Source organism: Sediminicoccus sp. KRV36 (genome assembly GCF_023243115.1).
Lineage (GTDB): Bacteria > Pseudomonadota > Alphaproteobacteria > Acetobacterales > Acetobacteraceae > Roseococcus.
The window spans coordinates 451,505-562,335 of record NZ_CP085081.1 but is presented as its reverse complement, the minus strand read 5'-3'; the positions used below and the strand labels follow the sequence as shown (position 1 = coordinate 562,335).

Genomic DNA, 110,831 nt, shown 5'->3' with positions numbered 1-110,831 from the left:
CATGAGTGCGGCGAGGATGGTCGGGAAGGAGAGCTGCAGATCCACCACGCGCATGATCAGGCTGTCGGTCTTGCCGCCGGCATAGGCCGCCAGCAGCCCCAGCGAGGCGCCCACCAGGCAGGCGATCAGGGCTGAGCCGACGCCCACCGTCAGCGAAATGCGCAGCCCGTAGATGATGCCGGACAGCATGTCCCGCCCCTGGTCATCCGTGCCGAGCCAATGGACCATGCCACCACCACCCACCGCGCCCGGTTCCAGCCGGCCATCCATGATGTCGAGTTGCGCCAGGTCATAGGGGTTTTGCGGCGTGATCCAGGGCGCGAAAATCGCCAGCAGGGCGATGATGGTGAAGACCAGCAGCCCGCCTACCGCGATCTTGCTGGCGAAGAATTCCGAGACGAAGCGGCGGAAGGGGGTTTCCTCCCGCACCGCCACGGGAGGCAAAGCCAGGTCGCTCATGCCTTGCCCTCCAGCCGCACGCGCGGATCGAGTGCCGAATAGAGCAGGTCCACGATCAGGTTGATGGTGATGAACATCACCACGATGATCAGTAGATAAGCGACGATTACCGGCCGATCGAGAACGTTGATGCTGTCAATGATGAGCTTGCCCATGCCCGGCCAGGCAAAGACGCTCTCGGTCACCACGCTGAACGCGATGGTGGAGCCCAGCTCCAGCCCGACCACGGTGACCACCGGGATCAGGATATTCTTGAACACATGCACGAAGGTGACGCGCGCCGGGGACAGCCCCTTGGCGCGGGCGAATTTCACATAATCCATCAGCATGGTCTCGCGCACGCCCGAACGCGTGAGGCGGATCACCAGGCTGATCTTGAACAACGCCAGATTCACCGCCGGCATGACGAGGTGCGAAAGCCCGTTCGCCGTGAGGAAGGACCATTGCAGCCCGAGCAGGCTGGCTGTGTCCCCGCGGCCGGTCGAAGGCAGCCAGCCGAGCTGGACCGCGAAGACCATGATCAGCATCAACCCCACCCAGAAGGTGGGCAGCGAGAAGCCGAGGATGCTGCCCGCCATGATCACCTTGGAGCCGGCGCTGTCGGGCTTGAGCCCCGCATACATCCCCAGCGGCAGGCCGATCAGGATGGAGATGAACATGGAGCCGAAGGCGAGTTCCAGCGTCGCTGGCATCTTCTGCAGGATCAGCTGCAGCGCCGGCTCGTTATAGACGAAGCTGCGGCCCAGATCGCCGTGCAGCGCGCGCCAGACAAAGACCGCATATTGCTCCCACAGCGGCAGGTCGAGGCCCAGAGCCTGGATGGCGCGCTCGCGCTCCATCTGGTCGGCATCGGGGGAGATCAGGATTTCCACCGGATCACCCACCGCATAGACGCCGACAAAGACGATGATGCTCATCGCGATCAGCACGAGGACGGATTGGGAAATGCGCCGCAGCAGATAGGCGGTCATGGCCCTAACGTGCCGTGGCGGGGCGGATATCCTGGGCCCGCGTCAGCTCATCCGTCCGGGACGCGTGCTGGAGGGTGCGGCGCATCGCCCAGATATTGGTCTGGATGTAGAGCGGCACGATGGCCGCATCCTCAAAGGCGGCGCGCTGGGCCGCGATCAGCAATTGCTCGCGCCGCGTGTCATCAATTTCGCGCAGCGCCACGTCCAGCTGGCCGTCAATCTCGCGATTGCTGTAGCGGCCGCGATTGCTCGCCCCCCAGCCGCGCTCGCGATCCGGTGTCGCGATCAGGTTGCGCAGCGGGTGGGAGCCTTCGGGGTTGGAGCCCCAGCCGATCAGGAAGGCGGAGAATTCGCCCCGGCCGGCGCGGGCCACGAAGGTGGTCCAGGGCTGCGCCTCAACCGCCGTGCGCACGCCAAGCCGCGTCCACATCTGGCCGATCGCCTGGATCACGCGGCCGTCATTCGGGTAGCGGTCATTGGGGCCATGCAGGGTGATGCGGAAGCCCTGCGGGAAACCGGCCTCGGCCAGCAGGCGGCGCGCGGCTTCGGGATCTGGGCGCTGCGCGGGGAAATCCGGGATGTAGGAAAACACGCCCGGCGGGAAGAATTGCGCCGATGGCGTGCCGGCCCCCTCCATCACCCGCTCCACGATCGCGGGGCGGTCAATCGCCATGGAGAGGGCGCGCCGCACCCGCACATCCCGCAAGGGGTTGCGCGGCAGGGGGCGGCCTTCCTGGTCGGTCACGAAGGGCGAAGCCTCGTCGCGGTGGTGGTCGAAGCTGAGATAGATCAGCCGCAGGCCCGTCACCTCGCTCATGGCCATCCGCTGGTCGCCGCGCAGACGCGTGAGGTCAGCCGTGGGGACCTGGTCAATGAACTCGACATCGCCGGCCAGCAGAGCGGCCGTGCGGGCGCTGTCATTGGTGATCATGCGGTAATTCACGCGGGCAAAGGCCGGGCGCTCGCCGAAATACTGGTCATTGCGCTCGAACTCGATGCGATCGCCCATGCGATGGCTGACCATGCGGTAGGGCCCGGTGCCGATGGCGGCGCGGCCGGCATTGAAATCCTCGGTCGTGACGCCCTGATGCGTCTCGCGGTCGAGGATGTAGAGGTTGGTCATGTCCTGCGGCAGCAGCGGATAGGGGCCATGGGTGGTGACGCGCAGCGTGTGGCTGTCCACCACCTCGACGCTGCGCATCGGGCGCACGAAGGCCGCGAAGCTCGATGGGCTGTTGGGCACATTGGGCACACGCTGAAAGGTGAAGGCCACATCCTCGGCGGTGAATTCGCTGCCATTGTGGAAGCGCACGCCACGGCGAAGCTTGAATTCCCAGACATCGGGGGCGATCGCGGTCCAGCTCTCGGCCAGGCCCGGCGTCATGCGCGACTGGCCATCCGTGTTGATCAGCCGGTCAAAGATCATGCCTGCCACGGCATTGTTCGGCGAGAGTTGATGGAAATGCGGATCAATCGACGTGACCGGCGCCCCCACGGCCATGTTGAGGTTCTGCGCGGAGGCGGGCGCCACAAGCGCGAGCGCACCCAGCAGGGCAAAGGCGCGAGACATCCAGGCCATTCAGTTCTCTCCGATGGAGCCGCAACGGGAAGCGACCTGTGTAGCAGCAAGATTACGCGGCGAGCTAGGTGGGCTTCATCTTTCTTGCGCGGCTCCGGCGGCACACGCCCAAAGCCGCCGCAGAAGCCCGGATTCCTGCCGCATTGCCCCGCATTTTCGAGCCTGTGCAGAAGGGGCGGGATTGTTGCGCATTCTGTGCTAAACGCCCCGCATGAACGCGCCTTCGCCCGCCATTGAAGCCCCGATCGTCCCGCCCCGGCCGGACAAGGTCGCCCCCCCCAAGCCGCCCAAGCGCCCGCCCTTCCGGCTGTTTGGCGGCTTCATCCGCTCGCTCTTTATCCTGGCCGCCGTCGTGCTGCTGGGGGGCGCCGTCGCCGCCTATGGGTTGTATCGCAGCCTGGAGGCCGGCCTGCCCGATTACCGCTGGCTGGCCGATTACTCACCCCCGCAGATGAGCCGCATCTACGCCGGCGATAGCCGCCTGATGGCCGAACTCGCCGCCGAGCGGCGCGTCTTCGTGCCCATCGAGGCGATCCCGCGCCGCCTCCAGCAGGCCTTCATTTCCGCCGAGGACCAGAATTTCGAGAGCCATCGCGGCGTGGACCCCATCGCCGTGCTCCGCGCCGTCATCACCAATCTGGAGCAATATGGCACTGGCCGGCGGATGGTCGGCGCTTCGACCATCACGCAGCAGGTCGCGAAGAACATGCTGGTCGGCAGTGACCGCACCGTGCTGCGCAAGGCGCGGGAGGCGCTGCTGGCGATCCGGCTGGAGAACGCCCTGCCGAAATCCCGCATCCTGGAAATCTACCTGAACGAGATTTTCCTCGGCGCTCAGGCCTATGGCGTGGCCGCAGCCGCCCAGGCCTATTTCAACAAGGCGCTGGAGGAGCTCACCATCTCGGAGATGGCCTTCCTGGCCGCCCTGCCCAAGGCGCCGAACAACTACAATCCGCTGCGCTTCCCCGACCAGGCCCGCATTCGCCGCGACTGGGTGCTGGACCGCATGCTGGAAGACCGCGTGATCACCCCGCAGGAAGCCGCGGCCGCCCATGCCGAGACCATCCTCGCCCGCCCTCTGCGCCGCCCCGAAGTGGTGCCGGTGGGTGGCCATTTCACCGAGGATGTGCGCCGCGAGCTGATTTCGCGCTTCGGGCAGGAGCAGACCCAGGGGGGCGGCCTCGTCGTCCGCACCAGCCTCGATCCGGCGCTCCAGGCGGCGACCGAGGTGGCCCTGCGCAACGGCCTGCTGGCCTTTGACCGCCGCCGCGGCGGCTGGCGCGGGCCGCTGGCCAAAAGCGCGCATGCCCCGGCCGAATGGCTGCCCGCGCTGGAGGCTTTCGGCCGGCCGCCGGGCATCCTCCCGGAATGGCGCCATGGCGTCATCCTGGAAATCCGCGACCGCGAGGCGCGCGTCGGCTGGTTCGAGCGCGCCCATCTGCGCGCCCCGGCCGAGCCGCGCACGGGCACCATCCTGCTGGAGGATCTCGCCTGGGCGCGCCCCGTGATCCCGAGCCAGGGCACGCAGCCGGTCCGGCTGGGCAACCCGCCCCGCCGCATCGGCGATGTGCTGGCGCTCGGCGATGTCGTCATGCTGGAGCCGGCGCCGGCCGCCGCCGCCCCCGCCACGCCGCCCCGCGCCGGCGCTGCCGCGCCGCGGGCCGATCGGGTGCTGCTGCGCCAGATCCCGGATGTGGAGGGGGCCGTCGTCGCACTCGACCCCAATACGGGCCGTGTCCTCGCCATGTCCGGCGGCTGGAGCTATGAGCGCAGCCAGTTCAACCGCGCGAGCCAGGCGATGCGCCAGCCTGGCTCCTCCTTCAAGCCTTACGTCTATATCTCGGCGCTGGAGCAGGGCATTCCGCCCAACCAGCGCTTCCTCGACGGCGGGGTGGAAATCGCCACGCCGCAGGGCGTCTGGCGGCCGGGCAATTACGGCGGCGGCTCCAGCGGCGGCTATGTGACCATGCGTTCTGCGCTCGAACGCAGCCTCAACCTCGTCACGGTGCGGATCGCGCAGGAGGTCGGCATGGAGCGCGTCAGCGAGACCGCCGGCCGCTTCGGCGTCATCGAGAACATGCCGCGTTTCCTCTCCATGAGCCTCGGCGCGGGCGAGACGACGGTGCTGCGCCAGGCGGCCGGCTATGCCAGCTTCGTCAATGGCGGGCGGCGCGTGGAACCCACGCTGATCGACTCCGTGCAGGACCAGCGCGGCCGCGTCATCTGGCGCAGCTCCAACCGCGATTGCGGCGCCTGTGCCGCCGGCCCGGAGGGCGGCCCGCCGCGCTTCACCGATAATCGCCGGCAGATCGCCGATCCCATCGCCGCCTTCCAGATCACCAGCATCCTGCAAGGGGCCGTGCAGCGCGGCACCGGCGGGCGGGCCGGCGCGGGGCTGAACCGCCCGATCGCCGGCAAGACCGGCACCACGGATGACTACAAGGATAACTGGTTCGTCGGCTTCACGCCCGATATCGTGGTGGCCGTCTGGATCGGCTATGATGATCCGCGCAGCCTCGGCCAGGGTGAGACGGGCGGCACCAATGCCGCGCCGATCTTCCGCGAGGTGATCGCCGCCGCGCTGGCCGGCAGCCCCGCCGTGCCCTTCCGCGCGCCGCCCGGCGTGGCCCTGGTGCGCATCCAGACGGATCGCGGCGAGACCATTCTCGAGGCCTTCCGCCCGGGCACCGAGAATGCCGCCACCGTGCCGACCGAAATGGGCTCCGGTGCCGCCGCCCGGGTGGACAGCGGACTCGGGGGGCTTTACTGAGCCCCCATGCGCGCAGACGCCCTCCAGCTTCAAGAGCAGATCACCGCCTCGGTGACCCTGCTGAGGAGGCATCTTTGACTGGGATGCTTCCCTCATTCGCCTCGCTGAACTGAACGCGAAGGCCGAAGACCCCGCCCTGTGGAATGACGCCACCGAGGCCACCAAGCTGATGCGCGAACGCGGCCGGCTGGTGGAACAGGTGGAAGGCGTGCAGCGCCTCGAACAATCCGTGGCCGATGCCCTCGAACTCATCGAGATGGCCGAGGCCGAAAGCGACGCCGCGACCGCCGATGCCGCCGTGGCGGATCTGGTCAGCTTCGCCGCCGAAGCCAAGCGCCGCGAGATCGAAAGCCTGCTCTCGGGCGAGGCCGACCCGAATGACGCCTACCTCGAAGTGAATGCCGGCGCCGGCGGCACCGAGGCGCAGGACTGGGCGGAGATGCTCATGCGCATGTACATGCGCTGGGCCGAGCGCCGGGGCTACAAGGCGACGCTGACCGAGCAATCCGAGGGCGAGGAGGCGGGCATCAAATCCGCCACCCTCCAGGTCACCGGCCCCAATGCCTTTGGCTGGCTGAAGACCGAGACGGGCGTGCACCGCCTGGTGCGCATCAGCCCCTTCGGCGGCAATGACAAGCGGCAGACCAGCTTCGCCAGCGTCTATGTCTATCCGGTGATCGACGACAAGATCGAGATCGAGATCAACCCGGCCGATATCAAGACCGACACCTTCCGTGCCTCGGGTGCTGGTGGGCAGCACGTCAACAAGACCGAATCCGGCGTGCGCTTCACCCATATCCCGACCGGGACCGTCGCGGCCTCCACGCAGGACCGCTCGCAGCACCGCAACCGCGTCATAGCGATGGATATGTTGAAGGCGCGCCTCTATGAGCTGGAGCTGCGCAAGCGCGAAGCCATCAGCGATGGCATCGAGGCGGGCAAGACGGATATCGGCTGGGGCCACCAGATCCGGAACTACGTGCTGCAGCCCTACCAGCTGGTGAAGGATCTGCGTTCAGGGCTGGAGAAGGGCAATCCCTCCGCCGTGCTGGATGGCGATATTGACGACTTCATGGCCGCCGCCCTGGCCGCGCGCGTGGGCAATACACGGTCGGATGCAAGCGCCAGCGCGCGATAGCCAGGGCCGCTGGCCCTGGCCCCTGGCAGAGCGGCAGCCTGTGGGGCTGCCTCAAGCCTCCCGCAGCTCCGACGCATGAGGTGGCTGAAATCGCCGGCGGTGCTTCCCACAGGGACGCGCATCTATGCGATTGGCGACGTCCATGGCTGCGCGGACAAGCTGCGGGCCCTGCATGAGCTGATCCGCGCGGATCTGAAGGAGAACCCCACCTCCGGCGCGCGGCTGATCCACCTGGGCGATTTCATTGACCGCGGGCCGGATTCCGCCGGTGCGCTGGACGCTGCCATGGGCTTCGACGCCTGCCCCGTCATCAACCTGTGCGGCAATCACGAGGCCACGCTGCTCGCCGCCCTCGACGGCGATGCGCCGAGTGCGACGGACTGGATGTATTACGGGGGCCGCGAAGCCCTGGTGAGCTGGGGCATGGCCGAATACGCGCCGCGCGAAAGCTGGGCCACGGGCATTCCCGCCGGGCACCAGCAATTCCTGCGCGGCCTGGCATTGAGCCACCGCGTCGGCCCCTATTTCTTCGCCCATGCCGGCGTGCGTCCGGGCATCCCGCTCGATGCGCAAGCGCCCGACGATCTGATGCGCATCCGTGGCGCCTTCCTCGACAGTGAGGCGGATCACGGCGCCTTCATCGTGCATGGCCACACGCCGGTGCGCGAGCGCGTGGCGGATCTGCGCGAGAACCGCGTCAACCTCGACACCGGCGCCGTCTTTGGCGGGCCGCTCACCTGCGGCGTCTTCGAGGAAGACCGGATCGGGCTGATGACCGCCTGACGGGGACGTTCAGGCAGGTGGGCGCTTCACCCAGATATCCCCGCGCAGCATCCGCTCCCGTCCATATTCGAACAGCGGCCGCATATAGGCCTGATCGAAGGGCAGTCCGTAGGGGACGGTGAAGTCATCCCGGATGAAGGCCAGGTTGTAATCCACCCGGTCCCGTTCGGCCGCGAAGTACATCCGGATGATGTCGTTATAGCCCGAGGCCGCGATCATCGAGCCAACGGCCCGCCCGACAATGCCGAGCGTGCGCCGATTCACCTCGCTGCCCTTGGGTTCGAGGCGCGCGTTGCGGATGATCCACGCCCGGGCCGGGGCGGTAGGCAGGCGTTGGGCGATGCGCTGCCGCCGCAAATCCCCCACGCTGGCCGGATAGAGGAAGGCCTGCGCGAAAACGCCGCCATCCACATGCAGTTCCTGGTGCGGAACGCCGGCCACATTCACATCGAACAGCACGGGCGCGAAGGCCCCCGGAATCGCCGCCGAGGCGAGCATGATGCGCCGCACCGTATCCAGCGCGCGCGGATGGCCGCTCTTGGCGATGGCACCGATATTCCAGATCACCGGCCGCTCGGCATCGAGGTTGGTGGTGCCGATCAGCAGCAGCCGCCCGGAATCATAGCCGCGGGCGATTTCGGCCAGCATCTGCTCATTCACATAACGGGAGATGGTGCGAAACAGCGGGCTGTTATCCGCCATCGCGTCATCGAAGATGGCGGCGGTGAAGTATCGCTGGTTCAGGATGTCGGCCAGGGTGATCTCGGTATAGACGCTGCGCAGCGCCGCATCCGAGGAGCTGCCGACAAAGGCGAAGGGGGCGGTCAGTGCCCCCGTGCTGACGCCAGTGACCAGAAAGAAATCCGGTCGGGTTCCAAGCTCGGACCAACCCACGAGCATGCCGGCGCCAAAGGCCCCATCCTCCCCACCGCCGGAAATGGCGAGCAGGTCCAGCTCCGGAAAGGCAGCGCCAGGTGCGAGGCCGCGCCTGGCCATGTTGCGCTGCATGGCGGCAACGAATTCCTGCTGCAAGCCCAACTGCCCGGCATGCTCCGTCGGGAAGAAGCGCTCATTGGGCAGGCCCAGCACCGTCACCTGCGGGCGCTGCGCGGAGGGCACCGCCGGCAGCCGCGTCGGCAAGGCGCATCCGGCCAGCGCCAGGGGCGCACTGGTCGCCAGGAGTGCCCGGCGGGACAGGGCAGGGGGACGGGGCAGATCAGCCATGAGGCATCTTCTCACTTGTGGACGTTGATGGATGGGGCGGCGCGCCTCACCGGATGCCGGCGCGCAGCACGTGTTTCTGGATCTTGCCCGTGCTGGTCTTGGGCAATTCGGTGAAGACCACGCGCTTGGGCGCCTTGAAGCCGGCCATGAGCGTGCGGCAATGGGCGATGATCTCGGCCTCGGTCGCGTTCATGCCAGGGCGCAGCTCCACAAAGGCGCAGGGCACCTCGCCCCATTTGTCATCGGGCTGCGCCACCACGGCCGCCAGCGCCACGGCCGGATGCTTGTAGAGCGCATCCTCCACTTCGATGGACGAGATGTTTTCACCGCCCGAAATGATGATGTCCTTGGAGCGATCCCGCAACTGGATATATCCATCCGGATACTTCACCGCGAGATCGCCCGAGTGGAACCAGCCACCGGCGAAGGCCGCATCCGTCGCGGCGGGTTCCTTCAGATAGCCCTTCATCACGACATTGCCGCGGAACATCACCTCGCCCATCGCGACGCCATCGGCGGGGACGGGCTGCATGGTGGCAGGGTCCATCACATCCAGCGCCTCCAGCGGAACGTAGCGCACACCCTGGCGCGCCATGAGCTTCGCCTGCTCGGCGGCGGGGGCGCGATCCCACTCCGCGTGCCATTCATTGGTGACGGCGGGGCCATAGACCTCGGTCAGGCCATAGACATGCAGCACGGCGAAGCCCGCCGCGCGCATGGCCGCCAGCACGGCTTCCGGCGGTGGGGCGCCCGCGACGACGAAGGTGACCGAGCCCGGCAAGGGGCGCTGCTCCGCCGCCGGGGTCGCCAGCAGCGTGCCCATCACGATCGGCGCACCGCACATGTGCGTGACACCATGCTCCGCGATCAGCGACCACATGATGGGGCCGCGCACGGCGCGCAGGCAGACATGCGTGCCCGCCATCGCCGTGATGGTCCAGGGGAAGCACCAGCCATTGCAATGGAACATCGGCAAGGTCCAGAGATAGACCGGATGCCGCGCCATCCCGGCCGAGAGCACATTGCCGATGGCCAGCAATTGCGCACCGCGATGATGATACACCACCCCCTTGGGCTTGCCCGTGGTGCCCGAGGTGTAGTTCAGCGCAATCGCATCCCACTCATCGGCCGGCATCGGCCAGGCGAAGGTTTCATCGCCCTCGCCCAGCAGCTCCTCGTAATCCTGGCCGCCGAGCGTCTCATCCGAGGGCGCCTCGCTGTCATTCACCTCGATGATGGTGGGCTTGTTCGCGCATTGCACGAGGGCCGCGCGCAGCACGGGGATGAATTCGCGATCCACGATGACGATCCGCGCTTCGCCGTGATCCAGGATATAGGCGATGGTCGCGGCGTCGAGGCGCGTGTTGATCGTGTTCAGCACACAGCCGGCCATGGGCACGCCGTAGTGGCATTCCAGCATGGCGGGCGTATTGGGCAGGAGGGCGGCCACCGTGTCGCCGCGCCGCAAGCCGCGCAGATGCAGCGCATGGGCGAGCTTCACGCTGCGCAACCGCAACTCGGCATAGGAGCGGCGGATGCGGCCATGGATCACCGCGACATGGCCAGGAAACACTTCGGCCGTGCGTTCGAGGAACAGCAGCGGCGTCAGCGGCTGGTGATTGGCGGCGACGCGCGGGAGGGCATCGTAATCGGAAGCGGCCATGGGGTTACCTGTCCTGCCAATGGGGCGCGCGCTTGCCGAGGAAGGCGCCGATACCCTCCTCCGCGTCGGCGGCCATCATGTTCTCGACCATCACGGCGCTCGCCGCATCATATGCTTCGGCCAGCGGCATGCCGCATTGCGCGTTGAAGCCGCGCTTGCCCAACCGCACCGTAACGGCGGAGCGCGCGGCGATGCTGGCGGCCAGCGCCAGCGCCTCGGCCCGCGCATCCTCGGCCACGCGGTTGATCAGGCCGAGCGCCTTCGCCTCCTCGGCCGAGACCATCCGGCCGGTGAGCAGCATTTCCATCGCGGCCTTGCGCGGAATGGCGCGCGCAACGGCCACGGCGGGCGTCGAGCAGAACAGCGCGATATCCACGCCCGGCGTGCAGAACCTGCTGGCCGGCGTGGCCACGGCCAGGTCGCAGCTTGCCACAAGCTGGCAGCCGGCGGCGGTCGCGATGCCCTCCACGGCGGCGATGACCGGCACAGGGTGGTTCACCACCTGCTGCATCACCTGGCTGCACAGGGCCATGGTGCGCGCATAGAAATCGCGCCCGCCATCCGCCTCGGCACGCGCCGCGGTAAGCTCCCGCAGATCATGGCCGGCGGAGAAGGCCGGGCCATGCGCCGCCAACACGATGCAGCGCGCATCCACGGCCGCGTGCAGCGCGTCGCGCAGCGCTTCCAGCATGGCGATGCTGAGCGCGTTGCGCGCGGCCGGACGATCCAGCGTGATCAGCGCCACGCCGTTGTTCTGGCGCTCCGTGGTGATCATCGGCCCAGCACCCCCTCTTTGAGAACATGGGCAATTTCGTCGAGGATCATCGGGTCATCAATCGTCGGCGGCACCACATAGGCCTCGCCATCGGCGATCTTGCGGATCGTCGCGCGCAGGATTTTCCCGGAGCGCGTCTTGGGCAGGCGCTGCACCACACGGGCTTCCTTGAAGGCGGCAACGGGCCCGATGCGCTCGCGCACCAGCTTCACCAGCTCGCGCGCCACCTCCTCGGGGTTGCGCGCCGCACCCGCCTTGAGCACGACAAGACCCAGCGGCGCCTGGCCCTTCAGCGCATCGGCGATGCCCACCACTGCGCATTCCGCCACATCAGGGTGCGCGGCCAGCACCTCCTCCATGGCACCCGTCGAGAGGCGATGGCCGGCCACATTGATGATGTCATCCGTGCGGCCCATCACCCAGACGAAGCCCTCCGCATCCACCATCCCGGCATCCGAGCTGTCGTAGTAACCGGGGAAGGTGGAGAGATAGGCCTCGCGATAGCGTTGCTCGGCATTCCAGAGCGTGGGGGCGCAGCCGGGCGGCAGGGGCAGCTTCACCACCAGGGCACCATTCTCGCCGCGCGGCACCTCATTCCCCTCGGAATCCAGCGCGCGCACGTCAAAGCCTGGCGTGGGCTTGCCGCCGGAGCCGGGGCGCGGCTCGAACAGACCGAAGCCACGGAAGCCCGCCGTGATGGGCCAGCCCGTCTCGGTCTGCCACCAGTGATCCACCACGGGGATGCCGAGCTGCTCCATGGCCCAGAGCGCCGTCGGCGGGTCGCAGCGCTCGCCCGCCAGGTACAGCGCCTCCAGCTTCGAGAGGTCGTAGTTCCGCATCAGCGCCGCCTCGGGGTCTTCCTTGCGGATGGCGCGGATGGCGGTGGGCGCGGTGAAAAGCAGCTTCACCCCATGCTCCGCGCAGACGCGCCAGAAGGTGCCGGCATCGGGCGTGCCCACCGGCTTGCCCTCGAACAGGATGGAGGTGCAGCCCGCCAGCAGCGGCGCATAGACGATGTAGGAATGGCCCACGACCCAGCCGACATCGCTCGCCGCCCAATACACGTCGCCGGGCTTCATGCCGTAGATCATGGACATGGAGTGGTGGAGCGCGACCGCGTGCCCGCCATTGTCGCGCACGATGCCCTTGGGCTTTCCGGTCGTCCCGCTGGTGTAGAGGATGTAGAGCGGGTCCGTCGCCGCCACATCCACGCAAGGATGCGGCGCACCCGCCGCTTCCTCCGCCGCATAGTCGAAATCACGCCCCGCGATCATCGTGCAGGGCTGCTCCGGCCGTTGCAGGATCAGGCAGAGATCAGGCTTGTGCGCGGCCATGCCGATGGCGGCATCGAGCAGCGGCTTGTAGGCGATGACGCGGCCCGGCTCCAGGCCGCAGCTCGCGCTGATCACCGCCTTGGGTGTGGCGTCATTGATGCGCGCCGCCAGCTCCGCCGCCGCGAAACCGCCGAACACGACCGAGTGAATGGCCCCCAGCCGCGCGCAGGCCAGCATGGCGATGGCGGCCTCGGGCACCATGGGCATGTAGATGATGACGCGGTCCCCCTGGCCGACACCCCGCGCCGCGAGCGCGCCGGCCAGCCGGGCCGTGCGGTCCCGCATCTCGGTGTAGGTGATGCGCTGCTGGGCGCCGGTCATGGGGCTGTCATAGAGGATGGCAGTCTGCGCGCCCCGCCCCGCGGCGACATGACGGTCCAGCGCATTGTGGCAGGTGTTCAGCACGCCATCGGCGAACCAGCGGCCAAAGAGACCCTGGGATGCGTCCAGCGCAAGGCTGGGCGGGCGCGTCCATTCCAGCCCCTGCGCGGCGGCAAGCCAGTATGCCTCAGGGTCGTTGCGCCATTGCGCCACCGCGGCATCGTAAGCCGTCATCGCTGATCTCTCCCTTTGCCGGAGAAAATGCGCCCATGGGCGTTGCCTCGCAAGCGGGACCGCCGCACCATCCCAGCATGAGAACGCGCTTCGCAGCCCTGCCCGGCAATATCAGGGGCGCGATCCTGATGTCCCTCGGCGGGGTGCTCTTCGCGACGGAGGCGCTGTTCATCCGCTGGATGAGTGACCGTGGCATCCCCACCACCACGCAGCTTTTCGCGCGCTCCATCGGCCAGCTGGTGTGGGTGCTGCCGCTGATCCTGGCCAGCGGTGTCGCGGTGTTCCGCACCGGGCGGCCGCTGATGCACCTGCTGCGGGGCGGGTCTTCCGCCTTGACCTGGGGGTTCTATTTCCTGTCCTTCGCCTTCCTGGACCTCACCACCGCCACGGTCCTCTCCTTCACCAATGTCATGTTCACGACGATCCTGGCGCGGCCGGTGCTGGGGGAGCGGGTGGATGCGCCGCGCTGGGCCGGCACGGTGCTGGGCTTCATCGGCATCGCGGTGATGCTGCGCCCAGGCACCGATATTCCCCTCGCCGGCGCGCTGATCGCGCTGGCCGCCGCCTTATCCTGGTGCGGCATCACCCTCACCTCGCGCAGCTTGTCACGCACCGAGAGCACGCAGACCGTGCTCGCCTGGGTCGGCATGATCACCAGCCTTTGCGTGGCACCTTTTGCGATCCTGTTCTGGCAACCCATCGGCCTCATGGACCTGCTGATCCTTGCCGTTTTCGGCCTGGTCACGCCCGGGATCATCTGGCTGGTGACGGAGGCGCTGCGCGCGGGTGAGGCCAGCGCGGTGGCCCCCTTCCAGTATCTGCGCCTCGTCGTGATCGCCGCCTTCGGCTGGGTGCTCTTCGGCGAGGTGCCGGATGGCTGGACCTGGCTGGGCGCGATCATCATCCTCAGCGGTGCGGTGATCATCACCATCAGCGAGGCCCGCAAACGGTGACGCTGCTGCTGCAGGCAGCACCGCTTCTCGCGCTGCTCGCCTTGCTCGGCACGGGCCGGGCGGGGCCGCTTGCGGCCTGTGGCGTTGCGCTGGCGCTGGCCTTGCCCGCCATCGCCGTGAGCCTGCCTGACGGCGTCACCCTGCTCGGCTTCCTCGGCGGCGCCACCCTGCGGGCGGCCTTCCTGGCGCTGCAACCCATGGCCGTGGTGGCGGGCGGGTTGCTGTTCCATGCCGCCGTGCAGCCCGCGGCCGATGCGGCCGAACGGCTGCCCACCGCGCAACGCATCTTCGCCGTGACGCTGCCCATGGGGTGCTTCCTGGAATCGGTGACGGGCTTTGCCGTGGGCGCCGTCTTCGCGCTGGCTGCCCTGCGCGCCATGGGCGTTGGCGGCGCCGTGGCCGTGGCACTCTCGCTCCAGGGGCTGGTGATGGTGCCCTGGGGCGGGCTTGGCCCCGGCACCTCGCTCGGCGCCGTGCTGGCGGGCGTGCCGGCGCAGGATGCCGTGGCGCTCAGTGCCTGGCCCAATGCCGGCTGGATCATCGCGCTGGCCCCCATCCTGTGGTGGTTGCAGGACCGCGCCGGCGTGGTGGTGAGCGGGCGCGAGAAGATGATGCAGGCGCTGATGCTCACCGTGCTGGCGCTGCTCCTGGTGGCGCTGCATTGGGTCCTGCCCTTTGAGGTGATCGGCGTGGTGGCTTCCGGCGGCGTCACCATCTGGGCGCTCTGGCGCGCCGACCCGCCGCGTGACCTGGTTGCCGCCCTGCGCATGAGCTGGCCTTATCTGCTGCTGACGCTCTGCCTGCTCGGCGCGCGCCTGGTGCCGAACCCGCCCGCCTTGCATCCCTTCCCCGAATTGCCGGCCTTTCCGATCACCCATGTGGCCGTCGTGCTGTGGCTGGTCTCGGCCAGTCTGCTGCTGGCCCGCGGCGATGGCCTGGCGCGCGGCCTGGCGGCATTGCGCCGCGCCCAGCGGCCGGCCCTCGCCATGCTGCTCTATGTCACGCTGGGCCGCTGGCTGGCGGGAAGCGGCATCGCGCTCGCTTTGGCCACCGCGCTGATCGAGGGCAAGGGCGACCTGGCCGCCTATGCCATCACGCCGCTCGGCTTCGCATCGGGGATGATCACGGGCAGCAATGTCGGCGCCAATGCCGCGCTGATGCCGGTCCAGGCCGCGCTCGGCCAGGTGCTGGGGCTGCCGGTGCTGCTGGCGCCCGCGCTGCATAATTTCGCGGGGGCGGCGGGGGCAGGCATGAGCATCGCCGGGACGGCCATGCTCTGCGCCCTGCTGGCGGATGGCACGCGCCCCGTGCAAGTCTGGCGGCTGATGCTGCCTTCCATGGCGCTGGTGATGCTGTTCGGCACGCTCGCGCTGGTGTTCATGAGGTGACGATGTCCGACTGGCAGATCGCCGAGCGCAAATTGTCGCGGGACAAGCTGTTCCGCCCGCTGGTCAAGCGCATCGGCCCCTGCACCCTCGTGCCGCTGGAGCGGGAGCCCTATGAGGCGCTGATCCGCGCCATCGCGCATCAACAGGTGCATGGCCGCGCGGCCGAGGCCATGCTGAACCGGTTCCGCGCGCTGTATGAGGGTGAGGAATTTCCCTCCGCCGAATTCGTGCTCGCCCTGCCGCCCGAGGCGCTGCGCGGCTGCGGCTTTTCCGGCTCGAAGGTGTTGGCCATCCAGGATATCGCCGCCAAGACGAAGGCCGGGCTGGTGCCCAGCCTGGAGGAGGCGGCCGGGCTGAAGGACGCCGCGCTGATCGAGCGGCTGGTCGCCATTCGCGGCGTGGGCCGCTGGACGGTCGAGATGCTGCTGATCTTTACCCTCGGCCGGGCTGATATCCTGCCGGTGGATGATTTCGGCGTGCGCGAAGGCTGGCGGCTGCTGAACGGCCTGGAGGCGCAGCCCAAGCCCAAGGAGCTGGCCAGCATCGGTGAGGCCTGGGCGCCCTGGCGCAGCATCGCCGCCTGGTATCTCTGGCGCGCCGCCGATGAAGGCAAGAAGGTGAAGGTGAGCGCCGTCTGACGGGGCTCACCCGGTCAGCGGCGCAGCGCCGGGGCTGGCGTGCTGGATTGCCGCAGATCGTCATACAGCCCGGTCTGCCCGCGGGCGCAGGCCCCTTCCGCCAGCATGCGGCGATACCCGGCGCTGGTGGGCACGCAGGCGCGGGCCAGGCCCGTGCGGTTGGCGCCGGTGGCGTTGCGCACGTCATTGATGAAGCGGTTCACCTCGGCATAGGCGGTGTTCTTCTCCGGCGTGGATTTGTTCGAGGCGGCGATGCAGGCGCGCCAGGCACGCACCTGTTCATCGCAATTGGGCTCGCCCGTCACGGCTGGGGCCGCCGGCGTGGGCGAGGCTGGCGCGCGGCTCTGCCCGGAGCCCTGGGCAGCAGCCTGGACGGGCGCAAGGAGCGGCGCGATCACCACGCCCAGAAGCATCATGCGCCACATCGGAAAACCTCCATACAAAGCATGCCCATGGCGGCAGGCGGATGCCCAGCATGCTGTGCCAGCACGGCCAGGAGGTCCAGTCTCGCGCGGTGATTCCCTGACGGAAAACCTGCTTGCAGGGCCGCAAGGGCGGGCGCATCTATGCGCGACAAGGAGTATCAGACATGCCGATCCCGCAGCCCGAAGCCGAATTGAAGCTGGAGGCCGACGCCGCCACGCGTGACCGCATCGAAGCCGCCGCCTTCCGCAAGCTCGTCGCGCATCTGCGCGAACGCTCCGATGTCCAGAATATCGACATGATGAACCTCACCGGGTTCTGCCGGAACTGCGTCAGCCGCTGGTACCAGGAGGCCGCGGCCGATGCCGGCACCGCGCTGGAAACCCCCGCCGCGCGGGAGATCATCTACGGGATGGACTACAAGGCCTGGCAGGCGGCCCACCAGAAGGAAGCCTCTGCCGAACAGAAGGCGGCCTTCGGCGTCGCGATGAGCCGGGAAGACCCCATGGCCAAGCCGGGATAGAGGCGCTACCTCCCTCGCCCTGCTTCCGCATGTGAGAGAGACCATGTCAGAGACCGAAGATGCCAAGGCGAGCCGCAAGCGGCAGGCCGATGCCCCCGATGCCGACACGGGGGGCATCGCGGCCGACCGGCTGCGTTCCATCGTGGACCGCATCGAGCGCCTCGAAGAGGAGCGCAAGGCGCTAGGCGACGATATCAAGGACATCTACGCCGAGGCGAAATCCGCCGGCTTTGATGTGAAGGTGGTCCGCCAGATCATCCGCCTGCGCAAGCAGGAGCCGGCCGAGGTGGAGGAGCAGGAGACGCTGCTCGATCTCTATCGGCGCGCCCTCGGCATGTGAGGCGGCGGATCCCGGGCGTCGTTCGGCATCGGCCGGACCCGCGCGGGGCCGCACCGTTTCGATTGTTTGGAGAGCAGCGGCTTGGCGCTTGCCATCCGTGCCCTTGGCGTCACTTGGTGAGCCCGCGCAACCTTGGCCGCGCGCCGGCGCCAGGCCCTTCGAAACCGGCCACCTGGCCTTATGCGAGCAGGTGTAAGCCCCACATGGCGCCCCCCGACAAGGATGGCGCGATCGGCCAGCCATTCAGCGGCCAGGCCGAGGGCCCGGCATCCGCATCACGCTGGCGGCGTCACCCCCGCATATTCCCGGAATACCCCGAGGGTCGCCGTGCTGCCCACATCGAGGAAGCCCGATGCGCGAAGCTCGGCCTCGATCGTCGCGGCCGGCACGCATTCCTCGATCGTGTCCCAATAGTATTGCATGAGCAGCCGCCCTTGCCGGCGCGGCATCATCAGGCCGCAGAGTGCCGGGATGATCCGGCCCAGCCAGAGCATCGCGGCGGCCTGGACGAAGCGGTTCTCGGCCCGGGCGATTTCCAGGACCAGCAGCTTGCCGCCCGGCTTCAGCACCCGGCGGAACTCGGCAAAGACGCTGCCGAAATCGGCCATGTGGCGCAGCGCATAGCCCATCGTCACCATGTCGAAGCTGGCATCCTGGAAGGGCAGGGCCTCGGCCCGGCCCTGGACCAGCGGCAGCGCCAGGCTGGCCCGGGCCTGGGCCAGCATGCCGAAACTCGGATCCAGCCCGACGACCAACCCCTCGGGCTGCACGATCCCCGCCGCCTCACGCGCCAGCAGCCCCGTGCCGACCGCGATATCCAGCACCCGATGCCTGGGTGCCAGCCCGTGGTCGCGCAGCACCCGCCGGCGGTACCAGGCCCCCGAGCCGAGCGACATGATGCCGTTGATGCGGTCATAATCGGCGGCGCTGCTGTCAAAAAGCTGCCGCACGAAGGCCTCGCGCTCACGCGGGTCGCCGTAATATTCGGTCAGGGCGGGGTGTGGCTGGGTCAGATCGGCGTTCCTGCTGTGCCACGCGGCCATGCCGCCGGGCCGGTGATGCAAAGGCCCCTGGCCTTCGCTATGACGTCACATGGGAAGGGCATCGCCCTTCCAGGCGGAAATGTCGGGCAGGCGCGAATGGTCGAGGAACGAGAGGCCAGAGCCGGTGCAAACCGCCGCTGCCAACACGACATCCTGTAGCAAACGGCTCCAGGGGAGGGAACCGGATTGAGTATGGCTTCCGATCCGCCCGCCGCCGATGGCGCGCCGCAGCGTGATCCGGCGGAGGCCGCCGCGCGGCGGCGGCCGTTGCGCTGGGCCTGGGACAGTTTCAGCTTCGTGCTGGTGTTGACCCTGCTCGCCATCTGCTTTGCCGGCTGGAGCCTGATCGCGACGCTTCTGGTGCATCTGCTGCCCCGGCGCTTCGGGCAGCGCCTGGGCCAGGCTGCGACGATCATGTTCTTCAGCTTCTTCCTCTGGGTCATGCGGCGCCTTGGCATAGCGCGGGTGGACCTCAGCGCGCTGGCCGCCGTGCAGGATTTCCGCGGTGTGGTCTTTGCCGCGAACCACTTGGCGCTGCTGGATATCCTGCTGCTCGGCTCCTGCCTGCCGCGCACCGTCTGCATCATCAAGGCGAGCCTGTGGCGGAACCCCTTGCTGGGTGGCGGGCGGCTGGCCGGATACATCCGCAATGACGAACCGCTGCGCCTGATCCGCAACGCGGCCGCCGCCCTGCGCGAGGGCTCCAACCTGCTGATCTTCCCTGAGGGCACGCGCCAGCCAGCTGGCCGGATGGGGGCCTTCCGCCCTGGCTTCGCGCTCATCGCCAGGCGGGCGCAAGCCCCGGTGCAGACGCTCTTCATCGAGAGCAATTCGCCATATCTGCGCAAGGGATGGCCGCTCTGGAAGCGGCCGGAATTTCCGCTGGAGTATCGCGTCACCCTGGGGCCCTTGCTGCCGGTCGAAGGCCGCGCCGAGGATTTCTCCGAGGCCCTGCGAGAGCTGTTCCTGGCCCGGCTGCAACCCCCGGCGGACAGCCCGTGACCCCGTCGCGCAGCCACCTGGTGCTGATCCCGAGCTACAACACCGGCCCCATCCTGGCGGAAACCCTCGCCGCCGCCCGGGCGGCCTGGGCGCCGGTCTGGCTGGTCAGCGATGGCAGCACCGACGGCGCGGCCGATGCGCTGCGGGATGACCCCGGGACGGACTTTCGCGTCATCACCATGCCGCGCAATGGCGGCAAGGGCAGCGCCGTGCTGGCGGGGCTGGCCGAAGCGGCAAGGCTGGGCTTCACCCACGCCCTGGTGATGGACGCGGATGGCCAGCACCCGGCCGCACAGATCGGCGAATTCATGGCCGCCTCCATGGCGGCGCCCGGGGCGATGGTCCTCGGCAAGCCGGTCTTCGGGCCGGAGGCGCCGGCGTTGCGCGTGGGGGGGCGGCGCATCTCCAATGGCTGGGCCAATCTGGAAACGCTGTGGTCGGGCATCGGCGACAGCCTGTTCGGCTTTCGCGTCTATCCCATCGCGCCGCTGTTGCGGATCATGCAGGCCCAGGCCAGCATGCGGCGCTTCGACTTCGACCCCGAGGCGGCGGTGCGGCTGGTCTGGGCCGGGGTCCCCGCGATCAACCTGCCGGCCCATGTGCGCTACGTCCCGGTGGCGGAGGGCGGCGTCTCGCATTTCCGCTATGGCCGCGACAACCTGCTGCTGACCCGGATGCATGCGCGGCTGTTCATCGGCTTCCTCGGCCGGCTGCCCTGGCTGCTTGGGCGGAAATTCACCCGGCGGGCCGGCTGAGCCCGCACCGGGCCCGGCGAGCGTTCTATGGCGGGATGGCCTCGCCCTCCAGCCGGATGGATGCAAGTCCCCGCGCCGCCAGCAGGGGCAGCAGGGCCGCCAGCACCGCGATGCTGACCGCCTGCCCCGTGCCATCCCGCGCCGCGCGGCCATCATGCAGCAGGATGATGTCGCCCTGCCGCAGATCACTGATGATGCGCGCCAGCACCAGCTCAGGGTCGCCGCAGCGCGTATCAAACCCCCTCCGCCGCCAGCCGACATGGCGCAGGCCGAGCCGGTGCAGCACAAGATCCGACAGCGGGCTGCGCAGGCCGAGCGGCGCCCGGGCGAGGTCACTGGCCACGCCCAACCCGCGCAGCACCGCCTGCGCCGCCTGCCATTCCCGCCGCTGCCCGCCGAGCCCGAGCAGGGCGAACCAGCCCGGATGATGCATGGTGTGATTGCCGATGGTGTGGCCGCGCGCGGCGATCTCGCGCACCAGTTCCGGGTGGCGCGCCGCGTTCTCGCCGATGCAGAAGAAGGTGGCGCGGGCCCCGTGTCGGTCCAGCAGCTCGAGGATGCGCGGCGTCACCTCGGGGTCCGGGCCATCGTCGAAGGTCAGCGCGACATGGCCGCTGGCGAGGCCTGGCGGCAGGGAGCGCAGGCTCCGGCCAAGCAGCTGGCTGTCGGGCAGGAAGGTCAGCAAGGTCAGCAGCGCGTGATTCGCCAGGACGCCGCCCAGCGCCCAGGGCCAGGCCTGCGGCGCCAGCGCCAGCACGCCCAGCGCCGCCGCGTGCAGCAGGATTGAGCCGAGGATGAGCGGCCGGGGCCGCCAGTTGGTGCTCATTCCGCCCCGTCCGCCGCGACGCGCTTCACCACAGGCGGCCCTCGCGCAGCGCCCGCACCACGCCCATCACGCCGATATGCGGATGATCGGGGAAGCGGTGCCGGCGCATGATGTATTCGCCGATGAACATGGCGATGACGAGCGGCAGGTCCAGCACATTCACGAACAGCGACCAGACCGCGCGCGGCGCCGTGAGCGCCAGCAGCGCCGAGATCACGCATTGGGCCAGGAAAAAGGAGACCCAGGCGCGGGCCACGGCGCGCGTATAGCTCGCCATCTCCGGCCGCCAATGGGGGTCAAGCCGCTCGGCCAGACGCGTGATCGGGTCGGTGCGGCCGCCACGCATGGCCGCGGCCAGGCCCAGGCCCAGCGCCGCGAAAAATGCCGCATGGGACACGCCGGCGGTGACCAGCACCGCGAGGCGCGCATCAACGCCCAGCAGGAGCGCCGCGAGGATCGCACCCGCCGTGGCCAGCGGCCAGATGCAGAGCCAGAAGCCCCGGCCATGGGCAACGACCAGCCCGACCTGAAGGGCGAGGAACGGCAGCAGCCACAGCACCTGGCCATGGCCCAGACCGAGGCCATGCACCAATGGCGGCCCCAGCAGCGCCAGGATGGCGAGAAGAATGGTCACGGATCTCCTCGGCCTGCTATAATTCCGCCTCGTTTCAAGCCGATGCAACGAAACATCACGAATGACATTCAAGCTATGACCACTGGCCGCCGCGCGCCGGGGTCCAGGGAGTGATCTGGAAAGAAAGCATGGCAGATTTCTCTTCAAAGTCAATGCATTGCAATGTTTCTGAGCTTCAGCTGGATCTGGCCCAAGCCATCGTGACGGCGCTGAAGCTGGAGATGGACGCGACCGACATCGCCCCGGATGCACCGCTCTTCAACGAGGGCCTGGGGCTGGACTCCATTGACGCCCTTGAGATCGCGGTCTGCGTCTCGGAACGGTATCGCGTGCAGCTCCGCTCCGATGATCCGGACAATAAGCGCATCTTCGCATCGCTGCGCAGCCTCGCCGTGCATATCGCCGCCCATTTGCCGCGCCCCGCGGATTCCGCCACCGCCACATGAGCAGCGGCGGCGCATCGCGGCGCGCTCCGCGGCCAGCGCCGGACGAGGTTCCCGCCGCGGCCGCCGCGCTGTTGCAGCGGCCGCTGGAGGATACGCTCTTCTGGTACCCGGCTGCCGGACGCGCGGAGCAAAGCCTGCGCCGGATCACCGGCGTCATCTTCCTGCGGGCCGCCGCCCGCGTCGCGGCCAGCCTTCCGCCGGCCAGCGCCTATCTCAATCTCTGCCGGGACCCTTGCGGCACGGCCATCGCCCTGGCCGCGGCGATGCTCCGCTCAACCCCCTGCGTGCTGGTGACAGACCCCTCGCCGGCCGGCATCGCGATGCTGCTGGAGCAATTCCCGCAAGCCCACCCGCTGATGGATGAGGGCGCCACACGCCCGCCGGCTTTTGCCGCCGCCAGCATCGCCACCCCGCAGCTGGGCGATGCCTGGGGTGCAGTGCCGGTCAACCCGGTGTTTCCCAAGGCGTTGACCGCCCTGATCGGCGTCACCTCGGGCAGTTCGGGCAAACCCTCGGCCCATGCCAAGGGCTGGGGGGCGCTGGAAGCGCGCAACCGCGCCGCCGCAGCGCGCTTCGGGCTCATGGGCGGGGGGCAGCAACGCCTTCTGGTGGGCACTGTTTCCCCCACGCATATGTACGGCATGGAGACGATGGTGCTGCTGCCCCTGCATGCCGCCATCATCACCTGGTGCGCGCCCTGCTTCCTGCCGGGCGATGCGGCGGCGGGCCTCGCCGAAGCGGCACGCATCGCCGGAGATCCGGAGATGCCGGCCGGCAGCGTGGCGCCGGAGCCCATCTTCATCACCACCCCGCTGCATCTCGGCGCGCTGCTGGAGGCGGCAACGCCGCTGCCGCCGATGCATGCCGTCATCTCCGCCACGGCCCCGCTCGACCCAACCCTGGCAACCCGCGCCGAGGCGCTCTGGAACGCCCCGGTGATGGAGATTTTCGGCGCCACCGAAGTCGGCTCCATCGCCTCCCGCCGCACCGCGCGGGAGGCCGCCTGGACGCTGTATGACGGCGTCAGCCTGACCAGGCGTGACGAGGTGGTGCAGGCCGCGGCGGAGGGCGCCCCGGCCACGGCACTTTCGGATGTGCTCGATCTGCTCTCGCCGAGGCAGTTTCGCCTGGTCTCGCGCGGCACCGACATCATCAAGCGCGGGGGCCGCCGCGCTTCCCTGGCCGGGCTGACCCGCATCCTGGCCGGGCTGGAGGGCGTGCGGGACGCGGCCTTCCTGATGCCCGAACCCGCGCCCGGACGCAGCGCCACCGAGCGGCCCATCGCCTTCGCCGTCGCTCCCGGGCGCGACGCCGCGGACCTCCTCGCCGAATTGCGCGGGCTGGTCGAGCCGGCCTTCCTGCCGCGCCGCATCCTCCTGCTGGATCACCTGCCACGCAACGAGATCGGCAAGCTGCCGCGCGACGCCCTGCTGGCGCTGCTGACGCCGGCTGCCCCATGACGCCCGCCGGCCACTTCACCACATCACCGGAGCACCCGAGCCTGCCGGGGCATTTCCCGGGGCGCCCCATCGTGCCGGGCGTGCTGCTGCTGGCTGAAATCTTCGCCCTGCTCGGCGCGGCCCATCCCGGCCTGCATGTCGCCGCGCTGGAGCAGGCGAAGTTCCTGCGCCCGGTCCGCCCTGGCGAGGTGGTCATGCTGGCAAGCCGCCTGGCCGAGGCCGGGCGGGTGCATTTCACCGGCATGATCGGCGCGGAGCCCGCCCTGCGCGGCGTGGCGCGGATGCAGCCGGTGCCAGGATGAGCGCGCGGCCGGCCGAATGGGCGGCCATGCGGGAGCGCGGCAATGCCTTCTGGTCCAGGCTCGGCCTGTTTCTCGTGCAGCGCCTGGGCTGGCGCTTTGGCCGTGTCCTGCTGCTGCCGATCACCGCCTGGTTCCTGCTGAGCTCGCCGGGCGCGCGCGCGGCCTCGCGCGAGTATCTCGGCCTTGCGCTGGGCCGGCCGGCGCGGCTCACGGATATCGCCCGGCATATCCACGCCTTCGCGTGCAGCATCCTGGATGCGCCCTTCTTCCTGGCCCGCCGGACGGAGAATTTCACCGTCCAGGTCACCGGGCTGGAGCATCTGGAAAAGCTGGCGGCCGAGGGGCGCGGCTGCGTCCTGCTGGGCGGGCATCTGGGCAGCTTCGAGGTGCTGCGCCATGTCGGCCAGGGCTCCCCCGTGCCGGTGCGGCCGCTGATGTACCGGCGCAATGCCGGCGTGATGACCACGCTGCTGGAGCGGCTGGACCCCGCGCTCGCCCGCGCCGTGATTCCCCTGGGCGAGCCCGACAGCATGCTGCAGGCGCGCGAGGCCATCGAGCGGGGCGAGATCATCGGCATCCTGGCGGATCGCGCGGCGGCGGGGGATCGTTCGGTGGTGGTGCCGTTTCTCGGCCGTGATGCAGCTTTTCCGGCGGGGCCCTTCATCGTCGCGGCCATGCTGGGCGCGCCGGTCCTGGGCTTCCGCGGCGTCTGCACCGGCCCGCGCCGGTATGAGGTGCGCTTTGAACCCTTCGCCGAACGCATCACCCTCCGCCGCGAGCATCGCGCCGAAGACCTGCGCGAGGTGGCCCTGCATTACGCCCGGTGGCTTGAGCAGGGCTGCCGTGCCCATCCCTGTCAGTGGTTCAATTTCTTCCCCTTCTGGAAGGCCTCCCTCCATGCGGCTGATACCGAGCCGGCGCGTGCTCCTCCTTCTGCCACTGGCCCTGATGCGCCCGGCGCCGGGCCGGGCAGCGAGCTGGGAGGGGCCCTTCACGCTCGCCCTGTTGTTCAGCAACCTCGCTGAGGTGCCGGAGCGCCGCGCGCGCTTCACCGAGGAGCGCCGTTTTGCCGCGCTGGACCAGCCGCTGCACAGCCAGGGCCGGCTGCTGTGGCGGCGGCCAGACCTGCTGGAAAAGCACACCGAGGCGCCGGAGGCCGAAACCCTGCGCATCACGGGCGATGCGGTCGAGGTCGCGCTGCCGGGCCAGCCCATGCGCGCGTTCAGCCTGGCCGCCCAGCCGCAGTTGCGCGGTTTCGTCGAGGCCCTGCGCGCGCCACTCGCCGGGGACCTGGCCACGCTGGAGCGGCTGTTCGACGCCGAGTTGAGCGGTGCGCCGATCGCGTGGCAGCTGCGCCTCGTGCCGCGCGATGCGCGCATGCGGCAGGCCATGGCCGGGATGGAGATCCTGGGCGCCCTGGCCGAACCGCGCGAGATCCGCCTGCGCCAGCCCAATGGCGACGCGCAGACGCTGCTGATCGAGCCCCTGCCCTGACCCCGCAACCCGCACGCCGCGCCCTGCCCATCCTGCTCGCGCTGCTGGGCGGCGTCCTGCTGCTGGCGGGCGCCCTGTGGCGGACGGAGATCCGCAGCGACCTGCTGGACTTCCTCCCCGTCGGCCAGACTCCCGCCGCCCAGGCCATGCTGGGGGAGATGCGCCAGGGCGGCACGGCGGGCCTGGTTCTGGTCGCTCTCGAAGTTGCCGCGGAGCCGGAGCTGGCGCGCATCAGCCGCGCCATGCAGGCGCGGCTTTCCTCGGATGCGCGGTTCAGTCGGATCGCCGGCGGCGAAGCGGCCTGGAGCGAGGCCGATGAGCTTCGGATCTTCGCCCAGCGGCATCTGCTCTCACCCCTGATTCGCCCTGAAATCTTCGAAACCGCCGCCTTGCGTCGCGCGCTGGAGGAGGTGCTGCGCGGGCTGCGCTCCTCGGCGGCGCCGCTGGTCGCGCGCTACGCCCTGCCGGACCCGATCGGCGCCTTTCCGGCGTGGCTCGCCATGCTCGGCGCGGATCATCGGCTAACGGCGCGGGATGGCGCCTGGTTCGTGACCGGACGGGAGGCGCCGCGCGCCGTCATCCTGGCCGTGATCGCCGGGGGCGGGACGGAAATGGCCGCGCAGGAGGCCGGGCTCGCTGCCATCACCGATGCCTTCACCCTGGCGGAGCCCGGGCCGGCGCGGCTGCTGCTGGCCGGCCCGGCGGTGATCGCGCGCGAAGCGTCACGCGGCATTCGCGCCGATGTGGACCGCATCGCCGTCATCTCCACGCTGCTGGTGGTGGCCCTGCTGGCCTGGCGCTTCCGCTCGCTGCTCGTCCTCGCGGCGCTGGCGGTGCCGGTGCTGCTCTCCGTCGCCCTGGGGATCTGGCTGACGGGGCTGTTCTTTGGCTCGGTGCATGCCATCGCGCTGGGCTTCGGCGTCACCATGCTGGGCGTGACACTCGACTACCCCGTGCTGCTGCTCGGCCACCGCAAGCATCACGAGGCCGCGCATGGCACGCGCGCGCGCATCCGGGGGGCCTTCTGGCTGGCGGTGGCGACAGCGACGCTCGGCCTCGGCGGGCTGGTATTTTCGGGCTTTCCCGGCCTTGCGCAACTGGGCGTCCTGGCCGCGATCGGCCTGCTGGCCGCCGCGGCGGCAACCTGGTGGCTGCTGCCGCCGCTGGTGGTCGCCGCCCAGCTTGCCCCGGTCGCGGCGGGTGAGGCGCGCTGGGTCCATCGGCTGGAGGGCGCCCGGCGGTTCCGGGCGGCGGCCATCGCCCTGGCGCTGCTGGCGGGCGGTGCACTCCTGGCGGTGGGCGGCCCGCGCTGGGAGACTGATCTTGCGGCCCTCAGCCCCGTGCCGGATGCCGCGCGCGCGCTGGATGCCGAGCTGCGCGAGGCTCTGGGCGCGGCCGAGGCGGGGCAGTTTCTGCTGGTGCGCGGCCCGGATGCGCAAACCGTCCTGCAACGCCAGGAGGCGCTGCTGCCCCGGCTGGATCGCCTGGTCGAAGCCGGTGTCATCGGCGGCTATGAGGCGGCCGCGCTGATCCTGCCCTCCATGGCGCGGCAACTGGAACGGCGCGCAGCACTGCCGGCGCCGGAGCTCCTGGCCGCCCGCCTGGCCGAGGCCAGCATCGGCCTGCCCTTCCGCCCTGCCGCCTTCCAACCCTTCGAGGCTGCGGTGGCGGCAGCACGCGTGCAAGCGCCCTGGAGCCCGGCGGAGCTGGCGGATACGGCGCTCGGCCTGCGCCTTGCGCCCCTGCTGGGCCAGCGCGGCGATGGCTGGCAGGGGGCGATCCAGTTCCGCGGCGTCACCTCAGTGGCGGCTCTCGCCCAGGCGCTGGAGGCGCCGGGCGCCGTCTTCATTGATGTCCGGACCGAGCTGGATGGCATCCTCGCGGGCTTTGGCGCGCGCTCCGTCTGGCTGCTGGCGTTGGCGGGCCTGGCCATCCTGCTGGTGCTTGCCCTCGGGCTGCGACGGCCGGCCCGCATCCTGCGGGTGCTGGGGGCCATCGCCGCCGCGCAGATCGTGACGCTGGCCGTGCTGCGCTTCGCCGGCGTCAGCCTCTCGCCGATCCATCTGGCCGCGCTGCTGCTGGTCGGCGGCGTCGGGCTGGATTATGCGCTGTTCATGGCACGGGAAAATCTGGACATGGAGGAGCGCGCGCGCACGCTGCGCACGCTGATCACCTGCAATGCCATGACGCTGCTGACCTTCGGCCTGCTTGCCACCTGTGCCACGCCGATCCTGCGCGATATCGGCGCCACGGTGGCCCTGGGCGCCGCACTCTCCCTCGGCTTCGCCTTCCTGATCGCCGCCCCCCCCAGGCTGCCGGCCAGGCTGCCGCAATGACCCCCATGCCGATCGCCGCCATGACCGCCGTCAGCGCGCTGGGCATCGGGCGGGCCGCGCATCTGGATGGGTTGCGCGCCCGGCGCGGCGGCCTCAGCCCCAATGATTTCGACCCCATGGTGGGGGGCTGGATCGGCCGCGTCGCGGCGGTGGAGGCGCATCGTCTTCCGGCCGGCCTCGCGCGGTTTGATTGCCGCAACAACCGCCTGGCAGATCTGGCGCTGCGGGCCGATGGCTTTGCCGATGCGGTGGCGGCGGCATGTTCGCGCCATGGCGCGCACCGGATCGGGCTTGTGGTGGGCACCAGCACCTCGGGCGTAGAAGCCGCCGAGGAGGCGTATCGCCGCATCGGCCCCGATGGATTGCTGCCCCGGGATTTCGACTTCGCCGGCACGCAGGACCTTGCCTCGCTGGCGGATTTCCTGCGCATGGCCCTCGGGCTGCGCGGGCCGGCCAGCGTGATTTCCACGGCCTGCGCCTCCTCCGCGCGCTGCTTCATGGATGGCACGCGGCTGATCGACTCGGGGCTGTGTGACGCGGTGGTGGTGGGCGGCGCCGACAGCCTGTGCCGGATGACGCTGCACGGCTTCGCGGCACTCGAATTGATCGCGCCCGGCCCCACGCGGCCCTGCGACGCGCTGCGGGACGGCATTTCGGTGGGTGAGGCGGCGGGCTTCGCGCTGCTGGAACGCGACGCGCCCGGCGCCGCCATCGCCTTGCTCGGCTGGGGCGCGAGCAGTGACGCGCATCACATGTCCCACCCGCACCCCGAGGGCGCCGGCGCCATCCGCGCCATGAGCGAGGCGCTGGACCGCGCGGGCCTCAGCCCGGGTGCGGTGGATTGGGTGAAGCTGCACGGCACAGGCACCCGCGCCAATGACGCGATGGAGGACCGCGCCGTGCATGCCATCTTCGGTGATGCCGTGCCCGTCAGCAGCACCAAGGGCTGGACCGGCCACACGCTGGGCGCCTGCGGCATCCTGGAGACGGTGATGATCGGCGAATGCATCAGCGAAGGGCTGATCGCCGGCTGCCTCGGCGTCGGCGAGGTGGACCCTGATTTCCGCAGCCGCGTGATCATCGCCAACCAGGCTTCGGCGCTGCGCCATGTGGTGACGAATTCCTTCGGCTTTGGCGGCGTGAATTGCAGCCTTGTGCTGGGCCGCGCATGAGCCGCGCCGAGCCCCGCATCCTGCACGCCGACATTCTGGGCGTTTCACTCTGGGGGCCCGGGCTGGAGGGCTGGGCTGCGAGCGAGGCCGTCCTGACCGGGCGCGCGGCCCACGCGCCGCAGGACTCCCCGCCCCCCGCGCCGACGATGCTGGCACCCAATGAGCGCCGGCGGACCGGGGCGGTGGTGCGCCTGGCACTCCACGTGGCGCAGATGGCGGTCGAGGGCGCAGCACTCGACCCCGCCGGGCTGCGCTGCGTCTTTGGCAGCGCCAATGGCGACGGGCCGGTGGTCGGCTCCATCCTGGATGCGCTGACCCAGGCCGGGGCTGACCGCGAGCGCATCGTCTCACCCACGCAATTCCACAACTCGGTGCACAATGCCGCGGCCGGCTATTGGTCCATCGCGACCCGCAATCCGCTGCCGGCGACCTGCCTGGGCTGCCATGATTCCACCTGGGCGGCGGCGCTGCTGATGGCGATGCTGGAGGTGGATGCCGGGGCGCCGGTGCTGCTCTGTGTGTATGACCACCCGATGCCGGCGCCCTATGCGCGGCTGCGCCCGGTGACCGCGCCCTTCGGCGTGGGGCTGGTGCTGGCGCCATCTGCCGACCAGGGCCTGGCGCGGCTGGCCGTCACGCATGCCATCGCCCCGCCCCGGGGGCCCGTTGCGCCGCGCGAGATGGGGCTTGCCGCATTGGCGGCGGGAAATCCGGCTGCGCAATCCTTGCGCCTGCTGGAGCAGCTGGCCCGGCGTGAAGCCGGCCTCTGCGACGCAGCCTATTTCGACGGCAGCCTCGGCATCGAGGTCACGCCGGCATGACGCCCGCCGAATTGCTGCCGCATGGCGGTGCGATGGTCCTGCTGGATCGCATCCTGGACTGGAATGACGCGCAGGCCGTCTGCGGGACGCGCGCGCATCTGGCAGCCGGCAATCCGCTGCGGCGCGGCGGCATCCTGCCGGCCGTGTGCGGCATCGAGATCGCGCTGCAGGCCGCGGCCGTGCATGGCGCCATGCGGGGCGGCGGCGCGGCCCAGCGCGGCTATGTCGCGGTGCTGCGCGATCTGGCCTGGAGCGTCGAGCGGCTGGACGACCCCGAACTGGGGGAATTGCGGGCCACGGCCCGCCTGGTGAGCGAGGAAAGCGGCGGCGTGATCTACGATCTGGAATTGAACGCCGAGGATGGCCGCATGCTGCTGCAAGGCCGCGCTGTCATCGCCTGGCCGAAACAGGCATGAGGCGCGCGCTGGTCACTGGCGGCAGCAGCCCGATCGGCGCGGCCATCTGCCGGCGCCTCGCACGGGATGGCCTGCATGTTCTGGTGCATGCCCATGCGAATGGCGCCCGCGCCCAGGCCCTGGCCGAAGACCTGATCGCCGGGGGATATTCGGCCGAGGCCCTGGTCTTTGACCTGTGCGACTTCGCTGCCGCAAAGGAAGCCCTGGCCCCCGTGATCGCGGCCGGTGTGCCGCAGGTGCTGGTGCATAATGCCGGGCTGCATGATGACGTGCCGCTGGCCGGCATGAGCGAGGGGCAATGGCGCTCAGTCATCGATGTCTCGCTGAACGGGTTCTTCAACGTGCTGCGCCCCATCATGCTGCCGATGATCGGGACGCGCTGGGGCCGGGTGATCGCCATTTCCTCGGTGGCGGCGATCACGGGCAATCGGGGCCAGGTGAACTACGCCGCGGCCAAGGCCGGGCTGCATGGCGCGGTGCGGTCCCTCGCGCGGGAGGTGGCAAGCCGGGGTGTGACAGCCAATGCGGTGGCGCCGGGCATCATCGCCTCGCCCTCCGTCGCGGCTGTGATGGATACGCAGCAGATCGCGGCCATCGTCCCCGCCAGGCGCGCCGGCACGCCCGAGGAGGTGGCCGATCTGGTCGGCTTCCTCGCCTCCGAGCAGGCCGGTTACATCAATGGCCAGGTTGTTTCCATCAATGGCGGCATGGCATGATCCGCACGCACCAGGAAGGAATGATGATGGAGCCGGATGTCCTTGTGGTGGGCGGTGGCCCGGCGGGTTCGACCGCGGCCGCCCTGCTCGCGAAAGCCGGGCGCCGCGTGGTGCTGCTGGAAAAGGCCCGCCATCCGCGCTTCCACATCGGCGAGAGCCTGCTGCCGCGCAATCTTGATATCCTGGAAAAGCTGGGCGTGGTGGACACGGTGCGCGCCATGGGCGTGCACAAGCCCGGCGCCGAATTCGTGTCCGACCGCACCGGGCGCAGTGCCGCCTTCCCCTTCCGCCTGGCGCTCAACCGCTCGCGCACCCATGCCTGGCAGGTGAAGCGCGCGGATTTCGACGCGGCACTTTTCGCCAATGCCGCACGCCTCGGCGCCGAAACGCGGGAGGAGACGCAGGTCACGGAAATCCGCTTCGGCGCGAAAGGCGAGCGCGCGGCGGTGGAGGCTCAAGGCCCTGATGGCGCGAAGCTGAGCTTCCGGCCGCGCTTCGTGCTGGATGCCTCGGGGCGCGATACCTTCCTGGCCGGCAAGATGCGGCTGAAGGAGGCCAACAAGAAGAACAACACCGCCGCGATGTATGCGCATTTCCAGGGCGTGGAGCGGCGCACGGGCGAATTGGATGGCTATATCAGCATCCATCTGGCCGAGGATGGCTGGTTCTGGCTGATCCCTCTGCCGGGCGATGTGATGAGTGTCGGCTTCGTCGGTAATCCGTCGGCCTGGAAGGGGCGGCAGGGCAGCGCGCAGGACATCCTGATGCAGCGCATCGCCTCCAGCCCGACGGTGAGCGCAAGGCTGCGCGGCGCCAGCATCGCGTCCGAGATTCATAGCACTGCCAACTATTCCTACCGCGCCACATCAGGTTGCGGGGATGGCTATCTGATGATCGGGGACGCCTACGGCTTCGTGGATCCGATGTTCTCCACGGGCGTTCTGATGGCAATGACAGCGGGCGAATTGGGCGCGGAGGCCGCCCATGTGTGGCTGGATAACCCGGCGCGTGGCGAACAACTCGCGCTGCGCACCAACCGCGAACTGGCCCGCGCGATGGATCGGATTGGCTGGCTGATCTACCGCATCAACGACCCTGTGCTGCGCTCGCTCTTCATGGCGCCGCGCAATACGCTGTGGATGCGCGATGGCATCATCAACATGCTGGCCGGAAATCTGCGGGGCGATTGGCGTGCGGTGCTGCCCATCCTCTCCTTCAAGACGATTTTCCATGTGTTCTCCGCCATGCATCGCCTGGGGTTAGGCCCCGCCATGCCTGAAGGGCATCAACCGAGCCGGCCCGGTATCGCTTGACGGAGCCTGCCCTTGCACGCACCGCGGCCCGCTACCGGGGCTGCGGGCGGTTTACGCGCCATTACGTGGCGTCGAAGTTGAAGCGGGACCCGATCCATCTTGCCCTGCTGGACCTCGCGCGGCCGCGGGGCTTTGGCGCTTTGGTGGATGTCGGGTGCGGGCGGGGGCAGATTACGGTCGCGTTGCTGGAAGCGGGGCTGGCACCGTCCTGCACGGCGCTGGATTGGGCCGAGGGCTCACTGGCGGATCTGCGCGAGGCCGGGAAAGGCTTGCCGATCACCGCGATCACGCGGGATCTCGCGCATGATTTCCGTGTGCCGGCGGGCGACACCGTGCTGCTGATTGATGTGCTCTACACGATGGAAGCGGGGGCGGCGCTCAAGCTGCTGCACGCCGCCGCCGATGCGGCGCGTGAGCGGGTGATCCTTCGCTCGCTTGATGCGGCGGCCGGGTGGCGGGGTCGCTTTGCCGTGACGCTGGAACGCCTGGCACGGCCCTTCTGGCCCCATTCCGGCGCGCGGGTGGATCCGTTGCCGCCCGCCGCACTCGCCGCCGTGCTGGAGAGGCGCGGCTTTCACACGCGAATGGTGCCGTGCTGGGGGAAGACGCCGTTCGCGAATGTGCTGATCGTGGCAGAGCGCCGGACGGAGTGAGGTGCTGCTTTGCCTGGATGCACGCAACGCCCCGGATATGTGGCTCAGGAGCATTGCCCCGGCCGAATGGATCGCTTGAGCTTCCTGCGGTGACTTGGTTCTGATCCCACTCTCTGCCCGGCCGGAGCCGGCAGGGGTGCCGAAAGCCCCATCCTTGGGCCTGCGGCAACGCATGCTGGTCGCAGTGCCGGGGGAAGGGCTGAACCATCGCGAGGCGACTGCGCTGTTGGGCGCATCATCCGTCCAGGCAGGCCTGCCGCAACCTGTTCAGGCAGATGCAGCAGAGCAATGGGCTGGCCCAACGCCTGCTCGGCCGTAGCCGCATCGGTGATCAGGTTCATCAGCGCGTGAAGGCATTCGGGCGCGAGGCGATCGAAGCGCATGAATGGATCACCACGATGCGTCATGCCTGGTTCCATCCGGCGTCGTCCGAGTTGTTGTTCTGCGTGGTCCCGGGCTCCTCTCCTGAGTCCCAGTCTGAGCGCTTGGGCGAAATCTTTACAACGGCCTTCGCCCGATCGCTCCGATGCATCACAGGGCGCGGGGCAGGATCAATTCCAGCCGGGATCATTCCAGACCGCCTCGGGGTCCAGCGGCCAGGTTGGCCGAGGCAGGCGCTTCCAGGCGAAATTGGTCAGCACCGGGCTGGTCAGCCCCGCGCTGTCCACCTCATGGATGCGCTCATTGGGGAAAAATTCGTCGAAGCCCGCGCGGAAATGCCCGCGGCTTTTCACCACCACCACCCGCGCGGCGGCGATATCAATGCCGTGCATCTCGAGCGTGCGTGGCTCATGGCATTGCCGGCGCAGGCTGATGACGACGATCCTCATGCCCGAATCATCCAGCTCCAGCAGCGCCGTGGGGCCGAGCTGGAAGCTCCGGCCGGCCATGGTGCCGCGCCGGCCCACGCCCTCGCCATCGGTGAGCTTGAGGATGCGCGCCCCGGATTCGAAGCGCTTCGAGAATTCAGATTCGACGCGGTTGAAGACGGCATGGAAATGCGCCCCCTCGCCCAGCGCATGCGCTTCGGCCGCAAGGGCCGGGTCCACGAACAACCCCAGCACGACGCCCGGCACCCGCGCCGCATGCAGCGCGCTGAGCGTGTAGGTGGTGCTGCCGCGCCCGCCACCGCCCGGATTGTCCCCCGCATCGGAATAGATCACCGGGGGGGCCGCGCCCTGGCCGGCTTGCAGCGCCAGTTCCGTGGCCTCGGCGATGGAGAGCAGGCGCCGGGTGTGGCGCGCGCGCTCCGCCCAGCCACGCCGCGCCAGCTGCGCGCAGGCACGCCTGGCGGCCGCCATATCCGCATCGCGCGCGGTGACGGTGATGGTGATGCCGCATTTGGGCAGGTCGCTGAAGGTGAAGCCGCCGGTGACGCTGGCATTCAGGATGGCGGGGTCGCTCGCCATGATCGCCTCGGCATCGCGCACCAGGTCGGCATAGGGGCCCTCGGCGGTCAGCAGCGTGACGGAGGGGGGCGTCAGGGGCAGGCGCAGGAAGGCCTTGGCGGTGCGCTGGCCGGCCAGCAATTCGCGCATCGCATCCGTCGCCTCGGCCGCGCGGGCGGCCATGTCCACATGCGGGTTGGTGCGATAGGCGATGAAGCAATCCAGCGCCTCGATCATCCGCTCGCTGACATTGCAATGGAGATCATGCGTAACGACGATGGGCACGCACGGCCCTACCAGGCGCCGCACCATCGCGAGGATCGTGCCGTCGCTATCCTCATCGCCCGTGGCGGAACTGGCGCCGTGGCTCGCCACATAGACGCCATCCAGCGGCAGGGCGGCGGCCAGGCCGCGCTGCATCTCATCCAGGAAATCCAGGAACAGCGCCTGCGCGATCGGGCCACCGGGCGGGGCGGCGGCCATCAGGATCGGGCAGGGCGTCCAGTCGCCCGTGGCATCCATCCGCGCGTAGAAGCCCGGGATTTCGGCGGGCAAGGGCGGGTTGGGTGCCCGTGCCAGCTGGCTGATCGCCGCGCCGCGCGCCAGGCATTGCCGCTCGAAATCCACGCGCTGCGTGGTGGGCGCGAAGGCGTTGGCCTCCAGATGAAGGCCCAGAATGGCAATGCGTGGCGGCATGTCGGCTCCCCCGGATGGACGCGGCGCGGCGAGTGGATAAGCTCATGCCCATGACGTCAATCGCCCGAATCCAGACCATGCTGGCACAGCTCGTCGCCTTCGACACGACAAGTGCCCGCAGCAATGTCGAACTCATTGAATTCGTGAGTGCCGAACTCGAAGCCCATGGCGTGGAATCCCGCGTGATGCTGGAGAATGGCAAGGCCAATCTCCACGCCATCATCGGCCCGCGGCTGGAGGGTGGGATCGCGCTCTCGGCCCATGTGGATTGCGTGCCGGTGGAGGGCCAGGCCTGGCTCGCCGATCCCTTCACGCTGCGCGCCGATGGCGACAAGCTGATCGGGCGCGGCGCGACCGACATGAAGGGCTTCGTTGCCTGCATCCTGGCCATGCTGCCCGAATTCACCGCGGCGCATCTGGCCCGCCCCTTCCATATCTGCCTCACGCATGACGAGGAGACGAGCTTCCGGGGTGCCGCGCGGCTGATGCCCGTGCTGGGCCGGCACGCCCCGCCCCCCGGCTTCTGCGTGGTGGGCGAGCCGACGAACATGGCCCCCGTCATCGCCCATAAGGGCTATGCCAGCTGGGATGTGGTCTTCACCGGCCTCTCCGGCCATTCCTCCCGCGCGCATGAGACGGTGAACGCGCTGATGGCCGCCGCCGAAGCCATCGCCTGGCTGAAGGCCGAGGCGCGCAGCTTCGCGCGCGACGGCCGCCGGGTGGAGGGGTTCGAGCCGCCCTACACCACCCTCCATGCCGGCACCTTCCACAGCGGCACCGTGCTGAACATCGTGCCGGACCGCGCGGAATTCACCTTCGAGATCCGCGCGGTGCCGGGCGATTCCTCGCCCGACATCCTCGCGCGATTCGTGGCGCATGTGGAAAGCGTGATCCTGCCGGAATTGCGCGCGGTGTATCCGGGCAGCGAGATGCAGCTGCGCGTCCGCGCGAATGCGCCGCCGCTCGGCCTGCCCGAAAGTGATCCGCTGGTGCTGCTGGCGCAACGCGCCTCGGGCAGCAATCGCGCCGGCTTCGTCAGCTACGGCACGGAGGCAGGCTATTACCAGGAGGCCGGCATCCCCGCGATCGTCTGCGGGCCGGGTGACATCGCGCAGGCGCATCAGCCGGAGGAATTCATCACCACCACGCAGCTGCTCGCCTGCTGCGATTTCCTCGGCCGGCTGATCGAGCGCCAGTCGCGGCGCGCCGCATGAAGGCACGCCTGCCCCCGGCGCTGGCGGAGGTGCTGGAGACGCCGCGCCGCACCGAGCGGCTGGCGCCACCCGACATCACGCCCTGGCGCGCCGGCAACACGCTGCCTGGCGTCTGGAGCTTCCAGGCGGCCAGCCCCGGCCCGCATCTCTGCATCGTGGCGCTGACCCATGGCAATGAATTCGCCGGAGCCATCCTGCTGGACCGCCTGCTGCGGGAAGGGCTGCGCCCGGACCGCGGGCGCCTCACGCTGGTCTTTGCCAATCTCGACGCGTTTTCGCGCTTCGATGCGGAAGACCCCACCGCGTCACGCTTCCTGGAGGAGGATCTGAACCGCCTCTGGGATATCGCGACGCTGGAGGGCCCGCGCCGCTCCTCGGAGCTGCGCCGCGCCCGGGCGCTGCGGCCGGTGTTCGACGGTGCCGATGTCATTCTCGACCTGCACTCCATGCTCTGGCCGTCCGATCCGCTGTTCCTGGTGGGCGGGCCGCAGGCCTCCGTGCGGCTGGCGATGGAGCTAGGCGAGCCGGCGCTGGTGGTCGCCGATCACGGCCATCTGGGCGGCCGGCGGCTGATTGACTACGGCCGCTTCGCCGTGCCCGGCAGCGGCCGGCGCTCCGTCCTGCTGGAGGCCGGCTGGCACTGGGAGGCGGAGACGGTGCAGCGCATGGAGGTCGCCACGCGCCGCATGCTGGCGCTGGCCGGCGTGGTGCCCGCGCCGTTGGCAAGGCTTGCCCCGCCGCGCCTGGCGCGCGTCACCCACACCATCACGGCGCGCAGCGCGGAATTCACCTTCACCCAGCCCTGGCGCGGCGGGGTGGTGATCCCTGACCGCGGCACCCTGATCGCACGGGATGGCGATACGGAGATTCGCACGCCCCATGCGGATTGCATGCTGGTGATGCCGAGCCTGGTCACCTCGCCCGGCCATACCGCCGTGCGGCTGGCGCGGTTGCAGGGCGCGGAAGACGCCGCCTGAGCCAGCCCCGGCTCAGGCCGGCTCGCCCTGGATGGGTGTTGCGCCCATCGCCGCCAGCATGGCCGTGATCTCGGCCGTCGCGGCTTCCACCTCGGCCAGCGCGACGCCCTTGGAGACCAGCGCGACGCCGCCGCCCGGAAAGCCCGTGCTGCCCGGCGTCGGGCGATAGAAGGGGTAGCTGCCGATATCCAGGTCCGGGTAGCGCTTCTGGATCGCTTCCAGCCCCTCGGCGATATTCCCCTCGAAGACGCCGAGCGCGTAGACGCTGCGCGAGACGACGGGAACGCCCCCGGTGAGCGAGGGCGCCAGCGCCTCGAACATGGATTGCATGATGCGCGGCACGCCCGCCATCACATGCACATTGCCCATGCTGAAGCCGGGTGCCGAGGTCATCGGGCAGCGGATGGGCACGGCACCGAGCGGGAGGGTGGCCATGCGCATGCGCGCCGCGTTCATCTCCACCGGCGGGTCGCGGCGGGCGTAGTCGGCCGCCATGATCGCGCGGGTTTCCTCATGCACCACCCAAGGCACGCCGAAGGCCGCCGCGATGCATTCGCTGGTGATGTCGTCATGCGTGGGGCCGATGCCGCCCGTGGTGAAGACGTGATCATGCTTCGCGCGCACCTCGTTCACGGTGCTGATGATGGTGGCCGGAACATCGGGGATGACGCGCACCTCGCGCAGCGGAATGCCGATCTCGCCGAGGCGCGTGGCGAGGAATTGCAGATTGGCGTCGCGCGTGCGCCCCGAGAGCACCTCATTGCCGATGATGAGCAGGCAAGCGATCGGATTGGCCATCATGTTCCTCATCGGAGTTGCAAGAACCTGAGGTTCTTGCCGGGGTCGAAGGGGCGGAGCCCCTTATTTTCACAGAAAGTCGCGCAACAACGCCACCAGAGGAATATCGGCTGGGGGCATCGGATAGTCGCGCAGTTTTTGGGGCTTGACCCAGGCAAGGTTCTGCCCTTCCCGCGCCACCGCCTGCCCTTCCCATTTCCGGCAGATATAGAGCGGCATCAGCAGGTGGAATTTCGGGTAGGAATGGCTCGCGAAAAACAGCGGCGAGAGGCAGGCCTCCTGCGTCTCGATGCCCAGTTCCTCGCGCAGTTCCCGGATCAGCGCGGCTTCCGGCGTCTCGCCCTCATCCAGCTTGCCGCCGGGGAATTCCCAGAGGCCGGCCATGGATTTTCCCTCCGGCCGCTGCGCCAGCAGGATGCGCCCCTCGGCATCCAGCAGCGCGCAGGCGACGACGAGCAGGAGGGGCTTGGGTGGTGCCGGCGGTGCCGCCAGGCGGCGGAACATCAGCACCGGCATGTTGCGGTTGCGCGAGAGGAAGGGCTGCACCGCCGCCCCCGTCTCGGCGAAGCCCAGGTGCCGCAGCACCGCCTGGGAGGCCAGGTTGTCGGTCAGCGCGCTGGCCTCGACCTCGGTGATGCCCAGATGCGTCTCGGCCCAGGCCAGCAGCCCCTCACCCGCTTCGCGCGCCAGGCCCTGGCCCCAGAATTTCCGGCCGATCCAATAGCCGATCTCGGGCAGCGCGCCGCGCTTGAGCGTGAGGCCGATGCAGCCGACCAGCGCGCCGGCCTGGGTGATGGCGAGGTGAAACGCATCCCCGGATTCGATCTGCTCGGCGGCCGAGCCAATCCATTCCCGCGCCAATTCCTCCCGGTAGGGGAAGGGCACGCGGGCGAGGTTCCCCGCCACGGAATAGTCGTTCACCAGCCGGGTGACGGCGGGCGCATCCGCGGGCACCAGGCGGCGCAGCACGAGCCGCGCCGTGGTGATGGGAAAATCAGCTGCGGTAGCTGCCATTGATGTCGATATACCCATGCGTGAGATCGCAGGTCCAAACGCGCGCCTTGCCGCGGCCCAGGCCGATATCCACGGTGATCTCGACCTCGCGCCCCTTCATGTGGGCCACCACCGGGGCTTCGTCATAGCCCTCGATCACGCCGCCTTCGCGCGCCATCCAGACGCCGCCCACCGCGATGGAAAGCTTGTCACGGTCAGCCGGCTCGCCAGCCTTGCCGACGGCCATGACGATGCGGCCCCAATTCGCGTCCTCGCCGGCAATCGCGGTCTTCACCAGGGGCGAATTGGCGATGGCCATGGCGATGCGGTGCGCGGATTTGGCGGAGACGGCGCCGGTCACGTCAATGGTGATCAACTTTTGCGCGCCCTCGCCATCGCGCGCGACCATGAGGGCGAGTTCGTGCAGCACCTCGTCCAGCGCGCGGGCGAAATCCCGCAGCATGGGGCCGCCCCCAGGGGGGATATCGGCCGGCACGCGCGCGTGCTTCGCCTGGCCGGTGGCAAAGAGCAGCACCGTGTCCGAGGTGCTGGTATCGCTGTCCACGGTGACGCAGTTGAAGCTCTTGGCATTGCCCTTCGACAGCAGCTTTTGCAGCACGGCGGCCGGAATCTTCGCGTCGGTCGCGATGAAGGAGAGCATGGTCGCCATGTCGGGCGCGATCATGCCGCTGCCCTTGGCGATGCCGCAGATGGTGACCGTGGTGTCCCCGATCTTCGCCGTGCGGGTGGCGCCCTTGGGGAAGGTGTCGGTGGTCATGATGGCGCGGGCGGCATGCGCCCAGGAATCGCCATCCAGCTTCGCCACCACGCCGGGCAGGGCGGCCAGCAGGACATCCGTCGGCAAGCGCTCGCCGATCACGCCGGTGGAGGCGATGAAGACCTCGCGCGGCTTGCAGCCGATCAGGGCGGCGGTTTCGGCGGCGGTGCGCGCGCAGGTCTCGCGGCCGGCCTTGCCGGTGAAGACATTGCTGTTGCCGGCATTCACCACGAGCGCCCGGGCCCGGCCGCCCTTGAGGGCCGCGCGGCACCAATCCACCGGTGCGCCGGGGCATTTGTTCATGGTGAAGACGCCCGCGACCGTGGTGCCGGGCGCGAAGCGGAAGACGGTCATGTCCTCACGCGTCTTGTAGCGGATGCCGGCGGCGATGCTGGCGCATTCCGCGCCCACGATGGCAGGCATCGCGGGCAGCGGCAGGGCGAGTGGCGAGACGGGGCCGGTCATGGCTTACCTCCGCTGGGCCGGGGCGGCCGGCCGGGCGGGTGCCGGCGGCTCGGCCTGGATGGCGGGGGCGGGCGGGGCGGGCGGCTCCACGCGCTCGATCCGCGTCGTGGCGCGGATGCGCTGGACGGCGGCCTGCACCTCCTCCTCGAGGACGGTCTGGCGCAGCGTGTCGCGGCTATCCTCGAAGCTGGGGCCGGTCGAGGAGCGGCGCTCCTCCAGCTTGATCACATGCCAGCCGAACTGCGTGCGCACCGGGGCCGGGCTGACCTGGCCTGGCTGCAGCGCGAAGGCGGCGGTGGCGAATTCCGGCACCATATCCCCCCGGCGGAAGAAGCCGAGATCCCCGCCATTGCGCGCGGCAGGGTCGGTGGAGCGGCGCCGGGCGACCTCCTCGAAATTCCCGCCGCGCTGAATTTCGACCAGGATGGCACGCGCATCGGCTTCGTTGGGCACCAGGATGTGGCGGGCGCGGACCTCCTCCTCGGCGGTACGGCCAGCGGCGTCCCGGTCATAGCGGGCGCGCAGCAGGTCATCGGTGACGCGGGGCAGGACCTCGCGGCGGAGGAGGGCGTCGCGCAGCTCATTCTCCTCGGCGAGGCGCACGCGGCGGCGAATTTCGGGGTCCTGGTCCAGCCCGGCGGTGCGGGCGGCGGCGACCATGGCGCGGTCGGTGATGGCGCGGTCCAGCAACTGCTCGAAGACCTGGGGCGGCAGCATGGTGCGCAGCAGAAGGGGCGGCACGCTGCGCAGCTCGGCCGGCATCGCCTCGGCGGCGGTGGCCATCACCTCATCCAGGCGGAGCTCCTGGCCGTTCACGCGGGCCAGGACAGGGTTCGGGTCCTCGGCCGCGCCGGGGGTTGCTGTGGCAGGGGGCGCGGGCGCGGCTGCGGGGGTGGGCGCCGGGCCCTGGGCCAGGGCCGGGCCGGCGGCGAGGAGCAGAAGAAGCGAGAGAGGGAGGCGGGGCATCAGACAGAATCCATCAGGGTCGGCGCGACAATGGCCGATGGTCGCCCCCCCCACAACCCGGCCAAACCGGCCCGGATGCAGCGAGATACCCCCTGGATACCCCCTGGGCACGTTGACCCGGGGGCATGGGGACCTTACCTGTCCGTAGCCCAAAGCCGCCCCTCCCGCGGGCGGCGCCCGGAGAGAATCCACAGCTCATGTTCGCTCGTCTTGCCCGTGCCATCTTCGGTTCTGCGAATGACCGCTCGCTGAAGCGTTTTCAGGCGCGCCTCCCCGCGATCAGCGCCTTCGAAGCGCCGCTCGCCGCCCTGTCGGATGAGGCGCTGCGCGGCAAGACCGCGGAGTTCCGCGCCCGCCTGGCCGAAGGGGCGGAGCTGGACGACCTGCTGGAAGAAGCCTTCGCCGTGGTGCGGGAGGCCAGCAAGCGCGTGCTCGGCCTGCGCCATTTCGACGTGCAGATGATCGGCGGCATGGTGCTGCATGACGGCAAGATCGCCGAGATGAAGACCGGCGAGGGCAAGACGCTCGTCGCAACCTTGCCGTGCTACCTGAACGCATTGCCCGGCAAGGGCGTGCATGTCGTCACCGTGAATGACTACCTGGCCCGCCGCGACAGCGAATGGATGGGCCAGGTCTATGGCTTCCTGGGGATGAGCACCGGCGTCATCGTCCAGGGGCTGAGCGATGATGAGCGGCGCGAGGCCTATGCCTGCGACATCACCTACGGCACCAACAACGAATACGGCTTCGACTATCTGCGCGACAACATGAAGTATCGCCTGGAGGAGATGGTCCAGCGCCCCTTCCAATACGCCATCGTGGATGAGGTGGACTCCATCCTGGTGGATGAGGCGCGCACGCCGCTGATCATCTCCGGCCCCACGGATGACACGTCGGATCTCTATCGCCGCGTGGATGCGGTGATGGTGGAATTCGTGAAGGACACGGAGCGCTTCGAGAAGGATGAGAAGCAGCGCACCGTCTCCATGACGGAGAAGGGCGGCGAGGATATCGAACGCCTGCTGACCGAGGCCGGCGTGCTGGTGGAGGGCAACCTCTATGACAGCCACAATGTCTCCATCGTGCATCACGTGAATCAGTCGCTGCGCGCGCATGTGCTGTTCAAGCTCGATGTCGAATACGTCGTTCGCAACGACAAGATCATCATCATCGACGAATTCACCGGCCGCATGATGGAGGGCCGCCGCTACAGCGATGGCCTGCACCAGGCGCTGGAAGCGAAGGAGGATGTGACCGTCCAGCCGGAAAATCAGACGCTGGCCAGCATCACCTTCCAGAACTACTTCCGCCTCTATCCCAAGCTCTCCGGCATGACCGGCACGGCGGCGACCGAGGCCGATGAATTCGCCGAGATCTACAAGCTGGAAGTCGTCGAAATCCCGACCAACGTGCCCGTCGCGCGCAAGGATGAGGATGACGAGGTCTATCGCACCGCGCTGGAGAAATACGAGGCCGTCATCAAGCTGATCGGCGAATGCCGCGAGCGCAACCAGCCCTGCCTGGTCGGCACCACCAGCATCGAAAAGAGCGAGTTGATCTCGGGCCTGCTCAAGCAGGCGGGCATTCCGCACAACGTGCTGAATGCACGTTATCACGAGCAGGAAGCCGGCATCGTGGCGCAGGCGGGCCGCGCGGGGGCCGTGACCATCGCCACCAACATGGCGGGCCGAGGCACCGACATCAAACTCGGCGGCAATGCGGATATGCTGGCCAAGGCCGAGGTGCCCGAGGGGCATGGCGAGGAATACGACACGGTCTTCGCGCGCCATGTGGCCGAGGTGGCGCTGGCACAGCCCATCGTGAAGGCGGCCGGCGGGCTGTTCGTCATCGGCACGGAGCGGCATGAGAGCCGCCGCATCGACAACCAGCTGCGTGGCCGCTCCGGCCGCCAGGGTGACCCGGGCGGCAGCCGCTTCTTCCTCTCCCTCGAAGACGATCTGATGCGCATCTTCGGCAGTGACCGCATGGGCGGCATGCTGACGAAGCTCGGCCTCAAGGAGGGCGAGGCGATCATCCATCCCTGGATCAACAAGGCGCTGGAGAAGGCGCAGAAGAAGGTCGAGGCGCGCAACTTCGACACGCGCAAGAACCTGCTGAAATACGACGACGTGATGAATGACCAGCGGCGCGAGGTCTATGCCCAGCGCCGCGCCTATATGGAAGCCGCCGACCTCAGCGAGACCATCGCCGAGATGCGGCACGAGACCATCGGCGCCATGGTGGACCGCGCCATCCCCGAGAATGCCTATCCCGAGCAATGGGATCTGGAGGGGCTGGAAAAGCGCGTGCGGGACGTGCTGGGCCTTGATTTGCCCATCGCCGCCTATGCCAAGGAAGAAGGCATTGACGAGGTCCAGGTGCGTGAACGCATCGAGGCGGCGGCCAACCAGGCAGCGGCCGCCAAGGCCGCCAATCTCGGCCCCGACTTCATGCGCATGGTCGAGAAGTCGCTGCTGCTGCAGCTGTTTGACCAGGTGTGGAAGGAGCATCTGCTCAGCCTGGATCATCTGCGGCAAGGCATTGGTTTGCGCGCCTATGGCCAGCGCGACCCGCTGAATGAATACAAGCGCGAGGCCTTCGCGCTGTTCAACAACATGCTGGAGGATCTGCGCGAGCGCGTGACCTCCCTGCTGCTGCGCCTCGAACTCACGGCCGACGCGCCGCTGCCCGAGCCAGAGCCGATCCGCGTGACCGACATGCGCCACGCCGCCCCGGATGCCGAACCCTATGAGATGGCGCCGCAAGCCCCGGTGGGCGCGGATTACGGCGCCGCGGCCATCGCGCGGCAGGAGACCCGGGTGATTTCCGAGGTGGACCCGAATGACATGTCCACCTGGGACAAGACGCCGCGCAACGCGCCCTGCCCCTGCGGCTCGGGCAAGAAATACAAGCACTGCCACGGCAAGACCTGACCTGACCGGGCCGCGGCTTGCGGCCCCTACCCGGCCGCGCCGGCCACGATATTCACGGCCGCCGCCAGGATCACGGCGTTGAAGGCGAAGGCCACCAGCCCGTGCAGCAGCACGAGGCGCCGCATGCCGGGGCTGTCGGTGGTCACGTCGCTCACCTGGAAGGTCATGCCGATGGTGAAGGCGAAATAGAGGAATTCGGCGAATTCCGGCGTGCCGTCGCCGCCCGGAAACACCAGGCCGCGCTCCTGCATCCAGTATTCATGCGCATATTCCTGCGCAAAGAGCAGGTGCACATAGAACCACGAAAGAATGATCGCGAGGATGGCGATCGCGCCGGCCTGGCCATCCCACCGCAGCACCAGGAACAGCAGCGAGGCACCTGCCGCCAGGACGGACAGCCCGGTCAGTACGGCACGCCCGCCGGTCATTTCCCGCGCGCGGCCGCGCATGGCCTCGGCCGGCGCATCGCCCAGGCGGTGCAGCACCAGGCCCGCATAGATCAGGATATGCGCCGACCACCCCAGCATCCCCGCCGTCTCCAGCGAGAGGCCGAGGGCCCAGAGCAGCAGGAAGGTCGCGGAGCCCGTACCCAGGCCTTGCAGGGTGAAGCCGTGGCGCAGAATACCAGGGAGGCGCATCGCCAGGCTCAGGCCGCCATAGCCTGCGCGAAAACCGCCGCATCCACATTGCCGCCACTGAGGATGATGCCCGTCACCGCATCGCGCGTGGCGAGCTTGCCTGCCAGCACCGCCGCCAGCGCCACAGCACCGCCTGGTTCCACCACCAGCTTGAGGTGGGTGAAAGCGAAGCGCATGGCGGCGAAGACCTCATCCGGCGTCACCGCCAGGCCATCGGTGACGCGCGGCGCATTGACCGCGAAGGTGATCTGGCCCGGCTGCTTCGACAGCAGCGAATCGCAAAGCCCGGCGCCCTGGCCATCATTGGCGATGCGGTGGCCGGCGCGCAGCGACTGGCCGTAATCATCCCAGCCTTCCGGCTCGATGGCATAGATGCGCGCCTGCGGGGCCATGGCCCGGGCCGAAAGGGCGGAGCCCGCCAGCAAGCCGCCACCGCCGGTGCAGATGGCCAGCTGGTCGGGCTTGAAGCCGGCGGCCAGCGCATCCTCCAGCAACTCCAGGATGGCGGTGCCCTGCCCGGCGATGACATCGGCATGATCGAAGGGGGGGATATGCGCCGCCCCGCGCTGCGCCGCGAGATCGGCGGCCAGCGCATCGCGATCCACGCCGTGCCGGTCGAAGAAATGGATGTCGGCACCCCAGGCGCGCGTCGCCTCCACCTTCACGCGCGGCGCATCCTGCGGCATGGCGATGAGGGCGGGCATGCCGAGCGCATGGCAAGCGGCCGCGATGGCCTGGCCGTGATTGCCGGAGGAATGGGTGACGATGCCGCGCGCCCGCGCCTCAGGCGGCAGTTGAAGCGCGGCATTGGTGGCGCCCCGCAGCTTGAAGCTGCCGGTGATCTGCAAGGGCTCGGGCTTGATCAGCACGACGCCGCCGGCCGCTTCATCCAGCGCGCGATGGCGCAGCATGGGCGTGCGGCGAATGCGCCCCTTGAGGCGCTGCGCGGCCGCCAGCACGTCATCGAAATTCGGCGTCATGCGGCAAATCTTTCTGTGAATCTCTGGGGGTCGGTGGGGGTGACGGCGGCGGCGAGATCGGCATCGGGCGCCTCGCCGCGCACCAACTGCGCGAGCAGGCGGCCGGCCGCGGGCGCGGTCTGGATGCCATAGCCGCCCTGGCCGCAGAACCAGAAGAAGCCGGGCGCGGCGCAGCCGCCAATGGCCAGGCCACGATCCGGCGTGAAGCTGCGCAGGCCCGCCCAGCGATGCTCCACCCGATGCACCGGGATATCGAGCGCCTGCTGCATGCGGTCCACCGCGATGGCCACATCCAGCTCATCCGGCTGGGCGTCGCAGGGCTCGCTGTCGGTTTCATCGGCGGGGCTGAGCATGAGCTTGCCGCGCGCCTCGGGGCGGACATACCAGCTGTGGTGCAGATCCCCGACCAGCGGCCAGTCGGCGCTGTCATAAGGCCCCGGATCAATGATCAGCGCGGTGCGGCGCTTGGGTTGCAGGCCGATCCGCGCCACGCCCGCCAGCCCGGCCACCGCATCGCCCCAGGCGCCGGCGGCGTTGACGAGGATGGGCGCGGTGAAGACTTCCCCGCCGCTGGTCTGCGCGTGCCACAGCCCCTTGGCATGCCAGATGCGCCCCGCCTTGTGGCGCAGCGCCAGCACGCCGCCCGCGCGCCGCAACTGCGTGAGGAAGCCCTGGTGCAGCGCCGCCACGTCAATGTCGAAGGCGTCCTGTTCGATCGCCGCGGCCACCGCCCAATCGGCGCGGATCGCGGGGACCAGGGCCCGCGCCTCATGCAGTGGCAGGGCGAGGCGGCCGGCATCGAGCGAGGCCGCCAGTTCATCCGCCTGCGCGGCATCGGCCAGGGTGAGGACGGCGCGCGCATGGGCCAGCGCGACATCGGTGAAGCCCTGCGGCGGGGCTTCGAAAAACCCGCGCGAGGCACTGGTCAGGATGCGCGCATCGGCGCTGCCGTAACTCAGGATCCAGATGGCGGCGGAGCGGCCCGTGGTGTGGTAGCCGGCCGTCTCCTCGGCCTCCAGCAGCGCCACCTTGTGCGTGGTGGAAAGATGCGCCCCGGCCGTGGCGCCGGCGATGCCGGCGCCGATGATGATGGCATCGAAATGATGGGTGTCCATGTCGTTATCCTCAGCCTTGCCGCGCCTTGCGGCAAGCCGGCGGCATGACCGGTTGCGCTTGGTGCGAGAGAATGCGTAACCTGCCGACCAGCGGCGCAGACCGCGGTCAAAATCCAAGGGAGTTCAAGAATGGCAAACAGGGATCTGTCACGTCGTGCCGCCATGGGCGCTGGCGTTTTGGCCGCCGGCACATTATCCGCGCCCGCCGTTTTCGGCCAACCGACCACCGTGCTGCGCTGCGCCTTCTGGGACCATTGGGTGCCCACCGGCAATGGCGCGCTGCGCCAGCTCGCCACGCAATTCGGTGAGCGCAATCGCGTCACGGTGAATATTGATTTCATCACGACGGTGGGCAACCAGCTGCAGCTGACGGCCGCCGCCCAGGCGCAGTCGCGCAGCGGGCATGATATTCTTTCGCTCTCGCCCTGGGATATCGGCGCCTATGCCGACCAGCTGGAGCCGGTGGATGACGTGATGACGCGCCTCATCACCCGCTACGGCCCGCCCAACCCGGCGGCCGAGTTCCTGGCCAAGCACCGTGGCGCCTGGCGCGCGGTGCCCGCCACCTCCGGCACGCAGAACAAGCCCGCCTGCGTCCGCTTCGACCTGATGCAGGAACATGCCGGGATTGACGTGCGCGCCATGTGGCCGGCCGAGAACCGCGCCGGCCCCACCGCCAATACCTGGACCTGGGACACCTTCCTGACCGCCGCCGAGGCTTGCCACAAGGCCGGTTTCCCCTTCGGCCTGCCGATGGGCCAGTTCACCGACTCGGTGGATTGGGTCGGCGCGCTGTTCGAAAGCTATGGCGCGCGCGTGACGGATGAGCGCGGCAACCCCACCATCCGTGGCAACCAGCAGTTGCGCCAGGTGATGGATTATGCCGTCCGCCTCTCGCGCTTCCTGCCGAATGACGTCTGGGCCTGGGATGATGCGGCGAACAACCGCGCGCTGATCTCCGGCCGTTCGGCGCTGATCTTCAACCCGCCCTCCGCCTGGGCAGTGGCCAAGCGCGATGCGCCGCAGGTGGCCGAGAAGTGCTGGACCATCCCGATGCCGGCCGGCCCGCGCGGCCGCTACCTCGCCTATCTGCCCTGGAATTCGGGCATCTGGAGCTTTGGGCGCAACAAGGCGGTGGCCAAGCAATTCCTGGAATTCATCAGCTCGCGCGAGGCGGCGGAACTCACCACCAACACCTCGAACGGCTATGACATCCCGCCCTTCGGCTCGATGAGCGACTTCAAGATCTGGGAGACGGAAGGCCCGCCGGTCGGCACCGTGTTCAACTATCCGAACAAGCCGCATCACCAGGCGACGGCGCATATCGCCTTCTCGCCGGCGCCGGCCGAGCTGGCGAGCCAGATGTACATCCAGGCGCTGAACACCAAGGTCATCGCGCGCGTCGCCCAGGGTGGCGAGACGATCGAGCAGGCGCTGGCCTGGCTGGAGCGCGAGATCACCAACATGCGCCGCGGCGGCTGATACGGCGCGGGCGGGGGACCCCCCGCCCGCCTTTCGCGTTCTGAGGGGCCCTTTTTCAAAAGGAATGCGACGAGATGGCATTGGACGCCACCGAAGGGCGGCTGGCTGTGGCGCGGGCGCGCAAGCCGGGCAACACGTTGCAACGCTTCGCGCGGCGGCGCTCGACCATCGCCTTTTTGATGACGCTGCCGCTGATCGCGGTGATCGGCGGGCTGGTCGCCTGGCCGGCGATGTATGCGATGTATCTCTCCACGCTGAATCGTCGCATGACGACCTTTATCGGGCTCGAGAATTTCAACATCCTGCTGGATTCCGAAACCTTCCGGATGGTGATCTGGCAGAGCTGTTTCTTCGCCGTTACCGCCGTGCTGCTGAAGGCGCTGATCGGCTTCTGGCTGGCGCATATGCTGCACCACATTCCCACCAAGGGTCAGCGCAAATGGCGCGGCATGCTGCTGGTGCCCTGGGTGATTCCGCCGGCCCTTTCGACACTGGGCTGGTGGTGGATGTTCGAGCCCTCCTATTCCTCGATCAACTTCCTGCTCAACGTGTTCGGCGTGCCCTCGGTGCCCTGGCTGGGCGAGCCCTGGTGGGCGCGCATCTCCGTCATCATCGTCAACGTCTGGTACGGCGCGCCCTTCTTCATGATCATGTACCTGGCCGCGCTGAAATCCGTGCCGGAGCAGCTCTATGAGGCGGCGGCGATTGACGGCGCCACGAGCTGGCAAAGGCTGCGCTACGTGACGCTGCCGATGATGCGCAACATCATCTCCATCACGGTGCTGTTCAGCCTGATCGTCACCTTCGCGAATTACGACATCGTCCGGGTGCTGACCAATGGCGGGCCGCGTGACCTCACGCATGTCTTTGCGAGCTACGCGTTCCAGGTGGGCGTCCTCTCGGGCAACATCCCGCGCGGTGCGGCCGTCAGCCTCTTCATGTTCCCGCTGCTCGCCGTCATCGCTTATTTCGTGCTGCGCGGCATCAACCAGCGCAACAAGGAGGAGGCGTGATGTCCGCCGCGACAAGCCGGGACACACCCGGCATCTACCACAAGGCGGGCAGCCTGCGGGCCGAGCGGCGCTGGGCGCTCTGGAGCGCCTATGCCTCGCTCATCTTCGCCGCCATCGTCATGCTCGCACCACCCTTCTACATGCTGCTGACCAGCCTGAAGACGAGTGCGGAGGTCGCGGATCTGGGCGCCAATCCCTGGATCGTGCGCAACCCGACGCTGGAGAATTACTGGGCCATCATCAGCAATCCGATGTTTCGCGGGTTCATGTACAACAGCATCAAGATCACGGTCGTGGTGGTGACACTGACCATGATCATCTCCATCCTGGCCGCCTTCGCGTTGGCGCGGATGCGCTTCTGGGGCAGCCAGATGCTGGCGACCGGCGTTTTCCTCACCTACCTGGTGCCGGACACGCTGCTGTTCATTCCGCTGTATCAGATCGTCGGCTCGCTCGGGCTGCTCAACTCCACCTGGGGGCTGGTGCTGGTTTATCCGACGCTGACCGTGCCCTTCTGCACCTGGATCATGATCGGCTACTTCGCCTCCATTCCGAAGGAGCTGGATGAGGCGGCGCTGATTGATGGCGCCTCCTGGACGCAGATGCTGCTGAAGATCTTCATCCCCGTGGCGCTGCCCGGCATCATCGCCGCCACCATCTTTGCCTTCACCGTGAGCTGGGCGGCCTTCGTCTACCCGACGGCCTTCATCACGCGCCCCGATGAGATGCCGCTGACCATCGGCGTGGTGAGCCAGTTGATCCGTGGCGATACCTTCGCCTGGGGGCAATTGATGGCGGGCGCGCTGCTGGCAGCACTTCCGCCGGTGATCGTTTATGCCTTCCTCATGGACTACTACATCGCTGGCCTGACGGCTGGCGCGACGAAGGGTTGAGGGGGCTTTGCCCCCTCAAACTCCCCCAGCAGGGCACACGTGCCCTGCACCCGTATTGATCGAAGGTGCAGGAAACTGAGTTTCCTGCCGGGGAGTTTGAGGGGCAGCGCCCCTCAAGGCCTCTAACCCAAAGGACGCACCATGGCTGAACTCTCGCTGCGCAAGATCGTCAAGGAATATGAGGGCGGCGTGCAGGCCGTGAAGGGCATTGACCTCGACATCGCCGACCAGGAATTCGTCGTGCTCGTCGGACCCTCCGGCTGCGGCAAATCCACCACGCTGCGCATGATCGCGGGGCTGGAGGAAATCAGCGGCGGCGACATCTCCATCGGCGGCACCATCGTCAACGACATCCCGCCGCGCGACCGCGACATCGCGATGGTGTTCCAGAATTACGCGCTTTATCCGCATATGTCGGTCTTCGACAACATGGCCTTCGGCCTGATGCTGCGGAAATTCCCGAAGGAAGAAATCAAGCGCCGCGTGGACAATGCGGCCAAGATCCTCGACATCGTCCCCCTGCTGGACCGCAAGCCCAAGGCGCTCTCGGGCGGGCAGCGGCAGCGCGTGGCGATGGGCCGCGCCATCGTGCGCGACCCCAAGGTGTTCCTGTTCGACGAACCGCTTTCCAACCTCGATGCCAAGCTGCGCGTGCAGATGCGCACCGAGATCAAGAAGGTCCATCAGACCGTCCGCACCACCACCGTCTATGTGACGCATGACCAGGTGGAGGCGATGACGCTGGCCGACCGCGTGGTTGTGATGAATCACGGCATCATCGAGCAGGTCGGCCCCCCGCAGGAGCTGTATCACAATCCGGCAACGCGCTTCGTGGCCGGCTTCATCGGCTCGCCGGCCATGAATTTCCTGCACGCGCGCGTCGAGAATGACGCGGTGCACCTGACCGACGGGACAGTGCTGCCCATCCCGGAAGCGCGGCGTGCGCGCTACGCGAGTGCTGTGGGCCGCAGCCTGCTCTTTGGCATCCGGCCCGAGCATCTGACCGACCATCGCCCCACCCTGCAGAACCGCTCGGACCTCATCATCACGCCCGAGGTGATCGAGCCCATGGGCATGGAGACGATGGTGCATTTCCACCTGGGCGATGCGCGCGATTGCTGCGCCCGATTCGAGCCCACCGTGCATGTGGAACCCAATGTGCCCATTACGCTGACGGTGGACATGAACAACATGCACCTGCTGGATGAGGCGACGGGCAAGGTCCTATAGGCGCCGCCTATCAGGGTCATCGCGGCGGCGGCTTGGACGTTTCCAGCACCTCGGGCCATTCTCGGGTCAGCCGGCAGATCAGCCGGCGTGAGAAGAAACGGAAGACCCCATGCGCTTTTCGATGACCCCCGCCGCCCTGCTGCTCGCCACCCCCCTCATCCTGGGGTTGGGCGCCCGGAACGCACAGGCGCAGGCCGCCTATACCTGGCAGGGGCCGACGCTGCTCTCGGCCGGCCTCAACACCAATGGCTGCAACCTGCGGGTGCCCAGTGCCACGCATAGCGGCAGCCTGGGCCTCAACAATATCTTCGTGACGGTCCAGAATCGCGGCACCGGGGCGGTGCGGATCACGGGTGAGACGGAGCTTTCGGGCAATAACAGCCGCAAGACCGGCTCGATCAGCGGCATCATCCAGGCCAATGGGGCCACGGCCTCGATGCAGGCGATGACGCCGGGCGGCTCCACCCGCGACAATACGACGCTGCGGGTGCGCATCACCACCTGCGTTCCGTATTCGCCCTGAGCCAGGCGGGCCAGGGTGGGCACGCTCTGGCAGGCCGCTTGACATGACCAGGATGCGAGAGGGCTGTGCCCCCTCGCGCGCTCTCACCAGGAAACCCGGTGTCCTGGATCTTCGGTGGGTCCAGAGCCCCGAATGAAGGTGCAGGAAACGAGTTTCCTGCCGGGGAGCCCGAGGGGCCGGCCCCTCGGTCCCACCAAGGGGTTCTCCAGCCGCCTGCTAATTGCGGCGAATCGCCTCCACACCGCCCGGCGTGGGCAGGCCGAGGCGCCGCAGGCAGGCATCGTAGAGGCGTCGCTCCGCATCGCGCTCCTCGCTCAGCAGGCGGCGCACCTGGGACTGGTTTTCGAAATTCGACTGGCGCGCCGCGTTGCGCTCGGGCGCGCGCTGCGCTTCCTGCCGGCATTCTGCATTGTCCATGACGGGCGCTGCGACCAAGGGCTCCAGCCCCTCGCAGCCGGTGAGGAACAGCAGCGCCAGGGGGGCCAGCAGGGTGGGGAAGATTCTCATGCCGCAAGCCAGTCCTCGATCAGGCGCCGCGCGATGGAATCGGCGCGCGGCAGGGAGAAGCCGAGCTCCTGGTGGCGGCGCAGCTCATCCTTGGTGAACCAGCGCGCATCCCGCAGCTCCTCGGGGTCAATGGTGATCGCCTCGCTCAGCCCTTCGGCGTGGAAGCCGATCATGATGGAAGCCGGGAAGGGCCAGGGCTGGGAGGAATGATACGAAACATGGCCGACCACGATGCCCGCCTCCTCCATCACCTCGCGCCGGACGGCTTCCTCGAAGCTTTCGCCAGGCTCCACGAAGCCGGCGAGCGTGGAATACATGGTCACCGTGGGGAAGCGCGTCGAATGGCCGAGCAGGCAGGAATCGCCGCGCACCACCAGCATGATCACGGCCGGGTCGGTGCGCGGAAAGTGCTGCGCGCCGCAGCTGGGGCAGGCGGTGGCATTGCCGGCGCTGCGCGGCTCGGTCGCCGTGCCGCAGACGCCGCAGAAGCGATGCTTCACACGCCAATGCATCAGGCCGCGCGCATGGGCCAGCACACTCGCCTCGCCCGCGGGGAGCAGGCCGGCCACGCCACGCAGATCGGAGAAACTGCCCATCTCGGGCGGCAGCAGGGGCAGGGGATCATCAGTGGCGGAGCAATCCACGGCGAAGACCGGGCGCTGGTCCCACATGCCCAGGAAGGCCCAGGGGCCGCCGGCCATGCGCACCGCCTCGGCGCCGGGGCGGCTGAGCAGCACGGCCTCGGGCCGGCCCTGCTCCACCCCGCGCATCAGGCTGCGCGAGCGCCAGACGGGCACAAACAGCGCCTCCTCATGCGCCAGGGCGGCGGCCACGAATTCATCATTGTCACGGCTGCCGGAGCAACGGTCGAGCGGGCTGCCGGTGTACACATTCACGCGGCTGGCGGGGATCATGAGCATGGATGAACCCTAACGCGGAAGCGGCCCAGCGGAAATCCCGGCGGGAAGCATAGCCCGCACGCCGGGCGCGGCGCTGGAACACCCGGTGGCCGCGACCCACGAGGCGATGCGCGCGCCAGGCTTCGTGCATGTGATGCGGCACCAGGGCGCCAAGCCCGAACCGGGCACGCCCAAGGACCGGGCACGCCCAAGTACTGGGAACGCCCAAGTACTGGGAACGCCCAAGTACTGGGAACGCCCAAGTACTGGGAACGCCCTGGGAAATGCTGGCCCTGGACCGGCCCCTCCATTGCCGCCCCCGGGCCCGCCCGCCATGCTGGTGCGGCAGCGGCAGGATGTGGCGGATATGCGGGGATGGATGCTGGCCGGCGTGATCCTGGCCACCGCCGGGGCGGCCGGGACGCAGGGCGCCGCCGGGGCGGCTGGGGCGCAGCCCGCCGCCCAGCGGCCCGAGCGCGGCACGCTGCTCTCGGCCGAGGCCGGGGATATCGCCTGCTACCTGCAAATCCGCGACGAGGCCGGCCGCAGCGAGCGCTGGATGGCGGCATTCGAGCTGTGCGAGGGCGCGGCATCCCGCATCGGCCAGAGCTTCCTGTTGCGCTGGCGCGCCGAGACGGTGCAGCACCCCTCCTGCCAGGGCGACACTGGCTGCCGCCGCTCGGAGCGCGTCATGCTGATCACGGGCCTGGCGCCGGCGAAGCGCTGAGGCCTCAGGGGCGGGTCAGGTACCAGACCAGGCCCAGGCCGGGAATCACCAGCGCCAGGCCAAAAATCAGCACCCAGCGCACCATGTTGAGCTTCTGGCCGCCGCGCGCTTCGGTGGCGGTCATCCTGTGGATGGGCTTGATCGGGTCCATGGCGAAACAACGCGGGACCGGGGCTGTGGTTGCGCCCCTGCCAGGCCGTGGTCAGCCGCGGCTGAGCCTCGGCCAATTCGCATCGCCCAGAGCGATGAAGCCCGGGATGTCACGCTCCCAGCGGCGCTTGATGTTCTGGTCGTAGTTGAGAAACAGCCGGCCCTCCACGATGCGCCAGGCGGCAGGGTCGGTCGAGGCGGTGTAGCCCTGGGACACCGCCCAGGCGCAGAAACCGCCATAGGCGGGGGCATGGGCGGCGGGGTCCGCCAGGAAGCGGGCGCGGTGCTCGGCGCTGCTGAACAGCCAGCGCACCCCATCCCATTCGGCGGCGTGTTCGGCGCGGCCGCGCAGCACGCGGCCCTCAGTAAAATAGGCGACGACATCCGTGCCGCGCAGCGCCACGCCGCGCTCGGCGAAGCTGCGGGCCCAGGCGGAAGACACCAGCGGGGCAGGTGCCAGGAGGAGCAATCCGAACAGGGAGCGGCGTGGCAGCATGGCAGGGAGCCTTTCTGGGCTGGGCCGCCAGCCCTGGATCACGGGGGCGCGGCAGGGCGGGGATTGGTCCGGCTACGTGCCACCCGCCGCAAAGGTTACGCCCCCCGGGATGCAACTGCCGGCGCGCGTGCTATATGCCACCCCGGAAGGTCGGTGCGGACGGGCTCCTCGCCAACCCGGTCAGGTCCGGAAGGAAGCAGCCGTAACGGGTTCTCGCTCGGGTCGCTGCCGGCCTTCCACCCTTTTTTCTCGCCCCCTCTTTCCGGCTCGGATGATGCCCAGCGACCTGTATGGCGACACCAGCCCCGAGGAGGGCCTGCCCGAGCCGCCACCGCCCGAGGGGCCGGGGCTGTTCGGCTTTGACGACGCGCCAGCCGCCGCCCTGCCGCCCGCAGGGCCAGCCCCCAAAGCAGCGCCCCCCACGCCCGCCAAGCCCGCGCCCTATCGCGTGCTGGCGCGGAAATACCGCCCGCAGATCCTCGATGACCTGATCGGGCAGGAGTCGCTGATCCGCACCCTGCGCAATGCCTTCGCGCGCGGCCGGGTGCATCACGCCTTCCTGCTGACCGGCGTGCGCGGCGTGGGCAAGACCACCACCGCCCGCATCATCGCCCGCGCGCTGAATTGCGTGGGCGTGGATGGCAAGGGCGGCCCCACGGCGGACCCCTGCGGAATCTGCCCCGAATGCGTCGGCATCCTGGCCGACCGCCACCCCGATGTGGTCGAGATGGACGCCGCCAGCAACCGCGGCATCGATGACGTGCGCGAGCTGCGTGAGGCGCTGCGCTTCCGCCCGGCGCAGGGCCGGCAGAAGGTCTTCATCCTCGACGAAGTCCACATGCTGACCGAGCAGGCCTTCAACGCCCTGCTGAAGTCGCTGGAAGAACCGCCGCCCAACATCACCTTCATCCTGGCGACGACCGAGCTGCGCAAGGTGCCCATCACCATCCGCAGCCGCTGCCAGACCTTCTCGCTGAAGCGCGTCCCGGAGGAGCGCCTGCGCGCGCATTTCCTGAACATCGCGGGCAAGGAACAGGCGAGCATCGAGGAAGGTGCCCTGGCCATGCTGGCGCGCGCCGCCGATGGCTCGGTGCGGGACGGGCTCTCCCTGCTGGACCAGGCCATCGCGCTGGCGGGCGAGAGCGGCGCCGTCACCACCGAATCCGTGCGCGACATGCTTGGCCTCGCGGATCGCGCGCTGGTGTTCGACGTGCTGGAGGCGGTGATGAACGCCGACCTGCCGCTCGCCCTCTCCCGCATGGCGGAGGGGCATGAGCGTGGCGCGGAGCCGCTCACCATCATGCAGGATCTGCTGGAGCAGACCCATATGCTGACGCGCTTCGCCGCCATCCCGGCGCTGCGCGAGGATGCGGCCCTGCCGGAGACGGAGCGCGTGCGGGGTGCGGCCCTGGCCGCGCGGCTTTCGGTGCCGATGCTGACCCGCGCCTGGCAGATGCTGCTGAAGGGCATCGAGGAGGTGCTGGCCGCGCCCGACCGCCGCGCCGCCGCCGAGATGGTGCTGATCCGCCTCGCGCATGTGGCCGAGCAGCCCACGCCGGGGGATATCCTGAAGCGGCTGGAAGCCGGCGGCAGCGTCCCGGCCGGGGGTGGTGCCGCGGCGCCGGTGGGTGGCGGCGGCGGCATGCGGATGATGGCGGGGGGCGTGGCGATCGCGCCGGCACCCGCCCCGCTGCCCCAACCCACCGCCTGGCGGGAGATCGCGGCCATCGCCTCGGCCGCCAACCAGGCGCTGCTGCATGCGCATCTGCTGCATGATGTGCACCCGGTGCGCATCGCCCCCGGCCAGGTGGAAATCCGCGTGCGGCCGCAGGCGCCGCGTGACCTCGGCGCCCAGCTCAAGGCGCTGCTGGAGGAACAGACCGGCGCGCGCTGGACGGTGGCGCTGAGCAATGCCGAGGGCGAGCCCACGCTGGCCGAGCAATCCCGCGCGGCCGAGACGGACCGCCGGGCCGTTGCCCAGACCCATCCGATCGTGCAAGCCATCCTGCTGGCCTTTCCCGGCGCGCAGCTGGATGCGGTGCGCGATGACAGCGTGGACGCCTATGGGCTGAAGCCCATCATCGCGCCCGGCAGCGACGAAGAACCCGAATATGTGCCCCCTGAGATGGAGTCGCTCTCCTACGCGGAAGCGGAAGCGGCGGGGCTGGATTTTCCAGAGGAGGATTGAGTGAAGAATCTCGGCAATATGTTGAAGCAGGCCCAGCAGATGCAGACCCGCATGGCGGAGATGCAGGCCAAGCTGGAAGCCACCGAAGTCGAAGGCCAGGCCGGTGCCGGCATGGTGAAGCTGAAGCTGACCGGCAAGGGAGAATTGCGCCGCATCGCCATCGACCCCTCGCTGATGACCGCCGAGGACCGTGAGGTGCTGGAGGATCTGATCCTCGCCGCCCATGCCGATGCGAAGCAGAAGGTGGAGGCGATGATGGCCGAGGAAATGCAGAAGGCGACGGCGGGGATGAACCTGCCCGCCGGCCTGAAGCTGCCCTTCTGACCAGGGCCGCGTGCGCCCGAACGACCCTGTCGAGCATCTGATCCAGCTTCTGGCGAAGCTGCCTGGCCTCGGCCGGCGCAGCGCAAGGCGGGCGGCTTTGCGCATGCTCATGGCGCCCGAGACGCGGATGCTGCCGCTGGCCGATGCGCTGCGGGCGGCGGCGGAGGCGGTGAAGCCCTGCTCGCTATGCGGCAATCTCGACGCCAGCGACCCCTGCCACATCTGCACCGACACGCAGCGCGACCAGGGCTTGATCTGCGTGGTGGAGGGGGTGGGCGAATTATGGGCGCTGGAACGCGCCCATGCGCATCACGGGCTCTATCACGTGCTGGGCGGCACGCTCTCGCCGCTGGCCGGCGTGGGGCCGGAGGAGCTTGCGATCACGCCGCTGCTGCACCGCGCCAGCGCGCCGGGTCTTCGCGAGGTGATCCTGGCCCTGCCCGCCACGGTGGAGGGGGCCAGCACGGCGCATTACCTGGCGGACCGGCTGCGGCCGCTGGGCGTGCCGGTGACGCGCCTCGCGCAGGGCGTGCCCATGGGCGGCGCGCTCGATGTGCTGGATGACGGAACGCTGGCCGCGGCCTTCAAGGCGCGGCGCTGAATCCGCCAGCTGAGACAGGCTTGCGGTGGATTTGTCCTGACAAGCAAACTGGGCCTATGATTTTCACCAGCCGGGTCATGGACGCGGCGGGAAGGATGCGGCGATGGATATCGGGCCGGCCGAGCGCAGCACGCGTGACGGCGCCCCGCTCAAGACCTTGGGGAAGGTTGGGCGGGTCAGGCTGCGCCACAGGGTGCAGCTTCTGGGCGCGGCGCTGGCCGTTCTCCTCGCGCTCGGCCTTGGCGCCCGCTGGCTGCAATTCCAGTTCACCCATGTCGTCCTCGATGATGCCCGCGTCGCCTCCGACATGGTCATCCTGGCCAGCCGTGTGCCCGGCTGGGTGCAGGCCCTGCCCGTCACCGCCGGGGATGCGCTGCGCCAGGGCGACCTGCTGGTGCAGATTGACGCGCGGGAGGCGGCGCTGGCGGTGGAGGAACTCAATGCCCGCCTGGCCGGCATCGCCGCCCGGCGCGGCGAATTGCAGGCGCGGCTGATCCAGGTGGACCGGCAGAGCGAAAGCCAGCACGCGGCGGCCATGGCCAAGCTCGATTCCGCCCGCACCACCCTGCCCGCCGCCGAGGCCGAGCGCGATTTCGCCGAGGCCGAGCTGCTCCGCGCCGAGCGACTGATCCAGAGCGGTGCGGGCACCCGCCAGCGCTTCGAGATGCTGCGCGCCGGCCTCGATTCCGCCCGCCAGCGCGCCATCGCCGCCGCGGCCGAAATCCGCAATGCGGAGGCGCTGATGGCGCTGGCCATGGCCGCGCGGGAGGAGATGCAGGTCATCGCCCGCCAGCTGGATTCGCTGGGCCCGCAGGAGCGTGAGCTGACCGCCACCCGGGACCGCGCGGCGCTGGATCTGGCGGACCGCACCATCCGCATGCCGTTTGATGGCGTGGTGGACCGCATCTTCATGGACCCCGGCGAGTATGTGCTGGCCGGCCAGCGCATCATCATGGTGCACAGCCCCGCGCAGATCCGCATCGAGGCCAATGTGAAGGAAACCGACATCCGCCATTTCCGCCCGGGCGCGCCCGTGCAGGTCACGGTGGATGCCTGGCCGGGCCAGGTCTTTGCCGGTGTCGTGGACCGCATGGTGGAGGCCGCGACCAGCGAATTCGCGCTGCTGCCCAGCGCCAACCCTTCGGGCAATTTCACCCGCATCACCCAGCGCCTGCCCCTGCGCGTGCGGCTGGACCCGCCGCCGCCACCTGGCCTGCTGCGCCCGGGCATGCTGGTGCGCGTCACCGGTGAAGCGCGCGGGTGAGCGAGGGCGCCTCCGTCGAGGCGCTGTTCGCGCGCTATGGCCCAGCCTATCGCTGGTGGGTGACGCTGACGGCGCTGACCGGCACCATTTCCACCATTCTCTCCTCCACCATCGTCGTCGTGGCGCTGCCCGATATCGTGGGCGCGCTGGGCATGGGGCATGAGGAGGGGCAGTTGCTCTCCACCGGCTTCCTGGCCGCCAATACCGGCTTCATGCTGCTGAATGCCTGGGCGGTGGAGCGGTTTGGCTTCCGCCGCACCTATGGCTTCGCGATCACCGTCTTCATCCTCAGCTCCATCCTGGCGGGCGTGGCCACCTCCACCGCCGTGATGGTGGCGTGCCGCGTGGCGCAGGGGGCGGCGGCGGGGCTGCTGCAACCGCTCTCGATGCAGGTGATCTTCCTGGTCTTCCCGCCCGAGCGGCGCGGCACGGCGATGGGGTTGTTCAGCTTCGGCGTGGTGATGGCGCCGGCCATCGGGCCCACGCTGGGCGGCATCATGGTGGATGAATTCTCCTGGCATGCGGTGTTCTTCCTGAGCCTGCCCCCCGCCGCCCTGGGCCTGGTGATGAGCTTTTTCTTCATGCCCGGCCGTTTGGCGACGGGTGCTGCGCGCGGCTTCGACTGGCTGGGCTGCGCGCTGCTCGCCATCGCCATCGGCACGCTGCTCTCGGGGCTGACGGATGGGCAGCATGATGGCTGGAATTCCAACCGCGTGGTGGGGCAACTCGCCATCGCGCTGGCGGCGACGCTGGGCTTTCTCATCTGGCAGGGGATCGCGCCGGCGCCCCTGATGAATCTGCGCGTCTTCCGCCATGGCGGCTTCACGGCGGCGGCGCTGGTCGCCTTCATCTATGGCGCTGCCATCTTCGGCTCGACCTACCTGTTGCCGCTGCTGGTGCAGGTGGTGCAGGGCTACACGCCCACACGCTCGGGGCTGATCATGATGCCGGGCGGGCTGGTGGTGGCTTTCGTGTTCCTGCTGGCCGGGCGCATGGCGGATTTCGTGCCGCCCTGGATTCCGGTTTGCGTGGGGCTGGCTTTCTTCTGCCTCTCCTCCTGGCTGCTGAGCTTTGTCGGCACCGATACGGATTTCTGGGAACTCGCCATCTGGATCCTGATCGGGCGCATCGGCCTCGGCCTCACCATGCCCAACATGAATGTGGGCGCGATGCGCGCCTTGCCGCCGCATCTCTTTGGCCAGGGTGCGGGGACGATCAACTTCTTCCGCATGCTGGGCGGCGCCTTCGGCACCAACCTGCTTTCCGTCTATCTGGAGCGGCGGACGCAGCTGCATGCCGATACGCTGGGGCCGCTGCTGGATGGCGGCAGCGCCACGCTGGAAGCGCGCCGGATGCTGGAAAACCTGTACGGCCAGGGCGGCCTGCCGGAGGTGATCCGGCGCGACGCGGCGCATGATTTCATGATGCGCATGGTGGAAGCCCAGGCGCAGATGCTGGGCTTCCGGGATGCCTTCCTCATCGTGGGCATCCTCTGCCTGCTGGCGATCCTGCCGGGGCTGACGCTGCGGCAGAAGCCGCCAGGGTATCGGGGGTAGGGCCAGGGGCGCTGGCGCTTGGACCCCGGCAGGAAACTCAGTTTCCTGCAGATTCGATAGCGCCGGGGGCCAGGCCCCTCGTCGCCCTCAGAACTCGATCCGGATACCGCTGTCGCGCAGGAACGCCCGCCAGAACACCCCGCTCTGCCGAACGAATTGCGCGAAGCCCTCGGGGCCCAGCGCCAGCAGATCCACCCCCAGCGCCTCGAAGCGCGGCTTTGCCTCCTCGCTCTGGATGGCGGCGAGGATCACCTCGCTGAGCTGCGCCACGATGGGCGCGGGCGTGGCGATGGGCGCACCGATGCCGAACCAGGCGTCAATCACCGTATCGGGCATGCCGCTCTCGATCAGCGTGGGCACATCGGGCAGGCCGGCGAAACGCGTGGGGGAGGTGACGGCCAGCGCGCGCAGCTGCCCGCCGCGGATCAGCGGCAGCGTGGCGGCCAGCGAATCCGAGCCGAACAGCACCTGCCCGCCGATGATGTCGGCCATGGCGGCCCCGCTGCCGCGATAGGGCACATGGGTCCCGGCCACGCGCGCCTTGTGCAGCACGATCTCGGAGGCGAGATGCGTGATGGTGCCCGCGCCGGAGGAGGCGAAGGTGCCATGCGCGCCAGGCGCCCGCAGCCTTTCGATCAATTCGCCGAGGCTACGCGGCGCGGTGGGCGTATTGGCCGTCACCAGCACGTAGAAGCTGCGCCCGATGCCCACCACCGGCGCGAAATCGCGCTCGAAACTGTAGCCCGCGCGGGGGTTGAGCGCCGGGTTCACCAGGAAGGTGCTGGTGGTGCCGAGCGTCAGCGTATGCCCATCGGGTGCGGCGCGCGCGCCCTGCTCCGTGCCGGTGATGCCACCGCCACCCGGGCGGTTTTCCACCACGATCGGATGCGCCAGGCGGTTGCGGGTTTCATGCGCGACGATCCGGGCGATGGCGTCGCTGCCGGTGCCGGGCGCAAACGGCAGGATCAGGCGGATCTGCTGGCGCGGAAAATCCTGTGCGCGCGCCAGCCTCGGCAAGGCCAGTCCCGGCAAAGCCAGGGCGAAGTGCCGCCGGTTGCACATGGCGTTTCTCATGACGAAGCTCCCGATTCCGTGACGGCCCTGGATTTGGCGGCGATCTTGGCACGGCCATGCGCCAGCGCCTCGGCGCGGTTGCCATGCAGCCCGGCCCGGCTGGTCAGCGGCAGTGCGAGCCGGGCGGCGATGTCGCGCGCGGCCGCGATCACCGCGCCCGATTCCAGCCCTGTTTCGATGCCGCAGAGTTCCAGCATCTGCACCAGATCCTCGGTCGGCATGTTGCCGATGGCCTCGGGGGTGGCGACACCGCCGCCCAGGCCGCAGATCGAAACCTCGAAGCGCGTCACCCCGGCATCCAGCGCGGCCAGCACATTGGCCGAAGCCAGCCCCGCCTGGTCATGCACATGATAGCAGAGCGTCATGCCCGCATGGCGGTCCAGGATGCGGGCGAAGCGGGCGCGCACCGTCGGCGGGTCCTCGAAGCCCAGACTGCCGGCGAGCATCAGCTCGCGCAGCCCCGCATCGTAGAGCCGGGCCACGATGGCCAGCACGCGTTCCTCCGGAATCAGCCCATCCAGCGGGCACCAGAAGGCCATGCCGAGGCCGAGCGAAAAACGCTTCCCCGCGCGCTCAGCGATGCGGAGTGCGAGGATGGCCTGCTCCAAGGCACCTTCGATGGTGGTGTTCTGATTGAGCGCGGAATAGGCGACCGAGGCGGTGATCAGCCCGACCATTTCATCAATCCGCGTGGCGGCCGCGCGCTCCGCCCCGCGCGCATTGGGCACGAGGCCGCGCAGATTCACGCCGGGCAGCGGCGGCAGGCGCTCCAGCACCGCCTCGGCGTCGCGCAATTCGGGAATGAAGCGCGGATGGGCGAAGGAGACGGCCTCGATCTCGCGCAGCCCGGCCGCGGCCAGCCGCTCGATCAGCCAGAGTTTTTCGTCTGTGGGCACGAAGCGGCCGAGCGATTGCAACCCGTCGCGCGGGCCGACTTCGGTGATGATGGCGCGGGCTGGGAAGCTGATCATGGCGCGATTCCCGCTGCGTGCAATTCGGCCTCGGTAAAGCCCAGGCGCTCCATGAGGATGGCGCGGTTATGCGCGCCCGCCGGTGGGCCCGCGTGATGGATCCCGGGCGGGGTGCGGGAAAAGCGGCCGGAGGGCGCCTGCATGCGCATGGGGCCGCCCAGCTCCGTATCCTCCACGGTGATGATGGAACCCCGGGCCGCCATATGCGCGTCCCGCATGATGTCGGCCACGCTGTTCACCGGCGCCACCACCGCATCCGAGGCTTCCAGCCGCGCGATCAGCGTGGCGCGATCCAGCCGGCCGATCAGCGCGGATAATTCCGCGTCCAGCGCCACCACATGCGCGACCCGTCCGGCATTTTCCGCGAAGCGCGGATCGGCCGCGAGGTCCGGCGCTTCGAGGGCCGCGCAAAGCCGCGCAAACGTGCCGTTGGAGGAAGCACTGAGGCTCACCCAGGCGCCATCCGCGCATTGATAGGTGTTGCGCGGCGCCACCCAGGGCAGGCGCGAGCCCATGCGCTCCTGCACCACGCCCAATTGGTCATGCTCGACGATGAAGGGGCCGAGCATGGCGAACATCGCCTCATAGAGGGCCAGATCCACCACCTGGCCTTGGCCCGAGGCATCGCGCTCCCGCAGGGCGGCGAGCGCCAGGAAGGCGCCGCACAGGCCGGAACTGGCATCCGAAAGCCCGAAGGGCGGCAGCAAGGGCGGGCCATCCGCCTCGCCATTGATATAGACGAAGCCGGCATAGCCCTCGAGGGCGGTGCCGAAGCCGGGCTTGCCCGCATTCGGCCCCTCCTGCCCGTAGCCGGTCACCCGCAGCATGACGAGGCGCGGGTTGATGGCCGACAGCACGTCATAGCCCAGGCCCCATTTCTCCATCGTGCCGGGGCGGTAGTTTTCCACGATCAGGTCGGCGTCGCGCACCAGGCGCTTCACCGTCTCCACGCCCAGCGGCGTGCGGAAATCCGCCGTGACCGAGAGCTTGTTGCGGTTCACCACCTTGTAATACAGCGCGATATCGTCCCGCCTGCGGCCCCAGTTGCGGAACTCATCGCCGCCGCCCGGACGTTCGAGCTTGATCACCTCGGCCCCCATGTCGGCCAGGTGCATGGAGACGGTGGGGGCGGCCAGGAAATTCGAGGCGTCAATCACGCGCAAGCCGGCGAGCGGTCCCTTGGTCTGGTTCATGCGCGCCCCCGATATATTGTCCGGACAATTCTTGCCCGGCATGGCCCGAAGGTCAACGCATCGCCCGGCATGCCGGACAGCGCGCCACCCGCAGATGCCTGGCGTGAGCGCCGCCGGAGACGCGGATGGAAGGACCAGCGCCCCGGCAGGAACACATGCGTCCCGCTTGCGTGAAGCCAGGAGATCAGGGCGGCGCGGCTTGCCGCCCCTCCCGCCGGGGTCGCGCCGCCGTCTCAGAGCTTGCGCTTGCCCAGGCCCACCTTGTCGTAGATCGCGTTGATGTGGTCCTTCACCTCCTGCGGCGTGTCGTCCTTGGCCGGCTTGTGCAGCCAGCCCAGCTTTTCGCGGGCGTAGCAGCCCATCACCTCATCCTGGTCCGAGGTGCCGCCGCTGATGCCATAGGCGCCGACCAGCTCATTGCCCTTGAAGACCGGCGCCGCACCGCCCGAGATGAAGATCTTGCCGCCGGTGAACACCGCCGCATTCACGGCGAGTTGCGGATTGCGTTCCCGCAGCCATTGCTGCGTGACCAGGCCATCCTGGAAGCGCGGGCTCATCGAGCGGAAGGCCGCCATGGTGAAGGCCTTGGCCGCCGCCGTCTCGGGCGTAATCCAGCCCGCATCATCCATCCGTTCCATGGCGATGAGATGGCCTTCCGGGCCGACCATCGCGACGGAGACCGGCACCTTCATCTCCTCCGCCTTTTCCATCACCGCGCGGATGAAGCGCCGGCATTCGGCGAGCCTGAGCTTGGCCATTCAGCTACCCTTTCGTGAGATCAGTTGTTCCGCGCGCCGGAGGCTTCGACGACGCGCGCCCATTTGGTGGTTTCCTCGGCGATCAGCCGGGCCAGATCGGCCGGCCCGCCATCCAGCACGTCAAAGCCCTGGGCGATGAGCTGGGCGCGGGTCTCGCCGGTGTTCAGGGCGATGCGCACCGCCTCGGCCAGCCGCGTGATGATGGGGGCGGGTGTCGCCCCGGGCGCCATCAGGCCGAACCAGACGGCGCTCAGGAAGCCCGCCAGCCCGGCCTCGATCATGGTCGGCAATTCGGGGGCCGCCGCCGTGCGCGTGGCCCCGGTGGAAGCGAGGCCCCGCAGCCGCCCCGCGCGGACATGCTGCAACACCGTGGAGGCGGGTGAGAACATCACGCAGACACGCCCGGCCAGAAGATCCGTCACCGCCTGCGCGCTGCCCGGATAGGGCACATGCGTCATCCGCGTGCCGGTCATCAGGTTGAACAACTCGCCCGAGAGATGCGGCGCCGTGCCGATCCCGGAGGAGGCAAAGAAAAGCTGCCCCGCACGCGCCAGGGCGATCAGCTCGGCCACATTCGTGGCCGGCACGGAAGGATGCACCACCAGCAGGTTCGGAATGCTGACAAAGGGCGCCACGGGGGCGAGGTCCCGCGCGAAATCAAAGGGCAGGTCGCGCTGCAGGCTCGCATTGATCGTATTGGCGACGGAGCCGAGCAGCAGCGTATAGCCATCGGGCGCGGCACGCGCCGCCTGCTCGGTCGCGATGTTGCTGCCAGCGCCTGGCCGGTTCTCGATGATGAGGTTCTGGCCCAGCGCCACGCCCAGCGGCGGGGCGATCAGCCGCGCCGCGACATCGGCGGCACTGCCGGGTGGAAAGCCGATCAACAGGCGTGGCGCGCGGGCCGGGTATTCCTGCGCCTGCGCCAGCCCTGGCAGCAGGGCGGCGGCAAGGGCCAGGCGGCGCGACAAGGGCATGCAGGAACCTCCCGAAAGCGGCGCGATTCCCGCGCTCGTTCCGGACTAGATCAGCGCGGCGCGTCAGCGTCCAGTCAGGCGGCTTCGCGCAGCGCCTCGCGGCGGGTTTCCTGGACGCGCACCACGCCGATCACCTGGCCGAGATTGCCGGCGACGAGATGCACCATCTCCGCCGGCATGGCCGCCATGCCGAGTTCCACGCGCAGCATTTCGCCCTCCCGGCGGGCCAGCATGTGGTCGAGCGTCAGGTCCCGCTTGGCGAAGGGTTGCAGAAGGCGTGGCAGCAGGCCGGGTTCGGCGAAGGCATCCACGGTAAACAGCACATTGGTGGTCATGAGGGTGGTTCCTGAAAGGGGTTCGCGAAGGCCCGGCGCGGTGGCGCGCCGCGGGCTCGCGACGCGGATCAGCCGGCCGGGCGCGTAATTCGCGAAAGGGTGCTCTTCAGGAACATGGTTGCATCCTGCACAGCCCGCCTCAGCGAAGCAAGGCCGGAAGCAGGGCGTCGAGGCGCACGCGGCCTTCGCTGGTCGCCACCAGGCGTGGCCCCTGCCACTCCAGATACCCCTCCTCCAGGCAGGCGCTGAGCATCGCGGGGTCCACCGTGTCCACGAAGCGCAAGCCGCTGCGCGCCTCGATTCTGGCGGGGTCCACGCCCTCGGCGAGGCGCAGCCCCATCAGCAGCGCCTCGCGCCCACGGTCGCGCGGGGACAGCTCCTCCTCCTCCACGATCGCATGGCCGGATTGCTCCACGCGCGCGGCCCATTCCTCCGGCGCGCGGTGGCGGCGGGTGGCCAGCATCACGCCGCCATCGCCGGAGGCGTGAATGGCCGGCGCAGCGCGTCGCAGCATGCGCTGATGCGCGCCAGGGCCGATGCCGAGGTAATCGCCATAGCGCCAATAAGCGAGGTTGTGCCGGCTCTCCGCCCCCGGCTTCGCGTAGTTGCTGACCTCATAGGGAACAAGGCCGAAGCGCCGCGCTTCCTCGGCGGTCGCTTCATACATGCGGGCCGCGTCATCCTCGGCCGGCAGGGCGAAATCACCGCGCGCATATTGCGTGGCGAAGCGCGTGCCGGGCTCGATGGTGAGCTGGTACAGGCTGAGATGATCGGCGGCGAGCGCCAGCGCCTGGCGCAGCTCCGCCCGCCAGGCGGCCTCGGCCTGGCCGGGCCGCGCATAGATCAGATCGAAGGAGAGGCGCGGAAAGATCTCGCGCGCGGCTTCCAGCGCGGTGATCGCCTCTCCGGCATCATGCCGGCGGCCGAGAAAGCGCAGCGCCTCGGCGTCGAGCGACTGGACGCCGAGGGAGGCGCGGTTCACCCCCGCCGCGCGGAATTCGCGCAGCTTGCCGATCTCGACACTGGTCGGGTTGGCTTCCAGCGTGATTTCGATGTCGGGCGCCATGTCGAACAGGGTCCCGGCATCCGCGATCAGCGCCGCCACGGTCTCGGGCTCCATCAGGCTCGGTGTCCCGCCGCCGAAGAAGATGCTGGCCAGCGGCCGCCGCCCCGCGCGCCCGGCCTCGAAGGCCAATTCGCGCCGCAGGGCGGCGCGGAAGCGCGCATGGTCCACGCCGGCCTCGCGCACATGCGAGTTGAAGTCGCAATAGGGGCATTTGGCGGCGCAGAAGGGCCAATGGATGTAGAGGGCGAGGGGTTCTGTCACGCCCCTGCTTCGCGCAGGATCCGCCCGCCCGCAAGCCACAGCAGCAGCGCGGCCAGCGCCACGCCGCCCAGCACCCAGAAGGCGGCGTGATAGCCCAGCGCCTCGGCCACCATGCCGCCCAGCAGCGCGCTGAAGGCGGCGCCAATGCCCTGCGCCGTCAGAACCAGGCCAAGGCCGGCATTGATCCGGCCCGTCCCCTGCAACAGCCGCGCGGCGAGGCCGGGCACCGCCACGCCGAGCAGCCCGGCACCCACGCCATCCAGCAATTGCACCGGCAGCAGGATCGCCGGATGCGGGACGAGGCCCGCCAGCGCGCCGCGCAGCGGCAAGGCCAGCAGGGCCAGGATGAAGACCAGCCGGTAGCCCCGGCGCTCCGCCATCCAGGCCGCCAGAAGCGCCATCGGGATCATCGCACCCTGGGCCACGATGACGGTCGCGGCGGTATAGGCGCTGGGGTCGCCCGCCGTGCCGCGCGCCACCATGGCCTGGCCCAGCAGCGGCAGCATCGCCGCATTGGCCAGGTGGAACAGCAGCAGCGTGCCGGCCAGCAGCAGCAAGGGGCGAGAGGCCAGCAGGCTGCGCAGCGGCACCGGCGCGCCCACCGCACCGCGCGCCGCTTCGTGGTTGATGGCCCGCGCCGGAATCGCCGCGAGCGCGATGAGCGAAGCGATGGCCATGGCCGCCATCAGGGCGAACACCGCGCCGATCCCCAGCCACCAGCCGAGCAGGCCGGAGAGCACGGCGGCGGTGGCATTGCCCGCATGGTTCCAGGCCTCGTTGCGGCCGAGCTGATGCGGGAATCCCGCCTGCCCCACCAGCCCGAGCGTGATGCCCGCCAGAGCGGGACCAATGGCGGCGGCGGCGATGGCCGCGATCATCTGCGTCGGCACCACCACGCCCATCCGGGGCAGCAGGTAGTTGGTCGCGCAGGCGAAGATCACGGCCATGGCGGCGATGGCCACCAGGGCGCGCTTGGCCCGCGTCGCATCCACCAGCGCGCCGAGCGGCGTGGTGGCGACCACGCCGGCCAGCCCACCCAGCGTCATCGCCAGGCCAATGGCGCCGGGTGCCCAGCCCTGATCCTGCAGGAACACGCCAAGGAAGGGGCCAAGCCCGTCCCGCACATCGGCCATGAAGAAGTTCAGCGCATTCAGCGCCGGCAGCGACGGGGTCATGGCAGGGTCCTGGCTCGGAAGCGGCGGGATGGACGCGCCGGGCAGCGCGTCAATCCCGCAACGCGGCGACCCCGAAGCCCGTTGCAAGGAAGCTGCGGCCAGGGCCGCGCCGGCGGATCACCAGCGGCGGTAATAGCCCCGCCCATAATAGCCGCCATAGGGGCGCGGATAGGCATAGGGGTAGCCAAACCCGAACCCGACCGCCGGGCCATAGGCATAGGGATAGGGCGTGGGCACCGGCACGCCGACCTGGATGGGCTGGATCGAGTTGCCGTAGGAGGACATGCATTGCGCGTAGATGACGTCGTAGCGCTCCTGCAGGCTGAAATTCGTGTTCTGCGCCGCATTGGCGCCCACAGCACTGCCGGTGAGCAGCCCGGCCCCGGCGCCGATCGCCGCCCCGGCGCCCGCATTGCCGGTGGCGGCGCCAATCAGAGCGCCCGCCGCCGCACCCACCGCGGTGCCGATGGCCGCACTGCCCAGCGCAGATTGCGTGATGGCCTGCGGATCATTCAGTCCCAGATTGGCCGCGGCGGTTTGCTGGCAAAAGGCATCCTCACGCTGGAACTGGCCGAAATCCCGGCCCTGCGGCGGCATGGCCACAATGGTTGGGCCACGGGGCAAGGGCGGAATGGCGCAGCCGGTGAGGCCCAGAGCGGCAAGCGCCGGAAGAAGGATGTTTCGCATGACATATCCCCGACAATGCAACGAGCGAGGGATATGGTCCGCAAATATGGCCGAAGCAGGCCGCGTTACATTAAATCCCGGCAGCCCCCTCAACTGCCCGGCGGCAGCAGCGAGACATGCGCCGCCACGATGCGCCAGCCCTCGGGCGTGCGCAGCCAGGTGTGGCTCTGCCGGCCGGTGCGGTCGCTGCCTTCCCGGCGGAAGCTGGTATTGGCGACGCCGAAATCCCGGCCATAGGTGGTGATGACGGTGCGCAGCAATTCGCGCTGCAGGCCCACCGAAGGGCGGGAGGCGCGGAAGGCGGCGATCTCGGCGTAGGAGAACAGGTTCTCCGTCACGCCGAAGCGCAGCGTATGCTCATTGTCGTAGAACAGCTCATCCAGCACGGCGACGTCATTGGTCACCAGCGCCGTTTCGTAGCGGTAGAACGCCGCCGTCACCTCGGCATGAACTTCGGGGATATTGATCTCGTGCATGGTCAGGCCCTTACCTGTGGGGATGCGCAGATGCCGCGTTGCGCCAGGGCCGCCGCGACGCGGAACAGCTTTTCCTCGGCCCAGGGGGCGGCGATGAGCTGGACGCCGATGGGCATGCCGCCAGGCGTGCCCAGCCCCACCGGATCGGCGATGGGGGCCGCGATGACGGGCAGCCCGATGCAGGAAATCGGCTGGGTGTAGACGCCGAGATTGGGGCGCACCGGAATCATGGCGCCCTCCACCTCGATCATGTCCTGGCCGATCTTTGGCGCCACATAGGGGGTGGCCGGGGCGATCAGCACATCCACCTCGTCAAACACCGCGAGTGCGCGGGCGCGATAGGCGGCGCGCACGCGCTGGGCCTGCTGCACCCATTGGGCGGGCAGCAGCGCGCCGGCCAGGAAGCGGTCCCGCGTCGCGAAGTCGAAATCATCCGGCCGGCTGCGCAGATTGGGCAGGTGCAGATTGGCGCCCTCGGCCATGGTGATGAGGAAGGCGGCGGCGCGGCCCAGCCCCGCATCCGGGATGGTCACGCTGCGGCTGGTGCCCAGCGCGCGCGCCGCGGCCGCCACGGCCGCAAAGCCCTCGGCATGGCCGCCGCGGGTGAAGTGATCCCCCGCGATGGCGATGCGCAGATCGCCGATCTCGGCCGAGCCGCCGACCGGGGCATGGCCCACCCAATGCTGCGCCGGATCCTCGCGGTCCTCGCCTTGCAGCACGTTGTAGGCCAGCGCCAGATCGGCCAGTTCGCGCGCGAAGGGGCCGAGGTGATCAAAACTCGCGGCAAAGAGGAAGCCGCCCGAGCGCGAAAGCCGCCCATAGGTCGGCTTCAACCCCCAGATGCCACAGAGCGAGGCGGGCACGCGGATCGAGCCATTGGTGTCGCTGCCCAGCGTGATGGGCACAAGGCCGCCCGCCACCGCCGCCGCACTGCCGCCCGAGGAACCGCCCGCGATGCGCGTCAGGTCATGCGGGTTGTGGCAGGGGCCGAAATGCGCGTTCTCCGTGGTAAAGCCATAGGCGTATTCATCCATGTTCAGCGCGCCGAGCATGACGGCCCCGGCTGCCTGCATCTGGCGAACCAGGAATGCATCGCGGCTGGCCGGCGGCGTGTCGCGCTCGATCTTGGCGCCGGCCAGGGTGGTGATGCCTTCCAGGTCGAACAGGTTCTTCACGGCGACGGGCACGCCCGCCATCGGGCCGGGGTCCTGGCCCGCCGCCACCTTGGCATCCACCGCCGCGGCCTCGGCGCGGGCGCGCGCGGCGGTGACCTCGGTGAAGGCATTGAAGGTCGCGTTGCGGGCGGCGATATCGGCCAGCCGCTCCTCCAGCACATCGGCGGCGCGGCGGGTGCCGGCGCGGATCTGCGCCGCGAGGTCTGCCGCGGTCATGGGGTTTTCCGCGCGACGAAGACGGGGGCGGCCTCATCGGCTGGGGAGAGCTTCATCTGCTCGATCAGCCCCGCCATGCGCCTGGCCAGCGCCAGGTTCATGGTGATGCCGGGCAGATGCGCCGCGTGCAGCGGCAGGCCGATGGCGGCGGCGGCCTGCTTCGCGTAAGCTTCGGGTTCGAAATCGGGCATGGATGGCTCCTCCAGGCGGTTAACTGACCCAAGCCGCCGTGCCGCGCCAGTGGGTTGCAGACCGTTCATTTCGGCAGGCCGGCCCGCCCTGCGCTCCCGCAAGGCAGACCTGCCGCAGGCTTGGGCATGTCAAGATTGACCCCGCTGCCCGCCCCTGCCATCCCCCTGCCCATGACCGCCGACCCGCAATTCGAAAACATCCGCGCCTGGCCCTTCGAGGAAGCGACCAAGCTCGCAAGCCGCATGGCCGCCACGGGCAAGGCCGAGGCCCTGTTCGAGACCGGCTACGGCCCCTCCGGCCTGCCGCATATCGGCACCTTCGGCGAGGTGGCGCGCACCTCCTGGGTGCGGCGCGCCTTCGCCAGGCTCACCGGCCTGCCCTCCCGGCTGCTGGCCTTCAGCGATGACATGGACGGGCTGCGCAAGGTGCCGGACAACATCCCCAACCGGGAGTTGCTGGTCCCGCATCTGGGCCAGCCGCTGACGCGCATCCCCGACCCCTTCGGCACGCATCCGAGCTTCGGCGCGCACAACAATGCCCGGCTGCGCAGCTTCCTCGACGAATTCGGCTTCGAATACGAATTCGCATCCAGCACCGATTACTATGCATCCGGCCGCTTCGACGCGGCGTTGTTGCGCATGCTGACCCTGCATGAGGAAGTGCGCGACGTGATCCTGCCCACACTCGGCCCCGATCGCCGCGCCACCTATTCGCCCTTCCTGCCGATCCACCCCCGGACCGGCGTGGTGATGCAGGTGCCCGTGGAAGCGACAAACCTGGACGCTGGCACCATCATCTGGACCGACCCTGACACGGGCGAGCGCTTCGAGACGCCCGTCACCGGCGGCCATTGCAAGGCGCAGTGGAAGGCCGATTGGGCGATGCGCTGGCACGCGCTGGGCGTGGATTACGAAATGTCCGGCAAGGACCTGATCGATTCCGTGAAGCTCTCCAGCCGCATCTGCCGCGTGCTGGGCAGCGAGCCGCCCGTCTCCTTCACCTATGAGCTGTTCAACGACGCCCAGGGCCAGAAGATCAGCAAGAGCAAGGGCAATGGCCTGACCATCGAGCAATGGCTGGAATATGGCCCGCCCGAGAGCCTGGCGCATTTCATGTTCGGCTCCCCCGGCTCGGCCAAGCGGCTGTACAAGGAAGTGATTCCGCGCGCGGTGGATGACTGGCTGGCGCAACTCGCCAAGCTGCGCGCGCAGAATGACCCGGCCAATCCGGCCTGGCACATCCATGCCGGCCAGGTGCCGAATTTCGCCCCGCCGCCCGTCTCCTACGCCACGCTGCTGAACCTCGCCGGCATCGCGAATACCGATGATCCGGAGCGGCTCTGGGCCTATCTGCGCAAATATCACCCGGGGCTGACGCCGGAGGGCGAGCCGGTGCTGGACCGCCTGGTGCGCAATGCCTGCGCCTATTGGCGCGATTTCATCGCGCCCGAGCGGAAGTTCCGCGCCGCCACGCCCGAGGAAGCCGAGGCGATGCGCGCCCTCATCGCCATCCTGCTGGAACGCGCCCCGGAATTCTCGGCCCTGCCGGCCGGCGCCGAGCGCGAGGCGGCGATGCAGAACGCCGTCTATGACGCGGGCCGCCGCCCCCCCTTCGCCGTGCCCAACAAGGATGGCTCCCTCGGTGTGGGCCGCGCCTGGTTCAGCGCGCTGTATGAGGTGCTGCTGGGCAAGAGCGAGGGGCCGCGCTTCGGCGGCACCATCGCCGTGATGGGCGTGCCCGAGACCGTCGCCCTGATCGAGAACGCGCTGGCGCGGGGCCACGCCCCGGGGTGAGAGCCGCACTCCCTTTCATCAAGCGGCATGGCGCCACGGTCTTCGGGCTGCTGCTGCTGGTCGGCGCCATCTGGGTGGTGCATCGCGAGTTCCGCAATCTCTCGATCGCGGATGTCACGCGCGCCATGCAGGCGATCCCGGCCTGGGCCCTCTGGTGGGGGGCGGGGCTGACGGTCGCCGCCTATCTGGTGCTGGCGATCTATGACTGGCTGGGGGCGCGCTATGCCGGCCGGCCATCCAGCTGGGGGCGGGCGCTGCTGGCCTCCTTCTGCGGCTATTCGCTCGCGCATAATCTGGGCTTCGCCGCCGTCTCGGGTGCGGCCGTCCGGTTCCGGCTCTACACCGCCTGGGGGTATTCCCCGCTCGAGGTCGGCAAGGTCGTCGGCTTCACCTCCCTCACCTTCGGGCTGGGCGGCATGGCGCTGGGGGGCATGGTGCTGCTGGTCGAGCCCGAGGTGCTGCCCTGGGCGGGGGCGAACCTGCCGCGCTGGCTGCTGCAACTGGCGGCCCTGCCGCTGTTCGGCGTGGTGATCGCCTATGTGCTGCTCAGCCGGTTTCGCCGCAGCATCCGCGTCTTTGGCCATGATGTGGAATTGCCGGGCGTGCGCATGGCCGTGGCGCAAAGCCTTCTGGCCACGGTGGATGTCGCCGTCACGGCCGCCATCTTCTACGTGCTGCTGCCCCCGGCCGAGGGGCTGACCTTCCTGCGCTTCATCGGCATCTACCTCGCGGCCTATGCGCTGGGCATCACGGCCAGCGTGCCGGGCGGCCTCGGCGTGTTCGACGGGGCGATCATCATCGGCCTCGCCCCCTATATGGGCGCGGCCGAGGTGGTGGGCGCGCTGCTGGTCTTTCGGCTGTATTACTACATCGTGCCGCTGTTCATTTCCGGCGTGCTGTTTGCCGGCTTCGAGATCGGCCAGCGGCGGGATTCGCTGAAGGCGCTCAGCCGCGGCGCCATGCCGCTGGAGGTGCCGATCCTGGCCGGGCTGGTGGCGCTGGGTGGCGCCTTGCTCGTGTTCCTCGGCTCGCTGCCCATCTCGGCCATCGTCCTGCAAGATTGGGCGGGGTATGAGGCGGCGCTGGCCTCGCAATTCGCCGCCTCCATCGTGGGCTCGCTGCTGCTGGTGATGGCCTTCGGCATGGCGCGGCGGTTGCGGCTGGCCTGGGGCATGGCGCTGTTCCTGCTGGTGAATGGCGCGGTGATCACCTGGCTGCGTGAGGAAGCCTGGTGGACCTGGGGGCTGTTCCTGCTGGTGGCCGCCCTGCTGGCCACCATGCGCACCGCCTTCTACCGCGAGAGCCGGCTGCGGCGGGAGCCGCTCTCGAACGAGATGCTGCTGCCCCTGGCCGCGGTGGCGATCTGCGGGATGGCACTGGCCATGCTGGCCAATGCGAGCCGCCTGCAAGGTGCCATGTGGTGGGAGGTGGTGCTGTTCTCCGGCGCGCCGGTCCAGCTGCGCTTCACCGTGGGGGTGACGGCGCTGCTGCTGCTGCTGGGCATGGTGCGGCTGCTGCGCCCGGCCGCCATCCGCGCCGCCCCCTTCGACGAGATCAACCGGACGCGGCTGGAATCCCTCGGCGCCACCCTGCCTGACACGGCCGATGGCGTGCTCTGGGGGGAGGCTGGGCGGGCCGGTTTCGCCTTCACCCGCAGCGGTGACTTGTGGATCGGCCATGGCGACCCGGTGGGCGACCAGCGCGATGCGGTCTCGGCCATCTGGCGGTTCCGCGATTTTTGCGAATGGCAGGGCGGCCGGCCGGCCTTTGTGGATCTGGGCGGCGGCTACCTGCGGATCTACGCCGATATCGGCCTGCTCACCTTGCCGGCCGAACCACCGGCAACCGGCTTCCTGGCCTGCGATGCCGAGCATGATGTGGGCCGACTGCTGGGGCTCTGCGCGCCCCCCTGAGGCCGGGTATGGCCACTCGCCCCCATGGCGGCGACGGCAAAGGCTGCTCGGCCTGCCCGATCCGGCCTGATCTGCCGAGGGAATGGGCGTTTCCTTGGGGCGGAGGCGTCCATGAAGAAAAAGATATCGGCCGCCAGCGACCGCGAAAGGTAGATGCGGCGGTGATTTCGGCACATCTTTCAGCGTCATGAGTGATCATCGGGGTGTTCAAAATGACGCCTGCAACCGACGCGGCCCAGGCTGGCACCATGCCAGCCAAAAAGCCGATCGGCTTTATTGATTTTGGCTGTGGTTCCGGAAACTCCCTGATCTATCTGCGCAACCTCCTGGGCGAGGAAGGCCACGGTATTGATCTCTCCGAGGAGGAGGTCGCCACCTGCCGGCAGGCAGGACTATCCGCCGAACAGGGCAACCTGCTGAATTATGCCGGGCGCAATACGGCTGCCATTATTACTGCCGTGGATCTGCTGCCGGAGATCGGCGATCGGCTGGATTTTGAACAGGCCATGTCCCGCATGATCCTGGCCGCCCGCAATTACGTGCTGATCCAGCATAACTACTATGACGCGGACAGCCTGCTGGCCTTGCGGGGCGCCCAGGTGGCCGGAAATTTCGGCAAGCGCATCCGCTTCAAGCCCATGGTCAGCGATTACCTGCACCTGCTGGAGCGGATCACCGCCTCGCATGCGGTGTGCGGCTTTGCGTTTTTCGGCATGGGGGAGGCGCGCATCTCGCCGCTGGCCTTCCCCGGCATGGAACTCCCGGCCGAGCCGGGCGGGAGCGACATGCCCGTCTATCGCAGCCTCAGGGTCCTGATCGGCCGCAAGGAGCTCCCGCGCTTCCGCGCCGGCCTGCGCAAGGTGCGGACGGGGCAGCCCTTGCTGCTCTGGGAGCGCCCCGATCCAGCCCAGGCCTGAGGCGGAGGTCGGGCTGCGGGAGGGCGTTTCCGCTTGGCGGCCAACCCCACCCAGAAACCCGGCGTCGTGGAGCTTCGAGCGCATTATCCTCGGACGAAGGTGCAGGAAACTGTGAAAACCACGCAGGTTTTCACCCTGCCGGGGAGCTCGAGGGGCTGGCCCCTCGACCCCGTCGCGCGGCTGTTTCAGGCATCCTCCCTCACCCTGACCGGATCACGCCCTACAGCCGGAACCCCTCCATCGGGATCGGCGGCGCGCGGCCGGCGATCTCGGCGGCGACCACCGCGGCGCTGCCCATGGCCAGCGTGAAGCCGAGCGAGCCCTGGCCGAGATTGAGATAGAGCCCCTGCATGCCGGGCGCGGCCCCCAGGATTGGCAGGCCGGTCGGCGTGGCGGGGCGCAGCCCGGCCCAGGGGTGCAGGTCCCGCCAGTCGGTCGCATCGGGGAAGGCGGCGCGCGCCTGGCGGATCAGGGTGGAGAGGCGCTTCTCCTCGATCCGGGTGGAATAGCCGACCACATCGGCCATTCCCGCCACACGCAATTGCTGGCCGATGCGCGCATAGACCACCTTGGCCGCGCTGTCGGTCACGCTGATGCGCGGTGCCGCCTCGGCCCGGGTGATCGGCAGGGTCAGCGAGTAGCCCTTGAGGGGATAGATCGGCAGATCGAGCCCCAAGGGCCGCGCCAGCGCCCTGGCACCGACACCCAGCGCCAGCACCACGGCATCGGCCTCGATCACGCCCGCATTCGTCATCACGCCGCGCACCCGGCCCTCGGCGCGGATGATCTGCGTGACCCGCGTGCCCAGTTGCAGCGTGACGGCGGCGTTGGACCGGGTGAGGGATTGCGCCAGCCCCTCGCAGAACAGCCGGCAATCGCCCGCATCCTCGCCCGGGGTGTGGATGCCGCCGGCGATGCGATGGGCGATGCCGGCCAGGGCGGGTTCCAGCGCCAGGCATTCCGCGCGGGACAGGGCGCGTTGCTCGGTGCCCCAGGCGGCCTGCAGCGCCATTTGCCGCTGCGCCGCCGCCATGCCGGCGGCATCGGGCTGCAGCACCAGCTTGCCGGCCGGGGCGAAGGCGAAATCGAAAGCGTGCCGCGCGGCCAGCCCGTGCATCAACTGGCGCGAGAGCGCGCTGAGCAGCAGCAGGCGGCGCGTGGTCTGCTCGGCGGTGGTCGGGTTGCAGGCGCGCAGGAAGGCGATCAGCCATTTCCACTGGCCAGGATCTGCCTGCGGGCGAAACCGCAGCGGGCCGTCAGGATCGAGCATCCAGCCGGGCACCTTGCCGATCACGCCCGGGGCCGCAAAGGGGGCGACGTAGCTGTAGGAAAGCTGCGCGCCATTGGCGAAGCTGGCCCCTTGGCCGGGCCGGCTTTCGGCATCCACCACGGTCACGGCATGGCCGTCATCGGCCAGGGCCTGGGCCGTGGTGAGGCCGGTGACGCCGGCGCCAAGGATCAAAATCCGCATGCGGCATTGGTGCGGCGCGGCGGAAACTTGGTCAATGGCCGCCCGACGCGGCAGGAGGTTGGTCAATGGCCGCTCAACGCGGCGGGAGCTTGGTCATCGCCGCTCAACGCGGCGGGGGCTTGGTCATCGCCGCTCAACGCGGCGGGGGCCTGGTCAATGGCCGCTCGGCGCGGCCTCTGTTATGAGGGTTGCATGACCTTGACGATGCCGCACCTGTCCGATGCGGAGCTGCTTGCCCGCATTCAGCAATTCCATTGGTTCCACACGATCGCGCTGCGTCCCGGTGTGGTGACACCCGGGCTGAAGGACCAGCAGGTCATGGCGCTGGAGGAGGATGCGCTGCTGGCGCCGTTCGACCTCACGGGGCGCTCGGTCCTGGATGTCGGCGCGTGGAACGGGTTTTTCAGCTTCTCCGCCAAGCAGCGCGGTGCGCGCCGCGTGCTGGCGACCGACAGCTACGTCTGGAAACACCCGGTCTGGCAGGGGCGCGAGACCTTCGAACTCGCCCGCGACTCGCTGGGGCTGGAGGTGGAAGCGGCCGAGATCGCGCCCTTCGAGATCACCGACCAGCTCGGCCGTTTCGACGTGGTGCTGTTCCTCGGCGTCTTCTACCACCTCTATGACCCGATCGAGGTGATGACGCGCCTGCGCCAGGTGACGCGGCAATTGCTGCTGATCGAAACCCATCAGGACCTGACCGCCGAGGCCCGGCCGGGCATGGTCTTCTACCCCGCCGCCACCCTGGCCGGGGATGCGACGAACTGGTGGGGCCCCAATCCCGCCCTGATGCTGCACCTGCTGTTGCAGCTCGGCTTCACCCGCATCTTCTACCGGGACCACCCGACGCTGGGGCGCGGCCATGGCCTCTACGCCGCCTTCCTGCCCGAGGTGGAGGATGGCCTGATCCTGCAGCTCGGCAGCCCCTGGCGGGACCTCGATGTGCCGGGCGCCATCGAAGACCTTCTGGTGCGGGGCTGACGCGATGAGCGGGACGGAATTGCGCGCAGCCCTGTCCGCGCATCGCTGGCTGCAAAGCCTTCGCCTGGGCCCGGACCTCGTGACCGAGGGGCTGGTGCCGGAAGCGCAGCTCGCCGCCGAGGAAGCGGCCCTGCTCGATCCGCTGAACCTCACCGGGGCGCATGTGCTGGAACTGGGTGCGGCGAACGGCGCCTTCAGCTTCGCCATGCTGCGGCGCGGCGCCGCGCGGGCCGTGGCGGCGGACCACCTGGCCTGGAGCCTGCCCGGCGCAGACGCGCTTTCGGCCACACAATGGGCGGCGCATGCGCTGGGCGCCCCGCTCGAGACGGAAACCCTGGACCCGCGCCTGCTGAGCCCGGATTTCGGCAGCTTTCACGTCGTGCTCGCCACCGCCTGTTTCGAGCAGCTGTTCAATCCCATCAAGGCGCTGCACGGCATGCGCAACGTCACCAGCCGGGTGCTGCTGCTGGAGACGATGCAGGATGCGCTGGAGGATGCGCGGCCGATCATGACGGCGCAGAGCCGCTGGCTGCCGATCGGCGGGCCGGAGGGGAGCTGGATCTCCGGCTGGGCGCCCAATCCGCCGCTGATGCTGCACCTGCTGCGCAATCTGGGCTTCAACCGCATCCTCTACCGCGATCACCCGACGCTGGGCCCGGCGCGCGGGCTTTACGCGGCCCTGCTGCCCGAGGCGCCGGATGGCGTGCTGGCCGGCTTCACCCCGCCCTGGATCCACCTGGCCGGATAGGGCTGCGGCGCGGCCTCAGCCGTGGATGAAGACCGGGCAGGGTGCGGCGCGCAGCAGCCGGGCCGTGGCGCTGCCGAAGATCAGCCGGCTGATGCCGCTCTCCTGATCCGCACCCAGCACAAGGAGGGAGGCCGGCAGGCTTTGCGCCTCGGCCAGCAGGATGTCATGCGCGTCGCCCCGCACGGCGAAGGCCTCGGCCTGCATGCCGTGCTGCGTGAGGTAGCGCGCCAGGGCTTCGGGGCTGGCATCGGCGGTGAAGTCGAGGAGCTTGACCGCCTGGCCCTTCCCCAGTCCCAGCAGCGCGAAGACATGCAGCGTGCGCATCGCGGCCATGGAGCCGTTCTGCGCGATCAGGATGGGATGGGTGAGCTGAACGACTTCGGCGAGGCCAGCACTTTGCGTGCCCGGGGGCACCACCAGCAGCGGCCGCGCGCCATCGCGCAGCAGCGCCTCGATGGTGGGGGAAAGCCCGTCGTCGCAGGCCTCGCGGCCCAGGGTGCAGTCGCGGCCGATGATGATGAGGTCATGCGTGGCGCCCTCGGCCAGCAGGGCCTGCTCGGGCGCCTCCTCGCGCCGCACCACGGCGAAGGGCAGGTCCCCCGCCGCCACGCGCGCATCCGCGAGAACCCCCTCCGCCTCGGCCTCGACGGCGGCGGCCAGCTTCTCGTTGCGCCGGGCGGCGAAGGCGCCACCGCCCATCGGCACAGCCTCATGCGCGGCGCTGGTATGCGGGCGGTCCAGCACGATCAGCGCCGTCACCGCGGCGCCGGTGCGGCGGGCGAGGGCGAAGGCGACATCCCGCGCCGCGCAGGCGCCGGGCGTGTCATCGAGGGCGAGCAGGATGGAGCGGATCATATCCCGCAAACTGGCCTCGCCATGCGCGGCTTGCAAGCCAGCCCTGGTTTGACTTTGGCCCGGCGGCCCATCATCCTTGGTGCATGTCCAGACATCCAATCAATCTGCGCGGCAGCATCGCCGCCTGGCGGGCCTGGGTGGTTCTCCTGGACCCCGATCCATGCGGCCTGACCCGCGGCTGACGCCGCTTTCGCCTGACCCGCAATCCGTGATCGAGGGGGCGCCCCAGGGTGCCCGGCTTTCCATGTCCGTGACCCATGCCGTTGCCTCCCCCATGAGGCGCGCGCAATTCCCGATTTTCGTGGCCGCCGCCACCTGCGCCTTCGCCGGCGTCTGGATGTCGGTGCCGCTGGCCGCCGTGATCCTGACCGAGCAGGGCGCCTCCCCAGCACTGGTCGGGCTCTATGCGGCCGCTGTCTGGATTTCGGCGCTGGTCACCGCGCCGGCCTCGCCCTGGCTGGCGGGCTGGGCGGGGGGTGCCTTGCGGCTGCACCAGGCGGCGGGGCTGACCTCGGCGCTCGCGCTGCTCGGGCTAGCCACCAACCCGCCGCTGGCGCTCTGGTTTGTTTTCGGCGGGGTGCTGGGCATGGCCTCCTGCCTGACCTGGACCACGGCCGATGCCATTGCCGGCGCCATGGCGCCACCCGGGCGCGAGGGGCAGTTCCTGGGCATCTACCAGACCTTCATTTCGGCCGCGATCGGCGGCGGGCCGGCCGTGCTGTGGCTCTCCGGCGTGCAGGCCGGGGCCTTTGCCGCCTCGGCCGGGCTCATGCTGGCGGGCTTCGGGCTGACGCTGATGCTGCGTGAAGTGCGGGGGGCCGTGCCGCGCCGCATGCGCCTCTCGCTCGTGCGGTTGCGGCCCGTGGCGATGATGATGCTCGCCCCCGCCGGGGCGGCCATGCTCTGCGGCGCGCTGGAGGGCACGGCCGGGGCGGTGTTCCCGGTGCAGGGGCTGGCGCTGGGCCTGGGGGCCGCGGCGGCCGCCTCGATCGTGGTGGCGACGGGGTTCGGCAATATGCTGGCGCAATATCCGGTGGGCATGCTGGCGGATCGCTTCGGCACGCATCGGGCGTTGCTGGGCTGCGCCGTCGCGGTGGCGCTCGGCTCGTTGCTGTGGCCCGTGCTGGCGCCGGATTGGGGCATCTGGCCGGTGCTGGCGGTCTGGGGCGGGGCGGCGGGCGCGATCTATACCCTGGGCATGGTCCGTGCCGTGCAGCGCTTCGCCGGGCCGGCGCGGGCGCTTGGCATGGCGGGGCTGAACACGGCTTATTTGCTGGGCGGTGCCATCGGCGCCCCGCTGGGCGGGTTGCTGCTGGAGGCGGTGCCAGGCTGGGGCCTTCCGCTGGCCGTCTCGGTGGTGGCGCTGGGGGGCGGCCTGGCTCTCAGCCTCGCCGCGTTGCGGCGCGGCGGCTGAGGGTGCAGTGGTGGCCCCTTGCCTGGGTGATGCGGCACTTGGGTCATGTGGCGCCCGGGTGATCCGGGGCCTGGGTTGAGATGGGAGGCTTTTCGATGCGTTGGCTTGTTCTGTTCCTGATCCTGGCCGGACCCACCCTGATGGGGACCGCCCGCGCGCAGCCGGCCAATCCCCAGGCGGCCCCCGAAGCGGCGCCCCCCCAAGCCACCAACCCCCAATCTCCCAACCCCCAATCCCCCGCTTCTGGCCCGCGCCCCGCAGCCCCGCCCGCCGATGCCGTCGCGGCCCCCGGCAAGCCCGGCTGGACGGTGGATGAGCGCAATGGCTGCTGGGTCTGGAATCCCAACCCCCAGGTCGAAGAGACCGTCTTCTGGACCGGCCCCTGCGAGGCTGGCCCCGCCCAGGGCGATGGCCTGCTGGAATGGCGCTATGTCGAGGCGGGCGAGCCGCGTGGCGAGCGCTATGTGGGCAGCATGGCGCGTGGGCGGATGCATGGCATCGGCACCTTCCTCGACGCCCAGGGCGCGGTCTATCAGGGCGAATGGCAGGAGGGGCGCGAACAGGGGCGCGGCCTGCGCGTCTGGGCCACCGGCCGCTATGACGGCGAATGGCGCGAGGGCATGCGCCATGGCCGCGGCATCATGTTCTGGATCAACGGCAACCTGTTCCGCGGCGAATTCCGCGAGGACCGGCCCGAGGGGCTGGGCGAGTATTTCAGCGTCGAGGGCGGCTGGTTCCGCGGCGCCTGGCTGGCCGGCTGCTTCCGCGAGGGCGATCGCCAGGCCGCCATCGGCCGTCCGCTTGAGGAATGCCCCTGAGAGGAGCGCCTGAGGGGAGCCGCTGAAAGGCACCTCGGCAAGGCGCCCCTGGGGAACGCCCTTGGGAACCTCCCTTGGGGCACGGCCGGGCCTGCCCGCCGGCCACCCGGTCCGCTCCCAGCGTCTGAACAGCTTGCGGGGTAGCGCGCGGCTCAGGCGCCGGTCATCCCGGGCGCTGGCGCTCACCGCCCGGCCAGGAATTCCCGCAGGATGCGCACTACATCGGTGGGGGATTCCTCCATCGGCACATGGCCCTTGCCGGGCAACGTCACCAATCGAGCATCCGGCAGGGCGCGCAGGTAATCCTGCGCATTGGTCACCGGCACCATGCGGTCCGTATCGCCCCAGAGCAGCAGCACCGGCAGGGTGATGCGGGCCAGCAGCGGCTCGGGCCGCAGCAGCACGTGCTGGGCCATGCGGTCCAGGATCGCCTGGCGCACGCCAGGGGCCAGCATCATGTCGCGATAGCGTTCGAAGAGCGCCTCGGTCATCACCCCGGGGTCGCCATAGGCCGGGGTGAGGGAGCCGCGCAACATGCCCTCGGGCAGGGTATAGGGCAGCACGCGCATGATCAGCGGCACCTTGGGCGGCTGTTCATAGCCGATGCCCGGGCTCGCGAAGCCATCGGGCGCCATCAGCACGAGGCGCGTCACATGCTCCGGATGGGCGGCGGCGAAGCTCCAGGCGATGCGCCCGCCCATGGAGGAACCCACCAGCGCCACACGCTCCAGCCCCAGGCGCTGCATCAGGGTGAGGATCACCGCATGGCTGCGCGCATCGCTGTAATCCCCGGTGCGGTCCGCGCCCGTCAGGCCAAAGCCCGGCAGGTCAAACCGGATCACGCGGAAATCCGCCTCCAGCCCCTGGGCCACCTCCTCCCAGGTGTGCAGCGAGGAGCCAAAGCCGTGCAGCAGCAGCACCGCCGGGGCCGAACGCGGCCCGGTGTCGCGCAGATGCAGCCGCACGCCGTCCAGCTCCAGGAATTGCGAGGGCGTGTCGGCGTAGCGCGCCTCCAGCGCCGCACGCGGCTTGTCGGGCGTGTAGAGCCACCAGACGGCGAAGATGAGGAGCAGCGGCAGCGCCGCGAGGATATAGATGATCATGCGGCGCAACATGCGGGCAAAGGAGGGGATTCGCGCAGGCTTGTCCAGCCGGCGGGGCCTCAACCCCGGTTGCCACCGCCAAGCGACCCTGGCTAGGCTCACGGCGCAAACGCCGGCTCGACCGGCGCAGGGGGGGGAAAGCCAGATGAAGCTGTCACGGCGCGATGCCATCATCACCGGGGCCACGCTGCTGGCGGCCGGCACCGCCGGCCCCAGCTTGGCCACACAGCCGCCGGTGGGCCGCCAGGTGGCGAGCCTCTATCGCAGCCGCATCGGCGAGATCGAGGTGACGGCGGTCAGCGATGGCAGCATCGCCCTGCCGCCCGCCGTCTTCGGCGAGGCCAACCTGACCGAAGCCCGCCGCATCCTGGCCGAGAATTTCCTGCCCACCGAAGGCCCGGTGCCCTGTGCTCTCAACACCTTCCTGGTGAATGCGGCTGGCCGCCTCTCCCTGATCGACACCGGCTCGGGCGACGCGCTGGGGCCGACCATGGGGCAGCTGCCCGCGAACCTGGCCGCCATGGGTGTCACCCCCGCGATGATCGACAGCGTGGTGCTGACCCATATGCACCGCGACCATGCCGGCGGCCTCTGCAGCCGCGAGGGGGCGGCGCTGTTTCCCACCGCCGAACTCGTCATCCCCGAGGTGGAGGCCGCCTTCTGGTTCGATGAGGGCAATATCGGCCGCGTGCCGCAGGGTTCGCGCGGCGGCTTCGCCTACGCCAAGCAGGTGGAGGCCGCCTATCGCGGCCGCATCCGCCGCGTGGCGGGCGGGCGGGAGGTCAACCCGGGCATCACCTCGATGGACGCTTTCGGCCACACGCCGGGGCACACGATCTACCGCATCGCCTCGGGCCCCGCGCAGTTGCTGGTGTTTGGCGACATGGTGCACTTCCCGGCCCTGCAAACACGCCACCCGGATTGGGGGATTTCCTTCGACGTGGATGCCGCGGCGGCCGTCGCCACACGGCGGCGGGTCTTCGACATGGCAGCGGCGGATCGGCTGCTGGTGGCCGGGATGCATATGGATTTCCCGGGCTTCGGACATCTGCGGCGGGACGCGGCGGGGTATCATCTGGTGGCGTCGGCTTGGCGGCCGGCTTTGTGATGGACGCGCTTTGAGGGGCGCTGCCCCTCAAACTCCCCGGCAGGGAACCTGTTCCCTGCACCCTGGTTTGACGGTGAGGGCGCGCATCCCGATACCGAAGGTGCATGCGCCGTCGCCAAGACGTAGTTGCTGGAAGCTCCTGAATTCCTCGCCCCCCACCTGGCGGGGACCGAAAGGCAGCACGCGGCCTGCCGCCGAGAATGCCAGACATGACGAATACCCCGCCGCATTCCACTTGCCCGGCCCGGCCATGCCAAGGCCTGAAACCCCTTCCAAACCTTGACAAAGCCGGCATTTTTTCCTAGCCTGAGGGCCGTTGTTTGGCAGCCGCATCTGCCCATCCTCCGCCGGAAAGGGGGCATTTGTCCGAAAGCAGCATGTCATGAAAAATGCCCCGGCCTTTTGGCCGGCTCCGTTGCGCCTGTGCCCTCGCCCCGGGCTGGCGTGATCCCGGCACATTCCTCTGGCGTGCCCACCGACCCGCGCGGCCAAGCCACGCCTGCGCTCGCCCACGTCCCCCGGGACGGCCATTTGTCCCAAACCCTGGGTCCACGAAAAAAGCACCAGCGGAATTTCGCCTCCTCACGAACGAAGGTGCAGGAAACCAAGTTTCCTGCCGGGGTCAGGGGCAGCGCCCCTCCTTTCATCACCCCACCCCAAATCTGCCTCCCCAAACGGCAGGACGCGCCCCAGGCCCGGCCTCTGCGCGAATTTCGGGCTTCACCCGGCCAACACCACCCCGCAAGCTACAAGGAACCGATCCGGAGCCCAGCCATGACCCCCACCCGCCGCGCCTTGCTCGCCGCCCCCCTGGCCGCGACCCTCCCCTGGGATGTCACCCAGGCGCAGACCCAGACCGGCACCTTGCGAGTCGGCATGACGGCCTCCGCCGTGCCGCTCTCCAATGGCGTGCCGGACCAGGGGGCCGAGGGCCATCGCTTCATGGGCATCACGCTCTATGACCAGCTGGCGATGTGGGACCTCAGCAAGTCGGACGTGCCGGTCACCATCCGCCCGGGCCTCGCCACCGCCTGGCGCAATGACCCGGCCGACCCGAAGCGCTGGATCATCACCCTGCGCGAGGGGGTTCGCTTCCATGACGGCAAGGTGATGACGGCCGATGACGTCGTCTTCTCCTATGACCGCGCCTTCAAGGCCGATGCCCCGCATTTCGACCCCCGCGCCGCCGCCCAGGCGCGCATCCGCATGCCGACCATCGCCTCCTGGCGCGCGGAAGGCCCGCTTACCTTCATCCTGGAAACCCGCACGCCGGACAGCCTGGTGCCCTTCGGCCTCACCTGGGTCGGCATCACGCATCAGGGCGCCTGGGAAGCGGCCGGCCGTGACTGGGACCGCTATCTGGACCGCGCCGTCGGCACCGGCCCCTATCGCATGGAAAGCTTCGCCGTGCGGGAGCGCTGCGTGCTGCTGCGCAACGCGAATTACTGGGATGCCTCGCGCATTCCCCGCCATGAGCGGCTGATCCTGCTGCCCCTGCCCGAGGCGAATACCCGCGTGGCGGCGCTGCGCTCCAATCAGGTGGATTTCATCGAGGCCCCGCCGCCCGATGCCATTCCGGCCCTGCGCAGCGCGGGCATGACCATCGTCTCCAACACCTATCCGCACAACTGGACCTGGCACCTGAACATGTCCGAGGGTTCGCCCTGGCGTGACATCCGCGTGCGCAAGGCCGCCAACCTCGCGATTGACCGCGCCGGCATCCGCTCCATGCTGGGTGACATGATGGTCCCCGGCGCCGGCCTGCTGCCGCCCGGCCACCCCTGGCACGGCACCCCGCGCGAGCCGATCAAGACCGATGTCGCCGCCGCACGGCGCCTGATGACCGAGGCGGGCTTCTCCCGCACCAACCCGATCCGCACCCGCGTCGGCATCTCGACCTCCGGCTCGGGCCAGATGCAGCCGCTGCCGATGAACGAGGCCGTGCAGCAGAACCTGCGCGAGATCGGCATCGAAGTGACCTTCGAAGTGATGGAATGGAATGCGCTGCTGACCATCTGGCGGGATGGCGCGCGCGCACCCTCCAACCGCGGCATCAGCGCCATCAACATCAGCTATGCCGCACTCGATCCCTTCACCGCCATGGTGCGCTTCCTGAAGAGCGACCTGGTGCCGCCCGCCGCCAATAATTGGGGCTATTTCAACGACCCCGCCTATGACGACATCATCAACCGCGTCTACACCACCTTCGAGCCCGGGCCGCAGGCCGCCCTCCTCGCGGAGTTGCATGCCAAGGTCGTGGATGACGCGTTGTTCCTGTTCGTCGCGCATGACCTGAACCCGCGGGCCACCAGCCGGCGCGTGCAGGGCTTCGTCCAGGCGCAGAGCTGGTTCCAGGATCTGACGCCGATCCGCATCGGCTGAGGCCCCGACGCCACCCTTGGCTGTTGAGCGCCGGGTCCAGGGTGGGGGCCCAGGTTAGAGGCGCCCTGGTCAGGCGCGCGGCGGCAACGTTGCGCGCCGCCGTTGACCGGGGCTGGTCAGCCCTTCGCCTTCAACGCGCCCAGCTCGGCCTTCAGCGCGGCGTTTTCGGTCTTCAGCGCATCGAGTTCGCTGCGCCCCTGAAAGGGTGAGAACAGGCTCATCGCCCGCTCCATCATCATCATGTTGCGCTGGCTGATCTCTTCCAGGCTGAAGGGCTTCAGTGCCTGCTCCACGCCGCGGCGCATCTCGTCCTGCTGGCGGGAAAAGCCGGTCATCGTCGCTTCCAGATAGCGCGGCAGCACGCCTTGCAGGCTATCGCCATAGAAACCGATGAGTTGGCGCAGGAAGCTCTCCGGCAAAAGATGGCTGCCCTTGGATTCTTCCTCGACAATGATCTGCGTGAGGACGGATCGTGTGATGTCATCGCCCGACTTCGCGTCATACACCACGAAATCCCGCCCGGCGCGGACCATCTGCGCCAGGTCTTCCAGCGTCACGTAGCTGCTGCTCTCGGTGTTGTAGAGGCGACGGTTGGCGTATTTCTTGACCACGACGGGCGGTTTCGCCGCCTTGGTTTCAGCCGATTGATCGGGCATTTGGGCACCCCAGTCTGGTTCAGTTGAAGGGTTGTGGCTCGAGTCAGGAGTCTGGCGTTTGTTGCACTGCAAGCGTAGCACGTGAGCCATGGGAAGCGATAAGTCTTCGCGCTATGCTGTTCCCAGGCCAACATATAGTCACGGGCATGGATGGACCAATCCGAGGATCTCGATCGCCTGGCCGCCGACTGGATCGCCCTTTGGGAGAGCGAGCTCGCCGCCCTGGGCCAGGATGCGGAACTGGCCGAGGCGTGGTCCGCCTCGGTGGCCATGATGGCTGCCTTCTGGCGGGCGCAGAGCGCACAGATGGCGGCCACCGCCGCCTGGCGCCCAGCGCGTGAACCCGCCCCCGCCCCGGCGCGGCCCGCGCCCCCTGCCCCTGCATCTGATGCTGGGCGCGGCGCGGGGGATGGCGGCGATGATGAATCCGCTGCCCTCCGCGCCCGCCTCGCCGAGTTGGAGCAGCGGCTGGCCGCGCTCGAAGGCCGGCCAGGCGGAAGCGGCGCGGATCGCCGCAAGCCTCGCACCCCTCGGCGCAAGCCCTGAAGCCTTTGCCGACGCGGTGCTGCGGCGGCTCTGGCGGGAAGATGCGGCCCTGCTGCGCGGCCTGGCCGCCTATCGCCGCCACCCACATGCGCGGCACCTCGCCGAGCCGCCGGCGATCTGGCAGGAGGGCTCGGCCCGGCTGCTGGATTATGGCGGCGCGGGGCGGCCCGTCTTCTTCGTGCCCTCCCTCGTCAACCGCGCGCATGTGCTCGACCTGGATGAAGGGGCCTCGCTGCTGCGCTATCTCGCGGCGCATGGGATGCGCCCGCTGCTGCTGGATTGGGGCTGGCCCGGCCAGGCCGAGCGGCGCTTCACGCTCACGGATCATATCGCCGGGCGGCTGGAGCGGGCGCTGATGGCGGCCCCGCAGGGCCTGGTGCTCGCCGGCTATTGCATGGGCGGGCTCTTGGCCCTGGCCGCCGCCATCCGCCGGCCGGACCGCGTGGCCGCGCTGGCCTTGCTGGCCACGCCCTGGGATTTCGCAGCCGACCCGCAATCGGCCGGCATCACGCGCCTGTTGCCCGGCTTCGAGCCGCTGATGGAACCCATGGGCGCGCTGAGCGTGGATCTGCTGCAAAGCCTGTTCGCGATGCTGGACCCCTACGCCATCCCGGAGAAGTTCCGGGCTTTTGGCCGGCTCGATCAGGCCTCATCCCGCGCCAGGCGCTTCGTCGTGCTGGAAGATTGGCTGAATGACGGCGTGCCCCTCGCCGCACCCGTGGCACGTGAAGCGCTGGGCGGCTGGTATGGCGAGAACACGCCGGCGCGGGGCGCCTGGACGGTGGCGGGCCTGCCGGTGCGCCCGGCCGATTGGCGCGGGCCGGCCTTCCTGGCCATCCCCGTGCGGGACCGCATCGTGCCACCGGCCTCGGCGCTGCCTCTGGCGGCGGGAATGCCCGGCGCCGTCACCCATTTCGCACAGGCCGGCCATATCGGCATGGTCGCCGGCCAATCCGCCGAGGCCGTGCTGTGGCGCCCCCTGCTGGACTGGCTGCGCGCCGCGTGAGGCGGGGCTGCGGCACCTCGGTGGGCGGCCTAACCCGACCGGATGAGGCCTTGTGGCGCTACAGCGCCGCCAGCGGCTTGCCGATCTGCGGATCGGTCTTGAACTTCGCCATGCTGCCCCAGGCGCGGTCATATTGCGGCGGGATGCTCAGCGCCTCGATCCGGCCCAGCGCCACGGCCGCGTTCAGCACCCAATAAGGATCCCGCAGGAAAGCGCGCGCCAGCAGGATCATATCGGCCTTGCCCTCATCCAGGATGGCCTGGGCCTGGGCCGGCTCGGTGATCAGGCCGACCGCCATGACGGGGATGCCCGCCCCCTGCTTCACTGCCTCCGCCCCTGGCACCTGGTAGCCCGGGCCGAGGGGGATCTTCTGCCCGGCATCGAGCCCGCCCGAACTGACATCCACGATATCCACGCCCAACGCTTTCAACCGCTCGGCCAGCATCACGCTCTCGGCCGTGCTCCAGCCGCCCTCGACCCAGTCGGTGTGGGAGATGCGCACGCCCAGCGGCATCGCGTCGGGGATGACGGCGCGGGTGGCGCGGGTAATCTCGCGCAGCAGCCGCGTCCGCCCCTCGAAATCCCCACCCCAGGAATCATTGCGCTGGTTGGAGATGGGCGAAAGGAACTGATGCACCAGATAGCCATGCGCCGCGTGCAGTTCGATGAAGGTGTAGCCTGCTTTCACGGACCGGATGGCGGCGTCGGCGAAGGCCTGGATGGTGGCCAGGATCTCCGCCTCGCTCATCGCGCGCGGCGTCGCATAGCCCTGGAAGGCCGCCGCGCTCGGGCCCAGCGCCTCCCAGCCCGGCACGGCGGGGCCCGCCTCCCAGGCCGGCAGGCGGCTCGCCTTGCGGCCGGCATGGGCCAGCTGGATGGCGGGCACCGTGCCCATCGCCGCGATCGCCTTGACCAGGCGCGTATGGGAAGCGAGGTGGCCATCGCTCCAGATGCCCAGATCACCGGGGCTGATGCGGCCCTCGGGGGTGACGGCGGCAGCCTCGGTCATCACCATGCCGGGGCCGGCGACCGCGCGGGACACCAGGTGGGCCATGTGCCAATCGGTCGGCTTGCCATCCTCGCCCGCGCAATACTGGCACATGGGCGAGACGCCGATGCGGTTGCGGAAGGTGACGCCACGCAGGGTGAGCGGGCTGAACAAATCGGTCATGAGCGAGAATCCTGGGGTGGGTGGGGACCAAAAGGCGGCGTGCGCCCGAGGCGGTTTTCCATGATGACGAGAAACGGCCGCGGGTCAGGCAGCAAGCGCCCCTCCGCATCCGTCGCCCAGCGCGCCAGCGCCACCGTATCACTGACATTGCCACCCACCGCCTCGACGACGCCAGAGCCGGCGGTGAGGACGATATCGCAATGCATCGGCCGGAACTGGCCGCGTTCCGCCGCACGTTCGGCCCAGTCACGCAGCGGCCGGCTGGAACGGTCGCGGCACACCAGGTCACCGGGGGCTGGGGCGTAGAGCGCCGGATCGCGCGGCAGGAAGGGTGCCTGCGCCGGATATGCGGCGGCCAGCGCATCGAGATGATCCAGATAGCGCGAATGCGAGGCATCGGGCGCGAATTCAGGCGCGTCCACCCCGGCCGCGCCAATCACCCAGGAGATGAAGGCGGCGGACCAGAAGGGCTCGGCCCAGAGATTGGCACCGCCTTCGCCCTGCAAGGCCTGCTCATAGCGGCGGCGGTTGGAGGGGATGGCCTCGGCCGATTGCGGCACGGCGCGCCAATAGGCCAGCACGCGGGGAAAGTTTTGCGGCGCGCTTTCGGGGCTGGCGGGAGCACCAGGCGCGCAGCTCGCATGGGCCGGCCCCGGCAGGCCCACGGAAACGCAGCCCCAATCCTGCCATTCGGCGGCGGCAAGACGCAGCATCCGCTCCCGCGCGGCGGGCGGATAGCTCAGGGGCGGCGGCAACTGCGCCACCTGCGGCGGCCCGGCGCAACCGATGAGCAGAACCAGAACGGGCAGGAAACGAAGCACGCCCCTCTCTGCCAAAGCCTTCCCTTATGGGCAAGACGCTCTATCGTGGAACGTGCCATGGCCATCCAGCCCGAGCCCGAAGGCGGGCGCCTCCTCTTCCGCAGCGAGACCTTCGCGGCGGACCCCAAGCGCGAGCGCCGCACCCCCACGGGCGAGGTGGTAACGGAAGCCGCGCGCGAGATTCCGCTGCATGCGCGCTGCGATGTGCTGGTGGTGGGGGGCGGCCCCTCGGGCATCGCGGCCGCAGTGGCCGCGGCGCGGCAGGGCGCGCATACCATTCTGCTGGAACGCCACAATCACCTGGGCGGACTCTCTACCGGCGGCCTGGTCATCTGGATTGACCGGATGAGCGACTGGAACGGCCAGCTGGTGATCCGCGGCTTCGCCGAGGAGTTCCTCGCGCGGCTGCCGGCTGGTGCCAGGACGGGCCCCGCCCCGGCACTCTGGGGCTCACGCGACGCCGCGACGGCGGCCTGGTGGTCGGCCAGGACCAGCGCCTTCCATGGCATCGTCACCCATTCCCCCACCTGTGACCCGGAGGCGATGAAACTCGTCGCGCAGGAGATGCTGCTGGAATCCGGCGCCGAAATCCTGTTCCACGCCTGGGGGGCCGCACCCATCGTCACCGATGGCGCGGTGCGTGGCGTGTTTTTCGAATCCAAGCAGGGGCGGCGCGCCATCCTTGCGGGCTGCACGGTGGATGCGACGGGCGATGGCGACCTGTTTGCCCAGGCCGGTGCCCCCTACAATGACGATATTGATGCGCGGGACATTCATCATTGCATGAACACCAGCTGGCTGTTCGGCGGTGTGAACATGCCGCGCTACCAGCGCTGGCGCGCCGAGGAGCCAGAAGCCTTCGGCGCCTTCCTGCAGCATGGCCGCGCGCGCATCCGCCTGTTCGACAAGGCTTTCGCGTCCTGGCGCGATGATGTGGCGCTGTTCATGGGCCCCCGGCTTTCCGGCTATTCGGCTGTGGATGTCGAGGACCTGACGGCGGTGGAAGTTCAGAGCCACCGCCTGATGGCCGACCATCTGGCGCTCTACCGCGAGGGCGCGCCGGGCTTCGAGGATGCCTTCCTCATGCTCTCGGCACCGCAATTGGGTGTGCGCCATGCGCGACGCCTGCGGGGCGTAGCGGCGGTGACGCGGGCCGACTGGGATGGACGGGTGCGCGCGGACGAGATCGGCGTTTCGCCGAGCCTTGCGCCGAAATTTCCCAATATTTCCGTGCCCTACGGGGCGCTGGTGCCCGAGGTGCTGGATGGCCTGCTGGCGCCGGGCCGGCATCTCAGCTGTGACCCGAACAGCCATTCCTTCCTGCGGGAAATCCCGCAATGCTGGCTGACAGGGCAGGCCGCCGGGGTTGGCGCGGCCCTTGCGGTGGCACGGGGCGTTGCCCCACGCGCTGTTTCCATTGCCGAGTTGCAGGCGGCGCTTCGGGCGGGCGGGGCGCATTTCTCGGCACCCCCGGCCCATCAGTCCGCCGCCTGATCACAGCGGCGAGAGGCGGTTTTCGCTGGAGGCGGCGCGCGGAGCACCGGCGCCTGAGGTGGCGTCGCGAATGATGTAGCCGCGGCCCCAGACGGTGCCGATGACGTTGTTGGCACCGGCGGTTTGCAGCTTCTTGCGCAGCTTGCAGACGAAGACGTCAATGATCTTGCTGTCCGGCTCATCCATCCCGCCATAGAGATGGTCCAGGAAGTTTTCCTTGGAGAGCACGGTGCCGCGCCGCATCAGCAGCAATTCCAGGATGGCGTATTCCTTGCCGGTCAGGTGGACCGAGCGGCCCTGCACCGCCACCTCCTTGGCGCCGAGGTCGAGCGAGAGCGGACCCATCTGGATGCGGGGCTGGCTGAAGCCCTTGGAGCGGCGGATCATCGCCTGGAGCCGCGCAACCAGTTCCTCGGGCTCGAAGGGCTTGGCCAGGTAGTCATCGGCGCCGACCGAGAGGCCGCGCACCTTGGCCTGGGTCCGGGCATTGGCGGAGAGCATCAGGACGGGCGCCTCGATGCGCGAAGCGCGCAGCTTGGTGATGACCTCATACCCCTCCATGTCCGGCAGCATGAGGTCCACGATGGCGGCGTCATAATCGTAGAGGCGCGCCAGTTCGAGCGCTTCGGCCCCACAATCGGCCACATCCACGACCATCCGGTGCTGCTGCAACTGAAAGGTGATGCCGCGGGCGGCGGAGCGGTCGTCTTCAACCAGAAGGATACGCATCTTCGTCATCTCCACACGTTTTGCGTGTAGAGAATTACCACCATGGCGCGAGACCGCCAAGAGTTATTCACGAAAATATGTGTCTTTAAAAAAATAAATATCATTAAATCAGTCTTAATGGCCCATTTCGCGTAGAAATCCTGAGTGACTGAGTCAGAAATGTCTGTTTTTCAAACTATGTTCATAAAATTATCGCCCGACGGGATTTCGCCCGGAGTCCTCCAGGTCTGTCCCGTAAATCGAGACGCTCCGATCCGGAGCCCCAACAAAAAAGGCGCCCCTTACGGGGCGCCTTTCCTGTTTCGACGCGCGGCCGAAGCCGCGGGCGATCCTACTCCTCGCCAGCCATCTCGCGGCGGCGGCGGATGGCCGCGCCCAGGATGTCGCCCAGCGAGGCGCCGCTATCGGCCGTGCCGAATTCCTTCACGGCCTCGCGCTCCTCCTCGATCTCCTTGCCCTTGACGGTCAGGGAGAGGCGGCGGGCGGCGCGGTCCACGGCGGTGATCTTCGCATCGACCTTTTCGCCGATGGCGAACTTGTCGGGGCGCTGATCCTGGCGATCGCGCGCCAGTTCCGCACGGCGGATGAAGCCGGTCAGCACTTCGTCGATCTTCACCTCGATGCCGTTGGCTTCGATCTTGGTCACGGTGCAGGTGACGATGTCGCCCTTCTTGACCTTGTCGAGAACCTCGGCCGCGGGGTCCGCCGCCAGCTGCTTGATGCCCAGCGAAATGCGCTCCTTCTCGACATCCACGTCGAGAACCTTCGCCTTCACCACATCGCCCTTCTTGTAGTTGGCGATGGCAGCCTCACCCGGCAGATCCCAGCTGATGTCGGAGAGATGGACCATGCCATCCACATCCGGACCCACGCCGATGAACAGGCCGAATTCGGTGATGTTGCGGATCTCGCCTTCGATCTCGGCACCCAGCGGGTGGTTCTGCAGGAAGACCTCCCAGGGATTGCCCTGGGCCTGCTTGAGGCCGAGCGAAATGCGGCGCTTGGGCTCGTCCACATCCAGGATCAGCACGTCCACCTGCTCGGAGGTCGCGACGATCTTGCCGGGGTGCACGTTCTTCTTCGTCCAGGACATCTCGCTCACATGGACGAGGCCCTCGACGCCCGCTTCCAGCTCCACGAAGGCGCCGTAATCGGTGATGTTGGTCACGCGGCCGGAGAACTTGCCATTGACCGGGTACTTGATCGCAACACCATCCCACGGATCGGACATCAGCTGCTTCATGCCGAGGCTGATGCGCTGCGTGTCCGAGTTGAAGCGGATGACCTGCACCTTGACCGGCTGGCCGATCGTCAGGGCCTCGCTCGGGTGGTTGATGCGGCGCCAGGCGATGTCGGTGACGTGCAAGAGGCCGTCCACGCCGCCAAGATCCACGAAGGCGCCGTAATCGGTGATGTTCTTCACCACGCCATCGAGCACCATGCCTTCCTTCAGGCCCTGGACGAGCTCGGCGCGCTGCTCGGCGCGCGTCTCCTCCAGCACCGCACGGCGGCTGACCACGATGTTGCCGCGGGCGCGGTCCATCTTGAGGATCTGGAAGGGCTGCGACTGGCCCATCAGGGGCCCGACGTCGCGCACGGGGCGGATATCCACCTGACTGCCCGGCAGGAAGGCGACAGCGCCGCCGAGATCCACCGTGAAGCCACCCTTGACGCGGCCGAACAAGATGCCGTTGACGCGCTGGTTGGCGGCGAAGGCCTTCTCCAGGTTCGTCCAGGATTCCTCGCGGCGCGCCTTCTCACGGGAGAGGACGATGGAGCCGTCCTTGTCCTCGTAGCGCTCGACGAACAGGTCCACCACATCGCCGGGCTTCACCTCGGGCTTCATGCCCTGGGGTGCGAATTCCTTGAGGGGGACGCGGCCTTCGCTCTTGAGGCCCACATCCACCACGGCAAAATCATCATCGATGCGGATGATCTTGCCCGTGACGACGGAGCCGGCGAAGCCGGTATTGGCGCCCAGCATCTCATCGAGAAGCGTGGCGAAATCTTCGGGAGCCGCGCGCGAGGCGGGGCTGGTGGCACTTGCCATGTAGATGTTCTGTCCTGGGTCTTGTGCGGGGCGTGGGCCCTGCAAGCCGGTCTTGCGCCATACCCTGCCTGTGGCGGGGCATCACGGCTTGCGGCGCCAATTCCTGTCCAGACAGGGGGGCGGCCGCCGGGAAGGGGCGCGTGACGGTTCACCCCGGTCCGATCATTGCCAATCCAGGCAATAACAGGCGCTACATCTGCCGAGTCCGGCGGAGCGTCAAGCGAAAATCACCGTGCTTGCAAGGATTCGACAATTCGCAGCGCCGCGGCGAAGGCGGCCTCGGCATCCAGCGTGCTCGTATCGAGCAGAACGGCGTCGGCTGCCGGGCGAAGCGGCGCCGCGTCGCGCGCCGAATCCCGCGCATCCCGGGCTGCCATGTCGGCCGCGACCTCGGCGAGTGGCGGGGCCGCGCCGCGCGCCACAAGCTCGGCATGGCGGCGCCGCGCGCGCTCCTCCGGGCTGGCGGTGACGAACAGCTTCACCGGCGCTTCGGGAAACACCACGGTGCCGATATCCCGGCCATCCAGCACGGCACCCCGCGCCCGGCCGAAGCGGCGCTGGAACTCCAGCAGGGCAGCCCGCACGGCAGCGATGGCGGCCACCTTGCTGGCGGCATCATCGGCCGGGGGCCCGCGCAGATCGGGGCGCTCCAGGTCGGCCGGTTGCAGCGCCTGGGCGGCCCGCGTCGCATCCTCGTCACGCGCCGGGTCGCCGCCGGCATCCAGCACGCGCCGCCCCGTCGCGCGGTAGAGCAGCCCGGTATCGAGATAAGGCAGCCCCAGATGCGCGGCCAGCCGGCGCGCCAGCGTCCCCTTGCCGGCGGCGGCCGGCCCATCCACCGCGATGATCAGCGGCGCGCTCATGCCGCGCTGATGACCTCCGTGCCGGCCACCTGGTTCATCAGCGCGATGAAATTCGGGAAACTCGTCGCGATGAAAGCCCCATCGTCAATCAGCATCGCGGATTGGCAGCCCAGGCCCAGCACCAGGGCGCTCATCGCCAGGCGGTGATCCATCTGCGTCGCCACCAGGCCACCACCGGGCGGTGGCGCCCCGCGGCCATGGACCAGCAGGTCATCGCCCTCGATCGCGCAATCCACCCCGGCCGCGCGCAGCAATTCGACCGTGCCGGTCAGCCGGTCGCTTTCCTTCACGCGCAACTCAGAGAGGCCACGGAACCGGCTGGTTCCCGTGGCGAAGGCGGCGGCCACGGCCAGGACGGGGTATTCGTCAATCATGCTGGGCGCGCGTTCGGCCGGCACATCCACGGCGCGCAGATCGCCGGCGGCGATGGTGAGATCCCCCACCGGCTCGCCCCCCTCAAGCCGGGGCGCCCCCACCTCCAGCACCGCGCCCATCTCGCGCAGCGAGGCGAAGAGCCCGGTCCGCAGCGGGTTCAGCCCGACATTCTCGATCACCAGCTTCGAGCCGGGCACGATCAGCGCTGCCACGGCAAAAAACGCGGCCGAGGAAGGGTCGCCCGGCACCATCACGGGTGCGGCGCGCAACTCCGGCTGACCGTCCAATTCGATGACGCGGCCATTTCCCTGCACGGCGACGCGGACCGTGGCGCCGAAATGGCGGAGCATGTTTTCTGAATGGTCCCGCGTCGCCTCGCTCTCCACCACGCGGGTCACGCCCGGCGCGCAGAGCCCGGCCAGCAGGCAGGCGCTTTTCACCTGGGCCGAGGCAACGGGCAGGGTGTAGTCGAGCGGCATCGCCTCCCGCGCGCCCTGGATGGCAAGCGGCAGCCGGCCGCCCTCCCGGCTCCAGAATCGGGCGCCGGTGGCGGCCAGGGGGTCGGTCACGCGCTTCATCGGGCGGCGGCGCAGGCTGGCATCGCCCGTCATCACCGCGAAGATCGGGTGGCCGGCCAGCAGCCCGCAGATCAAGCGCGCCGCGGTGCCGGAATTGCCCATGTCGAGCACATCGGCGGGCTCGGTCAGGCCACCGATCCCGCGCCCGGCCACGCGCCAGCGCCCGGGGGCCAGGTGCTCGACCGTGGCGCCCAGCAAACGCATGGCAGCGGCCGTGCGCAGCACATCCTCGCCCTCCAGCAGCCCCTCGATCTGCGTGGTGCCGATGGCCAGCGCGCCGAACATCAGCGCGCGATGGCTGATGGATTTGTCGCCCGGCACGCAAAGCCGCCCGGCGAGCCCTTTGGGGGCCGGGATGGAGCGCAGCGGGGTGGGGTTCGCATCGTGTGACATGCGGGCCGGTTTGACACCGATGCACGGCCCGTGGCAATGCGCCCCGCCTGTCGGATCAGGCAGAAGGAATCAGAGGGCTCCATGGCAAAGCCGGATCTCGGTTTGAAGCGTGTCTGCGTCGCGTGCGGCGCGAAATTCTACGACATGGCGAAGGTGCCGGCCATTTGCCCCAAATGCGGCACCGAGCAGCCGGCTGAGCAGCCGCGCCCCCGGCGTTCGGCGAATATCGTCCCGGACGAAAAGCTGAAGAAACGCGCCGCGACCTCCACCGAGGTGGATGGGGACGACGTGGAGCTGGAGGACGTCGAGGCGGATGCCGGCGTCGAGGATGCGGACGAGCTCGAGGACGAGGACGACGCGATTGACGCGGAGATCGAAGTCGAGACCGACCGTGAGGAAGAGAGCTGATCCCCTTGGGATGAGCCGGGTCGCGCGCCCCTCCCCTGCGATATGGGCGGTTGCGGTGCGCACGCCCGGCTCGTAAGGAGCGCGGATGCGCGTTCTTGCCCTCTCCGCCCTGTTGATGCTCGCAACCCCGCCCGTTCAGGCGCAGCAGGGCAATCGCGCCCAGGCCAATGCGCCACGCCCGTCACGGCTGGGCGAGTACCAGGCCTGGACAGCGGCCGCGCACACCGAGAACGGGCAGAAGATTTGCTACGCCTTCACCCGCGCCCGCAGCATGGACGGCTTGCCCGGGCGGGACGCGAACAATGTCATGCTGCTGGTGACGCATCGGCCCGGCAGCCGGGACCAGGTGGCGGTGCGCGCCGGCTACAGCTTTGCCCGTGGCGCCGAGACCAAGCTCTTTGTCGGCCAGGGCGAATTGCCCTTCTTCACCGCCGGCGACAACGCCTTCGCGCGCGATGGGCGCGCGGTCGTCGCCGCCTTGCGCGGTGGGCGCGAGGCGCTGCATCGCGGCCCCGGCCCCAATGGGCGCGGCCAGGCGACCGATACCTTCGCCCTCGCCGGCTTCGCCCAGGCCTATGAAGCGATCAGCCGGGAATGTCCGGTGCCGCCGCCGGCGCGCCGATGAGTTCCCGACCCATGGGTGCCTTCCAGCCGCATTCCCGCATCGCCACCCATGACGGGCTGACCGAGGCGGAGCGCGTGCGCATCCTCGCCAAATCCGCGATCTTCGCCCCGCCGCCCATGGTGGATGAGCAAGGCCGCCGCGAATTGGTCGGGCTGACGCGTGAGGAACTGGCCGAGGAGATGCTCGCGATCGGGGAGAAGCCCTTCCGCGCCAAGCAGCTCTGGCATTGGATCTATCACCAGGGCGTGCGCGACTTCGCCGCCATGAGCACCATCGCCAAGCCGATGCAGGCGAAGCTCGCCGAGCGCTTCGTCGTCGGCCGCCCGGGTGTGACGACCGAGCAGACCAGCACCGATGGCACGCGCAAATGGCTGTTCCGTTCGCGCGACGGCCAGGAAGTCGAGACGGTCTACATCCCGGAAAGCGACCGCGGGGCGGTGTGCATCTCCACGCAGGTGGGCTGCACGCTGAGCTGCACCTTCTGCCACACCGGCACGCAGAAACTGGTACGCAACCTGGGCACGGCGGAGATTGTCGGCCAGTTCCTCGCCGCACGCGATTCCTATGGCGAATGGCCGACGCCCAAGGGCGAGGAAGGCCGCAGGCTTTCCAACATCGTCGTCATGGGCATGGGCGAACCGCTCTACAATTACGAGAATACCGCCCGCGCATTGACCATCCTGATGGATCACGAGGGCGTTGCCCTCTCGCGCCGGCGGATCACGCTCAGCACCTCGGGCGTGGTGCCGATGATGGACAAGTGCGGCGAGGAACTGGGCGTGAACCTCGCCGTCTCGCTGCATGCGGTGCGCGATGACCTGCGCGACGTGATCGTGCCGCTGAACCGCAAATACCCGATCGCCGAGCTGCTGGCGGCCTGCGCGCGCTATCCCGGCGCCTCCAATGCGCGCCGCATCACCTTCGAATATGTCATGCTGCGCGGCGTGAATGACAGCGAGGCCGAGGCGCATGAGCTGGTGCGGCTGCTTTCGGGGCTGCCGGCAAAGGTGAACCTGATCCCCTTCAACCCCTGGCCGGGTTCGCCCTATCAAAGCTCGACGCCGGATGCGCTGCGGAAATTCGCAGCGATCGTGAATGATGCGGGGTATTCGAGCCCGATCCGGCGGCCGCGCGGGCGGGATATCCTGGCGGCTTGCGGGCAGCTCAAGACCGAATCCGAGCGGACGAAGCGGAACGCGTGAAGAAAGCAGCCTCCGGCGGCTGGGGTCACGGACCCCAGACCCCATTCCAAGGAGTGGGGTCTGGGGCCCCGGCCCCAGCCGCCGGAGGCTGCTTTCCTTGAACGCCGCGCCGCAGGTCTCGATCTGGCTGGTCGCCCTGGCCGGCTTCGCCTCCGGCTCGGGCATGCGGATCATGGACCCGCTGATGCCCCTGGTGGCGGCGGATTTCGGGGTCTCGGTCTCGGGTGTGGCGGTGCTGATCGCGGCCTTCATGCTGACCTATGGCGGCGGGCAGGTGGCTGTGGGGCCGCTGGGGGACCGCCTGGGCAAGCTGCGGGTCGCGGCGGTGGCGCTCATGCTCTTTGGCGGCTTCACCGTCCTCGCGGAATTTGCCGGCAACCTTACGGAATTGACCCTGCTGCGCGCGGCCGGCGGGCTGGTGGCGGGGGCGGTGATCCCGCTGTTGCTGGCCCATATCGGCGATACCGTGCCCTATGCCGAGCGCCAGGCGGTGATCGGCCAATTCCTTATCGGCAATGTGATGGCACAGATGCTGACGGGGCCCATCTCGGGGATTCTGGGCCAGTATTTCGGCTGGCAGACGAGCTTCCTGGTGTTTGGCTGCTTCACCGCGGCCATCGGGCTGCTGCTGGCGGCGCGGCTGGGCACGCAGATGTGGCGCGGCCTGCCGGGCGGGGCGCGCGGCCAATCCGGGCTGATGGCCTATGCGCGCCTGCTGCGGAACCCCAATGCACGGCGCCTGCTGCTGGCGGCCTTCCTGGACGGCGCGCTGCTGTTTGGCGGCGCCTTTCCCTTCATCGCCTCCTTCCTCATCGAGGATTTCCAGCTTTCGGCCGGCCAGGCCGGGCTGATCGTCGCCGGCTTCGGGCTGGGCGCGCTGGCCTATACCCAGGTGGCGCGCCGGATGGTGCGGCGCTTCGGCGAGCGCAACCTGCTGCTCTGGGGCGGCCTTGGTCTCTCGGCCGGCCTGGCGATGACGGCGCTGGCCCCGGGCTGGGGCGTGGTGCTGGTGCTGCAGTGGCTGCTTGGCTTCTGCTTCTACAGCTTCCACGGCGTGCTGCAGGCCCGCGCCACGGAAGCCATGCCCGAAGCCCGGGGAACGGCCGTCTCGGCCTTCGCCATGGCGCTCTTCATGGGGCAGACCAGCGGCAGCCTCGCCTTTGCCGCCATTATCGCCGCCGGCGGCTATGGCTGGGCCTTCGGCCTGGCTGCACTCGGCATGGCAGGCTTCGCGGCCTGGGTGCGGCGGGTGCCCTGAGCGAGCGGCGCGCACGCTCTCGCTGGCCTTGCCGCCGGATCCGATCCTGGGTGGTCCGCCCATGCAATGGGCGCCCGCATGGATCGCGGAGCCACCCATCCGCCAGAGGCAAGCCCAGCGTGACGCGGCACGGCGCCACCGGCCGCGCCGCCAGTTCGAGCCAGGCCCGCGCCCAGGGAGACAGCCCCTGGCACGGCTGTCCGGCACCCCTGCACGGCGCTTGACACGCGGCATGCAGCGCTAAAGATCGCGTATGATTGTGTTCAGCTACGGCATCCCGAAATCGGGAAGCACGCTCGCCTACCAGCTTGCGGCGGGTGTGGCGGCGCTGGGCGGGCATTGGCAGCCTTGCCACTGGCCGGAGCTGCGCATGCCGGGCCGCTTCGTCATGCCAGCCAGGGGCCTCGACCCCGCCAGCAAGCCGATCCGCGCCTGGAGCCCCAAGACACATCTGATGACCCTGGCCTTTCAGTTCGCCGCGCGGCGGACGCCGCCAGGGCCGGAGATGCCGCCCGATCTTCGGCCGCTCAGTGGTCGGGCGCTGTTTCTGGAAACGCTCAGGCCCGAGGATCTGCATCGCCTGGTCGCTCTCACCGGGGATCGGATCCTCCTGGTCAAGACGCATGGCGAGCCCTCACCCGAATGGATGGCCACCTACCGGGAATTCGCCGCGCGCGGGCTGGTCCGGGCGCATGTGAATCACCGGGACCCGCGCGATATCTGCCTCGCGCTCATGGATGCCGCGCGGCTCCATCGTGTGTTCGGCCTTGCCGAATTCAGCGAGTATGAACAGCTCGAACAGGCGGTGGCCGGCGTGGACCGGCATTTGAAGGAATTGGCGCTGTGGTGCGAGCTGCCGCGGATCCTGCACCTCGACTACGACACCTGCGCCTTTCGCCCGCATCAGGCGATTGACCTGATCAAGGCCGATCTCGGTTTGCGCGCGCCCAATGCGCTGGTGCGTCACTATGCAACCCGGCTCGCCTTCACCCAGCGCAACAAGGCCGTGGCGGACCGCCACCGGCGTGAACTGGACCATCGCCAGGTCGCGCGCATGACAGAGGCGTTCCTGCCCTATCTGCGCCAGACCGGCTATCTGGCCGGGCGACCAGCGATCCGGCCCGAGATTTTCGCCAAGACAGGACCTGCGGCGAGGGCCCAGGCTTGGCCACCTCCTCCCGCCGCCGAGAGGGATGCCACACGCCCCACCCCTCCCGCCTAGAGCATGCTCCGTTCGCAATGGCTCACTTCACAAACTCTAGCTCATCGTTTTTCGTGCATCTTTATCCGTCCAAACGATTCCGTTTGGACGGATGACGCTCTTGGCCACGCCCGGCGTGCTACCGGAAGCGGGCCGGCAATTGCGCCGGCAATTCGATCGCCTGGACTTCCCAGCGCAGCCGCATCGCATCGGTCAGCGCCAGGGTGAGCTTGGCCGAACGGTCCGGCACATTGGGGGAGGTCAACGTCACCTCCCACAGCCCGGCTTCCAGCATGCGCACCCGGCTCAGCATGTCCCGCGCCGGTTGCGCGCCGCCCGCCGCCAGGCGCTCATTCAGCAGCAGCGCGAGGCCCGCCGGCGAGGAGAGACGCTCAGCCATGTCCTGCGCCATGCCGGTGATGAAGGCCGGCATGGGCTGGCTGTCATTGCGCTGGGTCTCGGCGGCCAGGGCCGCGTTGAGCGCCGGGCGCAGCGTCGTCCAGTCAATGTAGTGGGCCAGCGCCGCCGCATCGCCGCGCTGGATTGCCGCGGCCACCTGCACGGCGGACGCAACGGGTGAGCCGGCATAGACCGCGATCAACGTGCAGGCCATCAGCGCCAGGGTGCGCTTGAAGCGCCCCATGCCGCGCGGCTTCTGCCGCTTGGCAGCCTGGGCCTGCCGAGCGCGCTCGGCCTCATGGCTCCAATTCTCGACGGCGGACTCCAGGAAGGAGCGGCGGATCGGCAAGGTCTGGTTGCGCCTCGCATGGATCAGCCGGTTCAACCTGGCGGTGGCCGAAAAGGCCTTGGCGCCGTAGCCCTGGTCCGGAGCGGTCTGGATGGCCCCCGCCACCCCAATCGCCGCGGTCTGGGCAGTCTCGGAACGATCGGTCTGGCGGGCATCGAATTCCGCCCAGACGTCGTCCCACGTATTGATACACGTGGTAGCACTCATGATATCCCCCTTATTCCCCGAAGCGAGGATGGCTGAAACACAAAACGGAGGAAAGTCTCCATTTTGAGAATCTGAGGGATAGAGCCTTTATTATTGGTTAATAGCGTTTCTAAACTGAGATCGTGGAGACGAGCCAGGATTCCAGCCCGGCCATCACCTGGCCAAGTGCCGCCTGCATCGCGCTGGCCTGGGCCGCGGCCCCAGCGCCCGCCGCCAGCGGAACCGAAGCTTCCAGGCGGGTTTGCCCGCGTGGCCGCGCCTCACCCAGACCTTCGCCCTGGCTGAGCAGCAGGGCGGCCATCGCGGCGCGCGCGCCATCCGGGCCAGTTTGCAACATCAGCAGTTCAGTCTCTAAAATCAGAAAAGTCGCCAAACGTGAACCTGGCGCCGTGACCGCGGTAAAGCGCCCGGACGCCGCCAGCCATTGCCGCAGGGCCAACTCCGCCAGATCCGCCGGCGGCGCCAGCCACTCCTCATAGGGCGCCACCTCCACGCTGCCATCCGGGCGAACCCGTCGGAGGCCGCGCTGTTCCAGCCCCGGCGCCGCACGCATCGTCCGCAGCAGCAATGCGTGGCGGCTCCGGGCGGCAGGCGACCCCTCCCGCCGAGGTTCGAGGGGGAAGCGTTGCGAGTCGATGAAGGGCCGGTCCGGCAGCACGGAACAGCCGCCCCCCAGCAGCGGCAGGCCGAGCAGGGGCAGACCTAGGAAAAGACGACGCGTCATCGGCTGGCTCCAGCGGGGGCGGGGGGTGGCGCGCCCAGGATCGCCTGGGACGGGGAGCGCCGCAGCGCCTCGGTGGTTTCACGCAGATTGGCCGTGGTGGCCCGCAAATCCCGCAGCAAGGGGGCCAGATCGGCCTGGACATCCGTGGTCGTGTTGCGGGCCGCCCGCAGGCTCGACTCCAGCTGGCCGATGGTGCCCGGCAGGCGCGCCGTGGTGCGCCGCAAATCCTGCGCCGTGGCGCTCAGCGCCGACAGCGTCTCCCGCACCTCGCGCCCTTCTGCCAGGGCGCGCACCGCGGCCGAGGTGGCGCGCAACTCCGCCACCGCGCCGGGCAGGTCGGCCTGGCCCGCGATGCTCCGCAAGTCCTGCATCAGCGCCGAGGCCTCGCGCAGCGTGACCGCCAGGTCACCCGTATCGGTCTGCCGCCGCAGATCCAGCACCAGGTCATTGATGTTGCCGACAAGGGCCGTGAAATCAATGCCCTGCACCTGCCGCACCAGCATCTCCGCCGCACTGGTCACCTGCGCCACCGTCGAGGGCACGGCCGGGATCCAGGCGAAGCGGGGCGTCCAGGGAACGGGCTGCACGGGGAAGCGGTCGGCATCCAGGAAATCCATCTCGATATAGGCAACGCCGGTGATGCCCTGGCTCGCCATCCGCGCCCGCAACCCCGCCGCGACCGCTTCATCGGTCGAGGGCACATCGCCCACCTTGCGGAGATTCACCGCGAAGCGCACCACCACGAGCTGGAAGGCGGCGGCGAAGCCCTCCCCCTCCGGCCGGCGATATTCCGCCGCCGCCAGGGCGATCTCCGTCACCCGCCCCACCGACACGCCGCGATACCGCACGGGCGAGCCGACTTCGAGGCCCTGCACGCTTTCGCGGATATAGGTCTCAAAGAGCACGTCACTGGTGCTGAGCCGGTTCTGCGTCAGGAACAGCACGAAGCCGACCAGCAACGCGAGGCCCACCACCACCATCAGCCCGACCGACAGCTGAATGCGCCGAATGCTTGCCATGCTACATGGCCTCCCGCCGGAAGAAGGCGCGCACGGTGGGCTGCTCGCTCTCGTCGCGGAGTTTCCGGGGATCACCCTCGGCGATCATCCCCTGGGCGTCCTTGTCGAGCATGATGCAGCGGTCCCCAATGGCCAGGATGGATTGCAACTCGTGCGTCACCACCACGAAGGTGGTGCCGGTTTCCTTGGCGAGCGAGAGGATCAACGCATCCAGCCCCGCCGAGGTGATGGGATCGAGCCCGGCGCTCGGCTCGTCCAGGAACAGGATTTCCGGGTCCAGCGCCATGGCCCGGGCAATCCCGGCCCGCTTGAGCATCCCGCCCGAGATTTCCGCCGGCAGCCGATCCGCCGCATCGCCCAGCCCGACCAGGCCGAGCTTGGCGCTGGCCACCAGGGCGCGCGCCGCGGCCGGCAGCTTCGTATGCGCCTCGATCGGCAGCATGATGTTCTGGGCGAGGGTGAGGGAGCCGAGCAGCGCGCCCGATTGCCACATGACGCCGATGCGCTTCAGCAGGCCGCGCCGCGCCGCGCCCTCCAGCTTCGCCCAATCGCCATCGAGCACGCGGATCTCGCCCTTGCTGGGCGGCATCAGCCCGATCAGCAGCTTCAGCAGGGTGGATTTGCCGCAGCCGGAACCACCAAGGATCACAAAAACCTCGCCCCGGCGGACTTCGAAGCTGACATTCTTGAAGATGGTGCGCGGGCCAAAGCGCATCGCGACCGCCTCGGCCGTGATCACCGCTTCGCCCGCATGGGGCGCGGCGGGCGGCGTAGCAGGCAGCGCTTCGGGAAGCGGCGCGTCGGGCGGTTGGGTTTCGGCCATCACCAGCCCAGCCGGAAGAACAGGATGGCGAAAATGCCGTCCAGCAGCACCAGCGCCACGATGCCGCCCACCACGGCGCCGGTCGCCGCATCGCCCACCGCGCGCGGCCCACGCCCGGCCGAGAGCCCCGCATGGCAGCCGATATAGCCGATGGCGAGCCCGAACACCGCGGCCTTGCCCAGCCCGCCGGCCAGATCCTCGATGGAGAGCCATTGCTCCAGCTGGTTCAGCACCGCCACCGGCGGGAAGCCCAGCGCGCTCATCACCATCATCATGCCGATGATGCCCGTGACATTCATCACCATGGTCAGGGCCGGCATGACCAGCATGGAGGCGATGATGCGCGGCACCACCAGCCACGCGACGGGGTCGAGGCCCATGATCCGCAGCGCGTCCACCTCCTCATTCACCCGCATGGTGCCGAGCTCGGCCGCATAGGCCGAGCCGGTGCGCCCGGCGAGGATGATTGAGGCGAGCAACGGCCCCAGTTCGCGCGTCAGTGAAATGCCGACCAGCTGCGGGATGAAGATCTCCGCGCCGAATTGCCGCATCGGCACCGAGGATTGAAAGGCCAGGATCACGCCGATCAGCGTGCCCAGCAGGATGCAGAGCGGAAAGGCCCGCGTGCCGGCCTCATCCAGGTGGCGCAACAGTTCGGCCCAGCGCAGCCGCCAGGGGCGCGGCACGATGCGGGCTGTGGCCAGCACCGTCTCGCCCAGGAAGTTCATCCGCTCGGCGAAGCGGCGCAGCAGGCCGAGCGTGGCCGCGCCGATATTGGTCAGCGGCTGGAAGGGCTTGGGCTTGGGCGGTGGCGGCTCGGTGGCGACGGCCGCGCGGAAGCGGGCCAGGGCGGCGCGGGCGGCGGCGTCCTCGGGCTCCTCCCACTCGGCCCCGGCGTCGGCCTCCGCAGCCTCTCCTGGCCCTCCAGCTTGGGCGGTCCCGGCGCGGGCCAGGCTGACCAGCAACGCCGCCCCGCCGGAATCCAGCCGGGTGACGCCGCGCGCATCAATGGTGATCTGGGCGGCCCCCCGGGCGGCGCGCATCGCCTCCTGCCAGCGCCCGGCGGCCTCAGCGGTATCGAGCACGCCGGAAAAGCGCAGCCGGAGGCGCCCGCCAGTCGTTTCGGAGCTGAATGAATCAACGGGCATGCTCTCCGAAAGATGCACGTCCGGGACGGGGGCGTTCAAGGAAATTGGGCGGCCTTCATGCCTGGCCGGGAAGCAACGCATGCAGCAGCACCGCGGTTGCCGCCGCGACATTGAGGCTCTCGACGAGGCCGGAGCCGGGCAGCGTCACGCGCTCGGCGCAGCAGGCCAGGATGTCGGGCGTGAGGCCGGTTTCCTCGGCCCCCATCACCAGCGCGATGGGCTTGGTCCGGGCAATGCGCGCCGGCGGCAAGCCGCCCGTCGCGACGGCGCCCACGATGTGCAGCTGCCCCGAAAGCCGGCGCAGCGTGCTGCCCAGATCCTCGGCGCGATAGACCGCCAGATGCTCCAGCCCGCCTTCGGAGGTGCGGAAGGCGGCGTCGGACAGGTCCGCCTGGCGCGCATCGCCCGAGAGCAGCAGCGCCTTGGCGCCGAAGAAGGCGGCAGCCCGGGCGATGGCGCCCAGGTTATGCGGATTGCCGATGCCATCCAGCACCAGCAGCACGGGGGCCGCGAACAGGGCTGGCGGCGGCGGCGTGGGGATCGGCAGCGCCCGCCGCGGATCGGCGATGGCGACGATGCCGCCATGATGCTCCGTGCCGGCGATGCGCGCGAGTTCGTCGGACAGCACCTCCCGATACGCCTTCTGGTGCCGCGCCAGATAGCGGCAGAGCGGGCCGGCGACGGGGCGGCGCTCGGCCAGGTAATGCAGGCGCTGCACCGCCTCGGGCCGGCGGATGAACAGGGCGCGCACGGCATTCACGCCGCAGATGCGCTGCGGGTCGGGCCGGCGTGGGTGCGGCGGCGGGAAGCTGGACGGCCCGTAGCCGCCGCTGAATTCAGACATGGGCCATGGCCCGCAGCTGCGCGAGGAGTGCGGCGGGCACGGCGATCCCCTCAGCCTCGGCCCGTGCGCTCAGGCCATCGCGCCGAGCGCCGGGCAGCCGGACCCCCGCATCGCCCAGCATGGCGGCCACCACCGCCTCCATGCGGTCCAAGAAGGCCTCCTGGCCCGCCAGCGCCCCGGGATCCACCGCCAGCAGGGCATGGCCCAGGCGCGGCGGATGGGCGGAGGGCGCGAAGAAGCTATCCGCCTCGAAGCCGAAAGCCGCACCGCCGAGGGCCACGCACAGCACCTCGACCACCAGCGCCAGCGCGGCACCCTTGGTGCCACCCATGGCCAGCATCGCGCCATCCAGCGCGGCCTTGGCGTCCGTCGTGGGTTGCCCTTCCGCATCCAGCGCCCACCCCTCCGGAATGGCACGGCCCTCCTTGGCGGCGACCATGATCTTTCCGCGCGCCACTTCGGAAAGTGCCAGGTCCACCACCATCGGCGCGGCATTCCGGCGCGGAAAGGCCGCCGCGACCGGATTGGTGCCCAGCAGCGGGCGCCTGCCCCCCGGCACCGGCATCGCATAGGGCGAGTTGGTGAAGGCCAGCGCCACCAGACCCTGCTGCGCCAGGCGCCGCACCGGCAGCGCCATGGCGCCCGCGTGATGGCTGTTGGTGATGGCGATGAAGGCCACGCCATGCTCGGCCGCGCGGCGCGCCGCCTCGGCCTCGGCCAGGTGCAGCGCCGGATAGGCGAGGCCATTGCCGGCATCCACCAGCGCCGCGCCACCGCGCTGCCTGGTCACGCGGGGCACCGCCGCGCCATCGGCGCGCCCCTCGCGCAGGAAGCCCGCATACATCCCGACGCGTGACAGGCCATGCCCGCCCTGGCCCTCGGCCTCGGCGGCGACCAGTGCGGCCGCCGTCAGCGCGGCCATGTCCGGGTTGGCACCGGCGGCGCTGAGTGCAGCGGCCGCAAGGCTGCGGGCATCGGCGAGGGAAAGGCGGGGCGTGTCGCTCATCGGGCGGTTGAAGCCCGGATCAGTCATGGGGGCAATGCGCGCCGCTCCAGCCGCATGGGCAGCCGCGCCGCCAGGCTGAGCGTCAGCCCGGCGCGCGGGGCCGGGCGATGGCCCGGCAAGGCGCGCAGCCGGAAGCGCTGCGCGAGCGTTGCCAGCAGGATCATGCTGGCATGCAGCGTCATCGCCTCACCGACGCAATGCCGCGGCCCGTGGCCGAAGGGCAGGTAGGTGAAGGGGGCCGGGGCCGGCGCGCCGGGCAGGAAGCGCTCGGGGCGGAATTCATCCGGCGCCTCCCAGCGCGCCCGATGCCGGTGCAGCACCCAGGGCGCGATGCAGGCGAGGCTCCCGCGGGGCACTGGCACGCCCGCCACCTCGGTCGCCCGCGCCGCCACCCGCCCCAGCAGCGGAACCGGGGGATAGAGCCGCAGCGCCTCCATCAGCACGGCGCGCAGCATGGGCAGGCGCTGCAGATCAGCGGCCTGCGGGGCCGCGCCGGCCAGGGCCTGCGCCAATTCGGCATGCAGGGCGGCCTCGGCCGCCGGTGCCTCGGCGAGCAGGAACCAGGCCGAGGCCAGCAGCCCGGCCAAGGCGTCATGCCCCATCGCAAAGAGCGAGATCACCTCCTGGCGCAACGCCTCGGCCGGCATGCCCGGCTGGGTCGCCAGATGCGCGACGATGCTGCCCCCCACCGCGCGGGCCCTGGCGATCAGCGGGTCCACCGCCGCGTGGATGCGGCGCGCCTCGCCCCGCATGCGCAGCCGCGCCAGCGCCTCGGGCAGGGCCAGCATGGTGACCAATCCGCCGCCGGTGATCTTGGCGCGATAGGCGGCGGCCAGCCGGGCGATGTCCCGCACGGCGGCGCGATCCTCCTGCGCGCCGAACAGGGCATGGCAGAGCCATTCCGCCGCGCATTGCTCCATCACGCCAATGACCTCGACGGAGGCGCCATCAGGCAGCCCGCCCCAATCCGCCGCCCAGCGCTGCGCCCAGGCCTGGATGGCGGCCTCGAAATGGGCCGGGCCGGTGGCGCCAGCGGTGGCGGGCCGCCGCGCCCGCCAGACGGCGCCCTCGGCCAGGAACAGCCCATCCTCCATCAGCGGGCCGAGCAGCTTGCGCAGTTGCGGCGGCTTGCCGGCGAAAATCTCCGCCTGGGTGACGAGCACCGCCTCCACCGCCTCGGGCCGGTTGAAGACCATCAGGCGCTGGCCCAGCACCTCCAGCACGGTGCCCTGGTTGCGGAACATCTCCTCGCCCCAGACCTCCAGCAGGCTGCGGGAGGCCTTGGCGAGCAATTCCGTGACCGGAATTTGGCCCTTGTGGCGCGGTGGATGGGGCGGTGTCGGCGCCGTCATTCCTTGTGGACGCGCAGCGGGCCGAAGGCCTGGCCCACGGGCATCATCTGCAGCGTGTTGATGTTCACGCGGGCCGGCAGCGTGGCGCACCAATGCACCGCCTCGGCCACATCCCCGGGCGTCAGCGGCTCGGCCCCCGCATAGATGCCGGCGGCCTTCGCGTCATCGCCATGGAAGCGGACATTGCTGAATTCGGTGCCACCCACCAGGCCCGGTTCGATATCCGTGACGCGCACCCTGGTGCCCCAGAGATCCGCCCGCAGGTTCAGGCTGAAATGCCGGACGAAGGCCTTGCTCGCGCCATAGACATTGCCGCCGGGATAAGGGAATTCGCCGGCGGTCGAGCCGATATTGATGATGTGCCCGCGGTTGCGCGCCACCATCCCCGGCAGCACGGCGCGCGTCACATACATCAGCCCCTTGATGTTGGTGTCCACCATGGCGTCCCAGTCATCGAGATCCGCATCCTGCGCACCGGAAAGGCCCAGCGCCAGGCCCGCATTGTTCACGCAGACGTCAATCTCCGCCCATTCGGCCGGCAGGGCGGCGATGGCGGCCATGACGGCCGCGCGGTCCCGCACATCGAGCGTGAGCGGCAGCACGCGATCCGCGCCCAGTTCCTCACGCAGTGCGGCCAGGCGCTCCTCGCGCCGGCCGGCGGCGATGATGCGGGCGCCGGTTCCGGCGAAGCGGCTGGCAATGACGCGGCCGAAGCCGGCCGTGGCGCCGGTGACGAGGATGATCATGCGAAGGCTCCGTTCAGTTTGGCGCAAGCTGCGGTTCAGGCGAGGTCAAGGCTGGCTTCTCTAATGCCCTGCCTCGCCGGGGCTTG

105 protein-coding genes and 1 other RNA gene (1 of these 106 cut by a window edge) are annotated in these 110,831 nt (G+C 69.2%); 53 read left to right on the top strand and 53 right to left on the bottom strand.

Going from position 1 to position 110,831, the window contains the following annotated elements:
- The 3 genes in view from LHU95_RS02670 to LHU95_RS02660 are tightly spaced (at most 4 nt apart) and all read right to left on the bottom strand, a layout consistent with a single transcriptional unit that may run on beyond the window.
- Positions 1-459, bottom strand: partial view of an ABC transporter permease gene (locus LHU95_RS02670; protein ID WP_248709833.1) — the 5' portion only. It extends 450 nt beyond the left edge of the window; the window shows 459 of its 909 coding nt (coding positions 1-459); it begins with the start codon at positions 457-459; its stop codon lies beyond the left edge, outside the window.
- Positions 456-1,430: an ABC transporter permease gene (locus LHU95_RS02665; RefSeq protein ID WP_248709832.1), complete on the bottom strand. Its 975-nt coding sequence runs from the start codon at positions 1,428-1,430 to the stop codon at positions 456-458. Before LHU95_RS02665 ends, LHU95_RS02670 begins: the two co-directional genes overlap by 4 nt.
- 4 nt (positions 1,431-1,434) lie before the next feature.
- On the bottom strand, positions 1,435-3,009 hold the full coding sequence (locus LHU95_RS02660) for an ABC transporter substrate-binding protein (protein WP_349292660.1): 1,575 nt from the start codon (positions 3,007-3,009) through the stop codon (positions 1,435-1,437).
- 211 nt (positions 3,010-3,220) lie between these two features.
- On the opposite strand from LHU95_RS02660, the gene LHU95_RS02655 reads away from it, so the two are divergent.
- From LHU95_RS02655 to LHU95_RS02645, 3 genes are all read left to right on the top strand, one after another.
- Positions 3,221-5,779 carry a PBP1A family penicillin-binding protein gene (locus LHU95_RS02655; protein ID WP_248709831.1) on the top strand — a complete coding sequence of 853 codons (2,559 nt, stop codon included), beginning with the start codon at positions 3,221-3,223 and terminating at the stop codon, positions 5,777-5,779.
- Between the two features lie 6 nt (positions 5,780-5,785).
- Positions 5,786-6,917, top strand: a protein-coding gene (gene prfB / locus LHU95_RS02650; protein WP_248709830.1) for a peptide chain release factor 2 whose coding sequence is annotated in 2 segments (ribosomal slippage) — positions 5,786-5,854 and positions 5,856-6,917 — 1,131 coding nt in all. Because the reading frame shifts where the segments join, the coding sequence is not laid out codon by codon here.
- A gap of 99 nt (positions 6,918-7,016) precedes the next feature.
- Positions 7,017-7,700 (top strand): metallophosphoesterase, encoded by a 684-nt coding sequence (locus LHU95_RS02645; RefSeq protein ID WP_248709829.1) that lies wholly within the window; start codon positions 7,017-7,019, stop codon positions 7,698-7,700.
- Between the two features lie 9 nt (positions 7,701-7,709).
- Here the strand turns inward: LHU95_RS02645 and LHU95_RS02640 are convergent, their stop codons facing one another.
- From LHU95_RS02640 to LHU95_RS02625, 4 genes are read right to left on the bottom strand one after another with little or no spacing between them, the layout of a single operon-like run.
- Positions 7,710-8,924, bottom strand: coding sequence for a patatin-like phospholipase family protein (locus LHU95_RS02640; RefSeq protein WP_248709828.1), 1,215 nt, complete (start codon positions 8,922-8,924; stop codon positions 7,710-7,712).
- Positions 8,925-8,970: 46 nt separating this feature from the next.
- Positions 8,971-10,587 carry an acyl-CoA synthetase gene (locus LHU95_RS02635; RefSeq protein ID WP_248709827.1) on the bottom strand — a complete coding sequence of 539 codons (1,617 nt, stop codon included), beginning with the start codon at positions 10,585-10,587 and terminating at the stop codon, positions 8,971-8,973.
- 4 nt (positions 10,588-10,591) lie between these two features.
- Positions 10,592-11,362 carry an enoyl-CoA hydratase gene (locus LHU95_RS02630; protein ID WP_248709826.1) on the bottom strand — a complete coding sequence of 257 codons (771 nt, stop codon included), beginning with the start codon at positions 11,360-11,362 and terminating at the stop codon, positions 10,592-10,594.
- Positions 11,359-13,251: a propionyl-CoA synthetase gene (locus LHU95_RS02625; protein WP_248709825.1), complete on the bottom strand. Its 1,893-nt coding sequence runs from the start codon at positions 13,249-13,251 to the stop codon at positions 11,359-11,361. The genes LHU95_RS02630 and LHU95_RS02625 overlap by 4 nt, the downstream gene beginning before the upstream one ends.
- 77 nt (positions 13,252-13,328) lie before the next feature.
- Between LHU95_RS02625 and LHU95_RS02620 the strand changes: the two genes are divergently transcribed.
- The 3 genes from LHU95_RS02620 to LHU95_RS02610 are packed head-to-tail and all read left to right on the top strand — an operon-like array spanning position 13,329 to position 16,230.
- Positions 13,329-14,204, top strand: coding sequence for a DMT family transporter (locus tag LHU95_RS02620; RefSeq protein WP_248709824.1), 876 nt, complete (start codon positions 13,329-13,331; stop codon positions 14,202-14,204).
- Positions 14,201-15,592, top strand: coding sequence for an L-lactate permease (locus LHU95_RS02615; protein WP_248709823.1), 1,392 nt, complete (start codon positions 14,201-14,203; stop codon positions 15,590-15,592). Before LHU95_RS02620 ends, LHU95_RS02615 begins: the two co-directional genes overlap by 4 nt.
- A 2-nt stretch (positions 15,593-15,594) precedes the next feature.
- The gene (locus tag LHU95_RS02610; protein ID WP_248709822.1) at positions 15,595-16,230 is read left to right on the top strand and encodes a DNA-3-methyladenine glycosylase; all 636 of its coding nucleotides are present in this window, start codon (positions 15,595-15,597) and stop codon (positions 16,228-16,230) included.
- Positions 16,231-16,244: 14 nt separating this feature from the next.
- Here the strand turns inward: LHU95_RS02610 and LHU95_RS02605 are convergent, their stop codons facing one another.
- Positions 16,245-16,655 carry a hypothetical protein gene (locus LHU95_RS02605; RefSeq protein ID WP_248709821.1) on the bottom strand — a complete coding sequence of 137 codons (411 nt, stop codon included), beginning with the start codon at positions 16,653-16,655 and terminating at the stop codon, positions 16,245-16,247.
- Positions 16,656-16,819: 164 nt separating this feature from the next.
- Between LHU95_RS02605 and LHU95_RS02600 the strand changes: the two genes are divergently transcribed.
- Together LHU95_RS02600 and LHU95_RS02595 are read left to right on the top strand one after the other, a co-directional pair.
- Positions 16,820-17,176 (top strand): DUF1244 domain-containing protein, encoded by a 357-nt coding sequence (locus LHU95_RS02600; protein ID WP_248709820.1) that lies wholly within the window; start codon positions 16,820-16,822, stop codon positions 17,174-17,176.
- Positions 17,177-17,219: 43 nt separating this feature from the next.
- The gene (locus tag LHU95_RS02595; protein WP_248709819.1) at positions 17,220-17,516 is read left to right on the top strand and encodes a DUF2312 domain-containing protein; all 297 of its coding nucleotides are present in this window, start codon (positions 17,220-17,222) and stop codon (positions 17,514-17,516) included.
- Positions 17,517-17,791: 275 nt separating this feature from the next.
- Here LHU95_RS02595 and LHU95_RS02590 read toward each other — a convergent pair whose 3' ends face one another.
- Positions 17,792-18,559 carry a class I SAM-dependent methyltransferase gene (locus LHU95_RS02590; protein ID WP_248709818.1) on the bottom strand — a complete coding sequence of 256 codons (768 nt, stop codon included), beginning with the start codon at positions 18,557-18,559 and terminating at the stop codon, positions 17,792-17,794.
- A 192-nt stretch (positions 18,560-18,751) separates the two neighbouring features.
- Between LHU95_RS02590 and LHU95_RS02585 the strand changes: the two genes are divergently transcribed.
- Positions 18,752-19,561, top strand: a complete 810-nt coding sequence (locus LHU95_RS02585) for a lysophospholipid acyltransferase family protein (RefSeq protein ID WP_248709817.1) — start codon at positions 18,752-18,754, stop codon at positions 19,559-19,561.
- Positions 19,558-20,316, top strand: coding sequence for a glycosyltransferase family 2 protein (locus tag LHU95_RS02580; RefSeq protein ID WP_248709816.1), 759 nt, complete (start codon positions 19,558-19,560; stop codon positions 20,314-20,316). Before LHU95_RS02585 ends, LHU95_RS02580 begins: the two co-directional genes overlap by 4 nt.
- A 25-nt stretch (positions 20,317-20,341) precedes the next feature.
- On the opposite strand, the gene LHU95_RS02575 is transcribed toward LHU95_RS02580, so the two are convergent.
- Both LHU95_RS02575 and LHU95_RS02570 read right to left on the bottom strand, forming a co-directional pair.
- Positions 20,342-21,142, bottom strand: a complete 801-nt coding sequence (locus LHU95_RS02575; RefSeq protein ID WP_248709815.1) for a polysaccharide deacetylase family protein — start codon at positions 21,140-21,142, stop codon at positions 20,342-20,344.
- A 25-nt stretch (positions 21,143-21,167) separates the two neighbouring features.
- Positions 21,168-21,776 carry a hypothetical protein gene (locus LHU95_RS02570; RefSeq protein ID WP_248709814.1) on the bottom strand — a complete coding sequence of 203 codons (609 nt, stop codon included), beginning with the start codon at positions 21,774-21,776 and terminating at the stop codon, positions 21,168-21,170.
- Between the two features lie 152 nt (positions 21,777-21,928).
- On the opposite strand from LHU95_RS02570, the gene LHU95_RS02565 reads away from it, so the two are divergent.
- The 12 genes from LHU95_RS02565 to LHU95_RS02510 all read left to right on the top strand — a co-directional run bounded on the left by LHU95_RS02565 (position 21,929) and on the right by LHU95_RS02510 (position 32,905).
- On the top strand, positions 21,929-22,222 hold the full coding sequence (locus LHU95_RS02565) for a phosphopantetheine-binding protein (RefSeq protein WP_248709813.1): 294 nt from the start codon (positions 21,929-21,931) through the stop codon (positions 22,220-22,222).
- Entirely contained in the window at positions 22,219-23,682 is a 1,464-nt protein-coding gene (locus LHU95_RS02560; RefSeq protein ID WP_248709812.1) for a hypothetical protein, read from the top strand. The genes LHU95_RS02565 and LHU95_RS02560 overlap by 4 nt, the downstream gene beginning before the upstream one ends.
- The gene (locus LHU95_RS02555; protein ID WP_248709811.1) at positions 23,679-23,984 is read left to right on the top strand and encodes a hypothetical protein; all 306 of its coding nucleotides are present in this window, start codon (positions 23,679-23,681) and stop codon (positions 23,982-23,984) included. Before LHU95_RS02560 ends, LHU95_RS02555 begins: the two co-directional genes overlap by 4 nt.
- Complete coding sequence (locus LHU95_RS02550; RefSeq protein ID WP_248709810.1) at positions 23,981-25,009, top strand: acyltransferase; 1,029 nt, start codon at positions 23,981-23,983, stop codon at positions 25,007-25,009. The genes LHU95_RS02555 and LHU95_RS02550 overlap by 4 nt, the downstream gene beginning before the upstream one ends.
- Complete coding sequence (locus LHU95_RS02545) at positions 24,990-25,478, top strand: outer membrane lipoprotein carrier protein LolA (protein ID WP_248709809.1); 489 nt, start codon at positions 24,990-24,992, stop codon at positions 25,476-25,478. Before LHU95_RS02550 ends, LHU95_RS02545 begins: the two co-directional genes overlap by 20 nt.
- A 158-nt stretch (positions 25,479-25,636) precedes the next feature.
- Positions 25,637-27,814, top strand: a complete 2,178-nt coding sequence (locus LHU95_RS02540) for an MMPL family transporter (protein ID WP_248709808.1) — start codon at positions 25,637-25,639, stop codon at positions 27,812-27,814.
- Positions 27,811-28,986, top strand: a complete 1,176-nt coding sequence (locus LHU95_RS02535; protein ID WP_248709807.1) for a beta-ketoacyl-[acyl-carrier-protein] synthase family protein — start codon at positions 27,811-27,813, stop codon at positions 28,984-28,986. Before LHU95_RS02540 ends, LHU95_RS02535 begins: the two co-directional genes overlap by 4 nt.
- Positions 28,983-29,807 carry a beta-ketoacyl synthase chain length factor gene (locus LHU95_RS02530; RefSeq protein ID WP_248709806.1) on the top strand — a complete coding sequence of 275 codons (825 nt, stop codon included), beginning with the start codon at positions 28,983-28,985 and terminating at the stop codon, positions 29,805-29,807. The genes LHU95_RS02535 and LHU95_RS02530 overlap by 4 nt, the downstream gene beginning before the upstream one ends.
- The gene (locus LHU95_RS02525) at positions 29,804-30,223 is read left to right on the top strand and encodes a hypothetical protein (protein ID WP_248709805.1); all 420 of its coding nucleotides are present in this window, start codon (positions 29,804-29,806) and stop codon (positions 30,221-30,223) included. Before LHU95_RS02530 ends, LHU95_RS02525 begins: the two co-directional genes overlap by 4 nt.
- Positions 30,220-30,939, top strand: coding sequence for a 3-oxoacyl-ACP reductase FabG (gene fabG, locus LHU95_RS02520; RefSeq protein ID WP_248709804.1), 720 nt, complete (start codon positions 30,220-30,222; stop codon positions 30,937-30,939). The genes LHU95_RS02525 and fabG overlap by 4 nt, the downstream gene beginning before the upstream one ends.
- Positions 30,936-32,252, top strand: coding sequence for an NAD(P)/FAD-dependent oxidoreductase (locus LHU95_RS02515; RefSeq protein ID WP_248709803.1), 1,317 nt, complete (start codon positions 30,936-30,938; stop codon positions 32,250-32,252). The genes fabG and LHU95_RS02515 overlap by 4 nt, the downstream gene beginning before the upstream one ends.
- Before the next feature lie 65 nt (positions 32,253-32,317).
- Positions 32,318-32,905: a class I SAM-dependent methyltransferase gene (locus LHU95_RS02510; protein ID WP_248709802.1), complete on the top strand. Its 588-nt coding sequence runs from the start codon at positions 32,318-32,320 to the stop codon at positions 32,903-32,905.
- A 551-nt stretch (positions 32,906-33,456) separates the two neighbouring features.
- Here LHU95_RS02510 and LHU95_RS02505 read toward each other — a convergent pair.
- A complete protein-coding gene (locus LHU95_RS02505; protein WP_248709801.1) occupies positions 33,457-34,989 on the bottom strand; it encodes a M81 family metallopeptidase in 1,533 nt (510 codons plus the stop codon).
- Positions 34,990-35,033: 44 nt separating this feature from the next.
- Here LHU95_RS02505 and argE point away from each other — a divergent pair, with 44 nt between their 5' ends.
- Positions 35,034-36,203: an acetylornithine deacetylase gene (argE, locus tag LHU95_RS02500; RefSeq protein ID WP_248709800.1), complete on the top strand. Its 1,170-nt coding sequence runs from the start codon at positions 35,034-35,036 to the stop codon at positions 36,201-36,203.
- Positions 36,200-37,180 carry a succinylglutamate desuccinylase/aspartoacylase family protein gene (locus LHU95_RS02495; protein WP_248709799.1) on the top strand — a complete coding sequence of 327 codons (981 nt, stop codon included), beginning with the start codon at positions 36,200-36,202 and terminating at the stop codon, positions 37,178-37,180. The genes argE and LHU95_RS02495 overlap by 4 nt, the downstream gene beginning before the upstream one ends.
- A gap of 12 nt (positions 37,181-37,192) precedes the next feature.
- Here LHU95_RS02495 and LHU95_RS02490 read toward each other — a convergent pair whose 3' ends face one another.
- The 4 genes from LHU95_RS02490 to LHU95_RS02475 all read right to left on the bottom strand — a co-directional run bounded on the left by LHU95_RS02490 (position 37,193) and on the right by LHU95_RS02475 (position 41,180).
- On the bottom strand, positions 37,193-37,981 hold the full coding sequence (locus LHU95_RS02490) for a molybdopterin-binding protein (RefSeq protein ID WP_248709798.1): 789 nt from the start codon (positions 37,979-37,981) through the stop codon (positions 37,193-37,195).
- Between the two features lie 66 nt (positions 37,982-38,047).
- Positions 38,048-38,992 (bottom strand): 8-oxo-dGTP diphosphatase MutT, encoded by a 945-nt coding sequence (gene mutT, locus LHU95_RS02485; RefSeq protein ID WP_248709797.1) that lies wholly within the window; start codon positions 38,990-38,992, stop codon positions 38,048-38,050.
- Positions 38,973-40,214 carry a bifunctional glutamate N-acetyltransferase/amino-acid acetyltransferase ArgJ gene (gene argJ, locus LHU95_RS02480; protein WP_248709796.1) on the bottom strand — a complete coding sequence of 414 codons (1,242 nt, stop codon included), beginning with the start codon at positions 40,212-40,214 and terminating at the stop codon, positions 38,973-38,975. The genes mutT and argJ overlap by 20 nt, the downstream gene beginning before the upstream one ends.
- A 3-nt stretch (positions 40,215-40,217) precedes the next feature.
- The gene (locus tag LHU95_RS02475) at positions 40,218-41,180 is read right to left on the bottom strand and encodes a peptidylprolyl isomerase (protein ID WP_248709795.1); all 963 of its coding nucleotides are present in this window, start codon (positions 41,178-41,180) and stop codon (positions 40,218-40,220) included.
- Between the two features lie 197 nt (positions 41,181-41,377).
- Between LHU95_RS02475 and secA the strand changes: the two genes are divergently transcribed.
- A complete protein-coding gene (gene secA, locus LHU95_RS02470) occupies positions 41,378-44,113 on the top strand; it encodes a preprotein translocase subunit SecA (RefSeq protein WP_248709794.1) in 2,736 nt (911 codons plus the stop codon).
- Between the two features lie 26 nt (positions 44,114-44,139).
- On the opposite strand, the gene LHU95_RS02465 is transcribed toward secA, so the two are convergent.
- Genes LHU95_RS02465 through LHU95_RS02455 form a run of 3 tightly spaced genes read right to left on the bottom strand, consistent with a single transcriptional unit; the run spans position 44,140 to position 46,846 of the window.
- Complete coding sequence (locus LHU95_RS02465) at positions 44,140-44,751, bottom strand: DUF1345 domain-containing protein (RefSeq protein ID WP_248709793.1); 612 nt, start codon at positions 44,749-44,751, stop codon at positions 44,140-44,142.
- Positions 44,752-44,759: 8 nt separating this feature from the next.
- Complete coding sequence (locus LHU95_RS02460) at positions 44,760-45,731, bottom strand: threonine/serine dehydratase (protein ID WP_248709792.1); 972 nt, start codon at positions 45,729-45,731, stop codon at positions 44,760-44,762.
- Positions 45,728-46,846 (bottom strand): FAD-binding oxidoreductase, encoded by a 1,119-nt coding sequence (locus LHU95_RS02455; RefSeq protein ID WP_248709791.1) that lies wholly within the window; start codon positions 46,844-46,846, stop codon positions 45,728-45,730. The genes LHU95_RS02460 and LHU95_RS02455 overlap by 4 nt, the downstream gene beginning before the upstream one ends.
- Before the next feature lie 129 nt (positions 46,847-46,975).
- On the opposite strand from LHU95_RS02455, the gene LHU95_RS02450 reads away from it, so the two are divergent.
- From LHU95_RS02450 to LHU95_RS02430, 5 genes are all read left to right on the top strand, one after another.
- Positions 46,976-48,328: an extracellular solute-binding protein gene (locus LHU95_RS02450; RefSeq protein ID WP_248709790.1), complete on the top strand. Its 1,353-nt coding sequence runs from the start codon at positions 46,976-46,978 to the stop codon at positions 48,326-48,328.
- A gap of 74 nt (positions 48,329-48,402) precedes the next feature.
- Entirely contained in the window at positions 48,403-49,341 is a 939-nt protein-coding gene (locus tag LHU95_RS02445; RefSeq protein ID WP_248709789.1) for a sugar ABC transporter permease, read from the top strand.
- Positions 49,341-50,234, top strand: a complete 894-nt coding sequence (locus LHU95_RS02440; RefSeq protein ID WP_248709788.1) for a carbohydrate ABC transporter permease — start codon at positions 49,341-49,343, stop codon at positions 50,232-50,234. The genes LHU95_RS02445 and LHU95_RS02440 overlap by 1 nt, the downstream gene beginning before the upstream one ends.
- Positions 50,235-50,375: 141 nt before the next feature.
- Entirely contained in the window at positions 50,376-51,464 is a 1,089-nt protein-coding gene (ugpC, locus tag LHU95_RS02435) for a sn-glycerol-3-phosphate ABC transporter ATP-binding protein UgpC (RefSeq protein WP_248709787.1), read from the top strand.
- A gap of 109 nt (positions 51,465-51,573) precedes the next feature.
- A complete protein-coding gene (locus LHU95_RS02430; RefSeq protein ID WP_248709786.1) occupies positions 51,574-51,987 on the top strand; it encodes a hypothetical protein in 414 nt (137 codons plus the stop codon).
- A 216-nt stretch (positions 51,988-52,203) separates the two neighbouring features.
- Here the strand turns inward: LHU95_RS02430 and LHU95_RS02425 are convergent, their stop codons facing one another.
- Both LHU95_RS02425 and nudC read right to left on the bottom strand, forming a co-directional pair.
- Positions 52,204-52,494, bottom strand: coding sequence for a phosphoribosylamine--glycine ligase (locus LHU95_RS02425; protein WP_248709785.1), 291 nt, complete (start codon positions 52,492-52,494; stop codon positions 52,204-52,206).
- Positions 52,491-53,414: an NAD(+) diphosphatase gene (nudC, locus tag LHU95_RS02420; RefSeq protein ID WP_248709784.1), complete on the bottom strand. Its 924-nt coding sequence runs from the start codon at positions 53,412-53,414 to the stop codon at positions 52,491-52,493. Before nudC ends, LHU95_RS02425 begins: the two co-directional genes overlap by 4 nt.
- A 346-nt stretch (positions 53,415-53,760) precedes the next feature.
- Here nudC and LHU95_RS02415 point away from each other — a divergent pair, with 346 nt between their 5' ends.
- Positions 53,761-54,120: a hypothetical protein gene (locus tag LHU95_RS02415; protein WP_248709783.1), complete on the top strand. Its 360-nt coding sequence runs from the start codon at positions 53,761-53,763 to the stop codon at positions 54,118-54,120.
- Between the two features lie 202 nt (positions 54,121-54,322).
- Here LHU95_RS02415 and LHU95_RS02410 read toward each other — a convergent pair whose 3' ends face one another.
- Positions 54,323-54,766 (bottom strand): YHS domain-containing (seleno)protein, encoded by a 444-nt coding sequence (locus LHU95_RS02410; RefSeq protein WP_248709782.1) that lies wholly within the window; start codon positions 54,764-54,766, stop codon positions 54,323-54,325.
- A 144-nt stretch (positions 54,767-54,910) separates the two neighbouring features.
- On the opposite strand from LHU95_RS02410, the gene ffs reads away from it, so the two are divergent.
- From ffs to LHU95_RS02380, 6 genes are all read left to right on the top strand, one after another.
- An RNA gene (gene ffs / locus LHU95_RS02405) (signal recognition particle sRNA small type) lies at positions 54,911-55,007 on the top strand.
- Between the two features lie 33 nt (positions 55,008-55,040).
- Positions 55,041-56,954, top strand: a complete 1,914-nt coding sequence (locus tag LHU95_RS02400) for a DNA polymerase III subunit gamma/tau (RefSeq protein WP_248709781.1) — start codon at positions 55,041-55,043, stop codon at positions 56,952-56,954.
- On the top strand, positions 56,955-57,278 hold the full coding sequence (locus LHU95_RS02395; RefSeq protein ID WP_248709780.1) for a YbaB/EbfC family nucleoid-associated protein: 324 nt from the start codon (positions 56,955-56,957) through the stop codon (positions 57,276-57,278).
- A gap of 10 nt (positions 57,279-57,288) precedes the next feature.
- Positions 57,289-57,879, top strand: a complete 591-nt coding sequence (gene recR, locus LHU95_RS02390; RefSeq protein ID WP_248709779.1) for a recombination mediator RecR — start codon at positions 57,289-57,291, stop codon at positions 57,877-57,879.
- A 103-nt stretch (positions 57,880-57,982) separates the two neighbouring features.
- Positions 57,983-59,143 carry an HlyD family secretion protein gene (locus LHU95_RS02385; protein WP_248709778.1) on the top strand — a complete coding sequence of 387 codons (1,161 nt, stop codon included), beginning with the start codon at positions 57,983-57,985 and terminating at the stop codon, positions 59,141-59,143.
- The gene (locus LHU95_RS02380) at positions 59,140-60,699 is read left to right on the top strand and encodes a DHA2 family efflux MFS transporter permease subunit (protein WP_248709777.1); all 1,560 of its coding nucleotides are present in this window, start codon (positions 59,140-59,142) and stop codon (positions 60,697-60,699) included. The genes LHU95_RS02385 and LHU95_RS02380 overlap by 4 nt, the downstream gene beginning before the upstream one ends.
- Before the next feature lie 87 nt (positions 60,700-60,786).
- On the opposite strand, the gene LHU95_RS02375 is transcribed toward LHU95_RS02380, so the two are convergent.
- The 12 genes from LHU95_RS02375 to LHU95_RS02320 form a co-directional block, all read right to left on the bottom strand.
- Positions 60,787-61,773: a tripartite tricarboxylate transporter substrate binding protein gene (locus LHU95_RS02375; RefSeq protein WP_248709776.1), complete on the bottom strand. Its 987-nt coding sequence runs from the start codon at positions 61,771-61,773 to the stop codon at positions 60,787-60,789.
- Entirely contained in the window at positions 61,770-62,744 is a 975-nt protein-coding gene (locus tag LHU95_RS02370) for a hydroxymethylglutaryl-CoA lyase (RefSeq protein ID WP_248709775.1), read from the bottom strand. The genes LHU95_RS02375 and LHU95_RS02370 overlap by 4 nt, the downstream gene beginning before the upstream one ends.
- Positions 62,741-63,937, bottom strand: coding sequence for a CoA transferase (locus LHU95_RS02365; RefSeq protein ID WP_248709774.1), 1,197 nt, complete (start codon positions 63,935-63,937; stop codon positions 62,741-62,743). Before LHU95_RS02365 ends, LHU95_RS02370 begins: the two co-directional genes overlap by 4 nt.
- Before the next feature lie 233 nt (positions 63,938-64,170).
- Positions 64,171-64,695 (bottom strand): heme-binding protein, encoded by a 525-nt coding sequence (locus LHU95_RS02360; protein WP_248709773.1) that lies wholly within the window; start codon positions 64,693-64,695, stop codon positions 64,171-64,173.
- A gap of 20 nt (positions 64,696-64,715) precedes the next feature.
- Positions 64,716-65,669 carry a tripartite tricarboxylate transporter substrate binding protein gene (locus tag LHU95_RS02355; protein WP_248709772.1) on the bottom strand — a complete coding sequence of 318 codons (954 nt, stop codon included), beginning with the start codon at positions 65,667-65,669 and terminating at the stop codon, positions 64,716-64,718.
- 74 nt (positions 65,670-65,743) lie between these two features.
- Positions 65,744-66,004 (bottom strand): hypothetical protein, encoded by a 261-nt coding sequence (locus LHU95_RS02350; RefSeq protein WP_248709771.1) that lies wholly within the window; start codon positions 66,002-66,004, stop codon positions 65,744-65,746.
- 139 nt (positions 66,005-66,143) lie between these two features.
- A complete protein-coding gene (gene hemW / locus LHU95_RS02345) occupies positions 66,144-67,331 on the bottom strand; it encodes a radical SAM family heme chaperone HemW (protein WP_248709770.1) in 1,188 nt (395 codons plus the stop codon).
- Positions 67,328-68,506, bottom strand: a complete 1,179-nt coding sequence (locus LHU95_RS02340; RefSeq protein ID WP_248709769.1) for an MFS transporter — start codon at positions 68,504-68,506, stop codon at positions 67,328-67,330. Before LHU95_RS02340 ends, hemW begins: the two co-directional genes overlap by 4 nt.
- A gap of 117 nt (positions 68,507-68,623) precedes the next feature.
- A complete protein-coding gene (locus LHU95_RS02335) occupies positions 68,624-69,193 on the bottom strand; it encodes a glycine zipper family protein (RefSeq protein WP_248709768.1) in 570 nt (189 codons plus the stop codon).
- A gap of 89 nt (positions 69,194-69,282) precedes the next feature.
- Positions 69,283-69,669, bottom strand: coding sequence for an oxalurate catabolism protein HpxZ (gene hpxZ / locus LHU95_RS02330; RefSeq protein ID WP_248709767.1), 387 nt, complete (start codon positions 69,667-69,669; stop codon positions 69,283-69,285).
- A gap of 2 nt (positions 69,670-69,671) precedes the next feature.
- Complete coding sequence (locus LHU95_RS02325) at positions 69,672-71,060, bottom strand: AtzE family amidohydrolase (RefSeq protein ID WP_248709766.1); 1,389 nt, start codon at positions 71,058-71,060, stop codon at positions 69,672-69,674.
- Positions 71,057-71,251 (bottom strand): DUF4089 domain-containing protein, encoded by a 195-nt coding sequence (locus LHU95_RS02320; RefSeq protein ID WP_248709765.1) that lies wholly within the window; start codon positions 71,249-71,251, stop codon positions 71,057-71,059. The genes LHU95_RS02325 and LHU95_RS02320 overlap by 4 nt, the downstream gene beginning before the upstream one ends.
- A 171-nt stretch (positions 71,252-71,422) precedes the next feature.
- Here LHU95_RS02320 and LHU95_RS02315 point away from each other — a divergent pair, with 171 nt between their 5' ends.
- The 3 genes from LHU95_RS02315 (at position 71,423) to LHU95_RS02305 (ending at position 75,875) form a co-directional block, all read left to right on the top strand.
- Positions 71,423-73,045: a lysine--tRNA ligase gene (locus LHU95_RS02315; RefSeq protein ID WP_248711637.1), complete on the top strand. Its 1,623-nt coding sequence runs from the start codon at positions 71,423-71,425 to the stop codon at positions 73,043-73,045.
- Complete coding sequence (locus tag LHU95_RS02310; RefSeq protein ID WP_248709764.1) at positions 73,042-74,958, top strand: lysylphosphatidylglycerol synthase domain-containing protein; 1,917 nt, start codon at positions 73,042-73,044, stop codon at positions 74,956-74,958. The genes LHU95_RS02315 and LHU95_RS02310 overlap by 4 nt, the downstream gene beginning before the upstream one ends.
- Before the next feature lie 248 nt (positions 74,959-75,206).
- Complete coding sequence (locus LHU95_RS02305) at positions 75,207-75,875, top strand: class I SAM-dependent methyltransferase (protein ID WP_248709763.1); 669 nt, start codon at positions 75,207-75,209, stop codon at positions 75,873-75,875.
- A 220-nt stretch (positions 75,876-76,095) separates the two neighbouring features.
- On the opposite strand, the gene LHU95_RS02300 is transcribed toward LHU95_RS02305, so the two are convergent.
- The gene (locus LHU95_RS02300) at positions 76,096-77,346 is read right to left on the bottom strand and encodes a D-amino acid dehydrogenase (RefSeq protein ID WP_248709762.1); all 1,251 of its coding nucleotides are present in this window, start codon (positions 77,344-77,346) and stop codon (positions 76,096-76,098) included.
- A gap of 192 nt (positions 77,347-77,538) precedes the next feature.
- Between LHU95_RS02300 and LHU95_RS02295 the strand changes: the two genes are divergently transcribed.
- Positions 77,539-78,324, top strand: coding sequence for a DUF1698 domain-containing protein (locus tag LHU95_RS02295; RefSeq protein ID WP_248709761.1), 786 nt, complete (start codon positions 77,539-77,541; stop codon positions 78,322-78,324).
- A gap of 4 nt (positions 78,325-78,328) precedes the next feature.
- Complete coding sequence (locus LHU95_RS02290) at positions 78,329-79,072, top strand: hypothetical protein (protein ID WP_248709760.1); 744 nt, start codon at positions 78,329-78,331, stop codon at positions 79,070-79,072.
- 15 nt (positions 79,073-79,087) lie between these two features.
- On the opposite strand, the gene LHU95_RS02285 is transcribed toward LHU95_RS02290, so the two are convergent.
- Positions 79,088-79,927, bottom strand: coding sequence for a universal stress protein (locus LHU95_RS02285; protein ID WP_248711636.1), 840 nt, complete (start codon positions 79,925-79,927; stop codon positions 79,088-79,090).
- 160 nt (positions 79,928-80,087) lie between these two features.
- On the opposite strand from LHU95_RS02285, the gene LHU95_RS02280 reads away from it, so the two are divergent.
- Both LHU95_RS02280 and LHU95_RS02275 read left to right on the top strand, forming a co-directional pair.
- Positions 80,088-81,341: an MFS transporter gene (locus LHU95_RS02280; protein WP_248709759.1), complete on the top strand. Its 1,254-nt coding sequence runs from the start codon at positions 80,088-80,090 to the stop codon at positions 81,339-81,341.
- Between the two features lie 95 nt (positions 81,342-81,436).
- Positions 81,437-82,159 (top strand): hypothetical protein, encoded by a 723-nt coding sequence (locus LHU95_RS02275; protein WP_248709758.1) that lies wholly within the window; start codon positions 81,437-81,439, stop codon positions 82,157-82,159.
- Positions 82,160-82,341: 182 nt separating this feature from the next.
- Here the strand turns inward: LHU95_RS02275 and LHU95_RS02270 are convergent, their stop codons facing one another.
- The gene (locus LHU95_RS02270) at positions 82,342-83,262 is read right to left on the bottom strand and encodes an alpha/beta fold hydrolase (RefSeq protein ID WP_248709757.1); all 921 of its coding nucleotides are present in this window, start codon (positions 83,260-83,262) and stop codon (positions 82,342-82,344) included.
- 145 nt (positions 83,263-83,407) lie between these two features.
- On the opposite strand from LHU95_RS02270, the gene LHU95_RS02265 reads away from it, so the two are divergent.
- Both LHU95_RS02265 and LHU95_RS02260 read left to right on the top strand, forming a co-directional pair.
- Positions 83,408-84,370: an MBL fold metallo-hydrolase gene (locus tag LHU95_RS02265; RefSeq protein WP_248709756.1), complete on the top strand. Its 963-nt coding sequence runs from the start codon at positions 83,408-83,410 to the stop codon at positions 84,368-84,370.
- A gap of 774 nt (positions 84,371-85,144) precedes the next feature.
- The gene (locus LHU95_RS02260) at positions 85,145-86,752 is read left to right on the top strand and encodes an ABC transporter substrate-binding protein (protein ID WP_248709755.1); all 1,608 of its coding nucleotides are present in this window, start codon (positions 85,145-85,147) and stop codon (positions 86,750-86,752) included.
- Between the two features lie 116 nt (positions 86,753-86,868).
- Here the strand turns inward: LHU95_RS02260 and phaR are convergent, their stop codons facing one another.
- Positions 86,869-87,408 (bottom strand): polyhydroxyalkanoate synthesis repressor PhaR, encoded by a 540-nt coding sequence (gene phaR, locus LHU95_RS02255; RefSeq protein ID WP_248709754.1) that lies wholly within the window; start codon positions 87,406-87,408, stop codon positions 86,869-86,871.
- A gap of 337 nt (positions 87,409-87,745) precedes the next feature.
- On the opposite strand from phaR, the gene LHU95_RS02250 reads away from it, so the two are divergent.
- Positions 87,746-88,960 carry an alpha/beta fold hydrolase gene (locus tag LHU95_RS02250; protein WP_248709753.1) on the top strand — a complete coding sequence of 405 codons (1,215 nt, stop codon included), beginning with the start codon at positions 87,746-87,748 and terminating at the stop codon, positions 88,958-88,960.
- 58 nt (positions 88,961-89,018) lie between these two features.
- On the opposite strand, the gene LHU95_RS02245 is transcribed toward LHU95_RS02250, so the two are convergent.
- Positions 89,019-90,131, bottom strand: coding sequence for an NADH:flavin oxidoreductase/NADH oxidase (locus tag LHU95_RS02245; RefSeq protein ID WP_248709752.1), 1,113 nt, complete (start codon positions 90,129-90,131; stop codon positions 89,019-89,021).
- On the bottom strand, positions 90,128-90,952 hold the full coding sequence (locus LHU95_RS02240) for a DUF2272 domain-containing protein (RefSeq protein WP_248709751.1): 825 nt from the start codon (positions 90,950-90,952) through the stop codon (positions 90,128-90,130). The genes LHU95_RS02245 and LHU95_RS02240 overlap by 4 nt, the downstream gene beginning before the upstream one ends.
- A 57-nt stretch (positions 90,953-91,009) precedes the next feature.
- On the opposite strand from LHU95_RS02240, the gene LHU95_RS02235 reads away from it, so the two are divergent.
- Complete coding sequence (locus LHU95_RS02235; RefSeq protein WP_248709750.1) at positions 91,010-92,446, top strand: FAD-dependent oxidoreductase; 1,437 nt, start codon at positions 91,010-91,012, stop codon at positions 92,444-92,446.
- On the opposite strand, the gene LHU95_RS02230 is transcribed toward LHU95_RS02235, so the two are convergent.
- The 4 genes from LHU95_RS02230 to aroA form a co-directional block, all read right to left on the bottom strand.
- On the bottom strand, positions 92,447-93,175 hold the full coding sequence (locus LHU95_RS02230) for a response regulator transcription factor (protein ID WP_248709749.1): 729 nt from the start codon (positions 93,173-93,175) through the stop codon (positions 92,447-92,449).
- 331 nt (positions 93,176-93,506) lie between these two features.
- Positions 93,507-95,225, bottom strand: coding sequence for a 30S ribosomal protein S1 (rpsA, locus tag LHU95_RS02225; protein WP_248709748.1), 1,719 nt, complete (start codon positions 95,223-95,225; stop codon positions 93,507-93,509).
- 227 nt (positions 95,226-95,452) lie between these two features.
- Complete coding sequence (cmk, locus tag LHU95_RS02220; protein ID WP_248709747.1) at positions 95,453-96,088, bottom strand: (d)CMP kinase; 636 nt, start codon at positions 96,086-96,088, stop codon at positions 95,453-95,455.
- Complete coding sequence (aroA, locus tag LHU95_RS02215) at positions 96,085-97,434, bottom strand: 3-phosphoshikimate 1-carboxyvinyltransferase (RefSeq protein ID WP_248709746.1); 1,350 nt, start codon at positions 97,432-97,434, stop codon at positions 96,085-96,087. Before aroA ends, cmk begins: the two co-directional genes overlap by 4 nt.
- Before the next feature lie 81 nt (positions 97,435-97,515).
- On the opposite strand from aroA, the gene LHU95_RS02210 reads away from it, so the two are divergent.
- From LHU95_RS02210 to LHU95_RS02190, 5 genes are all read left to right on the top strand, one after another.
- A complete protein-coding gene (locus LHU95_RS02210; protein WP_248709745.1) occupies positions 97,516-97,842 on the top strand; it encodes a TIGR02300 family protein in 327 nt (108 codons plus the stop codon).
- A gap of 85 nt (positions 97,843-97,927) precedes the next feature.
- Positions 97,928-98,467 (top strand): invasion associated locus B family protein, encoded by a 540-nt coding sequence (locus tag LHU95_RS02205; RefSeq protein WP_248709744.1) that lies wholly within the window; start codon positions 97,928-97,930, stop codon positions 98,465-98,467.
- 11 nt (positions 98,468-98,478) lie between these two features.
- Positions 98,479-99,669, top strand: coding sequence for a 23S rRNA (adenine(2503)-C(2))-methyltransferase RlmN (rlmN, locus tag LHU95_RS02200; protein ID WP_248709743.1), 1,191 nt, complete (start codon positions 98,479-98,481; stop codon positions 99,667-99,669).
- Positions 99,670-99,766: 97 nt separating this feature from the next.
- Positions 99,767-100,927, top strand: coding sequence for an MFS transporter (locus LHU95_RS02195; protein WP_248709742.1), 1,161 nt, complete (start codon positions 99,767-99,769; stop codon positions 100,925-100,927).
- Positions 100,928-101,180: 253 nt separating this feature from the next.
- Positions 101,181-102,149: a hypothetical protein gene (locus tag LHU95_RS02190; protein ID WP_248709741.1), complete on the top strand. Its 969-nt coding sequence runs from the start codon at positions 101,181-101,183 to the stop codon at positions 102,147-102,149.
- A gap of 118 nt (positions 102,150-102,267) precedes the next feature.
- Here LHU95_RS02190 and LHU95_RS02185 read toward each other — a convergent pair whose 3' ends face one another.
- The 9 genes from LHU95_RS02185 to LHU95_RS02145 form a co-directional block, all read right to left on the bottom strand.
- A complete protein-coding gene (locus LHU95_RS02185) occupies positions 102,268-103,083 on the bottom strand; it encodes a DUF2939 domain-containing protein (protein WP_248709740.1) in 816 nt (271 codons plus the stop codon).
- Positions 103,084-103,192: 109 nt separating this feature from the next.
- Entirely contained in the window at positions 103,193-103,807 is a 615-nt protein-coding gene (locus tag LHU95_RS02180) for an ABC-type transport auxiliary lipoprotein family protein (RefSeq protein ID WP_248709739.1), read from the bottom strand.
- A complete protein-coding gene (locus LHU95_RS02175) occupies positions 103,804-104,826 on the bottom strand; it encodes an MlaD family protein (protein ID WP_248709738.1) in 1,023 nt (340 codons plus the stop codon). Before LHU95_RS02175 ends, LHU95_RS02180 begins: the two co-directional genes overlap by 4 nt.
- Before the next feature lies 1 nt (position 104,827).
- Entirely contained in the window at positions 104,828-105,541 is a 714-nt protein-coding gene (locus tag LHU95_RS02170; RefSeq protein ID WP_248711635.1) for an ATP-binding cassette domain-containing protein, read from the bottom strand.
- A 107-nt stretch (positions 105,542-105,648) separates the two neighbouring features.
- On the bottom strand, positions 105,649-106,797 hold the full coding sequence (locus LHU95_RS02165) for an MlaE family lipid ABC transporter permease subunit (RefSeq protein ID WP_248709737.1): 1,149 nt from the start codon (positions 106,795-106,797) through the stop codon (positions 105,649-105,651).
- Between the two features lie 55 nt (positions 106,798-106,852).
- Complete coding sequence (locus tag LHU95_RS02160; RefSeq protein WP_248709736.1) at positions 106,853-107,641, bottom strand: RNA methyltransferase; 789 nt, start codon at positions 107,639-107,641, stop codon at positions 106,853-106,855.
- Complete coding sequence (locus LHU95_RS02155) at positions 107,634-108,674, bottom strand: Ldh family oxidoreductase (protein ID WP_248709735.1); 1,041 nt, start codon at positions 108,672-108,674, stop codon at positions 107,634-107,636. Before LHU95_RS02155 ends, LHU95_RS02160 begins: the two co-directional genes overlap by 8 nt.
- Positions 108,671-109,999, bottom strand: coding sequence for a cytochrome P450 (locus LHU95_RS02150; protein ID WP_248709734.1), 1,329 nt, complete (start codon positions 109,997-109,999; stop codon positions 108,671-108,673). Before LHU95_RS02150 ends, LHU95_RS02155 begins: the two co-directional genes overlap by 4 nt.
- Positions 109,996-110,745, bottom strand: a complete 750-nt coding sequence (locus tag LHU95_RS02145) for an SDR family NAD(P)-dependent oxidoreductase (protein WP_248709733.1) — start codon at positions 110,743-110,745, stop codon at positions 109,996-109,998. The genes LHU95_RS02150 and LHU95_RS02145 overlap by 4 nt, the downstream gene beginning before the upstream one ends.
- Between the last annotated feature and the right edge of the window lie 86 nt (positions 110,746-110,831).

Bases quoted from the DNA above. Each gene is read 5' to 3' on its own strand.
- LHU95_RS02190 (WP_248709741.1), top strand. From the start codon at position 101,181: ATGATTGTGTTCAGCTACGGCATCCCGAAATCGGGAAGCACGCTCGCC.
- LHU95_RS02295 (WP_248709761.1), top strand. From the start codon at position 77,539: ATGACCTTGACGATGCCGCACCTGTCCGATGCGGAGCTGCTTGCCCGC.
- LHU95_RS02375 (WP_248709776.1), bottom strand. From the start codon at position 61,773: ATGAGAAACGCCATGTGCAACCGGCGGCACTTCGCCCTGGCTTTGCCG.
- LHU95_RS02265 (WP_248709756.1), top strand. From the start codon at position 83,408: ATGAAGCTGTCACGGCGCGATGCCATCATCACCGGGGCCACGCTGCTG.
- LHU95_RS02355 (WP_248709772.1), bottom strand. From the start codon at position 65,669: ATGCCCTTGTCGCGCCGCCTGGCCCTTGCCGCCGCCCTGCTGCCAGGG.
- LHU95_RS02575 (WP_248709815.1), bottom strand. From the start codon at position 21,142: ATGAGCACCAACTGGCGGCCCCGGCCGCTCATCCTCGGCTCAATCCTG.
- LHU95_RS02400 (WP_248709781.1), top strand. From the start codon at position 55,041: ATGCCCAGCGACCTGTATGGCGACACCAGCCCCGAGGAGGGCCTGCCC.
- cmk (WP_248709747.1), bottom strand. From the start codon at position 96,088: ATGAGCGCGCCGCTGATCATCGCGGTGGATGGGCCGGCCGCCGCCGGC.
- LHU95_RS02210 (WP_248709745.1), top strand. From the start codon at position 97,516: ATGGCAAAGCCGGATCTCGGTTTGAAGCGTGTCTGCGTCGCGTGCGGC.
- LHU95_RS02655 (WP_248709831.1), top strand. From the start codon at position 3,221: ATGAACGCGCCTTCGCCCGCCATTGAAGCCCCGATCGTCCCGCCCCGG.
- LHU95_RS02560 (WP_248709812.1), top strand. From the start codon at position 22,219: ATGAGCAGCGGCGGCGCATCGCGGCGCGCTCCGCGGCCAGCGCCGGAC.
- LHU95_RS02505 (WP_248709801.1), bottom strand. From the start codon at position 34,989: ATGCCGCCACGCATTGCCATTCTGGGCCTTCATCTGGAGGCCAACGCC.
- LHU95_RS02410 (WP_248709782.1), bottom strand. From the start codon at position 54,766: ATGCTGCCACGCCGCTCCCTGTTCGGATTGCTCCTCCTGGCACCTGCC.
- aroA (WP_248709746.1), bottom strand. From the start codon at position 97,434: ATGTCACACGATGCGAACCCCACCCCGCTGCGCTCCATCCCGGCCCCC.
- LHU95_RS02245 (WP_248709752.1), bottom strand. From the start codon at position 90,131: ATGACCGATTTGTTCAGCCCGCTCACCCTGCGTGGCGTCACCTTCCGC.
- LHU95_RS02415 (WP_248709783.1), top strand. From the start codon at position 53,761: ATGCGGGGATGGATGCTGGCCGGCGTGATCCTGGCCACCGCCGGGGCG.
- LHU95_RS02325 (WP_248709766.1), bottom strand. From the start codon at position 71,060: ATGACCGCGGCAGACCTCGCGGCGCAGATCCGCGCCGGCACCCGCCGC.
- LHU95_RS02315 (WP_248711637.1), top strand. From the start codon at position 71,423: ATGACCGCCGACCCGCAATTCGAAAACATCCGCGCCTGGCCCTTCGAG.
- phaR (WP_248709754.1), bottom strand. From the start codon at position 87,408: ATGCCCGATCAATCGGCTGAAACCAAGGCGGCGAAACCGCCCGTCGTG.
- LHU95_RS02170 (WP_248711635.1), bottom strand. From the start codon at position 105,541: ATGCGCTTTGGCCCGCGCACCATCTTCAAGAATGTCAGCTTCGAAGTC.
- LHU95_RS02475 (WP_248709795.1), bottom strand. From the start codon at position 41,180: ATGCCCCGCCTCCCTCTCTCGCTTCTTCTGCTCCTCGCCGCCGGCCCG.
- LHU95_RS02625 (WP_248709825.1), bottom strand. From the start codon at position 13,251: ATGACGGCTTACGATGCCGCGGTGGCGCAATGGCGCAACGACCCTGAG.
- secA (WP_248709794.1), top strand. From the start codon at position 41,378: ATGTTCGCTCGTCTTGCCCGTGCCATCTTCGGTTCTGCGAATGACCGC.
- LHU95_RS02365 (WP_248709774.1), bottom strand. From the start codon at position 63,937: ATGAACCAGACCAAGGGACCGCTCGCCGGCTTGCGCGTGATTGACGCC.
- LHU95_RS02515 (WP_248709803.1), top strand. From the start codon at position 30,936: ATGATCCGCACGCACCAGGAAGGAATGATGATGGAGCCGGATGTCCTT.
- LHU95_RS02440 (WP_248709788.1), top strand. From the start codon at position 49,341: ATGTCCGCCGCGACAAGCCGGGACACACCCGGCATCTACCACAAGGCG.
- LHU95_RS02180 (WP_248709739.1), bottom strand. From the start codon at position 103,807: ATGACGCGTCGTCTTTTCCTAGGTCTGCCCCTGCTCGGCCTGCCGCTG.
- LHU95_RS02160 (WP_248709736.1), bottom strand. From the start codon at position 107,641: ATGTCTGAATTCAGCGGCGGCTACGGGCCGTCCAGCTTCCCGCCGCCG.
- LHU95_RS02350 (WP_248709771.1), bottom strand. From the start codon at position 66,004: ATGACCACCAATGTGCTGTTTACCGTGGATGCCTTCGCCGAACCCGGC.
- argJ (WP_248709796.1), bottom strand. From the start codon at position 40,214: ATGACCGGCCCCGTCTCGCCACTCGCCCTGCCGCTGCCCGCGATGCCT.
- LHU95_RS02185 (WP_248709740.1), bottom strand. From the start codon at position 103,083: ATGAGTGCTACCACGTGTATCAATACGTGGGACGACGTCTGGGCGGAA.
- LHU95_RS02665 (WP_248709832.1), bottom strand. From the start codon at position 1,430: ATGACCGCCTATCTGCTGCGGCGCATTTCCCAATCCGTCCTCGTGCTG.
- LHU95_RS02280 (WP_248709759.1), top strand. From the start codon at position 80,088: ATGCGGCCTGACCCGCGGCTGACGCCGCTTTCGCCTGACCCGCAATCC.
- LHU95_RS02150 (WP_248709734.1), bottom strand. From the start codon at position 109,999: ATGACGGCGCCGACACCGCCCCATCCACCGCGCCACAAGGGCCAAATT.
- LHU95_RS02165 (WP_248709737.1), bottom strand. From the start codon at position 106,797: ATGCCCGTTGATTCATTCAGCTCCGAAACGACTGGCGGGCGCCTCCGG.
- LHU95_RS02305 (WP_248709763.1), top strand. From the start codon at position 75,207: ATGCCAGCCAAAAAGCCGATCGGCTTTATTGATTTTGGCTGTGGTTCC.
- LHU95_RS02635 (WP_248709827.1), bottom strand. From the start codon at position 10,587: ATGGCCGCTTCCGATTACGATGCCCTCCCGCGCGTCGCCGCCAATCAC.
- LHU95_RS02540 (WP_248709808.1), top strand. From the start codon at position 25,637: ATGCGCCAGGGCGGCACGGCGGGCCTGGTTCTGGTCGCTCTCGAAGTT.
- mutT (WP_248709797.1), bottom strand. From the start codon at position 38,992: ATGGCAGCTACCGCAGCTGATTTTCCCATCACCACGGCGCGGCTCGTG.
- LHU95_RS02300 (WP_248709762.1), bottom strand. From the start codon at position 77,346: ATGCGGATTTTGATCCTTGGCGCCGGCGTCACCGGCCTCACCACGGCC.
- LHU95_RS02370 (WP_248709775.1), bottom strand. From the start codon at position 62,744: ATGATCAGCTTCCCAGCCCGCGCCATCATCACCGAAGTCGGCCCGCGC.
- LHU95_RS02630 (WP_248709826.1), bottom strand. From the start codon at position 11,362: ATGATCACCACGGAGCGCCAGAACAACGGCGTGGCGCTGATCACGCTG.
- ugpC (WP_248709787.1), top strand. From the start codon at position 50,376: ATGGCTGAACTCTCGCTGCGCAAGATCGTCAAGGAATATGAGGGCGGC.
- argE (WP_248709800.1), top strand. From the start codon at position 35,034: ATGCCCATGACGTCAATCGCCCGAATCCAGACCATGCTGGCACAGCTC.
- LHU95_RS02285 (WP_248711636.1), bottom strand. From the start codon at position 79,927: ATGATCCGCTCCATCCTGCTCGCCCTCGATGACACGCCCGGCGCCTGC.
- LHU95_RS02270 (WP_248709757.1), bottom strand. From the start codon at position 83,262: ATGATCATCTATATCCTCGCGGCGCTGCCGCTGCTCCTCATCTTCGCC.
- LHU95_RS02600 (WP_248709820.1), top strand. From the start codon at position 16,820: ATGCCGATCCCGCAGCCCGAAGCCGAATTGAAGCTGGAGGCCGACGCC.
- LHU95_RS02230 (WP_248709749.1), bottom strand. From the start codon at position 93,175: ATGCGTATCCTTCTGGTTGAAGACGACCGCTCCGCCGCCCGCGGCATC.
- LHU95_RS02565 (WP_248709813.1), top strand. From the start codon at position 21,929: ATGCATTGCAATGTTTCTGAGCTTCAGCTGGATCTGGCCCAAGCCATC.
- LHU95_RS02590 (WP_248709818.1), bottom strand. From the start codon at position 18,559: ATGGCCGCGTGGCACAGCAGGAACGCCGATCTGACCCAGCCACACCCC.
- LHU95_RS02235 (WP_248709750.1), top strand. From the start codon at position 91,010: ATGGCCATCCAGCCCGAGCCCGAAGGCGGGCGCCTCCTCTTCCGCAGC.
- LHU95_RS02530 (WP_248709806.1), top strand. From the start codon at position 28,983: ATGAGCCGCGCCGAGCCCCGCATCCTGCACGCCGACATTCTGGGCGTT.
- rpsA (WP_248709748.1), bottom strand. From the start codon at position 95,225: ATGGCAAGTGCCACCAGCCCCGCCTCGCGCGCGGCTCCCGAAGATTTC.
- LHU95_RS02535 (WP_248709807.1), top strand. From the start codon at position 27,811: ATGACCCCCATGCCGATCGCCGCCATGACCGCCGTCAGCGCGCTGGGC.
- LHU95_RS02320 (WP_248709765.1), bottom strand. From the start codon at position 71,251: ATGCCCGATTTCGAACCCGAAGCTTACGCGAAGCAGGCCGCCGCCGCC.
- LHU95_RS02425 (WP_248709785.1), bottom strand. From the start codon at position 52,494: ATGAGAATCTTCCCCACCCTGCTGGCCCCCCTGGCGCTGCTGTTCCTC.
- LHU95_RS02385 (WP_248709778.1), top strand. From the start codon at position 57,983: ATGGATATCGGGCCGGCCGAGCGCAGCACGCGTGACGGCGCCCCGCTC.
- LHU95_RS02175 (WP_248709738.1), bottom strand. From the start codon at position 104,826: ATGGCAAGCATTCGGCGCATTCAGCTGTCGGTCGGGCTGATGGTGGTG.
- LHU95_RS02610 (WP_248709822.1), top strand. From the start codon at position 15,595: ATGTCCGACTGGCAGATCGCCGAGCGCAAATTGTCGCGGGACAAGCTG.
- LHU95_RS02360 (WP_248709773.1), bottom strand. From the start codon at position 64,695: ATGGCCAAGCTCAGGCTCGCCGAATGCCGGCGCTTCATCCGCGCGGTG.
- LHU95_RS02335 (WP_248709768.1), bottom strand. From the start codon at position 69,193: ATGCGAAACATCCTTCTTCCGGCGCTTGCCGCTCTGGGCCTCACCGGC.
- hpxZ (WP_248709767.1), bottom strand. From the start codon at position 69,669: ATGCACGAGATCAATATCCCCGAAGTTCATGCCGAGGTGACGGCGGCG.
- LHU95_RS02660 (WP_349292660.1), bottom strand. From the start codon at position 3,009: ATGGCCTGGATGTCTCGCGCCTTTGCCCTGCTGGGTGCGCTCGCGCTT.
- LHU95_RS02275 (WP_248709758.1), top strand. From the start codon at position 81,437: ATGCGTTGGCTTGTTCTGTTCCTGATCCTGGCCGGACCCACCCTGATG.
- LHU95_RS02430 (WP_248709786.1), top strand. From the start codon at position 51,574: ATGCGCTTTTCGATGACCCCCGCCGCCCTGCTGCTCGCCACCCCCCTC.
- LHU95_RS02205 (WP_248709744.1), top strand. From the start codon at position 97,928: ATGCGCGTTCTTGCCCTCTCCGCCCTGTTGATGCTCGCAACCCCGCCC.
- LHU95_RS02595 (WP_248709819.1), top strand. From the start codon at position 17,220: ATGTCAGAGACCGAAGATGCCAAGGCGAGCCGCAAGCGGCAGGCCGAT.
- LHU95_RS02260 (WP_248709755.1), top strand. From the start codon at position 85,145: ATGACCCCCACCCGCCGCGCCTTGCTCGCCGCCCCCCTGGCCGCGACC.
- LHU95_RS02145 (WP_248709733.1), bottom strand. From the start codon at position 110,745: ATGATCATCCTCGTCACCGGCGCCACGGCCGGCTTCGGCCGCGTCATT.
- LHU95_RS02340 (WP_248709769.1), bottom strand. From the start codon at position 68,506: ATGACCCCGTCGCTGCCGGCGCTGAATGCGCTGAACTTCTTCATGGCC.
- LHU95_RS02550 (WP_248709810.1), top strand. From the start codon at position 23,981: ATGAGCGCGCGGCCGGCCGAATGGGCGGCCATGCGGGAGCGCGGCAAT.
- LHU95_RS02620 (WP_248709824.1), top strand. From the start codon at position 13,329: ATGAGAACGCGCTTCGCAGCCCTGCCCGGCAATATCAGGGGCGCGATC.
- LHU95_RS02445 (WP_248709789.1), top strand. From the start codon at position 48,403: ATGGCATTGGACGCCACCGAAGGGCGGCTGGCTGTGGCGCGGGCGCGC.
- LHU95_RS02555 (WP_248709811.1), top strand. From the start codon at position 23,679: ATGACGCCCGCCGGCCACTTCACCACATCACCGGAGCACCCGAGCCTG.
- nudC (WP_248709784.1), bottom strand. From the start codon at position 53,414: ATGCTCATGATCCCCGCCAGCCGCGTGAATGTGTACACCGGCAGCCCG.
- LHU95_RS02455 (WP_248709791.1), bottom strand. From the start codon at position 46,846: ATGGACACCCATCATTTCGATGCCATCATCATCGGCGCCGGCATCGCC.
- LHU95_RS02490 (WP_248709798.1), bottom strand. From the start codon at position 37,981: ATGATGGCCAATCCGATCGCTTGCCTGCTCATCATCGGCAATGAGGTG.
- rlmN (WP_248709743.1), top strand. From the start codon at position 98,479: ATGGGTGCCTTCCAGCCGCATTCCCGCATCGCCACCCATGACGGGCTG.
- fabG (WP_248709804.1), top strand. From the start codon at position 30,220: ATGAGGCGCGCGCTGGTCACTGGCGGCAGCAGCCCGATCGGCGCGGCC.
- LHU95_RS02605 (WP_248709821.1), bottom strand. From the start codon at position 16,655: ATGTGGCGCATGATGCTTCTGGGCGTGGTGATCGCGCCGCTCCTTGCG.
- LHU95_RS02460 (WP_248709792.1), bottom strand. From the start codon at position 45,731: ATGACGCCGAATTTCGATGACGTGCTGGCGGCCGCGCAGCGCCTCAAG.
- LHU95_RS02155 (WP_248709735.1), bottom strand. From the start codon at position 108,674: ATGACTGATCCGGGCTTCAACCGCCCGATGAGCGACACGCCCCGCCTT.
- LHU95_RS02290 (WP_248709760.1), top strand. From the start codon at position 78,329: ATGAGCGGGACGGAATTGCGCGCAGCCCTGTCCGCGCATCGCTGGCTG.
- LHU95_RS02640 (WP_248709828.1), bottom strand. From the start codon at position 8,924: ATGGCTGATCTGCCCCGTCCCCCTGCCCTGTCCCGCCGGGCACTCCTG.
- LHU95_RS02450 (WP_248709790.1), top strand. From the start codon at position 46,976: ATGGCAAACAGGGATCTGTCACGTCGTGCCGCCATGGGCGCTGGCGTT.
- LHU95_RS02525 (WP_248709805.1), top strand. From the start codon at position 29,804: ATGACGCCCGCCGAATTGCTGCCGCATGGCGGTGCGATGGTCCTGCTG.
- LHU95_RS02585 (WP_248709817.1), top strand. From the start codon at position 18,752: ATGGCTTCCGATCCGCCCGCCGCCGATGGCGCGCCGCAGCGTGATCCG.
- LHU95_RS02465 (WP_248709793.1), bottom strand. From the start codon at position 44,751: ATGCGCCTCCCTGGTATTCTGCGCCACGGCTTCACCCTGCAAGGCCTG.
- LHU95_RS02495 (WP_248709799.1), top strand. From the start codon at position 36,200: ATGAAGGCACGCCTGCCCCCGGCGCTGGCGGAGGTGCTGGAGACGCCG.